The 115343-nt window shown below is 68.2% G+C and carries 99 protein-coding genes and 2 pseudogenes (2 of these 101 only partly in view); 43 read left to right on the top strand and 58 right to left on the bottom strand.

All coding sequences use genetic code 11. The annotated features are described in order from the left end of the window. On the bottom strand, positions 1-337 hold the 5' end (the start) of the coding sequence (locus ACFVBH_RS25370; protein WP_379005108.1) for an alpha-(1->6)-mannopyranosyltransferase A. It extends 1244 nt beyond the left edge of the window; the window shows 337 of its 1581 coding nt (coding positions 1-337); the start codon lies at positions 335-337; the stop codon falls past the left edge of the window. A 237-nt stretch (positions 338-574) separates the two neighbouring features. On the opposite strand from ACFVBH_RS25370, the gene ACFVBH_RS25375 reads away from it, so the two are divergent. Both ACFVBH_RS25375 and ACFVBH_RS25380 read left to right on the top strand, forming a co-directional pair. Continuing rightward, positions 575-799 (top strand): hypothetical protein, encoded by a 225-nt coding sequence (locus tag ACFVBH_RS25375; protein WP_379005110.1) that lies wholly within the window; start codon positions 575-577, stop codon positions 797-799. Then, entirely contained in the window at positions 786-1100 is a 315-nt protein-coding gene (locus ACFVBH_RS25380) for a toxin (protein ID WP_379005112.1), read from the top strand. Before ACFVBH_RS25375 ends, ACFVBH_RS25380 begins: the two co-directional genes overlap by 14 nt. Positions 1101-1148: 48 nt before the next feature. On the opposite strand, the gene ACFVBH_RS25385 is transcribed toward ACFVBH_RS25380, so the two are convergent. The 5 genes from ACFVBH_RS25385 to ACFVBH_RS25405 all read right to left on the bottom strand — a co-directional run bounded on the left by ACFVBH_RS25385 (position 1149) and on the right by ACFVBH_RS25405 (position 7585). Then, a complete protein-coding gene (locus ACFVBH_RS25385; RefSeq protein ID WP_379005114.1) occupies positions 1149-2852 on the bottom strand; it encodes a class I adenylate-forming enzyme family protein in 1704 nt (567 codons plus the stop codon). A 19-nt stretch (positions 2853-2871) separates the two neighbouring features. Further along, positions 2872-4137, bottom strand: a complete 1266-nt coding sequence (locus ACFVBH_RS25390) for a MaoC family dehydratase N-terminal domain-containing protein (RefSeq protein WP_379005116.1) — start codon at positions 4135-4137, stop codon at positions 2872-2874. A 13-nt stretch (positions 4138-4150) separates the two neighbouring features. Continuing rightward, entirely contained in the window at positions 4151-5134 is a 984-nt protein-coding gene (locus ACFVBH_RS25395) for an MDR family oxidoreductase (protein WP_379005118.1), read from the bottom strand. Positions 5135-5302: 168 nt separating this feature from the next. Next, positions 5303-6085, bottom strand: coding sequence for an SDR family NAD(P)-dependent oxidoreductase (locus ACFVBH_RS25400; protein ID WP_379005120.1), 783 nt, complete (start codon positions 6083-6085; stop codon positions 5303-5305). A gap of 3 nt (positions 6086-6088) precedes the next feature. Then, positions 6089-7585, bottom strand: a complete 1497-nt coding sequence (locus ACFVBH_RS25405; protein ID WP_379005122.1) for a class I adenylate-forming enzyme family protein — start codon at positions 7583-7585, stop codon at positions 6089-6091. 107 nt (positions 7586-7692) lie between these two features. Between ACFVBH_RS25405 and ACFVBH_RS25410 the strand changes: the two genes are divergently transcribed. From ACFVBH_RS25410 to ACFVBH_RS25430, 5 genes are all read left to right on the top strand, one after another. Further along, positions 7693-8862 (top strand): CaiB/BaiF CoA transferase family protein, encoded by a 1170-nt coding sequence (locus ACFVBH_RS25410; protein ID WP_379005124.1) that lies wholly within the window; start codon positions 7693-7695, stop codon positions 8860-8862. Next, positions 8862-9749 carry an HpcH/HpaI aldolase/citrate lyase family protein gene (locus ACFVBH_RS25415; RefSeq protein ID WP_379005126.1) on the top strand — a complete coding sequence of 296 codons (888 nt, stop codon included), beginning with the start codon at positions 8862-8864 and terminating at the stop codon, positions 9747-9749. The genes ACFVBH_RS25410 and ACFVBH_RS25415 overlap by 1 nt, the downstream gene beginning before the upstream one ends. After that, positions 9746-11014 (top strand): acetyl-CoA hydrolase/transferase family protein, encoded by a 1269-nt coding sequence (locus tag ACFVBH_RS25420; RefSeq protein WP_379005128.1) that lies wholly within the window; start codon positions 9746-9748, stop codon positions 11012-11014. The genes ACFVBH_RS25415 and ACFVBH_RS25420 overlap by 4 nt, the downstream gene beginning before the upstream one ends. Continuing rightward, complete coding sequence (locus tag ACFVBH_RS25425; RefSeq protein ID WP_379005130.1) at positions 11014-11793, top strand: enoyl-CoA hydratase/isomerase family protein; 780 nt, start codon at positions 11014-11016, stop codon at positions 11791-11793. The genes ACFVBH_RS25420 and ACFVBH_RS25425 overlap by 1 nt, the downstream gene beginning before the upstream one ends. Positions 11794-12084: 291 nt before the next feature. Next, a complete protein-coding gene (locus tag ACFVBH_RS25430) occupies positions 12085-12681 on the top strand; it encodes a hypothetical protein (RefSeq protein ID WP_379005132.1) in 597 nt (198 codons plus the stop codon). A 3-nt stretch (positions 12682-12684) separates the two neighbouring features. Here ACFVBH_RS25430 and ACFVBH_RS25435 read toward each other — a convergent pair whose 3' ends face one another. Both ACFVBH_RS25435 and ACFVBH_RS25440 read right to left on the bottom strand, forming a co-directional pair. Further along, entirely contained in the window at positions 12685-13917 is a 1233-nt protein-coding gene (locus ACFVBH_RS25435; protein ID WP_354984331.1) for an acyl-CoA dehydrogenase family protein, read from the bottom strand. 35 nt (positions 13918-13952) lie between these two features. Beyond that, positions 13953-15107: an acyl-CoA dehydrogenase family protein gene (locus tag ACFVBH_RS25440; protein WP_379005134.1), complete on the bottom strand. Its 1155-nt coding sequence runs from the start codon at positions 15105-15107 to the stop codon at positions 13953-13955. Between the two features lie 143 nt (positions 15108-15250). On the opposite strand from ACFVBH_RS25440, the gene ACFVBH_RS25445 reads away from it, so the two are divergent. After that, a complete protein-coding gene (locus ACFVBH_RS25445) occupies positions 15251-16549 on the top strand; it encodes a cytochrome P450 (RefSeq protein WP_354984329.1) in 1299 nt (432 codons plus the stop codon). After that, a complete protein-coding gene (locus ACFVBH_RS25450; protein WP_354984328.1) occupies positions 16546-16734 on the top strand; it encodes a ferredoxin in 189 nt (62 codons plus the stop codon). The genes ACFVBH_RS25445 and ACFVBH_RS25450 overlap by 4 nt, the downstream gene beginning before the upstream one ends. 124 nt (positions 16735-16858) lie before the next feature. Here ACFVBH_RS25450 and ACFVBH_RS25455 read toward each other — a convergent pair whose 3' ends face one another. From ACFVBH_RS25455 to ACFVBH_RS25465, 3 genes are read right to left on the bottom strand one after another with little or no spacing between them, the layout of a single operon-like run. Continuing rightward, positions 16859-17677: an NAD(P)-dependent oxidoreductase gene (locus tag ACFVBH_RS25455; RefSeq protein ID WP_379005137.1), complete on the bottom strand. Its 819-nt coding sequence runs from the start codon at positions 17675-17677 to the stop codon at positions 16859-16861. After that, positions 17677-18672, bottom strand: coding sequence for an alpha/beta hydrolase (locus ACFVBH_RS25460; protein ID WP_379005139.1), 996 nt, complete (start codon positions 18670-18672; stop codon positions 17677-17679). The genes ACFVBH_RS25455 and ACFVBH_RS25460 overlap by 1 nt, the downstream gene beginning before the upstream one ends. Before the next feature lie 30 nt (positions 18673-18702). Next, a complete protein-coding gene (locus ACFVBH_RS25465; protein WP_354984325.1) occupies positions 18703-19410 on the bottom strand; it encodes an SDR family NAD(P)-dependent oxidoreductase in 708 nt (235 codons plus the stop codon). Positions 19411-19516: 106 nt separating this feature from the next. On the opposite strand from ACFVBH_RS25465, the gene ACFVBH_RS25470 reads away from it, so the two are divergent. From ACFVBH_RS25470 to ACFVBH_RS25485, 4 genes are all read left to right on the top strand, one after another. Beyond that, positions 19517-20983 carry an aldehyde dehydrogenase family protein gene (locus tag ACFVBH_RS25470; protein ID WP_354984324.1) on the top strand — a complete coding sequence of 489 codons (1467 nt, stop codon included), beginning with the start codon at positions 19517-19519 and terminating at the stop codon, positions 20981-20983. Then, a complete protein-coding gene (locus ACFVBH_RS25475; protein WP_379005142.1) occupies positions 20980-22188 on the top strand; it encodes a CaiB/BaiF CoA transferase family protein in 1209 nt (402 codons plus the stop codon). The genes ACFVBH_RS25470 and ACFVBH_RS25475 overlap by 4 nt, the downstream gene beginning before the upstream one ends. A 76-nt stretch (positions 22189-22264) precedes the next feature. Continuing rightward, positions 22265-23443, top strand: a complete 1179-nt coding sequence (locus ACFVBH_RS25480) for an OB-fold domain-containing protein (protein ID WP_379005144.1) — start codon at positions 22265-22267, stop codon at positions 23441-23443. Further along, positions 23440-24597 (top strand): thiolase family protein, encoded by a 1158-nt coding sequence (locus tag ACFVBH_RS25485; RefSeq protein ID WP_379005146.1) that lies wholly within the window; start codon positions 23440-23442, stop codon positions 24595-24597. Before ACFVBH_RS25480 ends, ACFVBH_RS25485 begins: the two co-directional genes overlap by 4 nt. Positions 24598-24740: 143 nt before the next feature. Here the strand turns inward: ACFVBH_RS25485 and ACFVBH_RS25490 are convergent, their stop codons facing one another. The 7 genes from ACFVBH_RS25490 to ACFVBH_RS25520 all read right to left on the bottom strand — a co-directional run bounded on the left by ACFVBH_RS25490 (position 24741) and on the right by ACFVBH_RS25520 (position 32389). Then, positions 24741-26105, bottom strand: a complete 1365-nt coding sequence (locus ACFVBH_RS25490; RefSeq protein WP_379005148.1) for an oxygenase MpaB family protein — start codon at positions 26103-26105, stop codon at positions 24741-24743. Positions 26106-26331: 226 nt separating this feature from the next. Continuing rightward, positions 26332-26742 carry an SgcJ/EcaC family oxidoreductase gene (locus ACFVBH_RS25495; protein WP_379005150.1) on the bottom strand — a complete coding sequence of 137 codons (411 nt, stop codon included), beginning with the start codon at positions 26740-26742 and terminating at the stop codon, positions 26332-26334. A gap of 183 nt (positions 26743-26925) precedes the next feature. Further along, the gene (locus ACFVBH_RS25500) at positions 26926-27924 is read right to left on the bottom strand and encodes an RNA polymerase subunit sigma-70 (RefSeq protein WP_379005152.1); all 999 of its coding nucleotides are present in this window, start codon (positions 27922-27924) and stop codon (positions 26926-26928) included. A 143-nt stretch (positions 27925-28067) separates the two neighbouring features. After that, positions 28068-28367, bottom strand: a complete 300-nt coding sequence (locus ACFVBH_RS25505; protein WP_354984317.1) for a hypothetical protein — start codon at positions 28365-28367, stop codon at positions 28068-28070. Positions 28368-28379: 12 nt separating this feature from the next. Beyond that, positions 28380-29636, bottom strand: coding sequence for an amidohydrolase family protein (locus ACFVBH_RS25510; protein WP_354984316.1), 1257 nt, complete (start codon positions 29634-29636; stop codon positions 28380-28382). 135 nt (positions 29637-29771) lie between these two features. Next, the gene (locus ACFVBH_RS25515; RefSeq protein WP_379005155.1) at positions 29772-31211 is read right to left on the bottom strand and encodes a FadD3 family acyl-CoA ligase; all 1440 of its coding nucleotides are present in this window, start codon (positions 31209-31211) and stop codon (positions 29772-29774) included. Then, positions 31208-32389 carry an amidohydrolase family protein gene (locus ACFVBH_RS25520; RefSeq protein ID WP_354984314.1) on the bottom strand — a complete coding sequence of 394 codons (1182 nt, stop codon included), beginning with the start codon at positions 32387-32389 and terminating at the stop codon, positions 31208-31210. Before ACFVBH_RS25520 ends, ACFVBH_RS25515 begins: the two co-directional genes overlap by 4 nt. A 257-nt stretch (positions 32390-32646) precedes the next feature. Between ACFVBH_RS25520 and ACFVBH_RS25525 the strand changes: the two genes are divergently transcribed. The 3 genes from ACFVBH_RS25525 (at position 32647) to ACFVBH_RS25535 (ending at position 35489) form a co-directional block, all read left to right on the top strand. Beyond that, complete coding sequence (locus ACFVBH_RS25525) at positions 32647-33207, top strand: hypothetical protein (protein WP_379005157.1); 561 nt, start codon at positions 32647-32649, stop codon at positions 33205-33207. 117 nt (positions 33208-33324) lie between these two features. Then, positions 33325-34602 carry a cytochrome P450 gene (locus ACFVBH_RS25530; RefSeq protein ID WP_379005159.1) on the top strand — a complete coding sequence of 426 codons (1278 nt, stop codon included), beginning with the start codon at positions 33325-33327 and terminating at the stop codon, positions 34600-34602. Between the two features lie 50 nt (positions 34603-34652). After that, positions 34653-35489, top strand: coding sequence for a mycofactocin-coupled SDR family oxidoreductase (locus ACFVBH_RS25535; RefSeq protein WP_354984311.1), 837 nt, complete (start codon positions 34653-34655; stop codon positions 35487-35489). A 93-nt stretch (positions 35490-35582) separates the two neighbouring features. Here ACFVBH_RS25535 and ACFVBH_RS25540 read toward each other — a convergent pair whose 3' ends face one another. From ACFVBH_RS25540 to mftA, 8 genes are all read right to left on the bottom strand, one after another. Continuing rightward, complete coding sequence (locus tag ACFVBH_RS25540; RefSeq protein WP_379005161.1) at positions 35583-36092, bottom strand: DoxX family protein; 510 nt, start codon at positions 36090-36092, stop codon at positions 35583-35585. 127 nt (positions 36093-36219) lie between these two features. Then, positions 36220-36966: a mycofactocin biosynthesis peptidyl-dipeptidase MftE gene (gene mftE / locus ACFVBH_RS25545; RefSeq protein ID WP_379005163.1), complete on the bottom strand. Its 747-nt coding sequence runs from the start codon at positions 36964-36966 to the stop codon at positions 36220-36222. Positions 36967-37153: 187 nt separating this feature from the next. Continuing rightward, the gene (gene mftF / locus ACFVBH_RS25550) at positions 37154-38476 is read right to left on the bottom strand and encodes a mycofactocin biosynthesis glycosyltransferase MftF (RefSeq protein WP_379005165.1); all 1323 of its coding nucleotides are present in this window, start codon (positions 38474-38476) and stop codon (positions 37154-37156) included. Next, on the bottom strand, positions 38473-39264 hold the full coding sequence (locus tag ACFVBH_RS25555) for a mycofactocin-coupled SDR family oxidoreductase (protein WP_379005167.1): 792 nt from the start codon (positions 39262-39264) through the stop codon (positions 38473-38475). Before ACFVBH_RS25555 ends, mftF begins: the two co-directional genes overlap by 4 nt. Continuing rightward, the gene (mftD, locus tag ACFVBH_RS25560; protein WP_379005169.1) at positions 39264-40436 is read right to left on the bottom strand and encodes a pre-mycofactocin synthase MftD; all 1173 of its coding nucleotides are present in this window, start codon (positions 40434-40436) and stop codon (positions 39264-39266) included. The genes ACFVBH_RS25555 and mftD overlap by 1 nt, the downstream gene beginning before the upstream one ends. 30 nt (positions 40437-40466) lie before the next feature. Further along, positions 40467-41648, bottom strand: a complete 1182-nt coding sequence (gene mftC / locus ACFVBH_RS25565; RefSeq protein WP_354984305.1) for a mycofactocin radical SAM maturase — start codon at positions 41646-41648, stop codon at positions 40467-40469. Between the two features lie 20 nt (positions 41649-41668). Beyond that, on the bottom strand, positions 41669-41959 hold the full coding sequence (gene mftB, locus ACFVBH_RS25570; RefSeq protein WP_354984304.1) for a mycofactocin biosynthesis chaperone MftB: 291 nt from the start codon (positions 41957-41959) through the stop codon (positions 41669-41671). After that, positions 41949-42056: a mycofactocin precursor MftA gene (gene mftA, locus ACFVBH_RS25575; protein ID WP_354984303.1), complete on the bottom strand. Its 108-nt coding sequence runs from the start codon at positions 42054-42056 to the stop codon at positions 41949-41951. The genes mftB and mftA overlap by 11 nt, the downstream gene beginning before the upstream one ends. A 74-nt stretch (positions 42057-42130) precedes the next feature. Between mftA and mftR the strand changes: the two genes are divergently transcribed. Further along, positions 42131-42742: a mycofactocin system transcriptional regulator gene (gene mftR, locus ACFVBH_RS25580; RefSeq protein ID WP_379005173.1), complete on the top strand. Its 612-nt coding sequence runs from the start codon at positions 42131-42133 to the stop codon at positions 42740-42742. Positions 42743-42815: 73 nt separating this feature from the next. Here mftR and ACFVBH_RS25585 read toward each other — a convergent pair whose 3' ends face one another. The 7 genes from ACFVBH_RS25585 to ACFVBH_RS25615 all read right to left on the bottom strand — a co-directional run bounded on the left by ACFVBH_RS25585 (position 42816) and on the right by ACFVBH_RS25615 (position 49787). After that, positions 42816-44216 (bottom strand): amidohydrolase family protein, encoded by a 1401-nt coding sequence (locus ACFVBH_RS25585; RefSeq protein WP_379005175.1) that lies wholly within the window; start codon positions 44214-44216, stop codon positions 42816-42818. Next, positions 44213-44347, bottom strand: coding sequence for a hypothetical protein (locus ACFVBH_RS25590; RefSeq protein WP_379005177.1), 135 nt, complete (start codon positions 44345-44347; stop codon positions 44213-44215). Before ACFVBH_RS25590 ends, ACFVBH_RS25585 begins: the two co-directional genes overlap by 4 nt. Next, positions 44344-45543, bottom strand: a complete 1200-nt coding sequence (locus ACFVBH_RS25595) for a CoA transferase (protein ID WP_379005179.1) — start codon at positions 45541-45543, stop codon at positions 44344-44346. Before ACFVBH_RS25595 ends, ACFVBH_RS25590 begins: the two co-directional genes overlap by 4 nt. 509 nt (positions 45544-46052) lie before the next feature. Next, complete coding sequence (locus tag ACFVBH_RS25600; RefSeq protein WP_379005181.1) at positions 46053-47084, bottom strand: enoyl-CoA hydratase/isomerase family protein; 1032 nt, start codon at positions 47082-47084, stop codon at positions 46053-46055. Next, on the bottom strand, positions 47081-47659 hold the full coding sequence (locus ACFVBH_RS25605) for a TetR/AcrR family transcriptional regulator (RefSeq protein WP_379005183.1): 579 nt from the start codon (positions 47657-47659) through the stop codon (positions 47081-47083). The genes ACFVBH_RS25600 and ACFVBH_RS25605 overlap by 4 nt, the downstream gene beginning before the upstream one ends. A gap of 496 nt (positions 47660-48155) precedes the next feature. Further along, positions 48156-49289 carry a phosphotransferase family protein gene (locus ACFVBH_RS25610; protein ID WP_379005185.1) on the bottom strand — a complete coding sequence of 378 codons (1134 nt, stop codon included), beginning with the start codon at positions 49287-49289 and terminating at the stop codon, positions 48156-48158. 51 nt (positions 49290-49340) lie between these two features. Further along, positions 49341-49787 (bottom strand): hypothetical protein, encoded by a 447-nt coding sequence (locus tag ACFVBH_RS25615; RefSeq protein ID WP_354984294.1) that lies wholly within the window; start codon positions 49785-49787, stop codon positions 49341-49343. 143 nt (positions 49788-49930) lie between these two features. On the opposite strand from ACFVBH_RS25615, the gene ACFVBH_RS25620 reads away from it, so the two are divergent. Then, the gene (locus ACFVBH_RS25620; protein ID WP_379005886.1) at positions 49931-50785 is read left to right on the top strand and encodes an NAD(P)-dependent oxidoreductase; all 855 of its coding nucleotides are present in this window, start codon (positions 49931-49933) and stop codon (positions 50783-50785) included. 8 nt (positions 50786-50793) lie between these two features. Here the strand turns inward: ACFVBH_RS25620 and ACFVBH_RS25625 are convergent, their stop codons facing one another. Both ACFVBH_RS25625 and ACFVBH_RS25630 read right to left on the bottom strand, forming a co-directional pair. Continuing rightward, positions 50794-51180 carry a DUF427 domain-containing protein gene (locus ACFVBH_RS25625; protein WP_379005187.1) on the bottom strand — a complete coding sequence of 129 codons (387 nt, stop codon included), beginning with the start codon at positions 51178-51180 and terminating at the stop codon, positions 50794-50796. Between the two features lie 44 nt (positions 51181-51224). Beyond that, the gene (locus ACFVBH_RS25630) at positions 51225-52136 is read right to left on the bottom strand and encodes an acyl-CoA thioesterase (RefSeq protein WP_379005189.1); all 912 of its coding nucleotides are present in this window, start codon (positions 52134-52136) and stop codon (positions 51225-51227) included. Positions 52137-52285: 149 nt separating this feature from the next. Between ACFVBH_RS25630 and ACFVBH_RS25635 the strand changes: the two genes are divergently transcribed. Both ACFVBH_RS25635 and ACFVBH_RS25640 read left to right on the top strand, forming a co-directional pair. Next, positions 52286-53824, top strand: coding sequence for an AMP-binding protein (locus tag ACFVBH_RS25635; protein ID WP_379005191.1), 1539 nt, complete (start codon positions 52286-52288; stop codon positions 53822-53824). A gap of 34 nt (positions 53825-53858) precedes the next feature. Continuing rightward, positions 53859-55052 carry an amidohydrolase family protein gene (locus ACFVBH_RS25640; RefSeq protein ID WP_354984289.1) on the top strand — a complete coding sequence of 398 codons (1194 nt, stop codon included), beginning with the start codon at positions 53859-53861 and terminating at the stop codon, positions 55050-55052. Between the two features lie 44 nt (positions 55053-55096). Here ACFVBH_RS25640 and ACFVBH_RS25645 read toward each other — a convergent pair whose 3' ends face one another. Continuing rightward, the gene (locus tag ACFVBH_RS25645; protein ID WP_379005194.1) at positions 55097-55942 is read right to left on the bottom strand and encodes an LLM class flavin-dependent oxidoreductase; all 846 of its coding nucleotides are present in this window, start codon (positions 55940-55942) and stop codon (positions 55097-55099) included. Between the two features lie 106 nt (positions 55943-56048). Between ACFVBH_RS25645 and ACFVBH_RS25650 the strand changes: the two genes are divergently transcribed. Continuing rightward, entirely contained in the window at positions 56049-56420 is a 372-nt protein-coding gene (locus tag ACFVBH_RS25650; RefSeq protein ID WP_379005196.1) for a hypothetical protein, read from the top strand. Positions 56421-56530: 110 nt separating this feature from the next. Here the strand turns inward: ACFVBH_RS25650 and ACFVBH_RS25655 are convergent, their stop codons facing one another. Continuing rightward, positions 56531-57763 carry a CaiB/BaiF CoA-transferase family protein gene (locus tag ACFVBH_RS25655; RefSeq protein WP_354984286.1) on the bottom strand — a complete coding sequence of 411 codons (1233 nt, stop codon included), beginning with the start codon at positions 57761-57763 and terminating at the stop codon, positions 56531-56533. Positions 57764-57902: 139 nt separating this feature from the next. On the opposite strand from ACFVBH_RS25655, the gene ACFVBH_RS25660 reads away from it, so the two are divergent. Beyond that, positions 57903-59552 (top strand): OB-fold domain-containing protein, encoded by a 1650-nt coding sequence (locus ACFVBH_RS25660; protein ID WP_354984285.1) that lies wholly within the window; start codon positions 57903-57905, stop codon positions 59550-59552. Position 59553: 1 nt separating this feature from the next. Here the strand turns inward: ACFVBH_RS25660 and ACFVBH_RS25665 are convergent, their stop codons facing one another. Continuing rightward, positions 59554-59997: an SRPBCC domain-containing protein gene (locus ACFVBH_RS25665; protein WP_354984284.1), complete on the bottom strand. Its 444-nt coding sequence runs from the start codon at positions 59995-59997 to the stop codon at positions 59554-59556. Positions 59998-60795: 798 nt separating this feature from the next. Further along, complete coding sequence (locus ACFVBH_RS25670; RefSeq protein ID WP_379005888.1) at positions 60796-60966, bottom strand: hypothetical protein; 171 nt, start codon at positions 60964-60966, stop codon at positions 60796-60798. A 558-nt stretch (positions 60967-61524) separates the two neighbouring features. Here ACFVBH_RS25670 and ACFVBH_RS25675 point away from each other — a divergent pair. Further along, a complete protein-coding gene (locus ACFVBH_RS25675) occupies positions 61525-62481 on the top strand; it encodes a PucR family transcriptional regulator (RefSeq protein ID WP_379005199.1) in 957 nt (318 codons plus the stop codon). 18 nt (positions 62482-62499) lie between these two features. Here the strand turns inward: ACFVBH_RS25675 and ACFVBH_RS25680 are convergent, their stop codons facing one another. The 5 genes from ACFVBH_RS25680 to ACFVBH_RS25700 form a co-directional block, all read right to left on the bottom strand. Then, complete coding sequence (locus ACFVBH_RS25680) at positions 62500-64383, bottom strand: AMP-dependent synthetase/ligase (RefSeq protein WP_379005201.1); 1884 nt, start codon at positions 64381-64383, stop codon at positions 62500-62502. Between the two features lie 169 nt (positions 64384-64552). Beyond that, positions 64553-65242, bottom strand: a complete 690-nt coding sequence (locus ACFVBH_RS25685) for a TetR/AcrR family transcriptional regulator (protein ID WP_379005203.1) — start codon at positions 65240-65242, stop codon at positions 64553-64555. Between the two features lie 6 nt (positions 65243-65248). Beyond that, positions 65249-66310, bottom strand: coding sequence for a dihydrodipicolinate reductase (locus tag ACFVBH_RS25690; RefSeq protein WP_379005205.1), 1062 nt, complete (start codon positions 66308-66310; stop codon positions 65249-65251). Between the two features lie 87 nt (positions 66311-66397). Beyond that, positions 66398-67087 carry a TetR/AcrR family transcriptional regulator gene (locus ACFVBH_RS25695; protein WP_379005207.1) on the bottom strand — a complete coding sequence of 230 codons (690 nt, stop codon included), beginning with the start codon at positions 67085-67087 and terminating at the stop codon, positions 66398-66400. Between the two features lie 195 nt (positions 67088-67282). After that, a complete protein-coding gene (locus ACFVBH_RS25700) occupies positions 67283-67933 on the bottom strand; it encodes a TetR/AcrR family transcriptional regulator (protein ID WP_379005209.1) in 651 nt (216 codons plus the stop codon). Positions 67934-68073: 140 nt separating this feature from the next. Here ACFVBH_RS25700 and ACFVBH_RS25705 point away from each other — a divergent pair, with 140 nt between their 5' ends. Continuing rightward, positions 68074-69003: a zinc-binding dehydrogenase gene (locus ACFVBH_RS25705; protein WP_379005211.1), complete on the top strand. Its 930-nt coding sequence runs from the start codon at positions 68074-68076 to the stop codon at positions 69001-69003. Between the two features lie 461 nt (positions 69004-69464). Here ACFVBH_RS25705 and ACFVBH_RS25710 read toward each other — a convergent pair whose 3' ends face one another. Continuing rightward, positions 69465-70121 carry a TetR/AcrR family transcriptional regulator gene (locus tag ACFVBH_RS25710; protein WP_379005213.1) on the bottom strand — a complete coding sequence of 219 codons (657 nt, stop codon included), beginning with the start codon at positions 70119-70121 and terminating at the stop codon, positions 69465-69467. 127 nt (positions 70122-70248) lie between these two features. Here ACFVBH_RS25710 and ACFVBH_RS25715 point away from each other — a divergent pair, with 127 nt between their 5' ends. Both ACFVBH_RS25715 and rox read left to right on the top strand, forming a co-directional pair. Further along, the gene (locus ACFVBH_RS25715) at positions 70249-71274 is read left to right on the top strand and encodes a hypothetical protein (protein ID WP_379005215.1); all 1026 of its coding nucleotides are present in this window, start codon (positions 70249-70251) and stop codon (positions 71272-71274) included. A gap of 353 nt (positions 71275-71627) precedes the next feature. After that, positions 71628-73088 (top strand): rifampin monooxygenase, encoded by a 1461-nt coding sequence (gene rox, locus ACFVBH_RS25720; RefSeq protein ID WP_379005217.1) that lies wholly within the window; start codon positions 71628-71630, stop codon positions 73086-73088. On the opposite strand, the gene ACFVBH_RS25725 is transcribed toward rox, so the two are convergent. Then, entirely contained in the window at positions 73063-73554 is a 492-nt protein-coding gene (locus ACFVBH_RS25725) for a dethiobiotin synthetase (protein WP_379005219.1), read from the bottom strand. The genes rox and ACFVBH_RS25725 overlap by 26 nt on opposite strands. Positions 73555-73673: 119 nt before the next feature. On the opposite strand from ACFVBH_RS25725, the gene ACFVBH_RS25730 reads away from it, so the two are divergent. Together ACFVBH_RS25730 and ACFVBH_RS25735 are read left to right on the top strand one after the other, a co-directional pair. Continuing rightward, entirely contained in the window at positions 73674-74357 is a 684-nt protein-coding gene (locus ACFVBH_RS25730) for a DUF6585 family protein (RefSeq protein ID WP_379005221.1), read from the top strand. 93 nt (positions 74358-74450) lie between these two features. Continuing rightward, positions 74451-74924, top strand: coding sequence for a GNAT family N-acetyltransferase (locus tag ACFVBH_RS25735; protein WP_379005224.1), 474 nt, complete (start codon positions 74451-74453; stop codon positions 74922-74924). A 50-nt stretch (positions 74925-74974) separates the two neighbouring features. Here ACFVBH_RS25735 and ACFVBH_RS25740 read toward each other — a convergent pair whose 3' ends face one another. Beyond that, positions 74975-75919, bottom strand: a complete 945-nt coding sequence (locus ACFVBH_RS25740; protein ID WP_379005226.1) for an SDR family NAD(P)-dependent oxidoreductase — start codon at positions 75917-75919, stop codon at positions 74975-74977. A 211-nt stretch (positions 75920-76130) separates the two neighbouring features. Between ACFVBH_RS25740 and ACFVBH_RS25745 the strand changes: the two genes are divergently transcribed. After that, positions 76131-77309, top strand: coding sequence for a trans-sulfuration enzyme family protein (locus ACFVBH_RS25745; protein WP_379005229.1), 1179 nt, complete (start codon positions 76131-76133; stop codon positions 77307-77309). A gap of 143 nt (positions 77310-77452) precedes the next feature. Here the strand turns inward: ACFVBH_RS25745 and ACFVBH_RS25750 are convergent, their stop codons facing one another. From ACFVBH_RS25750 to ACFVBH_RS25780, 7 genes are all read right to left on the bottom strand, one after another. After that, positions 77453-78574, bottom strand: coding sequence for a methyltransferase (locus tag ACFVBH_RS25750; RefSeq protein WP_379005231.1), 1122 nt, complete (start codon positions 78572-78574; stop codon positions 77453-77455). 310 nt (positions 78575-78884) lie between these two features. Continuing rightward, entirely contained in the window at positions 78885-81095 is a 2211-nt protein-coding gene (locus ACFVBH_RS25755; RefSeq protein WP_379005233.1) for a molybdopterin-dependent oxidoreductase, read from the bottom strand. A 48-nt stretch (positions 81096-81143) separates the two neighbouring features. After that, positions 81144-81965, bottom strand: coding sequence for a mycofactocin-coupled SDR family oxidoreductase (locus ACFVBH_RS25760; protein WP_379005235.1), 822 nt, complete (start codon positions 81963-81965; stop codon positions 81144-81146). After that, the gene (locus ACFVBH_RS25765) at positions 81962-83002 is read right to left on the bottom strand and encodes an NAD-dependent epimerase/dehydratase family protein (RefSeq protein ID WP_379005237.1); all 1041 of its coding nucleotides are present in this window, start codon (positions 83000-83002) and stop codon (positions 81962-81964) included. The genes ACFVBH_RS25760 and ACFVBH_RS25765 overlap by 4 nt, the downstream gene beginning before the upstream one ends. 40 nt (positions 83003-83042) lie before the next feature. Then, positions 83043-83528 carry a nuclear transport factor 2 family protein gene (locus ACFVBH_RS25770; RefSeq protein WP_379005239.1) on the bottom strand — a complete coding sequence of 162 codons (486 nt, stop codon included), beginning with the start codon at positions 83526-83528 and terminating at the stop codon, positions 83043-83045. A gap of 42 nt (positions 83529-83570) precedes the next feature. Then, a complete protein-coding gene (locus tag ACFVBH_RS25775; RefSeq protein ID WP_379005241.1) occupies positions 83571-84482 on the bottom strand; it encodes an alpha/beta hydrolase in 912 nt (303 codons plus the stop codon). Further along, on the bottom strand, positions 84479-85843 hold the full coding sequence (locus ACFVBH_RS25780; RefSeq protein WP_379005243.1) for a flavin-containing monooxygenase: 1365 nt from the start codon (positions 85841-85843) through the stop codon (positions 84479-84481). Before ACFVBH_RS25780 ends, ACFVBH_RS25775 begins: the two co-directional genes overlap by 4 nt. Before the next feature lie 86 nt (positions 85844-85929). On the opposite strand from ACFVBH_RS25780, the gene ACFVBH_RS25785 reads away from it, so the two are divergent. Continuing rightward, positions 85930-86727: an SDR family NAD(P)-dependent oxidoreductase gene (locus ACFVBH_RS25785; RefSeq protein WP_379005245.1), complete on the top strand. Its 798-nt coding sequence runs from the start codon at positions 85930-85932 to the stop codon at positions 86725-86727. A gap of 64 nt (positions 86728-86791) precedes the next feature. Here ACFVBH_RS25785 and ACFVBH_RS25790 read toward each other — a convergent pair whose 3' ends face one another. Continuing rightward, positions 86792-87592 (bottom strand): enoyl-CoA hydratase/isomerase family protein, encoded by an 801-nt coding sequence (locus ACFVBH_RS25790; protein ID WP_379005247.1) that lies wholly within the window; start codon positions 87590-87592, stop codon positions 86792-86794. A gap of 161 nt (positions 87593-87753) precedes the next feature. Here ACFVBH_RS25790 and ACFVBH_RS25795 point away from each other — a divergent pair, with 161 nt between their 5' ends. Beyond that, entirely contained in the window at positions 87754-89265 is a 1512-nt protein-coding gene (locus ACFVBH_RS25795) for an acyl-CoA carboxylase subunit beta (protein ID WP_379005249.1), read from the top strand. 43 nt (positions 89266-89308) lie between these two features. Here the strand turns inward: ACFVBH_RS25795 and ACFVBH_RS25800 are convergent, their stop codons facing one another. After that, a complete protein-coding gene (locus ACFVBH_RS25800) occupies positions 89309-90499 on the bottom strand; it encodes an acyl-CoA dehydrogenase family protein (RefSeq protein WP_379005251.1) in 1191 nt (396 codons plus the stop codon). A 149-nt stretch (positions 90500-90648) separates the two neighbouring features. On the opposite strand from ACFVBH_RS25800, the gene ACFVBH_RS25805 reads away from it, so the two are divergent. Beyond that, a complete protein-coding gene (locus ACFVBH_RS25805) occupies positions 90649-91581 on the top strand; it encodes a MerR family transcriptional regulator (RefSeq protein ID WP_379005253.1) in 933 nt (310 codons plus the stop codon). 98 nt (positions 91582-91679) lie between these two features. Then, positions 91680-91985: a hypothetical protein gene (locus ACFVBH_RS25810; RefSeq protein ID WP_379005255.1), complete on the top strand. Its 306-nt coding sequence runs from the start codon at positions 91680-91682 to the stop codon at positions 91983-91985. 78 nt (positions 91986-92063) lie between these two features. On the opposite strand, the gene ACFVBH_RS25815 is transcribed toward ACFVBH_RS25810, so the two are convergent. After that, positions 92064-92732, bottom strand: a complete 669-nt coding sequence (locus ACFVBH_RS25815) for a TetR/AcrR family transcriptional regulator (RefSeq protein ID WP_379005257.1) — start codon at positions 92730-92732, stop codon at positions 92064-92066. A gap of 132 nt (positions 92733-92864) precedes the next feature. Next, on the bottom strand, positions 92865-94433 hold the full coding sequence (locus ACFVBH_RS25820) for an MFS transporter (RefSeq protein WP_379005259.1): 1569 nt from the start codon (positions 94431-94433) through the stop codon (positions 92865-92867). Positions 94434-94580: 147 nt separating this feature from the next. Here ACFVBH_RS25820 and ACFVBH_RS25825 point away from each other — a divergent pair, with 147 nt between their 5' ends. The 10 genes and pseudogenes from ACFVBH_RS25825 to ACFVBH_RS25870 form a co-directional block, all read left to right on the top strand. Next, positions 94581-95729: an AraC family transcriptional regulator ligand-binding domain-containing protein gene (locus ACFVBH_RS25825; RefSeq protein WP_379005261.1), complete on the top strand. Its 1149-nt coding sequence runs from the start codon at positions 94581-94583 to the stop codon at positions 95727-95729. 277 nt (positions 95730-96006) lie between these two features. Then, a complete protein-coding gene (locus ACFVBH_RS25830; protein ID WP_379005263.1) occupies positions 96007-96939 on the top strand; it encodes a hypothetical protein in 933 nt (310 codons plus the stop codon). 461 nt (positions 96940-97400) lie between these two features. Beyond that, a complete protein-coding gene (locus tag ACFVBH_RS25835; protein ID WP_379005265.1) occupies positions 97401-99050 on the top strand; it encodes an aldehyde dehydrogenase family protein in 1650 nt (549 codons plus the stop codon). A gap of 12 nt (positions 99051-99062) precedes the next feature. Next, positions 99063-100193 carry an acyl-CoA dehydrogenase family protein gene (locus ACFVBH_RS25840; RefSeq protein WP_379005267.1) on the top strand — a complete coding sequence of 377 codons (1131 nt, stop codon included), beginning with the start codon at positions 99063-99065 and terminating at the stop codon, positions 100191-100193. Between the two features lie 19 nt (positions 100194-100212). Continuing rightward, on the top strand, positions 100213-101496 hold the full coding sequence (locus tag ACFVBH_RS25845) for an aspartate aminotransferase family protein (RefSeq protein ID WP_379005269.1): 1284 nt from the start codon (positions 100213-100215) through the stop codon (positions 101494-101496). A 3-nt stretch (positions 101497-101499) separates the two neighbouring features. Continuing rightward, positions 101500-101976 (top strand): type II toxin-antitoxin system RatA family toxin, encoded by a 477-nt coding sequence (locus ACFVBH_RS25850; RefSeq protein WP_379005271.1) that lies wholly within the window; start codon positions 101500-101502, stop codon positions 101974-101976. Positions 101977-101985: 9 nt separating this feature from the next. Then, positions 101986-102582 carry a hypothetical protein gene (locus ACFVBH_RS25855; RefSeq protein WP_379005273.1) on the top strand — a complete coding sequence of 199 codons (597 nt, stop codon included), beginning with the start codon at positions 101986-101988 and terminating at the stop codon, positions 102580-102582. Beyond that, the gene (locus tag ACFVBH_RS25860; protein ID WP_379005275.1) at positions 102572-108889 is read left to right on the top strand and encodes a type I polyketide synthase; all 6318 of its coding nucleotides are present in this window, start codon (positions 102572-102574) and stop codon (positions 108887-108889) included. The genes ACFVBH_RS25855 and ACFVBH_RS25860 overlap by 11 nt, the downstream gene beginning before the upstream one ends. A gap of 106 nt (positions 108890-108995) precedes the next feature. Next, positions 108996-114167: pseudogene (locus ACFVBH_RS25865) on the top strand (type I polyketide synthase); the annotation flags it as partial. 86 nt (positions 114168-114253) lie between these two features. Further along, a pseudogene (locus ACFVBH_RS25870) lies at positions 114254-115343 on the top strand (type I polyketide synthase) (its annotated part continues 1540 nt past the right edge of the window); the annotation flags it as partial.

Here is a 115343-nt window from a genome sequence, read left to right on the forward strand (position 1 = left end):
AGACCCAGATTCCGACGATGGCCCGCAGCTCGTTCAGGGTCACGCCGACGCCGATCGTGGTGCGGCCCAGCCGGACCCACGAGGCGATCATCAGCAGCACGCCGACCCACACGACCATCGAGGACAGCACGTAGCCGTGCCCGAACCGCAGCCAGGACAGGTGCAGCTCCTCCAGCAGCGGGTCGTGCACGCGGGTCGCCCCCGCCCCGAGCCCGCCGAGCGCGATCATGATCGCGCCGAGGAACCCCGCCAGCGCCTGATGGCCTTCCGGGCTCCGGGCGAAGTCCGCCGCAACGCCGATCCCAGCACGAATCCCGGAACCTGCTCGGTCTGCCATTTCCCGGTCCCCCTGTCGCCGGGGCATGACGCTACCGCTTCGGTCGCGGAACGGTAAGCGGCAGTGTGTATTCAGACCGGGCGAAGCCACTTCGCGTGCACGATCGCGATCAGAACCGACGCGGCGGCATCGAGGACCACGCTCGCCGGGTGAGTTCGGACTCGGCAGAACGCGCTCGCGAGGTCGCACCCCTCCGGTTGGTATGACCGATGGAATTACCAGCGGTATGCTCATGGAATGAGCAAGCCGCTATCGGTGAAGGTGCCCGACGAGCTGGACGAACGGATGCGCGCGGCCGCCGGGGACAACGTGTCGGAATGGGTGATCGCGGCGATCGAGGACAGGCTCGAACGCGATATGTGGGCCAAGTCCAAGCAGGCCGACGCGCTGCTGGGCATCGACACGGCGTGGCTGGCGGACGAGCAGGACGCGATGATCCGGGCACAGCGTGCAGCAAGGTGAGATTCGGCCCCGCCGGGACGCGGGCCAGCCGATCTCATACGTGGTCGTACTGTCCGGGCCGCGCTACATCGCAGCCGGTAAAGGCCGGGTGGTGGTGTGCAAGGTGGTGCCGGGCGTTGTGCCCGACGACTTCGCCACCATGCATCGAGTTCGGTATCGCGACGAGAACGGTGTCGACACCATCGGGGTGGCCGTGCCCGACCTCATCGCCTGGATCCCCGAGTCCGGACTCGGGGATCCGGTCGGCGCGGTAACCGATTCGGATGCGCTCATGCGTACGGTGGGAGCACTCTTTCGCTGACCGGGTGAGTACCCGTCCGAAAGTAGCGGTGGCGGTCGGTGCGCCGAACTACGAGCGCAGGCGCTCGGCCGCCAATTCGCGCAGGTCCGCAGTCTTGATCTTGGCGCTGCCGGTCAGCTCGAAGTCGGTGTCGGCGAAGAACAGGACCTCGCGGGGGACCTTGTAGCTGGCGAGACGTTCGCGCAGGAACGCGCGCAGGTCCTCGGGAGCCGGGGACGTGTCCGGCTGGGGGATGACACAGGCCACGACCAGCTCGCCGAGGGTCTCGTGCGGGACGCCTACCGTCCGGGCCACTTTCACCAGCGGGTGTGCGGTCAGGGCCTCGTCTATCTCCAGGGGGGAGACGTTCGCGCCGCCGGTTTTGATGATGTCGGTCAGGCGGCCTTCCCAGTGGAGACGGCCGGCGTCGTCCAGATAGCCGCCGTCGCCGGTGCGGAAGAAGCCCTCGGCGTCGAGGGTCTCGTCCAGCGGCGTTCCCAGGTAGCCGAGCATCAGGGTCGGACCCTTGATGCCGATCTCGCCGCTCTCGCCCCGGGACAGGACCGCCCCGGTGAGCGGATCGACGATCTTGACGGTTACGCCGGGGAGGGGTTCGCCGCTGCTGCCCGCGATCACGTCGTCGGGCGTGTTGGCCGGGAAACATGTTGTGATCGTGAAGGTTTCGGTGCTGCCATACGCGGCCCCGGGCTCGGTGTACGTGGTCGAGACCGTGGGATGGGTGGCGGCGGGCAGGGAGCGGTCCACGTAGCGCAGGGTGCTCAGATCCGTAGCGGCCCAGTTCGGGGCGGCTTCCAATTGCGCCCACTGGTGCGGCCACGCCACGGGGAAGGTGACGCGCTCGGACTGCATCAGGGCGAGCGCCTCGGGGGCGTCGAAAGTGGGTTGCAGGACCAGGGATCCGCCCGCGGCCAGGGTCGCGCCCAGGGCCATGCCGAAGTTGCCGGACCAGAAGAAGCCGTTGGCGGTCCAGCAGCGGACCGTGTCGTCGGGGCCGAAGCCGTACATGCGGCGGAAGCGCCACATCTGGACCGCGACACCGCGATGCGCGCTGCGGATGCCCTTGGGTTTGCTGGTCGTGCCGGAGGAGAAGAACACCACGGCGGTGTCGCTCGGGGTAACCGCGGCCGCGGTCGCCTCGACGAGCTCGGCCGGTTCGGACCAGCCGCGCGCCAGGAACCCAGCCCAGCCTTCGATGGCTCCGCCGCGTACCGGCTCCCCGATCATCGAAAGATGCCGCAGGAAAGGATATTCGGCCGACCGCAGCTCGCCGGGGGTCGAGAAGCCGATGGCGGGTTCGAGTTCGGTCAGCACGGCCGCGAAATCCCTTTTCGCCACGGTCCGTTCGAACAACAGCACCGACACCCCAGACACGCGGAGCAGGTGATCCAGTTCCGACGGCGTGGAGAACGTGCTCAGCGTGACCGCCACCCCGCCCGCCATGCCGATCCCGAACACCGCCGCGAGCCATTCGGGCCGGTTGGTCATGAGCACCCCGACCCGGCTGTCCCTACCGACCCCGCAGGCGCGCAGCGCCCGCGCGACCATCGTGGCGCGCTCCCGCAACTCGGTGTACGTCCAGCGGGTCACCCCGTCCGGTGCGTGGAAAACCAAAGCCTCACGGTCGCCGTACTTCTCGGCGACCTCGGCGAGGAAGCCGGGCAGGGTCAGCGCGCCCAGGCCGGGTTCCTCGGCGAGGGGCGGCCCCGTCGCGATCGCGGGCCGGGTGGTCACATCGGGGGTCTGGGTGCTCATGGCGGTCCGTTTCGCTCGGTCAGTACGGCAGTTCGACCTCGGCGGTGCAGTCCACGAGCACCCCGGAGTCCTGATTGGTGAGCCGGACCCGCACCTGCACCAGGGGCACACCCCAGACCGAAGCCGGTTCCTTGCCGATGATCTCGGCGTCGAAGTAGGTCACATCGCCCTCGAAGGCGGGCAGGCGGAAGTCGGCCTTGGTGTGGCGCACCATGCCGTCGTGGCCCGCCCAGTAGGACAGGTAGTCGGTGCACCAGGCGCCCATGGTCGCGCCGTAACCGTAGGCCCGGGCCATGCCGACCTCGTCGGCCTTGTCACCGTCGATGTGCCCGCGCGAGGGCCCGACGTACAGGCCGTCGCGTTTGCGCGGATCGATCCGCGCGCCCTCTTCGTCGAAGCCGAACCCCTCGGTCCAGCCCGGATCCTGGTTGATCCACGGATCGGCCAATCCCGGGGGAGCGGTCCAGTGGAACGTGCCCCAGATGTTGAACAGGAAGGCGCGGTACTCGGTGGTGAAGGACGCGATGCTGTGCGGGCCGATCACCCGGCGCGGCAACTTGTCCCCGACTTGCACCTCGTCGAAATGCGGTGAGACACCAGCGCGATTGGACATCAGCCAGTCGTGGCGCAGCCGTTCGACCTCGAGCAGTTCGGCGGTGGTCCACTTCTTCAGCTCGCCGTACTGGTTGTTGTAGAACCCGCGCTTGCGGGCCTCCTCGGCCAGATACCGCACCGCGGTGGACCGTTCGCGCGCCACCAGCACCCCGTGCTGATTGGTGTGCACGGTGTCCCCGCGCGAGAGCATCGTCGGCCCGGCGAACTTGGACTCCACGATCTTGTAGTCGTGAAAACGCCGCTCCTGCAACAGTTTGTCCCCGGGACGGACCGGGCAGCTGTAGAACCACCACTCCTCGCCGCCGAAGATCAGATGGCTGCCGGGGATGCGGCCCACGCAGGCGGGCTGCGCGCCGTGCCCGTAATCGAGTGCGACGGCGATGGATTGGGGCGCGACGATCCCGCCGAAGCGGGTTTCGCGGGCGTACTCCTCGTCCCAGTGCAGCGGGTTGGCGTAGTCCATCGCCATCACCCAGCGCCGGATGTCGGAGGAGCTGCACGGATCCCACAGTTGCCCGCCGCCGACCGGCTTGCCGACCCGATGATCGACATCGGACAGGTCCAGGGTCACCGGCTGCGCCGCGGATGTCGAACCGTTGGTGGCCTTGCGCGCCGACCCGTTCTTCTTGGCGGCCGCCGACTTCTTCGTCGCGGTTGCTTTGTCACTCATCGACGATTCCCGTTCAGTTGTTCACGTCGACGACCAGGCGACCGCGCACGGTCCCGTCGATCAAGGTGCCGGCGGCGTCGATCGCGGCGCCGAGGGTGATGTCCCGTGCGATCGCGTCGATGGCGTCGGCGTCCAGATCGCGGGCCAGACGCGCCCAGGCGTCGAGGCGGCGCGGCTTGGGCGCCATGACGCTGTCCACGCCCAGCAGCGCGACCCCGCGCAGGATGAGCGGCGCGACCGAGCCGGGCAGATCCATGCCCTGGGCCAGACCGCACGCCGCCACCGCGCCGCCGTAGCGGGTCTGGGCGGCGGCGTTGACCAGCGCGTGGCTGCCGAGGGTGTCGATCGCGCCCGCCCAGCGCTCCTTCTGCAGCGGTTTGCCCGCCGCGGTGAGTTCGGCGCGGTCGATGATCGTGCTCGCGCCCAGGCCCTTCAGATACGCGGCCTCGCCGGGCTTTCCGGTGGCGGCCGCGACCCCGAAGCCGGCCTTGCTCAGCAGCGCGATGGCCACGCTGCCGACGCCGCCGGTCGCACCCGTCACCAGCACCTCGCCCTGGTCGGGGGTGATGCCGTGGGCGAGCAGCGCGTCCACGCACAGGCTCGCGGTGTATCCGGCGGTGCCGATGGCCATGGCCTGGCGGGCGCTGAACTCGGCCGGGCGGGGCACCAGCCAATCGCCGTTGAGCCGGGCGCGCTGGGACAGGCCGCCCCAGTGGGATTCCCCGACGCCCCAGCCGTTCAGGACGACGGCGTCGCCGATGGACCAGTCCGCGTGGTCGCTGGCGGTGACCACGCCCGCCAGGTCGATGCCCGGGACCATCGGGAACTTGCGCACCACCGGGGACTTACCCGTAATGGCAAGGGCGTCTTTGTAGTTGAGCGTGGAGTACTCCACGGTGACGGTGACGTCGCCGGCGGGCAGCGCGGTGTCGTCCAGTTCGGTCAGCGCGACCTGAGGGCCCGCGTCGCCCTTCTCGATGAGGATTGCCGAGAACATTCGGAGCGAATTCCTTCCCCGGCTCGAAGCGCGAGCCGACGCGTGCACAATTGGAGAATAGCATTCTCCAATATTGGAACGGATGTTTCCATGCACCTGTGACGGTGTCAACAGATTGCTTCCGATGACACCGGTGATGTGTTCGAAAGTGTTGCAGGACAAAAAGAGTCAGTGTGCGGTCCAGCCGCCGTCCACCACGATCGTCTGCCCGGTCACGTAGCGCGCGGCGTCACCGGCCAGCCAGGTGATCGCACCGACGAGATCCTGGGCGGTGCCCTCGGCGGGCAGCGGGATATTTCGGCGCAGATACGCCGACCCGCGCTCGCTGTCGTAGAGGCTGTCGGTGATCTCGCTGCGGAAGAAGCCCGGCGCCACGGTGTTCACCCGGATCGAGTGCCGTGCCCACTGCACCGCGAGTTCGGCGGTCAACCCCGAGAGTCCGGCCTTGCTCGCGGCGTAGGACGCCTGCGGGATGCCGGGCACCCCGACCCGGCCGCTGATCGAGGACACGTGCACGATCGACCCTCGTCCCACGCCGCGCATATGCGGGAAGACCGCCTGCGAGAGCCGCAGGGGTGCTACCAGATTCAGCTCCAGGGTCCGGTGGATGTCGGCGGGTGACTCGTCTTCCGCGCGCTCGGTGGTGAAGCGATTGCCCGCGGCGTTGATCAGGATCTCCGGCGGTCCGAGTTCGTCCAGGACGGCCGGGACGACCGCGTCCAGGTCGGCGGATTCGGCGAGATCCGCGGCGATGGCGACCCCGCCCAGTTCGGCCGCGAGGTCGGCCAGCCGGTCCTTGCGCCGCGCCACCAGCGCGACGCGTGCGCCCAATCCCGCCAGCGTGCGGGCTGTTTCGGCTCCCAGCCCGGAGGAGGCGCCGGTCACGATGGCGACCCGGCCGGCCAAATCGAACAGGCGCAGCGCGGGCGGAACGGGAATCGGATCGGTCATGGTTCAGCCCTCCGCTACGACCGGAGCCCCGGTCACCAACTCGGTGAGCCGGGTGCGCTCGACCTTGCCCATGGCGTTCACCGGCAGCGCGGGCACCCGCCGCCAGATCTCGGGGACCTTGTAGCCCGCCAGCTCACGGCGGCACAGGGCGGCCAGTTCATCCATATCCAGCGTCGCCGAATCGCTTTCGATGACCGCGGCGACCTTGTGCCCGAGTCGCGGGTCGGGCACCGCGCACACCGCGGCCTTGGTGACTTCCGGGTGCGCGGCGATGACCCGCTCGACTTCGAGGGGATAGACGTTCGCGCCGCCGCGGATGATGACCATCTTCTTGCGGTCGAGCACCCGCAGCCAGCCCGCCCGATCGACCGTCCCGATGTCGCCGGTGGCGAACGAGCCCGGGGCGGGCGGACGCACCCGGCCGTCCTCCCAGTACCCCAGCAGGGGCCGCCAGTCCCGCGCCCACACCCCGGATTCGGCCCCGCTCAAGCGCAATTCGCCCAGCTCGCCGGGCGGCAGCCGGTGACCCGCGTCGTCGTAGGCGGCGACCTCGTACTGCGGCAGCACCCGCCCGCTCGTACCCGGTCGCCATTCGGTGCCGGGCGGATCGATGGCCACCACCGTGGGGGCCTCCGACAGTCCGTAGGTGGCCCGGGGCACGATGCCGTGGGTCGCGGCGAAATCGGCACGGACCTGGTCGGGGGTGTCGCTGCCCCCGCTCCACACCTCGTGCAGCGAACTCAGATCCGCGTCCGGGCGGCGTGCGAGGTCGTACAGCTGGGCGGGCGCGCCGTTCCACACCGTCACCCGGTGCTCCCGAATCCACTCCGCCACGCCGTCCACGTCCCGGCGGTTCATGATGATCGCGCAGCCGTTGGCCTGGGCCGTCAGCAACGTCGACAACACCATCATGTTGAGGATGGTCAGCGGAAAGCTGTCGCCCTTGCGCAGTTCCGGACCCCAGCCACGATTGGCGACCAGGACCGCGCCGGGCAGCAGCAGATTGCGCTGGCTGTGCACCACCGCCTTGGGCCGGCCGGAGGTTCCACTGGTGAAACCTATTCCGGCCGGTGCGTCGATGTCCTGCGCGATCTCGGGCGCGGCGTCCGCGCCGGCGAGCAACTCCGCCCACCGTTCGGGGTCGATGCGCTCGGCGGTGTCCAGCAGGCATCGCGGGCCCGCCAGCACGACCGAAGGTTCGCACTGGTCGTAGAGCCCGCGCTGCTCGGTCGCGGTCAGCGCTTCCCCGATCCCGGTCCAGATCGCGCCGATGCGTTGCGCGCCATGGAAAGCCGCGACGATGTCGAGGTCGTTGGGCAGGCACGCGGCGACGCGGTCGCCGGGGCGCACCCCCAGCGACCAGAGCGCGCCCGCGGCCCGATGGGCCTGCTCGTCGAGCTCGGTGTAGGTCCATGCTCCGGAGGCGGCCACGACGGCGCGGGCTTCGGGGCGGGAGGCCAGGGCCGAATCCAGCACTGCGGCAATGGTGAAACTGTCCACGACCTCTTTGATAGCACTATCCTTGCAAAGATTCATCAGATAGGCTCGCGAACGCTGATGGGGCGGGGTGATTCGTGAACCGGGGACCGGTCGAAAGAGGCATGCCGATGCGAAACAGGGGTCCGTTGACCGGCGTGCGAATCGTGGATCTGACCGCCATGGTCATGGGTCCGTACTGCACCCAGATCCTGGCCGACATGGGTGCGGACGTCATCAAGGTCGAGCCGCCCGGCGGGGACGACACCCGCCGCATCTCGGTCGGGCCCGAGCCCGGTCTGGGCGGGGTGTTCGTGAATGTCAACCGGGGCAAACGCAGTGCGGTGCTGGACCTGCGGACCGAGGCCGGGTGCGCCACCTTGCGCGGGCTCATCGCCGGGGCCGACGTGTTCATCCACTCCATGCGCGCCGGGGCGATAGCCCGGCTGGGCTTCGACTACGCGGCGGTCGCCGCGATCAATCCCACGATCGTCTACACCAACTGCTACGGCTACGGCCGGCGCGGGCCCGATGCCGATCGCACCGCCTACGACGACACCATCCAGGCCGAATGCGGACTGCCCTTCGTGCAGGAAAAGCTCACCGGCGCACCGGGATACGTCGGCAGCATCATCGCCGACAAAGTCGCCGGACTGACCGCCGTCTACGCCACGATGATGGCGCTGTTCCATCGCGAGCGCACCGGTGAGGGCCAGGAGGTCGAGGTGCCGATGTTCGAGACCATGGCCGCGTTCATGCTCGTCGAACACGCCAACGGCGCCATGTTCGATCCACCGCTGTCCGGTGCGGGTTATCCACGTGCGGTGACCCCCGAGCGAAAGCCCTATCGCACCAGGGACGGGCACCTCTCGGCGCTGGTCTACAACGACAAGCAGTGGAACGCCTTCGTGAGCGCGGTCCGCCCGGCGTGGGCGGGACCGGAGTACGCGACGCTGGCTCAGCGCGCGGCCCGGATCGACACGGTCTACGGCCTGCTCAGCGAGACCTTCCTGGAGCGGACCACCGCCGAATGGCTGGAACTGCTACGCGCCCTGGACATTCCGGCAGCGCCCGTGCGCACGCTGGACGAGTTGTTCGACAACCCGCAGCTGACCGAGTCCGGTTTCTTCGAAACCGTTGATACGCCCTACGGGAAAGTGCGTTTCCCCGGACCGCCGACGTGGTTCTCGCGCACGCCCGGGGGCGTTGCCGGTCCGGCGCCCCGGCTGGGAGCCGACACCGACGACATCGTGCAGGAGTTCGGCCCCGCCGGCGAACTCATCGACCATCTGGAGAAGTAATGACGCACAGCGGCCGCCACGCGCGATCGTGGCTGTTCGCCCCCGGCGACAGCGAACGCAAGATGACCAAAGCCGCGGCGGGCCCGGCCGATATCGTGCTCGTCGACCTCGAGGACGCGGTCGCCGAGAGCGCGAAACCCGGTGCGCGCCTGCGCACGGCGGAGTTCATCGCCGGACACGCCGAGCCCGAGCGCGCTCGCCTGTGGGTGCGGGTCAATCCCCTGGACGGCCCGCACACCCTCACCGACCTCGCCGCGGTCATGCCCGCGCGACCCGGCGGCATCATGGTCCCCAAGACGCGCGGCGGCGGCGATGTCGTGATCATCGACCACTACCTGTCCGCGCTCGAAGCGGCCAACGGCATCGCGCCGGGCAGCACCGAGATCATCGTGCTGTGCACCGAGACCGCCGAGGGCATGTTCACCACCGGCACCTACGGCGGCCTCCCCCGTTTGACGGCAATGACCTGGGGCGCCGAGGATCTCGCGGACGCGGTCGGCGCCGCGTCCAACGTGCGGCCCGGGGGCGGCTACGACTTCACCTACGAGCTGGCCCGCAGTCTGTGCCTGCTCGGCGCGGCCGCGGCCGGGGTGAGCGCGGTCGACACCATCCACGGCGACTTCCGCGACCGGGACGGCCTGCGCGACCGGGTCGCCAAGGTGCGCCGCGACGGTTATCGCGGGATGCTGGCCATCCACCCGGACCAGGTCGAGATCATCAACGCCGGATTCACGCCCACCGCGGCGGAATTGGCGCAGGCGCAGGAGATCGTGGACCTGTTCGACGCCAACCCGGGCGTCGGCGCGATCGGTCACAACGGCGCGATGCTGGACCGGCCGTACCTGGCCCGTGCGCAGGCACTGCTGGCGGCGGGCGGGCGGGTATGACCGTGATCTGCCCGGCCGGGGAACTGGACCTGAGCCGGTTCCTGCGCCGTGGTGATCGGATAGTGGCCGGTCAGGCATGCGGTGAACCGAGCACCCTGCTGGAAGCGCTGCTGGAACAGGGCGAGAAGATCGGGGAGCTCTCGCTGTTCATCGCCACGAGCTTCTCCGGGCTGCTGACGGGGGAGTCCGACGCGTTCGCCCTGTCGAGCATGGGAGCGATCGGCGCGCTGCGCACGGCGGCGCGAGCACACCGGCTGCGGGTCATCCCGTGTCACGTCAGTCGCATCGGGCCGATGCTCGAGGACCGGACCCTGGGCTGCGACGTGGCTTTCGTCCAGGTGAGCCCGGCCGACGGCGAGGGCAGACACAGTCTCGGGCTGATCTCCGATCACGTGCGAGCCGCGGTGCACGCGGCGCGCACGGTGGTGGCCGAGGTCAACGACCGGGTGCCCTACACCTTCGGCGAGTCGCTGCACGTCTCCGAAATCGACTGCCTGGTACCGGTTTCGCGGCCCCCGATACAGGTCCCGGCGACGCTCCCGAGCCCGGTGGACACCGCGATCGCCGCCCACGCCGCGCCCTATATCGGCGACGGTGCGGTGGTACAGGTCGGCATCGGCGCGGTCCCGGACGCCCTGTTGCGGTTGCTCGGCGACCGAACCGACCTGGGCGTGCATTCGGGCATGATCGGCGACGGGCTGGTGGATCTGGTCGAGGCCGGGGTCGTGACCAACGCGCGCAAGGAGATCGATGCCGGCGTCTCGATCACCGGGGCGCTGATCGGCACCGAAAGGCTGTACCGATTCGCGGACCGGAACCCGGCGGTGCGGATGCGAGCGGCCGCCTATACGCACGACGCGGCGGTGCTGGGTCGCTTGACGAACCTGGTGACGCTCAACTCCGCGCTCGAGGTCGATCTCTCCGGCCAGGTGAACGCCGAGCAGAGCGGCTCGTCGTATCTGGGCGGCACCGGCGGCCAGGTCGACTTCGTGCGCGCGGGCGCGCGGTCGCCGGGCGGGCGCGCGCTCATCGCGTTGCCCGCCACCGCGAAAGGCGGGACCCTGAGCCGGATCACCGCCGCGCTGTCCGGTCCGGTGACCACCGCGCGCACCGACGTGGACGTGATAGTCACCGAATTCGGCGCGGCCGAATTACGCGGGCGCACCCTCGCCGAACGGGCGCGGCGACTGATCGAGATCGCGCACCCCGATTTCCGTGAGACGCTCTCGCGCACCGCGCACGAAATCGAGCGGAGAGGTTACTGATGGGCGAATCCGTGAGTGATGCGGTGCTTTTCGAAGCCAAAGACAATGGCGTCGCCATTATCACACTCAACCGGCCCGAGACCCGCAATTGCCTGTCGAAAGAGATCCGGGCAGGCCTATTCGCGGCCTGGGATCGCTTCGAGCACGATCCCGCACTTCGGGTCGCCATACTGACGGGCGCGGGCACGAAAGCGTTCTGCGCGGGCGGGGATCTCAAGGAAATGGTGGAAACCGCAATGACGGTGCCGCCGCGCGATATGTTTCCGGTGCCCTACGACACCGTGGAATTGTCCAAACCCACCATCGCCGCGGTCAACGGAGTCGCGTACGCCGGCGGGTGGATGCTCGCACAGGCCTGCGATCTGTGCGTTGCCGCCAGCACCGCGCGGTTCGCGGTGACCGAGGTCAAGGTGGGGCGCAGTTCACCGTGGGCGACACCGTTGATCCACATGATCCCGCAGCGGATCATGATGGAGATTCTGTTGACGGGCAAGCCCATTGACGCTCGTCGAGCGTACGAGATCGGCCTGGTCAACCGAATCGCCGAGCCCGGGGAACTGCTGGAGGTCGCGCTGGAGCTGGCCGGTGAAATCTTGGCCGGATCCCCGCATTCGGTGCGGGCGGCCAGAGATACGGTAATGCTATCAACCGAGATGGGACGCTCCGCGGCGTTGCAGGCGGCCCGATTCGCTGCGGTGAGCTGCTACGAAAGCATGGACGCTCAGGAAGGCCCGAATGCTTTCGCGCAGAAGCGTATTCCACGGTGGCAGGGACGGTGAGCGGCTCCGGATTCGGGCCGTCCCGGCAGGGAATGCTTCCACTGTTGACCTGGCGGGAAAGCGCGTGTTAACTGTCTCACAGCACGTGGAACCGGGCAATCGTTCGGTTTCCGACATGTGTGGAACACGGTGCTACCAGCCCTGGCCCGAATTCCGCGAGGAGATCTTCCGTGACCGAGTTCGACGTGACGTTCGGCGCCGATCTGCTATGGCGACGCGCGACACCACGGAATTTCGACACGGTCGACCATCCATCGGGTCAGGTTCTACTCGTCAACGGGATGGACGTTCATGACTGCTCGATACCTCGACACCCTGGAAAAGCCTGAAGACCTCGCTGCTGTCGCCGCGTCGTTCGCGCATGCACGCCAGCACGAATTGAGATATCGAGTAGCCGTGGGGGCGCGAAATCCCGCCGAGGTCGTGCGCTTCGCCGGTGGCTGGCTCTTCGACCGGGTCCATGCCGGATGGGATGTCACCGTGGTTGTTTCCGAGCATGGAGACCCCCGGCCGTTGCAGATTCTCGGCGCGAACGTCCTGCACCTGGACGACTGCCTGGCGTGGGCGACCTACGACACCTGGCCGCACCTGCTGGTGCTGGATACCGCCCTGTTCGACACCGACCCGCGGGTGCTGTCCATCGTCATGGCGACCGTGGACACCGGCCGCTCCGACGTCATGCTGTGGGGCGATGTCGTGCCCGACGAGATGAGCCGGCGCATGGGACCGGTCAGCCACCGATTGAGTTCGGCGGCAAAGGCTTTCAAAGCGCGCGCCTGTACCGCGGCCGCGGTGCCCGCGGCCGAGGTGGACCAGGAGGAGAGCTTCCGGCTCGCCGCGTGGCCGGTGCTGGAGTTCCCGCGCGCCGACATGGGGCGCACGGGATAACGCTCAGCGGCCGCGCTGCACCTGATTGAAGGGCACGTCGCGGTCGGCGGCGAACTCGCGCGGCATGCCCAGCACGCGCTCGCCGATCACGTTGCGGGCCATTTCGGTACTGCCCCCGGCCAGGCTCCACGCGGCCCGGAACAGATAGTCGGTCGCCACCCGTTCGGTGTCGGCCGGATCGCCGGGCCCGTGGGTGGCCGCCGCCGCGCCCGCGATCCGGATGGCCGAATCGTTTTGCAGCCAGGCGTTCTCGGCCGTGAACAGACGGGCGAGCGCGCCGGCCGCGGGCGGCAGCGCGCCGGTGCCGATGGCGTGCGCGACATGATCGATGAGCTGATCGCGCACCACGTTCATCGCCCGCGCTTCGCCGATGTCCTCGCGCACCCGGAAGTCATCGAGTTGCCCGGTGGCCCTGGCCAATTCGAGCAGCACGGTGGCGTCGCCGCCCAGGTGCGGACGGGCGCCGCTGGTGTAGGGGGAGGTGCCGCCGAGCGCGGCGCGCTCGTGGAACAGCAACCGGGAGGCGGCGTCCCAGCCGCCGTCCACCTGACCGAGCACCGCGTCGTCCCCGAGGGCGACATCGTCGAAGAATTCCTGGCAGAACTCGGTGGATCCGGTCACCTGTTTGATGCGCTGCACGGTGACGCCCGGGGCGCCGACCGGAACCAGGAACATGGTCAGGCCACGGTGTTTGGGCACGTCCCAGTTGGTGCGGGCCAGGCACAGACCGTAGTCGGCGGCGTACGCGCCCGAACTCCAGATCTTGGAGCCGTTGAGCAGCCAGCGTTCGCCGTCGCGGTCCGCGCGCGTGGTCAGGCCGGCCAGATCCGAGCCGCCACTGGGTTCGGACAGGAACTGCGCCAGCACGGTGTCCCCGCGCAGTACCGCGGGCAGATGGGTGCGCTTCTGCTCCTCGGTGCCCAGATCCAGCAGGGCCGCCCCGCAGATGGACAGGCTCGGGACGTTGAGCAGCAGCGGCATCGCGTAGGGGAGCGATTCCTCGGTGAAGGCCCGCTGGTGTTCGGCGCTCAGGCCCAGACCACCGTATTCGGCCGGGAACCCGATGCCCGCGAAACCGGCGTCGTACAGCGTGCGCTGTAACTGCCTGGCCTGCTCCCAGGCCGCCTCGCTGTAGTCCTCCTTGGCCTCCGGCGGGGGAGCCGGGGGCAGGTTCTCGCGCAACCAGGCGCGGGCCCGATCACGGAAGGAATCAACCGATTCCAGGTCGGTGCTCATGACGGTGCTTCTTTCCAGACGATGTCCGCACGCCCTCAGGCGGCGTCGCGCTCCAGCAGATCGGTGATGTGGCGGCGGTGTTCCTCGGGCGTGCCGTACAGCGCCCGGCCCAGCACCACGCGGCGCAGGTACAGGTGCAGATCGTGTTCCCAGGTGACGCCGATGCCGCCGTGCAGTTGGACGCAGTCCTGGACGATCGCCGGGGCCTTCGCGCTCACATAGGATTTCGCGACGCTGACGGTCTCGGCGGCGGTCTCGGGCCGCGCGTCACGCGCGGCCGCCGCGGCGGTCGCGGTGGCGCGGCAGGCTTCGAGCCAGGTCTTGTTGTCCGCCATGCGGTGTTTGAGCGCCTGGTAGGACGCCAGTGGCCGGCCGAAGGTGTATCGGTCGGCCAGCCAGGTCTGCGTCGCCGCCAGGGCGCTGTCGATCGCGCCGACCGACTCGGCGGCGGTCAATATCGCCGCGGTCTGCCATTGCGCCTGCACCGCGATGCTCGCCGCCACGCCGACGTGCGTGACCGCCTCCTCGTTCACCGTGACGTCGGCGAACGAGACCTGTGCGGTGCGGCGGGTGAGGTCCAGGGTCCACGCGGAAGTGATTGTCACGCCCGGCATTTCGGCGGGGACCAGGATCTGGATCAGCCCGTCGGGGCTGTCGGCGGTGACCAGGAACAGATCGGCCTGGTCGCCGGCCTCGACCCGGTCCTTGACGCCGTTGAGGCGGTAACCGCCGTCCACGCGTTCGGCGCACACCTCCGGGCGGGGGCTGCCGACGGTGTCCGCCGACAGCGCGTCGAAGCCGTGGCCGGGCTCGTAGGTCGCCCAGGTGGCGACCGTGTCCCCGGCCAGGGTCGAGCTGATGACTTCGCCGAATCGTGCCGGCGCGGTGGCCAATCCGGCGAGCACGGCGTTGGTGGTGACGAAAGGCCCCGGCGCGCAGGTGCGTCCGAGCTCGGCGGCGATCAGGGCGAGCTCGGTGAGCGGATGTCCGGAGATCGAACCGCCGCCCAGGTCCTCCGCTACCAGCATCGCCGTCCAGCCCAGTTCGGCAGCCCGCCGCCACCAGTCCCGGTCGAATCCGGTTCCGCTCGCGCCGAGTGTGCGAACCCGGTCCACGGTCATGGTCTCGGCCAGGAATTCTCGCGCCGTGGAGTGGAAAAGCCGCTGGTCGGCGGTGAGGTCGGGAGTCATGGGCGGTCCCTTCTGTTGACGCGCGGCACCCATTGTGGAAATCTCATACTCACAGATGAGAGTCATATTCTCAATCATGGAAGTGAACCGGCCGAATTCGGCTGCCGCGCACCGTGCGAGCCGGATATCGAAGGGACCGTCGAGTGGTGGACAACCTCCAGGATCTGGACTTCTTCCTCGGACAGGAATTGATCGCCGATCCGTACCCGTACTTCGACGCACTGCGCGAGCAGTGCCCGGTACTGCGGGAAAAGCATCAAAAAGTGATGATGGTGACCGGCTACGAAGAGGCGCTCGAGGTCTACAACGATGTGGGGCGCTTCTCCTCCTGCATCGCGGTGACCGGGCCGTTCCCCGGTTTTCCGGTGCCGCTGGCCGGGGTCGAGAACGTGGACGAGTTGATCGCCGAGCATCGGGACAAGCTGCCGATGAGCGATCAGCTGCCCACCCTCGACCCGCCGGTGCACACCGATCACCGGGCGCTGCTCATGCGGCTCATCACCCCGAAACGCTTGAAGGAGAACGAGGAAGCCATGTGGTCGATCGCCGACCGCATGCTGGATTCGTATCTGGCGAACGGCCGCGGTGACTCCATCCGCGACTTCGCCGGCCCGTTCACCCTGTACGTGATCGCGGATCTGCTCGGTGTCCCGCCCGCCGATCAGGAGGAGTTCCTGCAGGCGTTGCAGCGCGGACCGCACCGTGAGGGTTCGAGCGTCGGCAGCACCGACGGCGAGAACATGTCGCACAACCCGATCGAGTTTCTCTACGAACGGTTTTCGACCTATATCGAGGACCGCCGCCGCGAACCGCGCGACGACGTACTGACCAGCATGGCCCAGGCGACCTTCCCCGACGGTTCGGTGCCCGAGGTGCTCGACGTGGTGCGGGTGGCGGCCAATCTGTTCTCGGCCGGCCAGGAAACGACCGTGCGCCTGCTGAGTTCGGCGTTCCGGACCATCGCGGAGAATCCGGAGATCCAGGCGTACCTGCGCGCGGACCGCAGCCGGATCCAGAACTTCATCGAGGAATCGCTGCGGATGGAGAGCCCGGTCAAGGGTGACTTCCGGCTGGCCAAGTCGGCCTCGGAGGTCGGCGGTGTTCCGGTCGAGCAGGGCGATGTGCTGATGGTGGTCAACGGCGCGGCCAATCGCGATCCGCGCCGCTTCGAGGATCCGACCACCTTCGATCCCGCGCGGTCGAATGCCCGCTCGCACTTGGCTTTCGGTCGCGGCGTGCACACCTGCCCCGGTGCGCCACTGGCCCGCACCGAGGCGCGCGTTGCGATCGAGCGACTGCTGGACCGCACCACCGACATTCGCCTCGACGAGAGCGTGCACGGCCCCGAGGGCGCGCGCGACTTCCGCTACCTGCCGACCTTCATCCTGCGCGGGCTCACCGCCCTGCACCTGGAATTCGACAGCAAGGAGAACGACCGATGAAGGTCACCGTCGACGCCGACCGCTGCCGCGGGTTCGGCGTGTGCGTCTCGATCTGCCCCGAGGTCTTCACCCTCACCGAGTGGGGTTACGCCGAAGTGCCGAATCCGGATGTGCCCGCTGATCTGCAGGGCGCTGTCAGCGAGGCCATCGCGGCCTGCCCCGAACACGCCATCGAAACTCTCTGACCGCCTAGGGCGGAACGCACAGCGCCCGGCCGCGTGAATGACGCGGCCGGGCACCGGCGGGTGGTGACCCGGTCGTCGTGGGACCGGGCCGGAGCCCGGGTCGTGGTTCGACCCGGGCGGTCTTTCAGCGGGAGCGGCCCATCATGCCCAGGGTCGCGTCGGCGGTGCCCAGGACCACCCCGGGGGTGATGCCCGCGCTGGTCGCGAGGTCGGCGACCAGGCCGACGTCCTTGCGCAGCAGATCGCCGGCGTGGGCCGCGAGCCGGGTGAGGGTGCCGTCGCCGGCGACGAGCCGGCCGAGCGCGAAGCTGTTGGCGGTGCCGTGGGAGATGACCTCGCCGAGCCGGTCGGGACTGATGCCGAGGTCGCTGCCCAGGGCCAGGGTGCTGGCGGAGGTGGCCAGATTGGCCGTGAACAGCAGGTTGTTCAGGAGCTTGGTGGTTTGACCCGCGCCGACCTCGCCCAGGTGCACGACGGGATCGGCGTAGGTGGCGAACACGGGTCGGGCCCGCTCGACGGCCTCGGTCGCGCCGCCGACCATGACCAGCAGGGTGCCCGCCTCGGCGGCGGGACCGCCACCGCTGACGGGTGCGTCGATGACCGATACCTGTTGGGCCGCGGCGATATCCGCGAGTTCGCGGCAGGTGGCCGGATGCACCGTGGCATGGATGGCCAGGATCGAGCCGGGTGCGAGGCCGGCCAGGACGCCGCGCTCGCCGAGCACGACCTCGCGCACGTCGGCATCGCCGACCACGCAGACGCAGACCAGATCGCTGGCCGCGGCCAGATCGGCGGGGGAGTCCGCGGTGGACGCGGCGGTGTCCGCGAACGGTTCCAGGCTCGCCGGCCGCCGCGCCCACAGCGTGGTCGGGTATCCGGCCGCGACTATGCGGCGGGCCATGGGCCCGCCCTGGCTGCCCAGTCCGATGAATCCGACACGCATCAGCGGGTTCCCTCCGTGCTCGGCGACGCGTGCGCGAAGCCGTCCAATTGTGTTGTGGGAGCCGAGAAATCACCGTCCGCGCGCGCGGCGACACATTCCTCGGCGAAGGCCAGCAGGCTCAGGTGATAGGCGGCGGCGGTATAGCCGACGCTGAGGTTGTGCCCGGTGTTGGGGCGGTGGCTCAGCACGACGCGGGGCGCGGCGCCGAACAGAGCGGCGACGGCGGTCAACTCCTGGGAGTCGTTGCGCCACACTCGTTCGTGATCGCCGATGGTGAATCGCACCGGGATGGGAACCCGGCCGGCCAGCCGCGGGAAGTCGTGTTCGGCCCACTTCTGCACCGTGCTGGATTCCAGGCGCGCGCCCGAGGCGGCGATGGTGCCGCCGAATCGGACGTCGGGCGGATACAACCGCTCCGGCTGCCACAGCAGATCGCCCAGGGTCGGCGCTCGCGTGCCGCCGTCGGAGTCCGGACCCCGCAGTGTTTGCTCCGCGAACGGCGGGTGCAGCCGGCCGGTTCCGGCCAGCTCCACCCCCAGCAGGTCCGCGCCGCGCTCGTCGGCGGCCATTCGCATGATCAGTTCGCAGCCCGCGGAGTGGCCGACCAGGAAGATCCCGGCCCCGCGCGGCCGCGAACCCAGGTGTGCGGCAATGGCTCCGAACATCAGGTCCACTCGCTGCGCGGCGGTGCCCAGCTCGGCCGCGAACGGGGTCGAGGCTCCGTAGCCGGGCCGGTCCAGGGCCAGCACGGTGTAGCCGAGGCGCTGTCCGAGCCGCAGCAGCGACAGCTCCGGGTGGCCCGGGCAGTCGTAGTACACCGAGCTGGTCGAGCCGCCGTGCAGGGCCACCAGCACCGCTCGCGGGTCCCGGGCCTCGGCGAGCAGGCCCGAGACCGGGATTCCGCCGACCTCGGCGAGTATCGGGATCGGCGCGGAATCGCCGTCCAGCGCGGACAATTCGGAGTCGATGAGGGTCATGACGATGCCCCCTGCCATGCGACGGTGTTCACGGGTGGCCTCTCCGGCTCAGGTGTTGCGGCCGCCGTTGACCCCCAGGATCTGCCCGGTGATGTACCCGGCTTCCTCGGAGATCAGGAACGAACAGGCCGCGGCGATGTCCGCCGGTGTTCCGATCCGCCGGACCGGGGTGCGCTCGATGTGGTCCTCGACGGTGCCGCCGAGTAGTCCCTTGCTCTCGGACTTGCGCAGCATCGGGGTGTCGATGAAGCCAGGCGGCACCGCGTTCACGGTGATGCCCGCCGGACCCAGTTCCAGCGCAAGGGATTTGGTCAGGCCGTTGATCGCGGATTTGGCCGCGACGTAGTGCGCCATGAACGGCTGTCCCGAATGAGCGCTCGAGGACGAGATATTGACGATGCGCCCCCAGCTCGCATCGATCATGTCCGGGAGTACCGCCTGCACGCAGTGGAAGGTGCCGTGCAGGTTGACGTCGATCACCTGTTTCCACTTCTCGAAGCTCAGCGAGGTGAAGCGCTGGAAGCCTTCGAGCCCGGCCGCGTTCACCAGGACGGTGACCGGGCCGAAGCGGGCTCGGATGCCGGTGAGTGCGGCGGCGATCTGTTCGGGGTCGGTGATGTCGGCCCGGTATTCGAGATCGTCGTTCTCGGGATTGTTCAGGTCCAGGGTGGCGACGGTGAAGCCGTCACCGCGCAGGCGCTGGGCGATGGCCAGGCCGATGCCGGAGGCGCCTCCGGTGACCACTGCGGTCTTCACGACCGGATCTCCTCTCCAGCAAGGATTCTTGCTACCGTTCGCGGAATCGAATGTATCATTCTCGCTCAGTGAGAATGATATTTCCACAATAGGGTGAGGAGCCGGGATGTCAACGCGGGAACAAGCGGTAACGGTCGCGCGGCGACTGCTCATCGACGGGCAGCTGGTCGAAACGGGTCGCACGGTCGACTCGCTCAACCCCGCCACCGGCGAGGTCTACGGGCACGCGCCCGAAGCCGGGGTCCCCGAAACCGACGCGGCCATCGCGGCCGCGCGGCGGGCCTTCGACACCACGGACTGGTCCACGAACGTGGAGCTGCGCATCCGCTGTCTCGACCAGCTGTACCAGGCCCTGCGCGACAACGTCGAAGACCTGCGCGAGGTCACCATCGGCGAGGTAGGCGCGACCCGGCTGCTCACCCAGGGCAACCAGCTCGAACAGCCCATCGAGATCGTGCGGTACTACGCGAATCTGCTGCGCGAGTACTCCTTCACCGAGGACCACGGCGCGGTGGAGATCCGCGGCGCGCAACACCATCGCTGGACCGAACGAGAAGCGGCGGGCGTGGTTTCGGCCATCGCCGCGTACAACTACCCGCACCAGCTCGCGCTGGCCAAACTCGCGCCGGCGCTGGCTGCGGGCTGCACGGTGGTGCTCAAGGGCGCACCCGACACCCCGCTCGCCACCCTCGCGCTCGGCGAGGTGATCGCGAAGCACACCGACATCCCCGCCGGTGTGGTGAACGTGCTGACGTCCTCGGATGTCGCCGTGGGCGAACGCATGACCACGCATCCGGACGTGGACGTGGTCAGTTTCACCGGGTCCACCGTCGTCGGGCGCAAGATCATGGCCGCGGCCGCGGGGTCGCTCAAGCGGGTGTTCCTCGAGCTCGGCGGCAAGTCCGCGATGATCCTGCTCGACGACGCCGACTTCACGCTCTCCGCGCTGTTCGCGGCGTTCAGCATCGTCACCCACGCCGGTCAGGGCTGCGCGCTCACCACGCGAATCCTGGTGCCGCGCGCCGAGCACGACCGGCTGGCCGAACTCATCGCCGCGAACTTCGCCAACGTCTCCTACGGCGATCCCAACGACCCGAAGAACTACATGGGCCCGCTGATCAGCGAACGCCAGCGCGAGAAGGTCGACGGCATGGTCCAGCGCGCGGTCGCCGCGGGCGCGAAGCTGATCACCGGCGGCACCAAGGCCGATCCCGGTTTCTTCTACGCGCCGACGCTGCTGGCCGGGGTCGATCCGGACAGCGAGATCGCGCAGGAGGAGGTGTTCGGGCCGGTGCTCGCGCTGATCCCCTACGACGACATCGACGAAGCGGTGACCATCGCCAACAACTCCATCTACGGGTTGTCCGGCGCGGTGTTCGGCGCCGACGCCGAGCGAGCCAAGGCCGTGGCCAAGCGGATTCGCACCGGCACCATGAGCATCAACGGCGGCAACTACTTCCAGCCCGACGTCCCCTTCGGCGGGTACAAGCAGTCCGGCATCGGGCGCGAGATGGGCCGGGCCGGTCTCGAGGAGTTCCTCGAGACCAAGACCGTGGCCGAGGTGCGCGCATGAGCGGGCCCCTGGCCGGAATCAAGGTCCTCGAGGTCGCCATGTACGGCTTCGTGCCCTCGGCGGGCGCGGTGCTCGCGGACTGGGGCGCGGACGTGATCAAGGTCGAGCACGCGATCACCGGCGACCCGCAGCGCGGGCTGCGCCAGGTCGGGCGGTTCAAGGTCGAGGGCGACGCCAATCCCAATGTCGAGCATGCCAATCGGGGCAAGCGCAGCATCGGGATCGACATGTCCACCCCGTCCGGGCGCGAGGTCATCCACGATCTGGCCCGCACCGCGGATGTCTTCCTGACCAGCTTCCTGCCCGGTGCGCGGACCAAGTTCGGGATCGACGTGGACGACATCCGGGCCGTGAATCCCTCGATCGTGTACGCGCGCGGCAGTGCGCTCGGGCCGCGCGGGGTCGAGTCCGATCGCGGCGGCTACGACATGACCGCGTTCTGGTGCCGCGCGGGCATCGCGGCCAGTCTGACCCCCGAAGGCATCGAGGGCATGATCAATCCGCCCGGACCGGCGTTCGGCGACACCATCTCCGGGACCAATCTCGCCGGTGGCATCGCCGCCGCCCTGCTCAAACGCGAACGCACCGGGGAGACTTCGGTGGTGGACGTGTCGCTGCTGGGCAGCGGGCTGTGGTCGATGGGACACGGCATCGCGCTGTCGGCGCACGTCGGGGAACCGCTGTCCGCGCCCGCGCCGGGCGTGCACGGCGCGCCAACCAATCCGCTGTCCGGGCTCTACGCCACCTCCGACGGCCGCTACCTGTCCTTCGTCATGTTGCAGCCGGGCAAGTTCTGGGCCGACGTGTGCCGTCATATCGATCGGCCCGACCTCATCGAGGACCCGCGGTTCGCCGATGCCGCGCAGCTCAGCGCGAATACCGCGGACGCCGTGGCGATTCTGCGCGAGGTGATCGGGGCGCGGCCGCTGGCCGAGTGGACCGAACGCTTCGCCACGCTCGCCGGGCCGTGGGCTCCGGTGCAGGACACCCGCCAGCTCGGGAACGACGCGCAGGTGCGGGCGAACGAGTACCTGCTTCCGGCAGGGGAATTGGAGCTGGTCTCCAGTCCCGTCCAGTTCGACGTCGGGGCGCCGGAGCTGCGGCCCGGGCCCGCGTTCGCCGCGCACACCGAGGAAGTGCTGCTGGAACTGGGCCTGGACTGGGATCGGATCATCGAATTGAAGACCGCGGGCGCGATCTCCTGATCGGTGCGGGCGGCACGGTGTGCCGGTTGGCCCGCACCGCACTCCGAATCGATTCGCCCGCACAGAAAGGCAGCCGATGCCGTATATCGCGTCGATGGGGACGTACCTGCCGTGCTGGGGTGCGCCGCGTGCCCGGGTCGCCGGGGATGACGAGGACGCCATCACCCTGGCGGTGGCGGCGGGGCGCTCGGCACTGGACAGCGGCGATCCGGTGGAACGGGTGGTGCTGGTCAGCCGGGATCTGCCGTTGACCGACACCAGCAATGCCGCCGTGCTGCTGGCCGGGCTCGGGCTGGATCCCGAGCTCGAGGTGATCGAACGGCTCGGCGGTGCGCCGGCAGCTCTGGACGCGCTGACCTCGGCTCGGCCGCGCACGCTGGTGATCGGCGTCGACATCGAGCCGACGGCGGGTGCGGCGGCGGCTCGGGTGTCCGATCACGGTCTGCACGTGCGGATCGCGGCGCGGGTGGCGCGCAGTCTGCCCGCGCGCACCCGCAATGCCACCGGGGCCGTTCATGATTACGGTGATCCGCGCATGCTGCACGAACGCGGACCGGTCGCCTCGCTGTCGGCGGCGTGGCTCGATACCCCGGTCGCGGTGGCCGGGGTCGATCACCGCCAGGCCGAGCGGCTCTGCCTCGGCAACCCGCCCGAGCTGCCGACGCTCGGCGCCGCCGCCGGGCTTTTCGCGCTCGCCGCGATGGCCGAATGGGATACCGGGGGACTGCTGGTCGGGGTCGAGCAGGCGAATCTGTCCGGGCTGATCGTCGCGCCCGGGCCGGTGCGGGTGCGGCGGGCGGAACCGCCCGCGCGCGAACCGCTCGAGCGCGCCGAGACGCCGGCCGCCGATCTGCCGCTGTCACTGGCGGCGTACGAGCGGGCGTTCGAGGCCAAGGTGCGCTGGGAGGCCGGGCAGCACGCGGGCAGCACTGAATTGGACTTCCCGCCGCGCTATCGGGTCGGGCCCGACGGCAGCCTGCACACCGACTACACGCCGGTTCCCCTGCCGCGCACCGGCACCGTGTACACCGAGACCACCGTCCGGCTGCCGGTGCCCGGGCAGCGCACCCCCTATTCGCTGGTCGTGGTGGAACTCGACGAGGTCGGGGTGCGGGCGCTCGCGCCGGTCACCGGCGTCGATCCCGGGACCGTGGCGATCGGTGACCGGGGGCGAATGGTGTTGCGGCGGGTGGCTTTGCGCGCCGGCGTCCCGGATTACGGATACGCGTTCGAACCCGAAGTGGAGGCATCGTGAGGAAGGTCGCCGTCGTCGGCGCGGGGATGACGCCCTTCGCCGAACACTTCGCCCTGGGGGTGAAGGACCTGCTGCCCATGGCGTTCGCCGCGTGCGCGGCCAGCGTCGACAAGGGAATGCGGACCGCCGAGGTGCGGGCCGCCTGGTTCGGTTCCACCGGCGCGACCGACGGCTTTCCCGCCGGGGTGCTCTCGGACGCGCTCGGCCTGCCCGAGCTGGCGGTCACCCATATCGACAACTCCTGTGCCACCGGCAATGACGCGGTGCGCAACGCGGTCTTCGCGATCGCCTCCGGCGCGGTGGACATCGCCCTGGTGATCGGGGCGGACAAGCTGCGCGAGACCGCGCAGAAGGACCTGCTGCGCGAGTGGGAGGCGATGGGCAGCGACAAGGTCTGGGACTACCCTCTCGGACTGTTCGCCCCCGCCGGCTTCGCCCTGCACGTGAACAGGTATCTGCACGAAAGCCCGGCCACCCGTGAGCATCTGGCGATGGTCGCGGTGAAGAACCACCGGCACGGCGCACGAAACCCGAAGGCGCGCCTGCGTTTCGAGATCACGATGGACCAGGCGCTGAACGCCCCCATCGTGGCCGACCCCTTCGGGGTCTACGACTGCGTGCCTCAGAGCGACGGCACCGCGGCGCTGCTGCTGGCCGCCGAGGACGTGGTGGACCGCTACACCAACCGCCCCGTCTGGATCCGCGGCGTCGGCCTCGGCCTGGATTCGGTGATGCACCAACATAAGCGGGATATGACCACCTTCCCCGCGACGGTGCGCGCCGCCCAGCACGCCTACACGATGGCCGGGGTGACCCCCGCCGACATCGACGTGGCCGAGGTACACGACTTCTTCACCGGCATCGAGTTGATCAGCTACGAAGACCTCGGCTTCGCCCCGAAACTGGAGGGCTACCGCCTCGTCGAGTCCGGCGCGACAACTCTCGGTGGCAGCCTCCCGGTCAATCCCAGCGGCGGCCTCAAAACCAAGGGCCACCCGCCCGGCGCGACCGGCATAGCCCAGTGCGTGGAGCTCTTCGAACAACTCCGGGGCACGGCCGTGAACCAGGTGGACAACCCCCGCTTCGCGCTGGCCCACAACATCGGCGGCCCCACCGCGGTCGCCGCGGTCACGATCCTGGAAGGTCCCCGCTGATGTCCGTCGGGCTCTTCGGCCGCGGCGCCGGTGGGCCGCGCCTGACGACCGAGAAGGCCCGCCGGACATAGCCTTTGCCGACGACGGTCGGTCAGCCCGCGCACCGTCTACGACGACCCAACCGGTTCGGAGATACCGCTCGACTAGCTGGGCGGTGTCGTCGTCGCGGGCGCCGTTGTAGTGGGTGCTGTCGTACCGGGTGCCGTCGTGGTGGGCGGCGGCGTCGTCGCAACGTAGGGGGTCGTGGTGACGGGCGGTGTGCCGGTGATCGACGGATTGTTGGTGGTGGGGATCGGGAGCTCCAGTTTGAGACCGCCATTGTTGAGGTACAGCATCGCGGCGACCTTGATGAACTCGGTCAACTGGAAGTAGATCGCGTCGACACCGGGGACGATCCTGCCGAGTTGGTAGAGCCCGACGAACGGCACCCAGAGCGTCGCGAAGATGCCGTCCCAGATCCCGTCGGTCTTCAGATTGAGCCATTTGGCGACCTGGGCGCCCAGCACGTACTTGGTGAACGAGGCGAGCATCGGCTTGGTGACGAAGCTGGTGGCGGCCAGCACCGGCCCGATGGTGAGGAGATGGTCGGCGATCTTGGTGCCCTCGGGCGTGGGGCCCAGAATCGGGTCCAGCACCTGTTTGGACTGGGCGTTCGCGGAGTCCCACGTCGCGGGGATGTACTGGTCCTGGACGCCGAGCAGGTGCGCGGTCACCTGCCACGAGTGCAGGAAGCCGGCCGACTGGGCGTCGGTCACGGGTACCTTCCAGGCTTTCAGCTTCTGCATGATGGTGGTCGGCAGGCTGTGCCAGGTGACCAGGATGTCGTTCTGACTGATCGGAATCTTGGGATTCTCGGTCGCAACCTGCAGCCACGGACCGGATTTGGGCAGCAGGTGCCGCACCGCCGCGTGCACCATGCGCGTCTTGACGCAGGTGACGATCAGATGGCCGTTGGGCCCGAACGGCTGCTGGGCCATGAGGTCGTAGCCGAGCTTGGCGGTCTTGGCGATTCGATCCTGGAGATCGGCGCCGCCCTTGGAGTAGTAGACGGCGCGTGACTCGTGCGGGATCACGGTCGCCAGCAGGCCGGCCCCGAAACCGTACGCGGTGCCGATGAACGGTCCCTGCTTGGTGTTGAAGTCGTCCGCCGCCTTCAGTTTCGACTGATCGGTCCAGGCGGGCAGTTGGCGCGCCTGCTCGATGAAGGCGGTCAGATTCGGGGGCAGTCCCGCCGGGGTGGGCTGGTTGTTGGTGGTCCAGGTGGCCAGAATCTTGTTGATCGCGGGCACCTGTCCGCTCTCGAGTATTTCGGCTATGACCTGATCGGCAGCCGGATCCCATACGGTCATCGGGTCGATCCCGTCGCCGGAGCCGGCGACCGAGCCGCTGGCCGGCCAGCTCCACGCCCGCGCTCGTGGCGGGGCGGTGAACATCGCCAGGGACAGCGCCCCCAGTCCCGCCAGCAACCCGCCGGTCCTCAATGCGTCACGTCTGTTCAGGTTGTCCATCGACTCACGACCTCGATAATTGCGGTGACAGCCGCTGCGGTGATACGCAGAGACACGTGCCGTATCTTCGTAACACCGGGCTCGGGTGCTTGTGAACCACGTCACGATTACTCTGGGTCAAGTCCCAGTGCCCCAACGATTTCCGGTGTGAAGCGAAAGAGACCACACCATCCGCTCTTGCGAATCCCGTAGCGGCTGCAACCGGACCTGGCGGTGACGCCGTGGATTACGGCGCGGCCAGTACCGGGCTGTTGTGGTACGCGGCGATCAGCCACCGGCCCTCGCGCTTCTCGAACACCCACGTGGCGTTGACCTTCCGAACGTCATCCGGTACCTCGGTCTCGCCCGCGAACAGGATCGCGGAGACACTGATGACGATCGCGGCGTCGCTGCCGAGAAAGCGGATGCTGAGCCGCTGGTTGTAGGTCGAGCTGCCCGCGAGCGGACCCTCGAAGCCATGCGCCATGCTCTGCCGGATCGTGTCGCGGCCTGCCCGCAGGGAACCGGTCATGATGGCGGTCGCGTCCGCCGTGTAGTCGGCGACCATCGCCGCGGCGTCGCCGGCCGCCCACGCCCGGTAGGAGTCGGCCAGCACGGCCTCGATGGCGGCTACGTCTTCGGTACGACCGTTCGACATTGGATGTCTCCCTGGTATCCGGCTCGCTCGGGCTGTTCCGAGTGAACTCGCGAATACATACCGGCGGCGCACGCCGAACTCATCGCGCGACCGCGAGAAAGTTTCGGAACGCGGCGTCGGGCCCGCACGGGCAACGTGAGGTTCGCACAGTCGGAACGTGATCCCGGTATCGCGGGCGCGATGTCACCGGTCGATGCGCATGGCGAGACCGAAGCTCGCGAAGACCTCGGGATCCTGGAACACCGAGTTGCGGCTGATCCCCTCCGCGGTGACGGTGAAGATCTGCACCGTGTGCAGTTCATAGCCGCCGTCGGCGGCCCGCCGATAGGCGGCGAAGCCGGGTTGGCCGCCGTTGGCCGCCAGTTCCACCGTGTGCCAGTCCTTTCCGGCTTCGAATACCCAGTGCATGAACAGTCCGTAGTTCTCCCGCCCGCGGAACCAGTTGAGCATCGGGGGCATCTCCATGATCACGTCGTCGGTGAGCAACCGCTGGAGTGCCTCGACGTCGGCGAGTTCGAAAGCCCTGACGTACCGCTCGATCCACGCGCGCTGTTCGCCCGGCGACGGCTCCGCGACGTCGTCCTGGGCAATCCCGGCATCCTTCATCCGCGATCGGGCCCGCTGCAGGGAACTGTTGACCGACGCCACCGAGCAACCCAGGATCTCCGCGGATTCGGCGGCCGAGAAACTCAGCACATCGCGCAGGATCAGGGCGCCGCGCTGACGCGCCGACAGATGCTGCAGTGCGGAGGCGAACGCCAATCGCACACTCCCGCGGTCGATCGCGGCCGCGGCCGGTTCGTCGCTCGTGAGCAGTGAATCAGGCAGTGGCTGCAACCATGCGGCGTGTTCGCCCCGGACGAGAGGCGCCAGCGGCTCACTCGCGGCGACGAAACCCGAAGGCAGCGGCCGGGCTCCGCGCGCCCGTAGGGCCGTCGAACAGATGTTGGTGGCGATTCGGTACAGCCACGTGCGCATCGAACCGCGATTCGGGTCGTACTGATCGCGTGCTCGCCACGCCCGCAGATAGGTCTCCTGGACCAGATCTTCGGCATCATGAGCCGAGCCGAGCATGCGGTAGCAGTAGGCGAGCAACTCGGTGCGGAACGGCTCCATCCGATACTCGAAGGCTTGTTCCCTGTCTCGCCCGTCACCGTCGATTACCCGCGCCCGCGTGGACATCTCGCCCCGGCCTCCTTCCGATCCGGCGGCAGGCCGGACCGGATCTCATCCTCGGCTCTCACGGGTCGCGAAGACAACCACCCCCGCCACGGCGGTGCGGATGCCGAATCATCCGGGCCGCGCGGGCGGCTCGGACCGGCCGCCTACAGCGGTTGCCAGACCGTCATGCGCAGGCGCTGCGGGTCTACCGAGGGATTCAGGCGGAGGCGGCCGTCGGCCGAGCGGGCGCCTATCTCCTTCAGGACGGCCAGGGGGTCGCCGTCCACGTCGTAGACCGCGAGGTATTCCAGGTCGTCGGGGTCGGTGGGGTTGATCCGGCGGTGGCGGGTGCAGGACAGGACGCCGGGGATGTCGAGCATGTCGGAGATGTGGATGTTCTCGTACCACTCGTTGTATTCGGCGTCCATTCCGTCGCGGGGAGTGGAGAAGACCATGATCGGCATGTGGGGGCGCTTTCAGTGTGTGCGCCGGGCGAAGGCCTCGGCGTATTCGCGGCGGGACTTGGTGGAGGTGTCGACGTCGGCGGCCTTGGCCCGCAGCGCGCCGACGGTCGCCTGCTCCTTGGGGATGTGGGCGAAGGGGTCGAAACCGGTGAAGCGCAAGGCGTTCTGCCAGGTGATCTTGTCGATGTCGGTGTCGTCGGCGCCGGCGGCCTCGAGCTCCTCGAGCACGAACTCCGGTGCGTTGGGCCAGATCGAATCCGAATGCGGGTAGTCGCATTCCCAGGCGATGTTCTCGATGCCGATCTCGTGCCGGAACTTCAGCGAGGTCCGGTCGGTCACGTAGCAGGCCAGCACGTGCTCGCGGAACACCTCGCTGGGCATCTTGCCGCCGAAGTCACGGCGCAGCCAGCGCTGGTTGGTGTAGTGCCGGTCCGAGCGGTCCAGGAAGAAGGGGATCCACCCGACGCCGCCCTCGGACAGCGCCACCTTCAACTTCGGGAAGGTGCGAAAAGCCGGTCCCCACAGCAGATCCTGGGCCGCGATCAGCGAAATGCTGGGCGCCAGCACCATGAGATTGTCGATGGGCGCGTTCGGCGCCAGGCGCAGCACGCCGAAACCCTGCCCGATGTGCAGGTTCATCACCATGTCGTGGTCCGACAGGGCCGCGAAAACCGGTGACCAGTAATCGATGTCGTGGTAGCTGGGCAGGCCGTCGATGTGCGGCAGTTCGGGCATGGTGACCGAGAAACAGCCCTTGGCCGCCACCCGCTCGATCTCGGCGACCGCGAGCGCGGGATCCCAGGTCGGCAGGATCGCGATCGGAATGAACCGGCCCGGATAGGCGCCGGCCCAATCTTCGATGTGCCAGTCGTTGTACGCCGAGATCATCGCCACCGTGATCTCGTCCTGGCCGCCGCGGCTCAGGTGCCCGGCGCTGAACCCGGCGAAGGTGGGAAAGCACATGGAGGACAGCACGCCGTTGACGTCCATGTCGCGCACCCGGTCGTGCACATCCCAGACGGCGGGCCGCATCTCGGCGTAGCCCGCCGGATCGCGGCCCCACTCCTCGGGCGGCCAGGACACCACGGCGTTGAGCCCGGCCACCCCGGTCGGGCGGTCCCGGTAGATCCAGCGGTCGACCCCGGTCTCGTCGACCACGACCTTGGGCGCGAGATCGGCCCATTTCTTGGGGACGTGGCCGTCGAACATGTCGAGCGGTTCGACCACGTGGTCGTCGATGCTCACCAGGATCATGTCGTCGATGTTCACGGGCTTCCTCGCTGTTCCTGAGGGGCCGGACCCGGTCCGGCGCGATGGAGAGTGGAGATCTCTATTCAAGAGAATCACACTCTCGTCTGGGTTGAAGATACACCGGGCCGGTGGTCCGGGTCACATTCGGGCGGTTCAGTCGCCGGCGGGCAGCCGGTCCTTCATCACCTTCCCGGTGGCGTTCAGCGGCAACTCCGGCAGGAACCGCACCGAACGCGGAACCTTGTAGCCCGCCATGCGATCTCGGCTCCAGGAAATCAATTCCGCTTCCGAGACATGCTTTTTCGCGACCACGAAGGCCATGCCGATCTGCCCCAGCCGGTCATCGGGCACCCCGATGACCGCCGCCTGTGCCACGGCGGGATGCTCGAGCAGGAAGCCCTCGATCTCGGCCGGATAGGCGTTGAAGCCGCCGACGATGAACATGTCCTTCTTACGGCCGATGATCCGCAGCCGGCCGCCGTCGTCGAGTTCGCCCAGATCGCCGGTGTGCAGCCAGCCGTCGGGGTCGACGGCCGCGGCGGTGGCGCGCGGATCGTCCAGGTATCCCTGCATGACGCTGTAGCCGCGCACCAGCACTTCGCCGTCCTCGGCGATCCGCACCTCGACCCCGTCGCACGGCCGCCCGACGGTCGTGGCGATCTGCTCGAAGGTGTCCCCGGGCCGGGACGCGGTCGCGGTGCCGGCCTCGGTCAGGCCGTAGCCGGTCATGATGGTCTCGAAGGGCAGTTCCTCGCGGATGCGCCGGATCAGTTCCACCGGAATGTCGGCCGCGCCGGTCACCGCGGCCCGTAGCGAGGAAAGATCGTGCGCGCCACGGGCTTGCAGCAGTGAGTGATAGAGCGTGGGCGGCCCGGGCAGCATGGTCACCTGTTCCCGCGCCACCAGGTCCAGGACCCGGTCGACCTCGAACACCGGCACCGGCAGCATGGTCGCGCCCCGGATGAGGGAGGCGACGATGCCCGCCTTGTAGCCGAAGGTGTGGAAGAACGGATTCACCATCAGGTAGCGGTCACCGGCCCGCAGGTCCGCCAGATCGCACCATTCCGCGTACAACCGCAGCGTCTGACGATGATTCATCATGACGCCCTTGGGTTTTCCGGTGGTGCCGGAGGTGAACACGATGTCGGCGATCGCGTCGCCGTCCACCTCGCGCTCGAAGGGCTTTCCGCCGGACAGGAATCCCGACTTCAGGTCGATCACCGGCACCCCGGCGGGCGCGGTGTACTCCGCACCCAGGAAACCCTGCTGCGCCAGCACCATTCGCGCGCCGCTGCGCGCGATGACATCGGCCGCCTCGGCGGCCTTGAACCGGGTGTTGACCGGCACCAGTACCCCACCCGCGGTCACCAGCCCACCGGCGGCGATGATCCATTCCGCCGAGTTGGGAGCCCAGACCGCGACCCGATCGCCGGCTCGGACCCCGGCCTCCGCGAAAGCCCCGGCGGCGCGGCGGACCCGGTCGGCGAGTTCGGTGAAGCTCAGGCGCAGATCGCCGTCGACAACGGCCTCCGCGTCGCCGAAGCGCGTCGCCGCCGCCGCGACCAGCTGCGGCAGGGTCTCCCAGTCGCTCATACCGACAGCAGCCGTGCGAGATTGCCGCCCATGATCAGCTTCTGGTGTTCGAGCGGCATGTCCTTGATCTCGTCGACGTAGCGCGCGGGCTGGGCCAGCCCCTCGGGGTGCGGGTAGTCCGACCCGAACAGCACCCGTTCCACGCCGATCAGATCCGCGAGCGCGGCCAGATCCTCTTCCCAGAACGGGCTCACGTGCACGCTGTTCTTGATGGCCGCCACCGGATCCTGGAACCCGAAGCCCTCGGGCGCCTTCTTGTACACGTCCGCGAGCCCCTCGAGCAGCGGCGGCAGCCAGCTCGCGCCGTTCTCGATGACGGCGATCTTGAGCTCCGGGAACCGCAGCAGCGCACCGTGACACACCCAGGAGGCGACGGCGTCCTGAATGGGCCGCCACTCGTTGAGCATGCGGTAGGTGTTGGTCTGGAAGGGCAGCATCTCGTCGCGGTTGCCCTCCCAATCCGCGGAGTACTTGGCGTAGCCGCTGTCCGAGGAATGCATGGTGACCAGCACGTCCAGCTCCACCACCCGCTTCCAGAACGGGTCGAACTCCGGCAGGGCGAACGAGCGCGAGCCGCCGAGCCCGGGTACCGGCGCGGGCCGCACCAGGATGGCCTTGGCGCCGCGTTCGACGCACCACTCGAGCTCCTCGATCGCCTTGTCCACGATGGGCAGGCTGACCACCGGAACGGTGAAGATCCGCTCCTTGTAGTTGAAGGACCAGGTCTCGTGCAGCCACTGGTTGAGCGAGTGGACCACCGCGTGGATGAGCTCGGGGTTGTCGCTCATGCGCTCTTCGATGAGGCTGGCGAGGGTCGGAAACATCAGGGTGCGATGGATGTTCAGCTCGTCCATCAACTCCAGCCGGGGCGCGGGCTCGCGGAAGGCCGGGGTGGATTTGATCGCGGCGCCGAAGATTTCGCGCCGGCTCTTGCCCTCGGGGTTGCCGTTCTTGAAGTACTCCTCCATCGCGCCGGGCCTGGCCACAACCTCGAAGGTGGGGTTCGGGATGTAATCGCTGATCTGCCCGCGCACCGCGATCTTGGTGCGGCCGTTGACCTCGACGTACTGGATGGCGTTGGCGTACTTCTCCGGGAGGTACTTGGTCAGCGCCTCCTTGGTCTCGTACAGGTGGTTGTCGGCGTCGAAGAGTTGGTACGGCAGCTCCGGCTTACCCATGAGATCCTCCTTGTCGAATTGTGAGAATGATATTCTCGCAAACGTGCGCCGACAACCCTCGCGGGTGGCGGGCCGGACGGGAGTGTGGCGGCGCGGGAGTCGGGCGTGGGCGTCCGGGCGCGGGATCGGCATCCCGCTGCTGCGGCTGTCGTTTGTGTGTATCGTGAGATCGATCTCACAGAAAAAGAGAATCTCGTTTCCGTGGCGCAGGTGGGTACCTCGACGGGTAGCGCGATTCCATCAGGGAGGGAGCCCCGATGGCCGGGCAGTCCGCCGTTTCCAGCGATCTCGACTCCGATATGCCGGGGGCGCTTCCGCTCTCGGGCTGGCGAGCCAAGGCCCGCCGCCGCCCGATGCGATATCGGGTGGTCGTGGTCGCTCCCCGGGCGGCCGATGTGGTGCGGTACGCCGGCGGCTGGCTCTTCGATCACGCCTCGGCGGGGTGGGAGGTGAGCGTGCTGCTCGCGGACCGCGAGGATGATCGGCCGCTGGAGATCCTGGGTGCTACCAGCATGGATCTCGCTCCGGCCCTGGCGCTTTCGGAGCCGGAGATCTGGCCGGATGTCATCGCGGTGACCGTCGAGGCGTACTTGGCCGACGCCCGGGTGCGCACCGGCGTGCTGTCCTGTCTCGACAGCGGCAACGCCCGGGTTCTGGTGTGGGGCTCGGACCTGCCGGGTGAGCTGGCGGGCCGGCTGCACCCGGCCGAGCATCGGGTGAGCATGGCCGCGCAGGCGTTCAAGTCGTGTGCGCTGCGCGCCGCCGGATGTCCGGGGGAGGCGGCGGAGCCGAGGGAAGCGATGCTGGTCGGCCACTGATCGTCCGCGCGGAATTCCGGTGATGGCCCATGTCTATGGGAGAACGCTATTCTCGTGAGAGAAGATCACAATTATCATTCAGAGTGAATTCTCTAACCACGGCAGGAGCTGTCCAGGATGACTGACTTCGACACGGTCGACTACTTCACGGACCAGGCGCTGGTGCCGAATCCGCACCCGTACTACGACCACCTGCGCTCGAAGTGCCCGGTGACCGGGCTGCCGCACCACGGGGTCGTGGCGGTCACCGGGTACGAGGAGACCGCCGAGGCGATGCGCAACGGGGACGCCCTGTCCTCGGTTATCGCGGTCGGCGGACCATTTCCGCCGCTGCCGTTCGAAGTCGAAGGCGACGATCTCGGTGCGCTCATCGCCGAGAACCGGCACAAGATGCCCATGTACGAGCACATGGTGACCATGGATCCGCCGGATCACACCGCCGCCCGTTCGCTGCTCAACCGCCTGCTCACCCCGGCGCGGCTGAAGGAGAACGAGGAGTTCATGTGGCGTCTGGCCGATGCCCAGCTCGACGAATTCGTCGCCGACGGGGCCTGCGATTTCCTGGCCGCGTACGCGAAGCCGTTCTCGCTGTTGGTGGTTGCCGACGTGCTCGGCGTCCCGGAGGAGGACCACCAGCAGTTCCGGGTGGTGCTGGGCGCCGAGCGCCCGGGCGCGCGCGTCGGCGCGCTCGACGACGACATCGTCTCCAGCAACCCGCTCGAGTTCTTGGACGAGAAGTTCAGCGCCTACATCTCCGACCGGCGCGCGAATCCGCGCGATGACGTGCTGACCCAGCTGGCGCTGGCCAAGTACCCGGACGGTTCCACCCCCGAGGTCATCGACGTGGTGCGTTCGGCGACGTTCTTGTTCGCCGCCGGGCAGGAGACCACCGCCAAGCTGCTCACCTCCGCGCTGCGATTCCTGTGCGACACACCGGGTTTGCAGGAGGAGCTGCGCGCCGATCGCAGCAAGATCCCGGTCTTCATCGAGGAGACCCTGCGGATGGAGGCTCCCGTGAAGAGCCTGTTCCGGCTGGCCAAGCAGACCACCCAACTCGGTGAGACCGAGGTGCCGATCGGGACCACCCTCATGCTGTGCCCCGGCGCGGCGAACCGCGACCCGCGGCGCTTCGAGGACCCGCACGACTTCCGCCTCGATCGCCCGAACTCCCGTGAGCACATGGCTTTCGGGCGCGGGGTGCACACCTGCCCGGGTGGCCCGCTCGCGCGGGTCGAGGGCCGGGTGTCGATGGAACGCATCCTCGATCGGATGCTCGACATCCGCATCGACGAGAACGAGCACGGCCCGCTCGAGGCGCGGCGCTACGACTACGAGCCCACCTACATCTTGCGCGGGCTGCAGAAACTGCAGCTCGAGTTCACCCCCAAGTCCTGAGTTCCGCACTCGGGCACGCCGATTCGGCGAACCAACGAATTGAGGTAGTGATGACCGGACGGGTCGAAGGAAAGGTCGCATTCATCACGGGTGCGGCCCGCGGTCAGGGCCGCGCACACGCGGTGCGCCTGGCGCAGGAAGGCGCCGACATCATCGCGATCGACGTCTGTAAGCAGTTGGACAACGTGCCGTTCGCGATGTCCACCCCGGAGGATCTGGCCACCACCGCGGAACTGGTCAAGGGCCACGGCCGCCGGGTGGTCACCGCCGAGGTGGACGTGCGCGACTACGAAGCGATGAAAGCCGCGGTGGACAGCGGCGTCGAGCAGCTGGGGCGGCTGGACATCGTCGTGGCCAACGCCGGCATCGGCAACGAGGGCGGCCTGCTGACCGACCTGAAGGAAGAGCTGTGGGACGACATGATCGGGGTCAACCTCGGTGGCGTCTGGAAGACAGTGAAAGCCGCTGTCCCGCACATCGTCTCGGGTGAGCGCGGCGGCTCGATCATTCTCACCAGCTCGGTCGGCGGTCTCAAGGCCTACCCGAACGTCGGGCACTACGTGGCCGCCAAGCACGGCGTCGTGGGCCTGATGCGCACCTTCGCGGTGGAACTCGGCCACCACTCGATCCGCGTGAACTCGGTGCACCCGACCCACGTGAACACCCCCATGGTCATGAACGAGGGCACCTACAAGCTCTTCCGCCCCGACTTGGAGAGCCCCGGCCCCGCCGACCTCGAGCCGATCTGCCGGATGTTCCACACCCTGCCCGTCCCGTGGATGGAGCCGGAGGACATCAGCAACGCGGTCCTGTTCCTGGCCTCGGACGAGGCCCGCTACATCACCGGCGTACCGCTGCCGATCGACGCGGGCAGCATGCTGAAGTAGTAGATGCCCCAGCGCCTTTCGGCGCCGGTACAGCCTTTCGGCGTCAGCGGAGTTCTCCGCTGACGCCGTGGCAGTTACCGGTCGGTGCGTGGATCAGCTCGCCGGCGCGGCGGCGGGCACCGGACGCCAGAACACCGCGAGCAGCGCGGCGGTGGCCGCTACCGCCGCACCGAGGGCGAGGCCGCCGCCCGCCCAGCCGGTGATCTCGATGTCGGCCGCGCGGTCGAGGGAGATTCGGCCGGGACCCAGCAGGGCCAGGGCCAGGGCCGTGACGCCCAGGGCCAGAACGTATTCGTAGCCCTCCTTGAAGACGAAGAAGCCGTTCGGGCGGTGGGCCAGCAGACCCGCGACCAGCATGATCGAGATCGTGGCGGCGCAGGCCAGCGGCGTGCACAGGCCCAGGACCAGCAGGATGCCCGCGCCGATCTCGGTGATGACGCTGAGCCAGGCCTGCAGGACGCCGTTGCGGAGGCCGAGGCCGGTGAACCAGCGGGCGGTACCGGCGATCTTGCCACCGCCTATCCAGTGGTTGACGCCGTGGGCGATCATGATCGCGCCCAGGACCAGTCGGATCAGCAGCGTGGCAGCGTCTACGGGGTGCATGGATTTCCTTTCGGGCCGGTGCGGCCTCGAATCATTGTGGGGGACAGCAGGGTCGGAGTTGGCTCACCCGTGCCCAGCCGGTTCGTGCGCCGGGGCGAGCCGGGTGTCCGCAGGGGCTCTGGTTTGTTCATAGGGGTAGAGCAGGTGTCTCCGCGGGGGTTGGAACGTCGGTCGCGGTGGCAGCACGGGGGAAGTGCCGTCCCACCCGTTCGGCGAGTGCGGCCGCCCAGTTTTCGAGCAGGCGTTCGCCGTCCTCGGCATTGGCCCGGGTCGGGTCGCCGAGCACGCCGTTGGCGCTGACCGCCGCGACGCCGTGCTGTCGTAGCTGGTCGATGATCTCGCCGAGCGGGCGGGTCTCACCGGGCTCGAGCCGTTCCATGGCAACGGATTCGGGGCGCAGGCGCAGCATGACCGAGGTTTCGGCGTGCCCGGCGTGACTGTCGTCCGGGCTGCCCGACGGTGACCAGGCCAGCACGTGGCGGCCTTCGTACCGCAGTATCCGGGCGGCCGCGTGCAGTGGTTCGAGGTTGCCGCCGTGGCCGTTGACGAGGATGACGCCCGCGAATTCGTCCGCGGAGCGCACCAGTTCGACCAGCAGCACGCGCAGCGCGTGGCGGCCGATCGACAGCGTGCCGGGGAATCCCGCGTGCTCACCACTCGAGCCATACGGAATGGCGGGCGCGACAACGACATCCGGGACGCGTGCGGCCAGCCGTCGGCACAGCTCGACCGCTACGGCGGTGTCGGTGTCGAGGGGCAGGTGGGGTCCGTGCTGTTCGGTGGCCCCCACCGGAACGGCCAGCAGGACGCGGGCTCGCGCGCCGAGTTCGGGGGAGCGGTGCCGCACGAGGTCGACAGGGGGCGAGTCGTTCATCGGCGGATCCGATCTGGGGTAAGGCCCGCCCGCGGTCCGCACGCCGGTCCGCGGTTCGCCCGCCCACCGAGGTTGCGAGCGAATTCATTGACCGGCAACAGGATCCGGCCGTTGCGCTCGATGGTCGCGAGTGTGCGGGCCGGACGTGGCCGTACCCGGTTCACGGGCGAGGAGGTGGCCGGGTCGATCATCGGCGGGACCGGCGTGTGAAGCGTGCCATGCGGGGCACAAGCGGGCGCCACGTGCCGGTCCGCGCGCAGCCGGCCCAGACGCCGAGGGCGTACGCGGCGTCATCGGCCAGTCGCAGGGCCGGATCGGTGCCCTCCGCGGCGGATTCGAGGGCGGCGACGGCGCAGGCGATCCGCAGGACGGTGCGCCCGCGCGGGCTCCACAGCAGCAGCGGCCACCAGGTGCGCCGTGTGGCCGCAGCCAATTGCCGTGCGAGGGTGAGTTGCCCGGTCGCCACCAGTTCCGCGGCGATCGGCATCGGCACGCCGCCGCGACGCAGCATGCGCAGGGCCATGGCGGCGGATACGAGGCTCGGCGCGAGCGCGGCCGCCGGGTATCCACACATCACGAGCGCGAACTGGGCCAGCGTGGCGGGGGTCAGGATCGCGGGCGCGAGCATCTCCGGGTGTCGCGCCGATAGTGGCGCGGCGGATGTGCCGTAGTCGAAGCGCTGGCGTAGGAACGGGATCAGGCTCGCGCGCGGCTCGTGGTGCACGATCGAGTCCGGCTGGTAGCGCACCGTATGGCCCGCCGCCACCAGCCGCCACACCAGATCGACGTCCTCGCCGAAGCGCAGGCGCTCGTCGAAGCCGCCGACCGCGCGCAGCGCGTCCACGCGCACGACCAGCGCCGCGGACGGGACGTAGCGCACGTGGCTGTCGGGGCGGACCGTCGCCGGGCGCTCACCCATGTCCAATGCGGACCGGCGCGATTCGTAGCGTCCGATCGGACCGTCGGGCAGGCTGCGTACCCGCGGGGCCACCGCGGCGACAGCGGGATCCTCGAATAGCGGGACCACGGTGTCGAGCCAATCGGGGGCCGGGATCGTATCGGAGTCCAGAAAGGCCACCAGTGCGGTCTCGACACCGTGTACTCCGGTGTTCCGCGCTGCCGCCGGCCCCCGGGAGACGCGGTGCCGGGCGGTCGCGTCCGGGAGCGGAATTCGTGATCCGTCGTCGACGATGACACATCGGCAGTCGCCGACCGTGGTGGAGGTCAATCGCGCGAGTCCCGCCGCGTTGTCGCGAACCGGGATGACGATCGTGACCGAGTGTCGCGCAGCACGATTCGGCTCGGGCGTCGGATGCACGATGCCGGCGTCGAGCAGCCGCCGAGCCAGCACGGTATGCGCCGGATCGTCGCTCACGCCGTGACCGGCGAGCCAGCTGTCCAGCACCCGCGCGCCGGTCGCTCCCAGCCGCATCAGTCGCGGGGGTGATCCGCCGAGCAATCCGCGACCATCCGCGAACCGGCGGCCACGTGAATCCAGCAGCACCCTCATGGCACGAAACCTCCATCGGCGTGCACGACGGTGCCCGTGATGCACGGTGATTCGGCCGCGCACAGCCAGGCCACCACTTCGGCGACCTCGTCGGGCTCGAGGATTCGGCCGAGCAGTTGATGAGCGGCGAACGCCTCGACATCGTCCAGGTCGTAGATGCGGGCCGATTCGGCCAGCAGCGCCGTGCGCGTGCAGCCCGGCGATACCGCGACCGCGCTGATCCCGGTGTCGCGCAGATCGTTCGCGAGCCCTTTGATCAGTCCCACGACCGCGTGTTTGGCCGCGTTGTAGCCGGCCAGCCGCCACATGCCGTGATGTCCGGCCGCCGAAGCGAGTGCGACGAAACGCCCGGTGCCCGTGCCGTTCCCGCCCAGCATCGCGGGAATGGCGGCCCGGGCCAGGTTCGCCACCCCGTGCACGCCGATGTCGAACATGGCGGTGAAGTCCACGGCCCGGGTTTCCCACAGCGGCACACCGCCGCCGGTGATGACCCCGGCCGCGGCGACGGCGGCGTCGAGTCGCCCGAAGCGTTCCCCGGCCAGCCGCACCGCACCGTCCAGTGCGTCCTGATCGCGGACGTCGGCCGTCACCGGCGCCACCGAATCGGCGTATTCGTTTGCCAGCGAACGCAGTTCACCGGCGGTAGCGAGCGAATACGGCACCCCGGGGTCATCGGCGCAGCGGTCGACGGCGACGACGCGCCAACCGGCGGCCGCGAGCCGGCGGACGGTCGCCGCCCCGATGCCGCGGGCCGCGCCGGTCACCACGGCGACGGGGGCGGTGTCCATCACAGACCCCGGGTGAACCCGTCCGGCACCAGCACGTCTGCGGGGCTCAGATCATGAATGCTGTTGTGCCCGAGCCCGTACAGCGTGGAATCGATGCCCTGGCGCAGCACTTCGAGCACGTTGTGGACCCCGCGTTCACCGCCGGCGGCCATGCCCCACAGGTAGGGGCGCCCGATCATCACCGCCTGCGCGCCCAGCGCCAGCGCCTTGACCACGTCACTGCCGCGCCGGACACCGCCGTCGAGCAGGATTTCCACCTGTCCGCCAACGGTGTTGACGATGCTGGGCAGCAGGCGGATCGCGGCGGGGGTGGAGTCGAGATTGTTGCCGCCGTGGTTGGACACCGAGATGGCGGTCGCGCCGATATCCACGGCCCGTTTCGCGTCATCGGGCCGCGAGATGCCTTTGATGAGGAACGGACCGTCCCACTGACTGCGCAGCCATGCCAGATCGTCCCAGGTGGGCGGCGGCGTGCCCATCCATTCGCCGTACGCGCCGAAGAAGGTCGGACCCGTCTCGCCGCGCCCGACCAGGTTGGGCGTGCTCAGATCCGGCAGTTTGCCCGAGCGCGCGAATCGCCACAGCCAGCCGGGCCGCGCCAGCACCTGGGGCGCGAACTTCACCGCCGTCTTCACGTCCACCTTTTCGGGCAGGGCGGGGCTGCCCCAATCGCGGGCGGTGGCGAAAATCCAGTCCAGGGTGACGATGACGCCCTTGGCCCCGGCCTCGCGGGCCCGCTCCAGGCGCGCGACCATGTCCTCGCGACTGCCCAGCCAGTAGACCTGGAAGAAGGTCTTCTCGTTGGCGGCCACGACCTCTTCGATGGGTTTGGAGCCGAACGAGGAGAGCCCGAGCGCGGTGCCGGACTGCGCCGCACCGCGCGCGACGCCGATCTCACCCGCCGGATCGACCGCCTGCACGCCGGTGGGCGAGCAGATTACCGGCAGCGAAATCTGCTGTCCCAGCACGGTGGTGGACAGATCGCGGGTCGCGGGCAGATCCGCGATGTGCGGGCGCATGCCGATTTCGGCGAACGCCGCGGAGTTGTCGTCGAGGGTGACCCCGGCCTCGGACCCGGCCAGCAGGGCCAGGTAGACCGATTTGGGGACGCGCTTCTTGGCGCGGCGCTGGGCCTCGGCGACGGATTCGAACCAGTCGCTGGTGCTTGCCATCTCGTGAATGTCCTTCTCTGATTACGCGATTCAGCGCATACCCGCGAGCGGGCTGGTGTCGCAGGCGCGATCGGGAACGGTTGCCCGGGCGAGCGTCGGAATCCCGAGCGTCACCGCGGATTTCCGAGTTCGGGTGCGGGAGTGGTCCTTGTCCGGCGACGGTCGCGCTCCGGCGGCCGCGAGGCCGTGCTCGGCGTTTCCGCGGACGCACTCCGGATCGGGGCCGTCCAGGGGCAGGCCGGTGAAGAATTTGGCGGCCATGCAGCCGCCGCGGCAGGCGTCGAAGGCCGAGCACTGCGTGCACGCCCCGGCGGACTGGGGTTCGCGCAGCGAGGTGAACAGTGACGAACCGCGCCAGACGGTTTCGAAGCCGCCGGTATCGCGGACGTTTCCGGCCAGGAACTCCTGGTGGATCGCGAACGGGCAGGCGTAGACATCCCCGACCGGGTCGATCAGGCACACCACGCGCCCCGCACCGCACAGATTCAACCCCGGCAGCGCGGTGTCGCCCAGCGCGTTGAGGTGGAAGAACGAGTCGCCGGTGAGCACCTGTTCGCCGTTGGCGACCAGCCAGTCGTAGATGGTCAGCTGCTGTTCGGCGGTGGGGTGCAGCTCCGGCCAGACGTCCGCGCCGCGTCCGGACGGCCGCAGGCGCGTGATGCGCAGCTGCGCGCCGAAATGGTCGGCGATGGCCTTGAACTCGTCGAGCTGGCCGACGTTGTGCCGGGTCATGACGACCGAGAGCTTGAATCCGGTCTTGCCGGCGTCGGCCAGGTTCTGCATCGCCGTCCACGCCGTCGCGAAGGACCCCGTACCCCGGACAGCGTCGTTGACCTCGGCGGTCGCGCCGTCCAGGGAGATCTGGACGTCGACGTAGTCGCTGGCGGCGAGCATGCGGGCGCGCTCGGCGGTGAGCCGGATGCCGTTGGTGGAGAACTTGACTCCTACCCCGTGGTCCACCGCGTAGTCGATGAGTTCCCAGAAGTCCGAGCGCACGGTGGGTTCGCCGCCGCCGATGTTGACGTAGAACACCTGCATTCGCTGCAGCTCGTCGATGACGGCCTTGCATTCCTCGGTGCTCAGCTCCCGGGGGTCCCGGCGGCCGGAGGACGAAAGGCAGTGTGTGCACGCCAGATTGCAGGCGTAGGTCAGCTCCCAGGTCAGGCAGATGGGGGAGTTGAGTCCGTGTTCGAAATGTTCGACCAGTTTCATGATTGCTCCCGGTTCGGGGCTCAGCCGGCGTGGCGGGGCGCGATGGCGCCGGAGGCGGCCAGTCCGGCCAGGGCCCCCAGATAGCGCGGGTGATCGGCCGCGGGGACCCCGGCGGCGACCAGGGTGGCGTGCACGTCGGGCTGGTGTTCGAGCGATTCGACCACCCGCACGAGCAGCGGGGTCTTCAGGAAGGACAGCTTGCGGGTCGCGTAGTCGTAGACCAGCGCGCCGAAGGGCTCGGGTCGCAGCGACACCGATTCGGCCAGCCGATGCGGCAGGGCCGGATCGAAGGCCGCGAGCTCAGTAGACACCGCACATGCCGTCGATCGAGACCTCTTCCACGAGCAGGTCTTCTTCGATGAGCACGCCGTCGTCGGCAGCGGGCGATTCGTTCGAATTGGTGAACATGACTCTCCTCAGAAGAGAATGATATTTCCTGTCACGGACAGCATAATGGCACCGGGTGCCGAAAAGGAAGGCCGATGACCGTGAATTCAGCCGCCGCGCAGTCGAGTTCGGCCGGTCCGGGGCGGCGGCGCTCGACCACCGCCCACGCGCTCGAGCGCGCCGCGTTCGAACTCTTCGATCGCCACGGCTTCGAAGCGACGACGGTCGGGGACATCGCGACCGCGGCGGGCATCGGCCGGCGGACGTTCTTCCGCTACTTCGATTCCAAGAACGATGTGGTCTGGGGCGATTTCGACGCGCACCTGCGCACGATGCGCGAGCGGTTCGCGAGGGTGCCCGCCGGCGAGCCCCCGCTGGACGCGCTGCGCACGGTCGTGGTGGAGTTCAACCGGTTCGATCCGGCGCAGATCCCCTGGCACCGCGATCGAATGCGCCTGATCCTCGGCGTCCCCGCGCTCCAGGCGCACGCGGCGCTGCGCTACCACGCCTGGCGCACGGTGGTGGCCGATTTCGCCGCCGAGCGCCTGGGCGTCCCGGCCTCGGATCTGGTGCCCGGCGCACTCGCGCACGCCGCCCTCGGCGTGGCCATCGCCGCCTACGAACACTGGCTCGCCGACGACACCCGGGAGCTGCCCGGAATTCTGGACGAGGCGTTCCGAAACCTGGCCGCGGGGTTCCGGTTGTAGTTGCGGATCTACCAGTGCGAGACCTGCGGCAACGGATGCACCGAGAGCGGCATCGAACTGCGGCGGCGTCCGATCAGCGGCGCGCATCGTGCCACCGGCCCTCGATCATGACGCCGCGCACCAGGGCGCTGTCGAGCTTGTCGAGTGCGATCGCCAGTGGCTCCTCGAGCAGGCAGAGGTCGGCGCGGGCGCCGGGCGTGACCGTTCGCGCGGGGCCGCCCGGATCGTCCGGGGCGCAGAGGTATCCGGCCAGCGCGGTTCTCGCGTCCACCCGTTCGGTCACGCCCAGAACGTGCCCCGTGCGCGTCGAGCGGTCCACCGCCGCACGCATGTTCGCCCAGGGATCGAGCGGGCCGTGCGGTGCGTCGCTCGACAGCGCCACCGGAACGCCCGCGCACAGCAGTCCCGCGTGCGGATACAGGTGGGCGAGATCGTCCGGATCGACCTCGCGCAGGTAGTCGTCGCCGCGTGCGCGCAGGAAGCCCGGCTGGGTGACCACCCGCAGGCCGAGATCCGAGATCCGCTGTGCCACACCGGCGGGCACCACCGCGGCGTGCTCGATGCGATCGCCCGGCCGGGTCCCGACCTCGGCGAGGACCGCCAGGGTCAACAGCAGGGACACGCGAGTGACACAGTGCACCGCGACCGGCCGGCCCGACAGGTGTGCGGCCGCCACGGTGGCGGCGAGGCGGTCGTAGTCGGGCAGATCATGGTCGCGCAGCAGCAGTTTGCGCGGGCCGACGGTGAATCCCGTGCCCGCGCCGAGGTCGGCGCCGAGCAGCGTCAGCCGCTGCGGCAGTGCGCCGTCGGCTCGAGCGGCGGCGAGGATCGCTACCGCGGTCGGGTCCAGATCCGGTGTCGCGTCGGTGACCCCGGTGATTCCTGCCCGGACGAGAGCCCGGCCGACCACGCCCAACTCGGGCGGATCATCGGACAGGGCCGCGCGCAACCGGCCGTCGTAGCGCCACAGCCGGCCCGTCGGCTCACCGGCGGCATCTCGCTCCACGTCGGCGGAAGCGTCGAGCACGCTCGATACCCGTTGCAGCGCAAGCGAGTTGAGCATCCACAGCGCGCCGCTGCGATGCTGTATCCGCACCGGTCGATCCGCGCACAGCCGGTCCACGACATGCCGGTCGAGGGTTCCGGCGACCGACTCGTGGTAGCCGACGCCGCGCACCCAGCCCTGCCCGTCGTGCTGTCGCAGGGCCGCGCGCAATTCGCGCAGTCCGCGCACAGCGCCGGGACCGCACTCCACCGATCGCGACGCGGCCGCCATGGCGAGCAGATGCAGGTGGTGGTCGTGCAGTCCCGGCAGCAGCGCCCCGCCCGCACCGTCGATCACCTCGTCGGCGTCGCCCCGCCGCGTGCGCCCGACCGCCACCACGCGGCCATCGCGCACCAGCACGTCCGTGTGTTCGCCCGCCACCTCGACATCACGAAAAACGGTGCGTCGCGGCACCTGTGCCGCGCTCACCGCGTCACCCGGGCGACACTGTGCCGCTGGAAGCCGAGCGTTCCGGCATGCTCACCGAGCACCTCGACACTCCCGTTGGTGCTGTCGCCACCGAGCCCTCGCGGCCGGTCCGATGTCGCGGTCGCGTTCATCGCTCGATCACCTCGAGCCCGAACCCGGCGTTGTCCGCGCCGAGTGGCCCGGCCGGGGCCGGGGCACGGCGTGCTCGTGGTGCGGCGACCGGGTAGGAACCCGCGGCCGAATCGACCCACCAGCCCTGTCCGGTCCGGCGGATGGAGTGTTCTTCGACGGCGCCCGTGGCCGTTTCGGCCGCCAGATGCAGCATGGACACGTCGATCAGCCGGGCGTTGTCCGCCAGCAGCGCCGCCGACGCCGCTGCCGCCGCGCACACCCCGGTCAGCGGGTCCGCGATGGCGTCCCCGCAGGGCAGGACCGTGTCTCGATCCCGGATGACCAGTCCGGCGGCGGCCGCGACATCGTCGCCGAATCCGATGGCGTCGCTCGCACGGCCGTGCGCGGTGATCGACAGCCAGGAGGTGCCCCGCGCCGCGCACTCGGCGGCGTCGATGCCGAGCTGCCGCAGCGCGCGAGGGCGTGAACTCTCGAGCACCAGATCCGCGTCGGTGATGAGTCCGTGCAGCAGGTCGAGGTCACGCGATTCGCGAAAGTCCAAGCCGACCATGGTATGTCCGTGGTGCAGCAGGTCGAAGAAGCCCGCAGCGCCCCTCCGCGAGCCGTCCGGGCGGGTGCGGCTCTCGATCTTGATAATGCGAGCCCCGCCCAGCCCGAGCAGATGCGCGCACAGCGGGCCGGCCCACAGCGCGGTCAGATCGACCACTACGGGGTGGGTGCGGCGATGGGTACGCCCGCCGTACTCGGTGACCGATATCCCGGGGCGGGAGTGGCGTTCGGGTGCGGGCACCGCCGCTCCGGCCAGCCCCAGCAGCCGCACCCGCGCCGCGGCGGCCTCGCTCAAGGTGCTGCGCGCCCACCGGGCCACCGAATCCCACGGATCATCGTGGTGCACAGGACCTTCGACCAACGCGGGAACGAGCTCGACGTCCTCGACGCGGGGGAGCGAAAGACCCACGTGTCCGTCCGCGGTACGCAGCACGCGAAAAGCGCCTCCACACGACTCGGGACCACGCCGGCCCAGACCCCCGAGTGCCGCCCGTTCCCCGAGCAGCTCGACCCCGGGCAGTTCCGGCCACACTCCGGTCCGCTCCCGGGTCAAATGCCCCGTCCGCGCCAGCTCCCGCGCGACCCGTGCCGCCGGGTCCCCGGGGGCGGCGAGCGGCGGCCCGCCCGCGCGCCCGGTGAGGGCCATGGCCCCCGACTCCGCCCACGCCCGCAGCGGCGATGACGGGGTCGTATCCGCCGAAGAGATCCGCCCGGGGAGCCCGGCGATCGTCGGCGACGATTCGGGGAACTCGGCCCCGTTCTCTCTGCGCTCATGCCGCACAAGCGTTCCGGCCGCCGGCATCCGCTTCTCGGCCTCGGGTGCCTGCGTGCCGGCCGCTGGGGGCTGCGTATCGGCTTCTGGTCCAAGTGTTCCGGCCGCTGGAGGCTGCGTCTCGGCCTCGGGTGCCTGGGTATCGGCCGCCGGCGGCCGGGTATCGGCGTCCGGCCCAAGTGTTTCGACCCCGGGCGCGCAGGCTCCGGTCGCTGGCGGGTGCGTACCGGCCCCTGGCACCTGCGTTCCGGCCGTCCGGACCGGCCTATCGGGCGACTGCGCCCCCGGCGGTGGAGATGTTGCCGCCGTGATGGACGCGGCCGGCGGAAGATCCGGGGCGGGCGTTCGGCGTTCGTCTCGGCCCGATTTCGCACCGTGCTCGATCATGACCGTCCCGCTTCCGCGTCGATCAATCCCCAGTCCAGTGCGGTCCGCGTGTCGATGGGCCGGCCGGTGAGGGCCAGGAACGCGGTGCGCCACCGGCCGATTCGGCGGGTGATGCCGACCGTTCCGCCCGCACCGGGCACCAGTCCCATGGAGAGTTCGGGCAGCCGGAAGTACGCGTCGGCGCTCGCTTCGACGTGCGCGGCGAAGGACGGCACCTCGATGCCGGCCCCGATGCACGCGCCGTGCAGGACCGCGTGCATTCGCGGCCCGAGGCGATGCACTGCCTGGGCCGCGCCGCGCCCCAGCCGGATCAGGTGCGCCGCCGAGACATCGGCCGCCGACCCGAACTCGTCGAGATCGCCGCCGCTGCAGAAGGATCGGCCGTTGCCGCGCAGCAGCACCCGCTCGATGGAGGAATCGTATTCGGCCACCGCCAGCGCCTCGATCAGGCCGTCGCGGACCGCGTGCCCGAACGCGTTGTGGCGCTGCGGCATGTTCAGGCTCACCGTCAGGGTGTCGCCGCTGCGCTCGAGCAACACCGGGTCCGCCGCGTCCGGCACCGGGCGGCGCGGGCGGCCCGCGCGCCACGCGGCGAACTCCGGTCCGGCCAGCAGCATCGAATAGGCCAGCGATTCGGCGGTCAGGCCGTCGGCGACGCCGGCCCGCGCGGTCAGCGCGAGCAGGCCCGCGAGGGTGATCGAGGCACGGGGCGCGGCGTCGACGGTGGCGACGATCGCCGCGAGATCGGCGTCGGTCCCGGCGACCCAGTACCGGCCGGGACCGTCCGGGGCAAGGGTGCAGGTGAACTCCGACAACAGGGTTCGAGCGGCCTCGGGGAGCGGGCGGTGCGCGAGTCCCACCACGACCACACCGGGCTGCCGTCGCAGCGCGGCCGCCGCCGCGTCGGCGTACTGCCACTGCTCGCGATCGAGATCCACCACGACCAGTGGGGTGCGGGCCAGTCCCGCCGGGGTGAGGGTGAGTGCGGCCGCGCCCTCGGCGATCTCGGCCGGGCCGAGGAGTTTCACGACGGTTCGAGCGGGAGCCGGGCCGTGAAGGCCGCGCCGAACAGAGCCCGGGCTTCGTCCGCGACCAGCGCGCTCTGGGTCCGATGGCCGCATTTGCCGAGCGCGAGGGCGAGCATGGCGGCGGCGAGCATGACGTGCTCGGCGGTCAGGTGGGGGCCGAGTTGCCCGGCGGCCCGGGCGCGTTCGTAGATGCGGGTGACGGTCCGGCGGATCCGATCGTCGAGGCGGGCCACGCGCGGATCGGAGCGGTGGGTCATCAGCAGTTCGGTGAGCGCGGCCGCGGAGGTGGCGGCCTTGGCCACCACGTCGAGCAGATCGTCGAGCGTGCCGTTGCGACGCGAATCGAACTGTTCGAACGCGGCGATGTCGGAGTCGAAGACCGCGACCGCGAGCTCGATGCGGTCGGGGAAGTGGCGATACATGGTGCCGTGCCCCACGCCCGCGCGTTTGGCGATCTCGTTGAGAGAAGCGCCGAAACCTATCTCGGAGAACGCTTCTCGTGCGGCTCTGAGCAGAGCCTGGCGATTGGCGGGCGCGACGGCCGGGCCGCCACTGCTGCGGTATCGACTCGACACGGGCATCAGCGTAGTACCGTGACCACCAATCCGGACGATACTGTCCGGATTGGTTCGACGGCCACCGGCGACGCTGCCGATGCTCGGGGGGTGGTTGGCGACGAAGGGACGCAACCACCCCCCGAGGGTCCCGGTGGGGCGGCAAACCGGGACGCCGCCGCCATGCCGGCGTCCGGCGCGCTCTGCAGGAAGAGCGGGTCCGGAACTGGTTGCGGGGCCGGCACGGGCGGCGAGTTCCGAAGAACTCGGCGCAACCGGACAATGTTGTCCGGTTGTCTGTGAGTCTGCTGCACGAAGTGCCGCGGCGTCAAGACCGAATCCATGATCGGCCCATGCGGCGCCTGGGGCGGGATGGTCACGGCGGGCTCCGATCTCGGCCGGGCGGCCGGTGATCCGGCCAGGCGAAACAGCTCAACTGTCAGTCTTACAGTTCGAGTAACGATACGCGTCTCGGGCGATCTTGGACAGGGTGGAAATCCCCGTCTCGCCGAGGCCACTAGAGGAGGCTGCTCAATAGATCGAATCCGTCGTGCGCCTCGACCGCGGCCACCGCGCGTTCCACGCCCACCCGCGAGACGGCCAGGGGTTGCATCCGGTCCCCGGCTTCAGCGGTACACACCGCGGCAAGGAACAGTTCGGTGGTGGCCGCGCGGTATCCGGTCCACAGCCGGTCCGGGTCCACCGCGACCCCGCCCGCGGCCAGCCCATCCGCATACCGCCCGACCAGCTCCCGCTCGATCCGGCGCAACAGCTCGGGTTCGACCGAGGCGCAGGCGAAGTAGGCGACATCGCGAATGCCGGCCCCCGCGCGGGCGATCTGCCAGTCCAGCAGACCCGGCTCGGCGCCCACGAAGAAGAGATTGCCCAGGTGCGGGTCGCCGTGCGTCAGGGTGTGCGGCTGGGCCGCCCAGAAGTCGTCGATCTCGTCGTCGCGCTCGTAGAACATCCGGCACTGCTTCTTGATATGCGCGGGGATCAGATCCGCGGTGTGGCCCTTGATGTCGCGCAGGAAGGCACGGCGAATGAGGTTGCCCAGCCGGATCTCGGCGGTGGTCCGCCGGGCCAGCGGGGCCAGATCCGTGCCGAAGCGGGCCGACTCCCAATACGTCGAGTGGAGTCCGGCCAGCGCGTCCACCACGGCGAATGCCTCGGTCTCGTCGAGTGATTCGCGCACCGTCCGGAATCGGGCGGCTCCGGAGAGGTCCTCCAGGATCAGGACGCTGCCACGCTCGGCCGCGTCGATCCCGCCGAAGTGACAGCGCGGCACCCGCACCGGCGGCCGATCGCCCAGCGCCCGGTAGGCGAGAACTTCGCGCACGCCGAGCCCGAACAGGTTCAGCAGCACGTGCTGGGAGAAATCCCGCGGCGCCAGCTTCACGAACAGGGTCCGCGCGGTCGTACCCGCCTCCCCGTCGACGGCGATGCGCACTCGCGCGGCCGTACCGGAATCCGCGTCGAGCACCCGGAAGCCGCGAATCATGTCCGCGCCCTGGCCGAGTGCGGAGCGCAACCACTCGGTCGTCAATTCCTCCGCCCGGCGCGGGAGCCTGCCCCGGCCGCGGGTCCGCTCCAGTCCGGTGCGGATCGTCTCCCGCGCGATGCCGGCCAGGCCCAGTGTGGCATTCAACATCTACGATTCGTCCTGCGTGTTCGGTTCCGGCGGGGGAGTACGCATCGCCGCTCAGGCGACCAGGCTGTCGGGCTCCAGCGGTGCGAAGAACGCGCTCATGCCGCTGCCGCTCAACACGTCGCCCAGGGCGGCGAAATCGTATGTCTCGGGCTGGTTTCCGGACCCGCGGCCGAGCCGTGCCAGGACCTCGTGCTGCCCGTCGGACAGCAGTTCGGCGCGCAGGCGGGCGATGTCGTAGTCGACCGCGTCGCGGTATCGCTCGACGTAGGCGCACATCAGGTGCAGGCACAGTTGCTGGGCGGGCGTGGCCGGGTACGGGTCGAGCCCCCGGGCCAGCGTGGTCCTGGTCGAGTCGAAGGTCTGCGCGACGTAGTACATGAACACCGGTCGGGGGCTGTGCAGGATCCTTGCCCGAACACCGTCGGCGAGTGCGTCCGCCGCGGCGATCAACGCCTCGCGAATACGCGGCCGGATGAGGATGGAGGTGTCGTCGCTCATGATTTCTCCCGATAGCGACCATGTGATTCGCGCCGGGTAACCGAGAATCGGACACCCCCGCAACCATCTATGGTATTAGAAACTGTAAGACAGGCAGTTGTCCCGTTCAAGGGATTCTCGCCGCGGTCGTATCCCGGAACCCCCTGTGCCGAGCGGAGTTCCGTCATCGAACAACAGGAGTGCAGCGCATGCCCGAGGTCATCGGAGTCATCGGAACGGGCCAGATGGGTGAACCGATGGCGGCCCGGTTGCTGCGCGCCGGACACGAGGTGGTGGTGTTCGCCCGCCGCACCTCGGTGCGAGAGCGGCTGCGCGCCATGGGCGCCGAAGTCGTCGACTCGGTGGCCGAGGCCGCGGTGCGCGGGCAGATCATCGTCGTGTGCGTCTACACCGACGAACAGGTCACCGAAGTGCTGGCGGGACCGGACGGCGTGCTCGCGCATGCCGCCCGCGACGCCTTGGTCGTCTCGCACACCACCGGATCCCCGTCCACCCTCCGCGATCTCGCGGCCGCGCACCCGGACGGGCCGGTGCTGTTGGACGGTCCGGTGAGCGGTTCGCCCGTGGACATCACCGAGGGCACGCTCACCGTGCTGCTCGGCGGGCCCGCACCGGCGGTCGCCACGGTCACCACGGTGCTGGGCGCGTACGCGAACACCATCGTGCCCACCGGCGAGCTGGGCAGCGCGCTGACGGTGAAACTGCTCAACAACGCCCTGTTCGCGGCCAACGCGCAATTGGCCACCACCACCGTGCGGGTGGGCCGCGAACTCGGTATCGCCGAGGACGATCTGCTGCGCGCGCTGCTGGTGTGCAGCGGGCGCAGTCACGCCGCGAGCACCATCCATACCGCCGGGGGGAGCGCCGGTTTCGAGCGCGTGGTGGTGCGGTATCTGCGCAAGGATGTCGCGGCGTGCTTCACCGCCGCCGCCGATCTGGGCATCGAGCTGGGTCCCCTGGCGGCCGCGATCGACGGCGGGCCGTTCGAGATGCGCTGAGGGTCGGCTCATGAGGGCCGCTGCACCGCGGGAGTCGCGACGCCCACCTGCACGCTCACCCGGTTCTGATAGAAGGCCAGGTGCCCGTGCAGGATCGCGACTTCCGGGTAGGGGTCCGGGTATTCCCAGGCGATGGGCTCGCTTCCGTCGAGCTCCCGCCAATATCGCGCCTCGCCCTTGAACGGGCACCGTGAGGTTCCGACCGCGGCCTCGAGCAGATCGAAGCGCACGTCCGCGGCCGGGAAATAGAAGACGATGCCGTGATCTTGTTCGGCCACCAGCAGTGCCGTGGCCGATTCAGCGAGCACCATGCCGTCCAGGGTCGCGCGGACCACGTTGCGCACGCGGCTGACGTCCACCCGGTAGTCGGGCCAATCGACGTATCCCGAATCCATCACGCCTCCCTTTCGCCGGACCGGTGTTCCCGGCCCGATGTCGTTCACAAACGCGTCCCCGAATCCGGTGCGCCCGAGGCGGGAAAGGCCCGCACCATGGCGTGCACACCGTAGGAGGCGACGATCGCGCCCTGCTCGGTGTAGATCCGTCCTTCGCTCTGGGCGTGCCCGCGCCCGGCGTACACCACGCGGGTCGCGTACAGCAGCCATGCGCTCACGTCGGCCTCGTCGTGAAAGGTGATCGTGGCCATGGTGATTCCGGTGGAGATCGAATGGTGGGCCATGGCCTCGCTGAACCCGGGGTGCGGGCGCAGCGCGGCGGCGACGGTCCAGTGCGTCGTCGACTGCGCCAGCAGCGCGGCGTGCAACTCCGGCCGATCCGGCGACTGCCGGAATCGGGTCCACACGAACAATTCCGGCGGGCCGGTCTGCTCGCGATAGGGGTCGTAGGCGTCGTCCACCACCCGCATGTCCCGGCCGCGCACGACGCCGCCGGGAATGTCGAGCGGGCGCAACCGGTGCGGCGGGGTGACCTCCGGCATGGGCAGCGCCGAGCGGATCAGGTCGGGCGTGCCCGTATCCAGCAGGACAACCCCGGTCGCACACTGCTTTCCGGTCTGGATCACGCGCGCCTGCACGGTCGACAGGGTCCGTCCGGCGTGCGGAACCTCGAGGGCCACCGACAGCGGTGCGTCATGGGTGGCGACGCGCGAGAAGACCATCGACACCGAGGTGACCCGTTGCCCGGGAACGGCTTTGGCCGCGGCGACGACGGTAGCGCCCAGGAGCTGTCCGGCCTCCACGACGTTGCGTTCGGTGGGGCCGTGGGCCGGGGCGAGGTAGCGGCCGCCGGGTTCGGGGCGCACATCCATCAACCGCAGCAGTTCGGCCTGATCCCACTCCCGGGTGGGGGAATCCGCACCGGCCGGCGGTGCGGACCGGGAACGGCCCGCCATGGCACTCCTCGCTCCGAAGTTCGGCGAATGAATATCGGATTCTCATTCGTGAGAATAACATATCCATTCGGGTGCGCCCGCGGGTCGAGCCGCCCCTGACATCGATGCGCCCCGCGCATCGTTCGGTGCCGGAAATGGGAGATCGTCGAATGCGCAAGGTGCCAACGGATCTGGTGGAGCGATATCTGTCGCAAGGGTGGTGGACCGACGAATCGCTGGGTGAACTGCTGGCCCGGGGCCTGGCCGCGGCCCCCGAGCAACGCTTCGAGGTGCATTCGGAGACGCGACCGTGGTCCGGCCGGGTCTGCGAGGTCGAGGCCGTGGCCCGGCGACTGGCCGCCGGGCTCTCCGCCCGGGGCGTGAAAGCCGGGGACACGGTCGCCTTCCAGCTCCCCAACTGGATGGAGGCCGCGGCGACGTTCTGGGCCTCGGCGCTGCTGGGCGCGGTGGTGGTGCCGATCGTGCACTTCTACGGCCGCAAGGAAGTCGGGTACATCCTCGAGACCACCCGGCCCAAGGTGTTCATCACCATCGAACGGTTCGGCGCGCTCGAATTCGATCCCGCCGTCTACGCCGGCGTGCCGATCGTCGGCGTGGTCGGCCGCGACTTCGACGACCTGCTCGCCGATGAGCCGATGACGGGCGTGGCGGCCGTGGACCCGGACGCGCCCGCGCTGATCGCGTTCACCTCGGGCACGACCCGCGATCCCAAGGGCGTCATCCACTCCCATCGCACCCTGGGCTTCGAGACCCGGCAGCTCGGCGGCCACTACCCGGACGACTTCGGCCCGCAGCTGACCGCCGCGCCCGTCGGGCACTTCATCGGCATGGTCAACGCCCTGCTCATCTCGGTGCTGAACGCCGCGCCGATCCACCTGCTGGACGTGTGGAATCCCGAACGCGCGCTGGCCTTGATGAGCGAATTCGGCGTGAACGTGGCGGGCGGCGTGCCGTACTACATGACCAGCCTGATCGACCACCCCGACTTCACCCCCGGTCACCTGCGCTACATGCGCTACGCGGGCATGGGCGGCGCACCGGTCCCAGCGGCGGTGACCACCCGCCTGACCGACCTGGGTATCACCGTCTATCGCTCCTACGGCAGCACCGAGCACCCGTCGGTGACCGCGTCCAAACACACCGCCGCACTGGGCAAGCGGCTGTACACCGACGGGGATCCCATGCCCGGGGTCGAGATTCGCCTCACCGCGGAGGGGGAGATCCTGAGCCGGGGCCCGGACCTGTGCCTGGGCTACACCGACGCCGAACTCACCGACCGCGCCTTCGACGCCGAAGGCTGGTATCACACCGGCGATATCGGCGTCCTGGACGCGGACGGATATCTGAGCATCACCGACCGCACCACCGATCTGATCATCCGGGGCGGGGAGAACATCAGCGCGGTCGAGGTCGAGGAGGTGCTGCTGGGCCTGCCCGCGGTGGCCGAGGCCGCCGTGGTCGCCGCGCCGGATGCCCGGCTGGGCGAGCACGCCGCGGCCGTGCTGCGGCTGCGCCCCGGTCTGGACGCGCCGACCCTGGCCGAGGTCCGCGCGCATTTCGCCGATCGCGGTCTGGCGAAACAGAAGTGGCCGGAGGAGGTGCGGGTGGTGGCCGACTTCCCGCGGACGCCCAGCGGCAAGGTCCAAAAGTTCCGCCTGCGGCAAGACATTGCCTCCGAACAGCAGTGAGAATACGATTCTCAGTGAAGCAAAGGAGATTCTCATGACCAAGGTCGATCTGCCGTACCAGTTGTTCGACGCCGACAATCACCTGTACGAGACCGAAGAATCGCTGACCCGGTACCTCCCCAAGGAGTACGAGGGCGCGATCAAGTACGTGGAGATCAACGGCCGCAAGAAGATCGCCGTGCTGGGCCAGATCAGCGAGTACATCCCCAACCCCACGTTCGACTACGTCGCGGCGCCCGGGGCCATGGAGGACTACTTCAAGAACGGCAATCCCGAGGGCAAGAGCAAGCGCGAGATCTTCGGCCGCGCCATCCCGGCGCACGACGCCTTCCGCAATCCCGAAGCGCGACTGAAGGTCATGGACGACCTGCAACTGCACCGCGCGCTCATGTTCCCCACCCTGGCCAGCCTCATCGAAGAGCGCATGCGCGACTACCCGGATCTCATTCACGCCGTGGTGCATTCGCTGAACCGGTGGATGCTCGACGACTGGGGCCAGAACGGCAACTTCGTGCACTCGGACCGCATCTTCAACGTGCCGGTGATCAGCCTGCCGATCGTGGAGAAGGCGATCGAGGAGCTGGAGTGGTGCGTCGAGCGCGGCGCCAAGGCGATTCTGGTGCGCCCGGCGCCGGTTCCGGGCCTGCGCGGCATGCGGTCGTTCGCGCTGCCGGAGTTCGATCCGTTCTGGAAGAAGGTCGTCGAGCACGATGTGCTGGTCACCATGCACTCCTCGGACTCGGGCTACTCGCGCTACGGCGCGGAGTGGGACGGCAACAGCCTCGAGATGCTGCCCTTCCAGACCAACACGTTCCAGATGACCATGGCGTGGCGGCCGGTCACCGACGCCGTCGCCTCCTGGGTGTGTCACGGCGCGCTGTTCCGGTTCCCGGAACTCAAGATCGCGGTCATCGAGAACGGCTGCTCGTGGCTCGCGCCGCTGCTGGAGACCCTGCACGACACCCACAAGAAGGCGCCCGAGGGCTTCGATTTCAACGATCCGGTCGAGGCCCTCAAGCGCAGCCTGTACGTCAGCCCGTTCTGGGAGGAGGACCTGCAGGCCACCGCGGACATGATCGGCGCGGATCACGTGCTGTTCGGCTCGGACTGGCCGCATCCGGAGGGCCTGGCCGAACCGGCGCGCTACATCCACGAGATCAAGGACATGACCCTGGCGGATCAGAAGCTGATCATGGGCGGCAATCTGGCGCGCCTGCTCAACGTATGAGCGTCCGGGCCGGGCGGCCGGTGCCGCCCGGCCCGGATCCGGGGTCAGCGCGGAAAGCCCGCGATCACCGAATCACCGAACGCGGTCAGGGTTTTCGGGTCCGCGAAATCGGAGAACCAGACGTAGAAGCGCTCCGCGCCACGATCGGCGAGTTCGGTGAAATGCGCGCGCAGGCGTTCGGCGTCGGCGCACACCAGGCCGCCGCCCAGGTAGCCGAATCGGCGTTCGGCCCGCTCGCGCACCGCGTTCTCGTCCGCGCCCGGGGCGACGAATGCCACCATCTGCTGAATCGAGACGCGGGCGGGGTCCACCCGGCCGGCCAGATCGGTCAGCCGATCCAGGTGTGTCGCGGGCAGATTCCACCATGTCGCGTGCTCGCGCGCGAGTTCCAGGATGCGCGGCCCGGTGCCGCCGATGACGAGCGGAATCGGCACGGACGGGTGCGGCGGCAACTCGGGTTCCGATGCCGGGTCCCAGTACCCGGTCAGCAGGTCGATCGTCTGCTTCATTCGCGTATGCCGCTGTGCGGCAATCGCTTCGGTGATGCCGAACTGCACGAGCTCGGCTGGTACCGAACCCGAGCCCAGTCCGAGTTCGAATCGCCCGCCGGTCGCCTCCTGCAGGGTCACCGCCTGTTTGGCCAGCAGGGCCGGATGCCGGAACGCGTCGCACAGCACCAGGTGCCCGATCCGCAGGCGGCGGGTGCGCGCTGCCACCCAGGTCGCGATCGTCATGGCCTCCCACAGTGGCTGGGCCGGAGCGCCGGGGGCCACGAGGTGATCGATGAAGGCGATCCCGTCGAATCCAGCGTCCTCGGCGGCCAGCGCCCGATCGACGACATCGGTTGTGCTCATCCGGATTTGGGGCAGGAACAGGAACCATTCGGCCATCGGTCACATCCTCGGCGGCGGGAGACGGCCGCAACCACCCGGCCGCCGGGAAATAACATTTCCTATTTGAGAGAATGCCATATACGTCGAGCGAAAGGCCGATCGGATGCACCTGCACGTGACCTCCACCCCCTACCCGGACCGGGTCGACGAATTCGATCGCTGGTACTCCGAGGTGCATGTCCCCGACATGCTCGCCGTCCCGGCGGTGAAGTCCTGCAGTCGCTTTCGGCTCACCGACCCCGACGGTCCGGTCCGGTTCCTGGCCGTCTACGCGGTGGACGGCGACGATCCGGCCGCGCTGCTGGCCGAACTCGGGGCGTGCGCCGCGGACGGCAGGATCCGCCCCGGCACCGCCTCGGACCCGACCGCCACGCGCATCGAATTCTGGAAATCCTGGGACGCGCCGAGCGCCGAGGCCGCGCCGCGGGCGGGCGCGCACGCCGACCCGGGCCCGGGGAATTCCGGGGCGCTGTAGTGCACAACCGCCGTGCACAGCGGGCCGATCGAATCGGATCGACGCGGTCATTCCGTGTCGTGGACGCGGGTGCACCGCCCCGCGTGCGGGCCCGCGCCGGACAGCCCGCCTCACCCGGCGGCGGGACCGATCGCGCCGCTCTCGCGCAGCCGGGCTACCGCGCCGGCGTCGAAGCCCAAGTGCGCCAGCACCGCATCGGTGTGCTGACCCAGCGCCGGGATGGCGCCCATCGGCGGCTGCCAGCCGTCGATGATCGGCGGCGGCAGCAGCGCGGTGACCGGACCTGCCGGGGTGTCGATCGAGCGCCAGCGTCGCCGGGCGCTCAGGTGCGGGTGCGCGATCACATCGCTGGGCCGGTTGTAGCGCGAGTTCCCGATGCCCACGGTGTCCGCGTCGGACTGAATCCGGGAGATGTCGTGTCGCGCGGTCCATTCCGTGATCGCGGCATCGAGTTCGGCGCGATGCCGCACGCGACCGGCATTGCTCGCGAAGCGAGCGTTCTCGGCCAGGTCGGCTCGGCCGATCAGGTCGCGGGCCAGCCGCTGCCATTCGCGGTCGTTGGTCGTCCCGAGCACGACCGTGTGCCCGTCGGCGGTGGGGTAGGCCCCGTACGGCGCGACGGCGGGGGAGCTCATGCCCAGGGGCTGCTGATCGGTTCCGGTGTGCCGGGTGTAGTTCAGCGCGTATCCCATGAGTTCGGCGGCGGTGTCGAACAAGCTGACCGCGGCCGCGCCCGAGGTGGCCACGGCGCCGGGGGTGTGCCTGCCGCACAGCATGGCCATGATCGTCAGCGCGGCGTACAGACCCGAGCACACGTCGGCGATCGGCGGCCCGGGTTTGGCGGGTGCGTCCGGCTGCCCGGTGACCGCGCAGACGCCCGCCTCGGCCTGAATCAGGAGATCGTAGGCGCGCTTGTGGGACAGCGGACCACCGGAGCCGTATCCGTCTATGGCCATGGTGATCAGCTCGGGATAGCGCGAACTCAGCTCGGCGGGACCCAGCCCCAGGGCATCGATCGCCCCCGGGGCGAGATTGGACACGAAGACGTCGGCCTCGCCGAGCAGGCGATGCACGACCGCCATGCCCGCGGGATCCTTGAGATTGACCGTGACCGATTCCTTGCCGCGATTGGCCCACACGAAATGCGCGGCCAGGCCGTTCACCACGTCGTCGTAATCCCGGGCGAAGTCACCGCCGCGCGGGTTCTCGATCTTGATGACCCGCGCGCCGAAATCGGCCAGCGTGCGCGTGCACATCGGCGCCGACACGGCCTGCTCGAGCGTCACCACCGTGATCCCGGAAAGCGGGCCGGTGACCGGCGCGGGCGAATCGTTCGCAACCATGGCGATTCCTTTCGACTCCAGGAACGACCCTGGCCATAGCCATAATGAATGGTTAACAGTAAAGCCGACTATAAATCATGCCGGCACCCACACACAATCACTTGTTCAGCGAACTGGCAACGCACACAACGGAGTACACATGACCGCCACGCATCGACCGGTGCCCTCCCTGACGCCCGAGAATGAATTCTTCTGGACCTCCGGCGCGGACGGCAAACTCCGGATCCAGGATTGCCGAGGGTGCGCTGCTCTCATTCACCCGCCGCAACCTGTCTGCCGCTACTGCCACGGCGAGGACATGGGCGTGCGGGAGGTGTCCGGGCGCGCGACCCTCATCGGGTTCACCGAGAACCATCGCTTCGCCCTGCCCGGCCTGCCCGCGCCCTACGTGGTCGCGCAGGTGGCGCTCGAGGAGGACCCGCGGGTTCGCCTGACCACCAACGTGATCGAGTGCGCGGCGGCGGATCTGTCGCTGGGCATGGCGATGGAGGTCGTCTTCGAACAGGTCGATCGGGTGTGGCTGCCGCTGTTCCGGCCCGGCGGCGGTGCGCCCGCGCCGCTACCGGCGGACGAGATCGAACCCGCCGCGTTCCGGGAACACGTGCGGCCCATGGCGACCCGCGAGAAGTTCGAGGACCGGGTCGCGCTGACCGGCATCGGCATGTCGCCGATCGGCCGTCGCCTCATGGTGAATCCGCTCTCGCTCACCGTGCAGGCCGCCAAGGCGGCGGTCGCCGACGCCGGGTTGCGCCTCGAGGACATCGACGGCCTGTCCACCTACCCGGGCCCGGGACTGCCCGGGCCGTTCGGCGAGGGCGGCGTCACCGCGCTGGAGACGGCGCTGGGCATCCGGCCCAGCTGGTACAACGGCGGTCTGGACACCTTCGGCCCCGGCGGATCGGTGATCGCGGCGATGCTCGCGGTCTCGGCCGGTCTGGCCCGGCACGTGCTGTGCTTCCGCACCGTGTGGGAGTCGACGTACGCGGAACTGATTCGCGCCGGCCGGATTTCGGCGCCCGCGCCGCGTGCCGAGGGCTGGATCGCCCCGTTCGGGGCCACCTCGGCCGCGCACACCCTCGCCCAGAACGCGCAGCGGCACTTCCACCGCTACGGCACCGACCGCGAGACCCTGGGCTGGATCGCGCTCAACCAGCGCGCCAACGCCGCCCTGGAACCGACCGCGATCTACCGTGACCCGCTGACGATGGACGACTACCTCGGCGCCCGGCCGATCACCACGCCGTTCGGCCTCTACGACTGCGACGTCCCCTGCGACGGCTCGGTCGCGGTGATCGTCTCGGCTCGCGAGACGGCGGCGGATCTGGCGCAGCCGCCGGTCCTGGTGGAGGCGGTCGGCACCCAGATCATCGAACGCCTGGCCTGGGATCAGAGCACCCTCACCCACGAGCCGCAGGTGCTGGGCCAGGCCGCGCACATGTGGTCGCGCACCAGCCTGCGGCCCGCGGACGTCGATGTCGCCGAACTCTACGACGGGTTCACCTTCAACTGCCTGTCGTGGATCGAGGCACTCGGGTTCTGCGGCATCGGCGAGGCGAAAGACTTTCTCGCACACGGCAAGAACATCGCCCGCGACGGCGTGCTGCCGCTGAACACCCACGGCGGCCAGCTCTCGCACGGCCGCACCCACGGTATGGGCCTGATCCACGAGGCCGTTCTCCAGCTGCGCGGCCAGGGCGGGCCGCGTCAGATCCCGGATGCCCGCGTGGCGGTCACCAGCAGCGGCGGGCTGACCCCGAGCGGGGTGCTGCTGCTGCGCGCCGATCGCTGACTCAGCTGGCGAGCGCGCCCGCCATCGCCCCCAATTGCCCCAGGGTGCAGTCCAATTGCTGATGGCTGTGCTTCTCGACCAGCGGGGCGTCCTGCCCCTTCAGGGTCGTCCCGGTCAGCACGACGCTGGCGGTGACCTCGGTGCCGTGCTCGCACTCGGTCAGCCAATAGGTGAGGTCGCAGTGCACGCCGGACCGGGCGGTGCCGTACAGCCGGACCTTGCGGGGCTCGTCGAGTTTCGCGACGACCCACTCGATCTCCTCGACCATCCCGTACAGCAGGATCTCGCAGGTGAACCGCGCGCCCTCCTCCAGCCGCTCGGGCGGGGTGGTGAGGAACTCCTTGTGGGTCGCGACCCAGTGTTCCCACGTCGCCGGGGTGGTGATCGTGGCGAACAGTGCCTCGGGTGTACCCGGGACTTCCCGTGAAATGACGATGGTGCGCACAGCTGCTCCTCGGAGTAGTTCGATGCAGCGGTCGACCAGTCGCCGATGACTGTGTCCCGCAACGTGTTCGGATCATCGACTGACTCCCCCGAGCCGATGCGGGTGATCTTGACACACCGGAAACGGGAGTTCAAGGCCGGGTTTTTGGTGCGCGAACAAATGAAATCTCATTCGTAAGAATGGCTTTCGCAATAGTGCGAAAGCCCAAGAATCGGGGTCCGCGGACGCCGATCGCCCAGCTGCCAAGGCAGCTGAACGACCGTGAAAATTTTCTTCTAGTTCTCGGGCGACCCCGGTGCGGATCCGAGTTCCAGCGCTTCACCGGCACTGCCGCTCAACGCGTCTCGGGCCGTGCCCTGCTTCGAGCCGTCGCCGACGAATCCCGAGCCGAGAGTGCTGCCCGCGACCAGGGTTGCCAGAATGCCGTTGCTGCCGGCCGATCCCAGCCCCGAGCCGGTGTCCCCGGATCCGGAACCGCCGTTGTCCGCGATCGATGCGGCGGGGTTCGCCGCCGCGACCGTGCCGGATCGCTGCTGCCCGCCGAGCCGGTGTAGGCGCTCTCGGCAGGATGTATTGGGACGGTAGACCGTCCGGGAAGAGTGCGGGGGCCACGCCGCCGTGGGAGCAGCCGGTCATGGCCCCCGGACGGGCGTCTCCGGTGTCCGCTGCCCGAGTGCCGGTCGGTGACGTCAGCGCGCGGGGAGAGGGATGGCGCTTCCATGGATCGCGCCGGGTTCCGAGGAAGTATTGCAGCCCGGCGGGTATTGCCGCCCAATACTTTTCGCGCCTCGTATACCGTCAGCGAAACCGCGTCCGGCGAGTTCGTGAGCAGCTGTCATGCCGGCCGGGCCCGCGCCGAAAATGGCCACGGATTTCCCGGGGAGTGGCCCCGGCTCGCCGGCTTTTTCCGGGTGCGCCCGATTTTCCCAGGGCCGCCGCGCCGGCGCCGACCGCCGCGGCCGATTTCATGAACGAGCGCCGCGATTGCGGCGGCAACCGGTTGTCTTGCACCTTGGCCTCCCGACCAATCGCCCCGGAGTGGGCGACCTAGTGCCCGTGGTCTGTTCAATGCGTCGAGCCAATATGTTAACAATTATTCTGGCCTGAAACGGAGGTCAAGCAAGTCTGTATCAGATCACAAAAAGTGTCTTGAGCGGCAGATATGTGAGAATCGTTACGAACGATCCGCAGCTGTGGAGTCGTAAATAATTACCGCGTATTTCAGAGAAACGTTGTGCGATACCGGCGTTGCGTGTCAAGCTACACCCCACAATCCGGTGGCCTCTGGCCGCCGGGACGGAGCACGTGCCGCACGGTGAAAGCGCTGTGCGACAGCAGAATTCGTGGTGGAGTATGGACCAATTTTCCGAATCGTCGGATATGCCAGCGTATCTCGGGGAAAGTATCGAAGAATTGGTCCTCGCGCAGAGTGTCATCGTAGGTCGATGCTGTGCCGAGTTCGCGACCGCGATGATGGCCCGACCGCCCGCTTCGGGCGAAGTGGAATTGAACCGTTTTGCATTCTTGGTGGCCGAATGGGCCCGCGCCGGTGTGCGGCTCGAATCGATCCAGCACGCCATTCACGCCGGATTCGGTACCGCACTGCGCGAACTCGCCGCCCATACCGGACCGTCTGAGTTCCCGGGCTTCACCGCCGATGCCGACCGCGCCGTCACCCTGCTCGGCCGGGCGACCACCACCGTGTCGCTGGTGTATCTCGCCGAACTGGAGAACGTGCTGCGCGAGCGCCGCGGAATCGAGGACGCGGTCGCCGCCGCGCTGCTCGCCGGACACGGCGCCGACGCGTTGGCCCGCGAATGCGGAATGCGGATAGCCGAGTCGTACTGCGTTCTCGCGCTGCGCATTCCCGCTGAATCCGCCGGGCCGGACCATGTCATGCTCGATGCCGCCCGGCAGGCGGCGGGGAGATTGCAGCGCGAGCTCGCCACCCGCCGCACGGACGGCATCCTGACCCTGATCGGTTCCGGTGGCGGCACCGTGCTGATTCCGAGCCCGACCGCCGTCGCCGGCGACCTGAACGGTTTCCTGGCCGGGCTGACCGGCGTGGCCGGGGTCCCGCTGACCGCGATATGCGCGCCGTCAGCGGTGCGCGACATCCCCGATGTCGCCGGGCGCGCGCACGAGCTGCTGAATCTGATCCGGCAGGTGCGCAGTGCCCCGGGCCTCTATCGTTTCGAAGACTTAGCCCTGGAGTATCAGCTGACCCGCCCCGGACCCGCTCGCCGTCTGCTCGCCACCCTGCTGGACCCGCTCGATCCGTATCCGGACCTGCTGGAAACCCTGCGCGTACACCTGGCCAACGAGCTCAATCGCCGCCGCACCGCACGCCAGCTCCACATACATGCCAACACCATCGACTACCGGCTGCAGCGCATCAAACAGCTCACCGGGCTCGACCCGGCCGTGCCCTCGGCGCTGTGGCACCTGCGTTCGGCGCTCATCGCCCGCAGTTCGGAGACCTGACGAGCCCCGCGTCGCCGCTCATGATTGCTGGGCGGTGTTGCGGGGCTGCGTGTTTTCCCGGTCCCGGTGTCCGAGGTCGATGATCTCGGGCCCGGGGTACTCCGAGTACAGCGCCTCGATGTCGTCCTCGTAGCAGCGTTCGATGGCGTGCCGGCGCATCGAGTTCTTCGGCGTGAGCTGTTCGGAGCCGGGCTCCCAGTAGTGATCGAGCAGCAGGAATCGCTTGATCTGCTCCGGGCGCGAGACCAGCCGGTTGCCCGCGAGCACGGCCTCGAGGACCTGCCGTCGGATGCCCGGCCGGGCGCAGAGGATCTCGACGTCGGCGACCCGCACCCCGGACGCCGCGCAATCCGCCGCGATCGCCTCGCGGTCCAGGGCCACCAGCGCGGTCAGATAGGGCCGGCCGTCCCCGATCACCATCACGTGCCCGATCAGGAAAGAGGCTGCGACGATACCGCTTTCGATGCAGGCCGGGGCGATGTTCTTCCCGGTGTCATTGATGATCATCTCGCTGCTGCGCCCGATGATGCGGAGATTTCCGGCGGCGTCGAGCGTGCCGAGGTCGCCGGTCGCGAGCCAGCCGTGTGCGTCGATGGCCGCTGTGCTCGCCACCAGATCGCCGCGGTAGCCCCGCATGACCATCGGGCCGCGGACCATGATCTGCCCGTCGTGGTCGAGTTTGATCTCCGCTCCGGGGATCGGCGTCCCGACCGAGCCGAGCGCGGGGGTGGATCGGGTCGTCGCGGTGCTGACGCCCGCGGCTTCGGAGAGCCCCCATACCTCGGTGATTTCGATGCCCAGTGCCTGGAAGTATTCGAGCACCTGGACCGGAATCGGCGCTGCGCCCGAGGCGGCGAACCGGAGCTGGTCCAGACCCAGCTGCTGCCGTATCCGGGCGAGCACCAGGCGATCTGCCACCCGTCGCCGCACGTGCTTCCGCAGCCGGCCGAGGCCGCGCGGGGCTTCCGCGTGCGCGGCGTGACCGCCGATCTCGAATGCCCACCGCGCCAGCGCTTGTCGGCTGCGCTTGGGCTCGCCCTCGATGCGGGTCTCGATGGCGGCCCTGGCCTTCTGCCAGATCTGCGGCACCCCGAACAGGATGGTGGGGCGCGCGTCATGAAGTGCCGCGGACAGGTGGTGGGGGTCGGCGACCGAGGTGACCTGTAGTCCCCAGGCGAGCCCGCCGTAGTGCGCGGTGACCCTGTCCGCGATGTGTGCCGCGGGGAGGTAGGACACGATCCGATCATCGGGTCCGGCGCGCAGTTGTTCGCTCACCCCCGCGAGCTGGGCCAGGATGTTCGAATGGGTGAGCTCGACGCCCTTGGGCGCGCCGGTGGTGCCGGAGGTGTACGTGATGGTGGCCAGATCGTCGGGCCGCACCAGCCGCCAGGTCGCCTCGAAGTCGAAACCCTGTGCCGGAGCGCGTATCAGGCGCTTCAGTGGCAGCACTCCCGGGCCGACGTAGTCCACGCAGATGATGTGGGCGAACGTGATGCCCGCCTTGGCGATGCGCGGTAGGAACTGCCGTTCGGTGACGATGACCCTGTTCCCGGCGTTCGCGCAGACGTAGGCGATCTGCTCCGGCGGCAGGGTGTTGTAGATCGAGAACGGGGTGGCTCCCACGTGCAGCGCGGCGGTGTCGATCAGATGGAACTCCGGGCGATTGGTCAGCATGATCGCCACCGTGTCGCCGAATCCGACACCGAGCGTTGACAATCCGGCGGCGATTCGCCGCACGCAATGTCCGTACTGCTGCCAGGTGAACTCGCGGCCACCGCCGGGGATGCGCAGTGCGACCGCCTCGGGCCGGATCGACAGTGTTGCCTGGAACGCGGCCGGGAGTGTCCACACGGTGTGTCCCCGCGCATGCTCGAACCCGAAGAATTCGCTGATGTGGTGCATCGATGCCCCTCGGTCCGCAACCTGCTCACTACAGAATCAACGGTAACGTGCGGGTTGCCGCCGGGGCGCTGGAATGCGAGATTTCTAGGGCGATTACCAGCAAAGATGTGTGGGTTTCGTTCAGGTCGATGTGATCTCGCACATCTACATGCTGGGAATTCAGGATAACTTAGTAGTCCGCGTGCGACGGTTGGCTCCGGTCGCCCCGGCCCAGCTGGGTTTCGAGGGCGGTGATGACCAGCGTCAGTTCGAAGTCGAATTGCCCGTCGGGGAGCGGCTGCGTGCTGCGGGTGTTCGCCACCCGGGACAGCAGCGAAAACTGTTCGTGCGCGGTGTCGTTCAAGGCTCGGAGAATGTCTCCGGCCTGCTGCGTGCCCGAGCCCGGGGCCGCGTTGTGCGCTTCGTGCGCTGCGGCCTGGGCCAGCCGGGCGACCAGTGTGATGGTTCGCCCGGCGTCGTCGACGGCGAGACCGGCGTCGACCAGCGCACGAAGGGTTTGCTCGATGATCCCCAGAGCCGCCATGTCGGTCATGCCCTCGAATCGGGCGTAGGAGATCAGGGCGCCGACGCTGAGGAAAGCCTCCCGCATCGCACGGGCACAGGATCGCAGCACGCCGCGCCAGTCGGGATCGGAGCGCAGATCCACTCGGCGGAAAGCGGATTCGAAAGCGTCGAGGGCGAGGAGTTCGAGCAGGCCGTGCCGATCGCTGACGTAGTAGTTCAGCGCCTTGCGGTCCACCCCGAGCGCGTTCGCGACCGCCTGCATGGTGACGGCTTCCGGCGCCAGCCCGCGCGCGGCCGCGAGAATCCGCTCGCGGTCGATCTTGTTCGGGCGTCCCCTACCGCGGGATTCGGTCACGAACGGTCATTGTGCCCGCACTATCCCGCGCGGCAGGGGCAGGGGTAGATCGACGTAGGTGACGATGCCCGGTTCGGCCCGCACGACCGCGGGGATGGCGTGGATGGGCGGCATCGCCGTCATGATATGCCCGAGAACCATGAAGTCGGCGATGGTTTCGGCCTCGAAGTCCGCGGGCGGCAGGAATCCGACGGTCATGTTCACGGTGGGGCGGCCGTCGACGGTGATCTTCCAGCCGTCGCCGTCGAGTTTCCAGTCGGGGTCCAGGGTCTGGCCCTTGCGCCAGCGCACCGTGAGCTCGACGACGGTCGAGTCACCGACGCGTCCCTGCCAGCTCACGAATACCCCGGCGACGCAGCCCTTCTCGATGGTCCACGAGCCGAGGTCCAGATCCGCTGTGGTCTGGGCATATTCGGCGACGCAGCGCACCTCGTCGAGCTCGGTGCCGAGCGCGGCGGCGACCAGGCGCACGGCTTCACCGAAGATCGCCGTCCCGTGTTCGGCGGCGCCGGCGAGGCTGGGATCGTCTATCCGACGGCCGAATCCGACGGGCCGCTCGGTCGCGGGGGAGTCGTAGAAGGTGGTGTCCGCGGACTCGGCGATGGTTATCTTGTCGATCCGGTCGCAGGCGGTGCCCGCGACGATCGCGAGCAGTTGGGCGAACCCCGGACTGACTCCGGAGCCGAACATCGTCGACCGCCCCTGTTCGCAGGCCCGCTCGATGCGCTCGCGGTCGGCCGCCAGGTTGTGCCCGGTGATGAACGAGGCCGTCGACACCACGTTCACGCCCGCGGACAGGATCGACACCAGCTCCTCGGTGTCGGACCACATCGGGTTGTAGACAACGCAATCGGGTTTCAGCGCGAGCAGCGCGTCGACGTCGTCGGTGACGACCACGCCCGCGGGTGGCCCGCCGACGAGCTCGCCGACGTCGCGTCCCACCTTGTCCGGCGACCACGCGAAGCAGCCGACGAGTTCGAGATCGGGGTGCGCGAGCAGCGCCCGCGCGGAACTGGTGCCGACATTTCCCGTCGTCCACTGGACGATCCGATAGGGAGTCGATGACATGGGGAACCTCATTCGCTCGGCGGCCGGGACCGCCGGCCGAACTCCTGCCTACACCCGAATCGAACTCGCCCGCAGGCTTTTCGGCGATTATTCCCCTGTAGGGAAAAATACCTCCGCCTGTTCGGACTCCTCGCCGGCCCGCAATGGCACCGCCGCCAACCCGCCCCAGCACAGGGTGACGACACCGGCCACGGCATCGGCTTTGGGCATGCTCCGCCCGGTGTCGAGCCAGTAGCGCGCCGCGAACTGACTGGCCCCGACCAGCCCCGAGGCCATCAGATGCGCCTGCACGGGGGAGAGGTCGGAGTCGTGCGCGATCGCGGCGGTCACCGCGTTGACGCACGCGTCCGTGGCTCGCCCGATCCGCCACTGCACGGACGGCTCGTTCGACAGGTCGGGATCGAGCACGAGCCGGAATCCGGCGGGTTGCTGGTCGGCGAAGTCGAAGTAGGCCTGCACGGCAGCCTGCACGCGGTACCGGTTGGTCGCGTTGGAGTACAGCGCCCGCTCCACCGACTGCGTCAGGTTGTCGATGTGTTCCTGCAGCACGACCAGATACAGCTCGAGCTTCCCCGAGAACTGCCGATACACAATGGGTTTGCTCCACCCCGCCAACGCCGCGATGTCGGTCATGGTGGCGGCGTGATACCCGGCGGAGTCGAAAAGCGTACTGGCTGCGCTGATCACCTGCTGCCTCCGCAACGCCCGCCGCATCCGGGCCGCGGTCCCGCGCGAAGGCGGCACTTCCTCGTGGTGGTCCACCAGCTCAGCCGTCATGTTTCGACCTCCGTCGCGAGATACCCGTTTCCGGGGAACGTTCCCCGAGGCGTAAGGAGGAGCGACGTTGATCTCGATCGCCGGTACGTGCGTTCTTCATTGTAGAAAGGCGAACAGTATTGGCAACGTGAGCGAAATCGCTTGAACTACAACCGTCTTTGAGGTTTGGCTGCGGGTGGCTTCAATATGGGTGAATCACCGCGGGTTTGCTGGAGACCGTGGGTTGGGTGTCATGGTCAGTGCCTGCGGCACGGCTGTGAATGCGGCATCCAGTTCGGGCGCGAGGGTTGACGTGCCCGGCCGGGTGCTCCAGGTGTCGAGTGCGCGGTGGAAGGCCGCGACGAGGATATCGAGAGCCAGGCGGGGACGCTGGTCGGTGCCCGGGTCGAGGTCGTAGCGTTCGGTCAGGATCGTCAGGGCATCCCCGATGGTGCGGTCGCAGAATTGCAGGTTGTGTGCGGCCATGGCCGGGGTGGCCGCGGCGAGGAGGTGGCTCCGGGCAGCGCGATCGGCCCAGTCGGCGGTGTCCACGCGGTCGAGTGCAGCGAGCAACGCGTCCTGCAGGGCCTGCAGCAGGGGGCCCGTGGTGGGTTCGCGGTCGGCGATTTCGGCCAGGAAGACGGCCCACAGGTCTTGCAGGGGCGCCATGGCGACGTCTTCTTTGCTGGTGAAGTTTCGGAAGAAGGTTCGCTTGGAAACCTCGACGGTGTCGCAGAGTTCGTCGAGGGTGGTGTTATCGAAACCGCGGGCGGTGAACAACTCCAGCGCGGTGTCGATCAGTGCCTTCCGTGTGCGTAGTTTCTTGCGTTCGCGCAGCGGCAGCCGGTCGGTCGCAGCATCAGCCATGGTCACCAGCCTAGCCAACATCGGCCGGTTAGCGGCTATTGCCTATTGACAGCTTTTGCCACTGAGTGGCACATTGTGGTTCGTCGTCGCTCTCGACGGTGTTCGTCCACATCGTTCCGCTAACCGAAAGGCGTTGTCGCATGCGCGCACTGGTTGTCGATCACTCTGCTGAGTCCGGGTTGCGGGTCGCGGAGGTACCCGACCCGGAGCCGGCGCCGAATCAGGCACTGGTGCGCGTCACCGCTACCTCGCTCAACGACGGTGAAATCCGCTTCGTGCTGGCCAATGCCCCGGCGGGGGCGGTGCTGGGCTGGGACGCGGCCGGGTTCGTCGAACGTGCCGCCGCCGATGGATCGGGCCCGGGTGTCGGGACGCCCGTGGTCACTCTCGGTCCGGCGGGGGCGTGGGCGCAGCTGCGCGCGGTCGACACCGACCTGCTCGGGGTGGTCCCCGACGGCGCGGATCTGGGGGAGATGAGCACGATTCCCGTGGCGGGCGCGACCGCGCTGCGGGCGCTGCACCGCCTGGGCCCGATCCTGGGCAGGCGGGTACTGATCACCGGCGCGACCGGCGGGGTAGGCCGTTTCGCCGTGCAACTCGCCCGGCTCGGCGGGGCGTACGTGATCGCCACGACCGGCGACCCCGTCCGGCACGGCGACGCCCTGCGAGCGCTCGGCGCGGCCGAGATCCTGTCGGACCCCGCCGATGTGGCGGCTCCGGTGGACGGGGTGCTGGATCTGATCGGCGGCGACCAGCTCGTGGATTCCTACCGGCATTTGACCCAGGACGGCACGGTGGTCGCGATCGGTCACGCGGCCGGTCAGGACGAAACCTTCAGGTTCGGAACGTTTTTCGGCGATCAGGGCCGCCACAACCGCTCGATCACCTCGTTCTTCCTGCTGTCGTGCACGAACCTGTCCCCGGACCTGAGCTGGCTGGCCCACCGGGTCGCCGCCGGAACCCTTGATGCCGGCATCTCCTGGCGCGGGGACTGGACGCGGGTAGGTGAGGCGGCCGAGGCGCTGCTGTCCCGTCGGCTACATGGCAAAGCGGTCCTCGACCTGAGCTGACCGGTAGGTCACACCCCACCCACTCACCTGCCTGCCCGGCCGCTGCGCCAACACGATGGCGGCCGGATCGTCACGTGGCGCTTTGTCCGACGTGTTGGACGTGGGCCGAAGTCGTTTGGATCGGGCATGACAAACGGCCCGCCACATATCGTTTCGTTTAATACGTCATTTCAACACGGAACAAACGAAACGAAAGTCGGGAAGGGCGAAATGATCAGGCGGTCTCTGACCGCCGATAACCAAACGTTATCGGTGGTCAGAGGTGTGGCGTGCCGGTGTCCCGCAGCCGGGTTTCAGCGAGGGGCGGAGTGCCTTTCAAAGATGGCTCGCTCGTGCAGAACCTTCGGCGCCACAGCGCGTTTGAGCCGCGGATGCCGGGCGCGGTAGGGCCTCCGCCCATGCGGCCGACATCCAGCCGTTCCCGTCGAGTGATTCCCTGTGGCCGTGTGTGCGGCCGCGGATCAGTCCCGGTGAGAGACCTCTTCCTGACATCTGGATTGTTGTGGCGTCGCCTTCTCGGCTGCGTCGAGTGCCGGCACGAGTGGGGCGAGCGCGGCGCGAAGCAGGTCGGGCAGCGAGCCGGACACGACGACGAAGCCCACGGTGGCGGGCATGCGTGCCGACGGCTGTAGCCATTGTTCGAGTGCGACACGGATGGCGGCGGCCACGCTGGCGGCGAGCACACATGCGGTGAGTTCGTCGAGAGCGCCGAGACGCGCGCCGATCGCGGCGGTGAGGGGTTCCGCGATCGTATCGGTGGCGCTGAGGAATACCGCGCGCAGTGCCGGGTGTGTGGTGATCAGCAGTAGAGCGTCGCGACGCTCGTCACTCGGGTCGGCGTAGTGCGAGACGATCGCCTCGATGACGGCGTCCGCGAGGCGGATCTGCGTGGGCTGAGCCGCTACCGCCGAGGCGACTCGTGCCTCTCGCTCGGCGGTGACGGCGGCGACGATCGCCTGCTCGCGGCTCGAGAAGTAGTTGTTGTAGGTCCTAGGTGAGACCCCTGCCGCCTCGGCGATGTCCTCGACCCGCACGTTGTCCGGCCCGTGTTCCAGGGCCAACCGCAGCGCTGCTTCCCGCAGCGCCTCGCGAGTGGCCTGCTTCTTGCGCTCGCGCAATCCCGCCGATCTTGTCGTCACGATCCGATCGTGCCACAGAAAATGCGTCTACGAAAAATTGCGTGCACGCAAGTTTGTGGCCTAGTGTGGCGTCGACCGAACCCGATCGACGGAAGGGACCACGCGTATGCGCGGCAAGGGGATGACCTATGACACCGGCTTTCTCTCGAACGGCCAGACGTCACGGAAGGAATTCGACCTCGAGATCGTCCGGCGGGAGCTGGCCATCATTCGAGATGATCTGCACTGCAATGCCGTTCAGATCGTCGGCGGTGATGCCGACCGGCTGGAACTGGCAGCCCGGTGCGCTGCGGAATTGGGACTCGAGGTGTGGTTCTCGCCCTACCCCCTGGAACTGCCGAATGCGCAGATCCTGTCCCTGTTCGCAGACTGTGCGCGGCGGGCCGAGCGGTTGCGGCTGACCGGGGCCGAGGTCGTGTTCGTCACCGGCGTCGAACTGAGCCTGATGAACCCGGAGTTCCTGCCCGGGGACACCGTCTGGGAGCGGCTGGAGCCCCTGCTCGGCAATCCGTATGCCCGCAACGAGCGACTCGGCGAGCTGGTCGCTCGGCTCGACGACTTCCTCGGTGAGGCCGTCAGAATGGTGCGCGAGCAGTTCGGAGGCCGAATCACCTATTGCGCCATACCGTTCGAGCGGATCGATTGGACACCCTTCGACATCATGTCGATCGAACTCATCCGCTCCGCCGAGGTCGCCGATCAGTTCGGAGCCGGCGTGCGCGAGCTGGTCGCGCAGGGAAAACCGCTGGCGATCACTGGATTCGGCACGGCTACCTGGCAAGGCGCCGCCGATGTGGCCCCACGCAGCAACGAGATCGTCGAATACGACCCCGCGACCGGCGCCGCGGTCCGGTTGAGCGGCGACTACACCCGCGACGAGGCCGGGCAGGCCGCCTACCTGAGCGAGCTGCTGGAGATCTTCGACAACGAAGGCGTCGACAGCACTTTCGTGTTCCTGTTCGCGTTGCACAGTCACCCCCACCGCCCCGACGGCGATCCCCGCGACGACCTCGACCGCGCCAGTCTGGGCATCGTCAAGGTGCTCGAAGACCGCCGCGGCACCACCTACCCGGATATGAGTTGGGAACCCAAAGAGGCATTCGCCGCCGTCGCCTCCCGCTACGCCGGCTAGCCGCGCTCGGGGTTCGGTGCTCCGCCGTCTCGCGCTCCAGGCGGCGGCGTTAAAACCTGTTGGCGAACCACGGCGACCACTGATACTTTGCCGGAGGCCGTGCAAGAGACCGAGGAGGTGGTATCCGTGAACGCAGTATCGACATGGGTGCTCCCCTCGTGGGTCATGGTCGGGCGATAGGTCGTCGTCCGGGAGCGCCGTTCACCAGCACTCCCGAAAAGGCAACACCTGTGAACTCTCCTCAGTCCACCCCGTCGTCGAACGCAACTGTCGAGCGGGATGTCTCCTCCGGTGACGTCCCCGGTTTCCGACAGCGGGCCTTCGGCAGCGGATGCGCGCCACAGACATTCGATGTGATCATTGCCGGGTCCGGCCCGACCGGTTTGATGCTGGCCGCCGAACTGCGGCTGCACGATGTACGAGTACTCGTTCTGGAGAAAGAACCTGAGCCCGTGTCGTTCGTGCGCATAGTCAGTCTGCACATGCGCAGTCTCGAGCTGATGGCGATGCGTGGACTGCTGGATCGGATGCTCGAACGTGGAAGACGGCGACCGGTCGGCGGTATCTTCGCCGCCATCCCCAAACCCGCGCCCGAGGGCCTGGATTCGGAGCACGCCTATCTGCTGGGCATTCCGCAGGCGGTCATCGTTCACCTGCTCGAAGAACATGCGATCGCGCTGGGCGCGCAAGTCCGACGTGGTTGCGCGGTGGCCGGTTTCGAGCAGGACAACGAGGGTGTGACCGTCGAGCTGGCCGACGGGGAGAAGCTGCGTGCGCGTTACCTCATCGGGTGTGACGGCGCGCGCAGTACGGTGCGCAAACTGCTCGGCGTCGGATTCCCCGGCGAGCCCTCACGGAATGACACCCTCATGGGGGAGATGGAAGTGGGTGTGCCGCAAGAAGAGGTCGCTGCCAAGGCGGGCGAGATCTACGCGACCAACAAGCGTTTCAGGCTCCAGCCCGTCGGCGAAGGTGCCTACGGCGTCGTGGTCCCCGCCGCCGGAGTCAGCGATCGTGCGGAGCCGCCCACCCTCGACGATTTCAAACAACAGTTGCGCGCCATCGCCGGAACCGATTTCGGCGTGCACTCCCCGCGCTGGTTGTCCCGCTTCGGAGATGCCACTCGGCTGGCCGAGCGTTATCGGGTCGGGCGTGTGCTGCTGGCCGGCGATGCGGCGCACATCCACCCGCCCTTCGGCGGACAAGGCCTGAACCTGGGCATTCAGGACGCGGTCAACCTCGGCTGGAAACTGGCCGCACAGATCTGCGGCTGGGCACCGGAAACACTGCTGGACACCTACCAGACCGAACGTCATCCGGTCGCCGCGGACGTACTCGACAACACCCGCGCCCAAACGGAACTGCACTCCACCGAACCGGGCCCTCAGGCGGTGCGCAGGCTGCTCACCGAACTGATGGACTTCGACGAGGTGAACCGCTATCTGATCGAGAAGATCACCGCCGTCGACATCCGTTACGACTTCGGCGAGGGCCCCGACCTGCTCGGCCGCCGCCTGCCCGACATGGACCTGAAACAGGGCCGCCTTTACGGTCTGCTGAATCGTGGCCGAGGTCTGCTGCTGGACCGCACCGAACACCTGACAGTCGGAGGTTGGTCAGACCGGGTCGACTACCTCGCGAATTCCTCTGCGGCACTGGATGTTCCGTGCGTCCTGCTGCGACCCGACGGCTATGTCGCCTGGTTCGGCGACGATCAGCAGGACCTAGACGGTCACCTCACCCGCTGGTTCGGTAAGCCCGGCACTGATTCCGCGCCTGAGGGCGGGATCAGAGGCGACGGCCCGCGCGTGTGAGCGCTTCGGTGACAGCTGCTTCCGGGGAGTCCGCCACCACGGCGGCCTCCATCGGATTGCCATCGGCGTCGAGGATCTGCCAGCCGCCGATGGTCACGATCGGTATGCCGCCGCGCCGGTTCGCCAGCGCGAGCTCGGACAGTGTTCCCCAACTGCCGCCGACCACGATGACCGCGTCACCGGAGTTGACGATGATCGCGTTGCGGGCCTCACCGATGCCCGTGTACAGGACCGCGGACAGGCCGGCGCAGATGCTGCCGGAGTCGGTGTCGGGGCGGATCCCGATCACCAATCCACCGGCGGCGGAAGCGCCTTCGGCGACCGCGGCCATCACACCCCGGCCGCCTCCGCACAGGACGGTGACGCCGTGTTCGGCCAGTAGCCGGCCGATCTCGCGGGCATTTTCGGCGTCGGCGGGTGTGCAGTCACGCGGGCCGCACACCGCAACCTGGATCGGCATTGTCATCTGGTCGGTCTCGCTTTCTCCCGGCGTACACAACGCTCCGGCAAGCCTCCGATGTCGGACGCCGGCGAACGAGGTTGTGCCAATACGATGGCATTTCGAGTCGAGGGAGGAGACCTTATATGCCACGCCTACCTGAACCGGTGCCGGCGGAAGTTGCCGAGCTGGCCGAGCAGCACCGGCTGGGGCTGCTCATCGATGCTTTCGTCGTCGCGCGCGACCGAAAGTCGTTGGGGCGGGACAAGGACCTGGGGAACCGGGTGTACGCCTACGGGCCGGGGTTGATTCGGAAGATGGCGGGGCAGCCGCTGTACGTGATGCGCTGGGCGGAATTCAACCGGGTCGAGCAGAGCGTCACCCATCACCACACCAACTCGGCGTACAACGGGACATCCTTTCGCTATGTCCTGCACAGTCCAGGCGGGGGATACGCGAACTTCAGCGACTGGTACAAGGATCCACAGCACAGTTCGATCGACCCGTTCCACAACGATGTGCGGTACGTGACGTATCTGCGGGAGGGGATCGCGGGCATCTGGCGCCAGCAGATCATGGATTCGCTGAGCGCGATCGAGCGTGGACAGACCCTGACATTCGGCGCCGTGAGCCTGGACTCGGGTGGAATCCGCACCCAGAAGAAGGGGAAGCTGGCGTGGTCCGACTTCAGGGACATCTCCCTGGACAAGGCCTACGTGGTGATCGAGAAGCGCGGCAAACTGCTGCCGTGGGCGATGGTTCCGTACGCGCTGGCGCCCGAGGCCACGCTGATCGTCACCCTGGCAAAGCATTTGGCCCCGAACCGCTGACGCCGTGACCATGTCACCCGAAGCCCGCTTCGCTCTCCCCGCCGGCGGGGAGAGCCCGACCGGTCACACCAACGACGTGCAGGTCGTGCCAACGTGATCATCGAACCGCTGTCCGTCGACCGCATCGGCCAGGTCATCGACCTCATGGGAACCGGTGCGCCCTTCATCACGCCCCGCACCTATTCCGACTATTGGCTGTACGCGACATTGTTCTCGGCCACCTGCCCGGTCGCCGTCGCCGAGAACACGGTCGCCGGCGCGATCATCGCGTTCCGCAGCCAAGACGATCCCGCCGACATCTACCTCCAAGACGTCATCACCCACCCCGGCCACCGCCGCCGCGGCGTCACCCGCCTCCTGCTCGAAACCGTTCGCGCCCAAGGCAAGAAGTGGGGATGCCGCCGCCTCTTCCTGACGTCCGACCCCGGCAACATCACCGCCCACGCCACGTGGACCACGCTCGGGTTCACCAACGTCCCCGGCGACCACGTCATGAACGGGATATCGGTCGTCGCCGACTACAAGGGGCCGGGCAGGTCCCGCGCGGTCTACGAGTCACCGGTGTAGCCACGACCCCGAAAAGCGGTGCCGGTGCCCCTATCCAACTGAGCCCGACCTCATCCCTTCAGCACATCGCCGTCGCGGCCGCCACCACCAAAGGTGAACTGGTCGACAGCAACCCAAAGTTCGGCCTCGCGCTCCCGGTTGTACGACTCGTCGGACGATCGGGCCACGCGATCGCGATCGATGTAGGAACCGGTGACCGCCTCGACTTTGCCCAGCACGACGTCGGCGAGGTGGCGTCCCGCGGTCTTCGGGCTGTTGGCCAAGGGGGTGATCGTCAGGGCCGGCAGGATTCGGCGCATCGCGAACCGGGAGAATGGGTCTGCGTCGCGTGCCAGATCGGTGCCGGGGACGAACCCGGGGTTGAACGCCAGGACGTCCACTCCGGCGGGGAGGCGGCGAGCGTACTCGTGCACGAGGTGGATCGCGGCCAGCTTGCTGGTGGAATAGGCGACCCGGCCTGCGGCAGTGGTTTCCGGCCGGGGGTGAGCACCCACGCGGGCGAGGCGTGCCGGTGTTTGCCAGACCGGACCGGGGACCATCCCCAAATTGTGTTTGAAGTCCCCGAAGTGGGTGTCGCTCACGGTGATGACAATCCGCCCCGGCGCCCGCAAGCGTGGCTCGAGCAGACGAATGAGCAGGTGGTTGGCCAGCACGTTGACCGCGAACGTCGACTCGAACCCGTCGGGTGTTTCGGTGAGCACGTTCGTGTATTGGATTCCCGCGTTGGCGACGAGCCCGATCAACGGCGGAAGCTCGCCACCGTCGAGTCGCGCTTCGATCTCATGGACTGCCAGCCGAACGCTGTCGAGCGACTCGAGGTCTGCCGTGATGTGGGTGACCGAACCTCGGCCCGCTGCTAGTTCCGCGAGGTGGGACTGTGAACTCGCTCGGGCGAGAACCACCAGGTGCACACCGGGCTGCTCGGCGAGAATCCGCTCGGCAGCGACCCTTCCGATCCCGCGACTGGCACCCGTCATCACGATGGTCGACTGCACGATCTACTCCTTCGCGGCAGGCATGATCAGTTGGGGTCGACTCGAACTATCAACTCGCACTTCATGACAACGGGTCGTCCGGCTGCTCGGTTCCGCGATCTCGAAGACAGATGCCGTCGGCCGCGCCGGGCGAACCACACGTCTTCGTCCGCGTAGCAATCGACCTAGGTGATGCGGAGGACGGTGTTGCGACCGCCGTATTCTCGCCGTCATGAGCAACACGCCTGAGCATCCCGAGCTGTCCGCGCTCGCGCCTGCCACCGTCGTCGTCGCAGCGGGCCGGCCCGACCGTGAACAGGGCGGGCACGTCAACGCCTCCATCCCGATGAACTCCACGTACGTCTCGCGGGGTGTGATCACCTCGGGCGAATTGTCGTACGCGCGTGGGGACAACGACGCGTGGCACCCGTTCGAGGAGGCGCTCGCGACGCTCGAGTGCGGTGGGGGAGAGCCGGGGGCGGGGATCGTGTTCTCGTCCGGGATGGCGGCGATCGCGGCTGTGTTCTCACTGGTGCCCGACGGCGGCACGCTCGTGTTGCCGAGGCACGCGTATCAGGCCGGGATGGTGCTCGCGCGGCAGATGTCCGAGCGGCACGGGGTGACGTTGCGGTACGTCGACATCGCCGATACCGACGCCGTCCTCGCGGCGCTCGACGGGGCCGATCTGCTGCTCGTGGAGTCGCCCACCAACCCGATGCTGGAGGTCGCGGACCTGCCGGCCGTGCTGGGTGCCGCCCGCGACGCGGGTGTGCGCTCGGTGGTCGACAACACGTTCGCGACGCCGCTGGGGCAGCGGCCGCTCGAGTACGGGGCCGACATCGTGCTGCACTCGGTGACGAAGTACCTTGCGGGACACTCCGATGTCGTCCTGGGTGCGCTGGTGACGCGGGACGCCGAGCTCGCCGCGACCCTGCGCGAGCATCGCACGCTGCACGGCGCGATCGCGGGACCGTTCGAAGTGTGGCTGGCGCTGCGCGGCCTGCGGACCCTGGCGCTTCGGTTCGATCGCGCGCAGGCGAACGCGGCCGAGCTCGCCCGGCGGCTCGTGGATCACCCCGAGGTCGCCGAGGTGCGGCACCCCTCGCTGCCCGGCGACCCGGGCCACGCGCGCGCGAAGGCGCAGATGAACGGGTTCGGGGCGATCATCGGCGTTCGGCCGAAGGCGCGGGCCGGGTCCGGCGACCAGGTGCGGCGGGCCGACGCCGTTGTCGACGCCGTGCGCCTGTGGCTTCCCGCGACCTCCCTCGGCGGGGTGGATTCGACCCTCGAGCGCCGCCGCCGGTGGGGCACCGAAGCGACGACAGTGCCCGAGGACCTGCTGCGCCTGTCGGTGGGCATCGAGGACGTCGAGGACCTCTGGGCTGATCTGGATCTGGCACTGCGTGCGTGATTGCCCGAAGTCCGGTAAACGCCCTGTGCGGCAGCGACTGTCACGTGACGCCTTCGTGCTCGGCCCGGTGTATGGGTAACTGACGTTCTTCCCCGCTGCCGGAAACCGTTTCGCGCGAACCGGTTTCCGGCACGGGGTGGCTCCTAGCCCGTGAGGCGCCAGAGCGAGGTGACCTCCGCCGCGCGTGCGACGTGGAGGGGATCGGTGGTGTCGCTGGCCCGAGGGTGCCGCGGCCTGGTGTCGATTCTGTCCACGACGTGCAGTCCTGCCGTGCGGATGCGGGACAGTAGATCCTCGCGGGTTCTGAGGCCGAGATGCTCGGCCAGATCCGAGAGTACGAGCCAGCCTTCGCCTCCGGGTTCGAGATGTGTGGTGAGGCCGGCGAGGAAGTCGCGGAGCATCGCGCCGTCGGGGTCGTAGACGCCCTGTTCCACCGCCGAGGTGGGCCGGGCCGGAATCCAGGGTGGATTGCAGACGATGAGATCCGCGCGGCCGTCGGGAAACAGCCGGGGCCCGGTTACTTCGATGCGCCGGGTGTAGTCCAGGCGGCCGATGTTCTCGCGCGCGCACGCCAGGGCGCGCGGGCTGATGTCGGTGGCCACGATGTGCTCGATGCCCCGGCGAGCCAGGACGGCGGCCAGCACTCCCGTCCCGGTTCCGAGGTCGAACGCGGTGCGGCGCCGGCCGCCGAGCTCAGGGAGCGGGGCCCGGGCGACGAGGTCGACGTATTCGCCTCGGACAGGCGAGAATACGCCGTAGTGCGGATGAATGCGGGCTTCGAGGACCGGCACCGCCACCCCTGTCGCCCGCCACCGATGTGCTCCCATCACTCCCAGGAGTTCGGTGAGCGCGAGCGCCATCGGCTGCCCCGGCGGACCGTATGCCTCGATGCACGCCGCGCGTACGTCGGGAGCCCGGCGCAGGTTCACACGGTAGTCGTTGTCCAGCAGGACGATAAGTCTGCCGAGGACCCGGGCACGGTGACCACGGGCCCGGCGGTGCAGATGAAAGGACTCCGCGGAATCGGCACCGTGCCGGACCGGCTTGCGGTCGCAGCGTCTGCGCATCGCCTGCAGTAGTTGGCGTGCGTTGTGGAAGTCGCCGCGCCACAACAGGGCGGTGCCTTCGCAGGCCAGCCGGTAGGCGGTCTCGGCCTTCATCCGGTCGTCCGCTTCGATGACCCGGCCGGGCGGCGGTGTCGCGCTCTCGGAATGCCACAGGGCGGAAAAGGACGTGCTTGTCTCGGTTCGGTGATCGGTGGACACCGAGTACTCCTCGTGATCGAACGTGCAGGGGCACGAAGAGCACTTCGAACGGGAGCGGAGAAACGGCCTGTGTCAGGGCACAGGCGCGAGTGTCAGGGCAGGCAGGGCTACCGCTCCCGCGTCGAAGCGCGAGAGGGGAAATCGCCGAGAACCATGCCGAGTGTCACGATCGGACCTTTCAGAGAACTGACCTCGGAAGGCTCGCACAGCTCGGCCTCCGGAGGCAAACCGTGTGATGAGCATGCGGGACAGCCGACTTCGGGTCCGCGTCGAAACCCCGTGCTCACGGCCGCAACACCCCGCGCGGTCGTCAAACGTCCGCGTTGTCGATCCGAGCTACCGACACGGGTATGCCGATCAATATCGACATCCCCGCCAAAGCCTCGAGATCCCCGGGTTCGGTGGACATGAGCAGATTCACGTTCACCCCGCCGACGAGATTGGCTCGTCGCCAGCCGCCGGTCCCCTTGTGCCCGTACCCGTGCGGCACCGCCACCACCCCGCGCACGAGACCCTCGGTCAGGCGTGCCGGTAGCTCGATCCGCCCGTGCGCCGATTGCACGCACACCATGTCGTCGTCCTTGATTCCGAGTTGTGCCGCGTCCTCGGCGTGGATCAGCGCGCGTTGCCCCCGTCTGCCGCCGCGCCACAGCAGCGGTGGGTTGTGCATCCACGAATTCTCGGACGCCGGCTCGCGCATCCCGATCAGGCGTAGGGGATATTCCGGCGTCCGAGGCTGCCCGGTCAGACTTGCTATCTCGGAAGCTATTTCCTCGTGCCGGAGCCGAACTCGGCCGTCTCGATAAGCCACGATCTCCCCGAGCACACCGGTCCGGACGGTCGGTGCGAGCACCGTCCCGTGGGGGTGGCGGCGGATCAGCCGGCCGAAGGTCAACCCGGAGCGCCGCAGTCCGAATCGATCCCCGCCGTCGGACAGGCGAATGATCATGTCGACGATCGGGCGAGGGTGGAACCGGCGTCCGAGTAGTCCGAGCACCAGGCGGATGGCCGCGAAAAGCAGGAAAACCGGGGTGCGCGTGGCCATCCGGCGCATCATCTCGTCGATGATCTCCCATTCCGATCGTGCGAGACCGCGCGGAGGCACGACCGCCGCGGTCGCCTGCCGGAAGGGCGTCGCCTGGAACTGCTGGAAGGTGATCGCGAAGTCGTCGCGTTCGTACATCGTGGTGACGGGCAGGATGTAGTCACAGTGCGCGGTGGTCTCGTTGACGTAGAGATCGAGGCCGACCATGAGGTCCAAACCCGCTGCCGCCGCTTCGAACTCGTCGCCGTTGGGCACCGAGAGCACCGGATTCCCCGCGCTGACGAACATCGCCCTGATCCGATGTCGTCCGGGAACGGTCATCTCCTTGGCCATCAACGCGGCGGGCTCGGAGCCGATCACCGCCGGCAACCCGCCGACGCGGGTGCGCCGGTTCCGATAGCTTCGGCGCAGGGAGGCGCCCATCGCCATCATCGCCCACCGCTGGCCCGGGATGCCCAGGGTGCTGAAAACACTGCCGCCGGGACGATCGAGGTTGCCGGTGACGAGGTTGACCGCATCGATGAGGTAGGCGGTGAGGGTGCTGTGGCGTCCGACGCTGGTGCCGAACCTGCCGTAGACGGCGGCATGTGGCGCGGCCGCGAGGTCGCGCGCCAAGGTGCGGACCCGCTCGGGTGCGATCCCGGTGTGCTCGGCGGTGGTCTCCGGGGTGAAGGGGGCGCACCGCGCACGCAACCACGTCGTTCCCTCGGGGAGGTTCTCGGTCGCGGCGGGATCGGCGAGGTTTTCAGTGAACAGCACGTTGAGCAGCGCCAGCAGCAGGTACGCGTCCCCGTCGGGAATGATGCCGAGCCAGTCGAACGCGGCGGCGGTCTCGGTCCGGCGCGGGTCGATGACGACGACCCGGCCGCCGCGTCCGACGATGTCGCGCAGGCGATCCCGGATCCTCGGCGCGGTCAGCAGGCTGCCGTGCGAGACCAGTGGATTCGCGCCCATGATCAGTAACAGGTCGGTCCGCGCGAGATCGGGGATCGGAACCGCGAGCGGAGAGCCGTAGAGGAATTGGCTGGCCAGCATCCGGCTGCTGGTGTCCTGGGTCGAGGCGGTGAAGTAGTGCGCGCGCGAGCCGAGACCCTTGACGAAGGCCACGACCCCGAGCAGGTGCGAATAGCTGAAGGCGGCCGGATTGCCCATGTACCAGCCGATCGCACCGGACCCGTAGCGTCGATGGATCACGCGCAGCCGCGCGGTGATGTCGGCCATCGCTTCCTGCCAGCCGACCTCGACGAAACCGTCGGGGGTGCGACGAAGGGGAGTGGTGACCCTGTCCGGATCGTTGACCACCTCGGTGAAGGCGATGCCCTTCTGACAGGCGAATCCCGCCGAGAGCGGATGATCTCGATCCGGGCGCAATCGAGTCAACCGCCCGTCTTCGACGGTGGCGACCATTCCGCACAGTGGTTCGCAGATCCGGCAGAAGGTGGTGACGTTCCTGCTTGCCGTCGTGTCCCGGTCCATCAACTTCACCTCGACAGTGCGTCCGATCCGAACTCGGCCGCTCGATTATCAGTACTGCGTCGACCCCTGGTCGATGGACATCGCGGTTGCGGTGATCAGCCGTGACTCGTCGCCTGCCAGCCAACAGACCGCGTTCGCGACATCCTCCGGTTCGGCGATCCAGACCGGGAGGAAGGGGGTGTTCATGTTCGCCAGTTGGGGGTTCGTTTCGAGCGTGCGGCCGATCGCGGAGATCATGTCGCCGGAGCCCATGGGGGTGTTCACCGCGCCGGGGTGGACGCTGTTGACGCGAATCGCGTGCTTGCCGAGTTCGGCCGCCAGCGCGCGGGCCATGCCCGTGACCGCATGTTTGCTCGCGGTGTAATGAACCATGAAGGGCTGCAGCTTGATACCGGCGGCCGAGCTGATCAGGATGATCGAACCGCCGCGGCCGCCGTCGATGATCCGTTGTGCGCCCGCCACCACCGTGTTCCAGGTTCCGGTGACGTTGGTGTCCATGACGTCGCGGAACGACTCGGGGGTGATCTCGTTCCACGCCTGCGGCGGGCTGATGCCGGCGTTCGCGACGATCACATCCAAGCGCCCGAATTCGTTGAATCCTTCGTCGACAGCCGCGGTGAGGGCTTCGAGGTCCCGGATGTCGGCGACCGAGGCGACGATGCGACCACCGGCGGAACGGACGAGGCGGACGGTCTCGTCGAGGTCTTCCTTGGTGGCGGAGTCGTAGGGCACCGCGGGCGGGAGGGGCCCGCACAGGTCGACGGCGATGATGTCGGCGCCTTCGGCGGCCAGGCGCACCGCGTGGGCGCGGCCCTGACCGCGAGCCGCTCCGGTGATGAATGCTGTTCTGCCGGTCAGTGAACCACTCACCCGGGATACCTACTCTCGTTGATCGCAGACGATGACCTGCGGTTTCTATGACGCTGAAGAAAAAATTCGGCCCCGGCGCGCACCGCGTCCGCGGTCGGCGACGGGATCCAGTTCAGCTCCCGCGTGGCTTTGCCGTTGTCGAGTTCGGAGGTGGCGCGCAGCAGCTCGACGGCGGTGTGATTGAGCTGGAAGTCCCGTCGCAGCAGCCTGCCCGCCGCGCTGAAGACGTATCCGAGAGCGACGAGAGCGGGCAGCGGGATCCCGAATCGCGGGGGTCGCACACCGCCGGTCCGTGCCGCGAGCGCGTAGAGGTCCCGTGCCGTCATGAAACTTTCGGTGACTATGTAGCGTTCGCCGTCGCGGCCGTTCTCGGCGGCCAGCAGCAGCGCCCGCGCGGCGTCCTCGATACCGACGACCATCGCCCCGACCCCGCGGAAGTACGCCGGGAGCCGGCCCAGCGCGGCCAGCGCGACCAGCGAGCCGTGGGGAGTCGGCTGCCAATCGCCCGCACCGTAGGTATTGCCGACACACAGTGCGACAGCAGGCAATCCGCGATCGTGGACGTACTCGAAGACCAGCTCTTCGGCCGCTCGCCGCGAGGCGATATAGGCCCCGCCCCGGTTCGACCAGTTGTGCGGCGAGTTCTCGTCGGCAGGCACACCATCTACGGCCAATCCGATCGTTCCGATGGTGCTGGTGAACACGAATCGCTCGAGATGGGCCTTCGCGGCGATCTCGAGTACTCCCCGCAGCCCCTCGACGTTGGTCCGGAACAGCGGGGCCGGATCACGAAGCCACGCGCGGGTATCCACGACGCAGTAGAAGACGACGTCGCGATCGGCCATGGCGGTATGAACGGCCTCGGTGTCGAAGATGTCCCCGTAGTGCCGCTCGATGTCGAGACCGTCGATGTTGCGCGTCCGGCTCCCGGCGCGCAGCAGCACCCGGACGTCGTCACCCCGATCCACCAGCTGCCGCGTCACCGCGGACCCCAGAAATCCGCTCGCACCCATGACGAGTACTTTTCGCTTGCTCATCGTCGTCCTTCACCATCCGCCGCGTACGAAGACATCGGTCTCACGCGGGCGCATTCGTCCAGTCTCCGATCAGTTTCACGTGAAGACGGGTGAGGTGCAGCGAGCTGATTCGCCAAGTGCCCCCGCTCTTCTCATATGTCTCGTGGTAATGCCCGGCACCGTGCAGCTCCCTGCCGTCGGAATAGATCAGCCGATCCGCCATCGCCCAAATGCCGCCGGCGGTCGTCGCCGATGTCAGCGTGATCTCCGAGGTGTGGCAGTGATGGACGGTGGTCACCCCGGCGAGGGTGGCGAGCACCGCCGGAACGAAGGCGTCTACGCCTTCCAGCGTGAAGCTCCGTGCGGGCGCGCTGCCGGTCGCGGCGCCGATGTCGGTGCGAACGCGAACGTCCAGGGTGAAGACGGACCGCCAGGATTCTTCATCCTTGCCGTCGAGGAAGCGGCAGTACCGGGCCTTGAGCTCCCGGATCGATTCCCGCTCGATTAAGGCGGCGATGGCCGCCGGTGCGATGTGATCTTCCGACATGTCATACCTCGCTCTGCCGCGCGATGAGCGCTTCCATGCGTATCAACCGCACACCCGTTCCAAGAATCGGACCTGATGACCGACCGCGGGTTCGAACCAGGGGTTTCCGGGGAAGAGGTCGAAATGGTCGCAGGGATAGTGGCGGACCTCGGCCCGGGCTTTGAAGGCCGCTTTCGCGGCCGCGTGGGGCGGGGCGGCGCGATCGAAGTCCGCTATCTGTACCAGCACGGGTGCGGTGACGCGGGCGGCGTGGCGGTCGGCGCGGAAGCCGCTGAGCTCCAGACCGGTTCCGGCCTGCACGCTGTTGACCCAGGTCGGCCCGGCCAGGGCCAGGTAGCTGTCGCGGTAGCCCGGCGTGGTCAGGACCGCGCGCTCGCCGGGGAGGCCGACGAGCGGGACCATGCTGGCCGTGCCGCCGAGCCGGGCGGTGACCGTGCTGGCGAGTTCGATCGCCGTCGACCGGGCGACGCTGCTGAAACCCTGTTGTGCCAGTGCGTTTCGTGCGGCGGAGAGCACATCGATCATCGGAACGGCAGCGATGACCGCGCAGACGTCGGTCCGGTCGGCGGCCGCGCTCAGCACCAGTCCGCCCGACAGCGAGACGCCCCACAGCACGATTCGACGAGAGTCGATGCCCGGTCGTCGACCGGCGGCGGCGACCGCCGCGTGATAGTCCGTGATCTGTCCTTTGACCGAGACACGCTGGCGCGGTGCACCTTCCGAGGCCCCGAATCCTCTGAAGTCGAAGAGGAACACCCCCAGGCCGGCCGCCGACAGCCGCTGTGCGAACGGGGCGAGGCCCGAGTCCTTGGTGCCGCCGAATCCCGGCGCCATGACCACGACCGGACAGCCCTCGGATGTGGCGAACGGACTGTCCGGCGCAGGCGGGAAATACCAGGCGGCACAGGAGGTTTCGTGCGATCGGAAGGACACCTGCTCGTAGCGCTCGGTCATCGCCTCGCCCCCGCGGTGCGTCGGATCCCGGCCGGGCCGGTCGAGCGGGCCCGCGCTCGGCGGGCTCCCGCGGGCAGTTCACGGGTGCGGATGTCGTGCTCGTAGAGGAAGTAGTCGAGCTGCTGTGTGTGCCGGGGCCGGTCGAGCATATGGCCGGTGTACCGCGCCTGGTCGGCTTCGATCGTCCGGCGCATGTCCGCGGCCGAGGGCAGCGCGTATCGCCCCACCGCGTAGGCGGCGGTCAGCCGGGCCTGGCATTCCACGAAGGGGAAGAGCGTCGGCGTCGGCTGCGCGAAACCCGCGAAGACGAGATCGTCGATCCCGGGCACGAACATGCGCTTGTACAGGTCGATTCGGTTTCCCGGCGCACTGACGAACTCGGGATCGAAGAACGGAAAGGTGATGTTGTAGCCGGTGGCGTAGACGATGACATCGAACTCGCCGGAGCTGCCGTCGGTGAAGGACACGCGCGCGCCGTCCAGCGTCGCGATGTCGGGTTTGACGCTCACGTCTCCGGAACCCAGGCGCAACGGGAGCTCCACGGACTGGGTCGGATGCGCTTCGAAGAACTTGTGATTCGGCGCGGGCAGCCCGAAGTTCTGCGGGTTGCCCGCGGTCAGCGGCTGCGTCCACTGCAGGAACCTGCGCTGCCACGAGTAGGGGATGTGCGGACTCGTGCGAAAGTACTTGTCCGCCGGTCGGCCCGCGATGTACTTGGGCACGATCCACGCGCCGGACCGGGTGGACAGCGTCAGCTGGTTTCCGAGGGCTTTCGAGGACAGCTCGACGGCGATATCGGCGGCGCTGTTGCCGAGCCCGACGACCAGAATGCGTTTGTCGGAGAACTCGATCGGCGTGCGCGGATCGATGTAGTGGTGGGCGTGCAGCGAGGTTCCGGTGAACTCGCCGGGGAAGTCCGGGTAGCGCGGATCCCAGTGATGCCCGTTGGCGACGACCAGCAGATCGAACCGGCGCATCTCGCCGCGTTGCGTGCGCAGCTCCCAACCACCCCGCGGCAGTCGGTGCGCGTGCTCCACGCCGTTCTCGAACTCGATGTGCTCGAGCAGATCGAATGCCGCGCAGTAGTCGTCGAGGTACCGCTTGATCTGACTGTGGTGCGGGAAGTCCGGAAAGTGCTGCGGCATCGGGAAATCCCGGAAGGACAACTGATGCTTGGAGGTGTCGATGTGCAGGGAACGATAGGCGCTGCTGTGCCCGTTCGGATTGCCGAACGCCCAGTTGCCGCCGATCCGATCCGAGGATTCGAAGCAGACGTGCGGCACGCCGTAGTCGCCGAGCATCTTGGACGTGGTCAGCCCGCTGATCCCGGCGCCGATGACCGCCGTTCGAGGAAGAGTCATCCGATCACCTGACGGTCGCGACTACTGTTGTGGCGATAGTATAGGAACATCGAGTGCCGGAATGGCAAGACTGGTGAGGCGGCACGATGGATCTGGGATTGGCCGGCGCGGCAGCGGTCGTGGTCGGCGGCAGTCGTGGAATGGGTTTGGCGACGGCGCACTGCCTGGCGGAGGAGGGGGCGCGGGTCGCGATCGTCGGCCGCGACAGGACCGCTGTCGACGCGGCGGTAGCGCAAGTGGCGGAGAAGGGCAGCCCGGACGCCGTCGGAATCGTCGCGGACGTGCGGGACGCCGAACGAGTCGGCACCGTCTTCGCCGAACTCGGCGAGCGCTGGGACGGCGAACTGAACGTACTCGTCAACTCCGTCGGGCCGAATGTGCAGGGCGCCTTCGACATACTGACCGACGACCAGTGGCGCGACGCGGTCGAGGACGGCGCGTTGTCGATGGTGCGGTGTGTCCGCGCCGCGTTGCCCCTGCTGCGCCGCGCCGCCTGGGCACGCATCGTCAACTTCTCCGCGCAATCGACCCAGCGACAGAGCGTTTCGCTAGCCGCCTACACCGCGGCCAAGGCGATGGTGACCAGCGCGTCCAAGAACCTCTCGCTGCTGCTGGCGCCGGAGGAGATTCTGGTCAATGTCGTCTCGCCGGGCACGGTCGTGACACCGGCGCTCGTCGAGTGGGCGGCATCGGCGGGCATCGACAGCGCCGATCCGTATCGACTGATGGAGGCGATCGGCACGCACTTCGGGCATCCCGCGCAACTACCCCGGGCCGGGCTGCCCGCGGAGATCGGACCGGTAGCGGTCTTCCTCGCCTCGCGCCGCAACTCGTATATGACCGGGGCGAACGTCAACGTCGACGGCGGCTCGGACTTCACCTGAGAACAGTTCGCCGGACCTGTTGGCAGGATTCATTCCCCGCCAACAGTTCTCGGCGACCGACCGGTCAGCGCACGGGGGAGCGCGTGCCGGCGAAGACCGGCCGCCGCTTCTCGGACCATGCCGCAAACGCCTCGATCACGTCGGCGCCCGTCAGATTCACCGCCGCCGCCCGCGCCTCCTCGGCGAGGGCCGTACTCATCGTGCGGTCGGCCCCGCCGTTGAGCAGCGATTTGGTCTGGGCGAGGGCGGTCGACGGCCCCTGCGCCAGCCCGCGCGCGAGATCGCCAACGAACGCGTCGATCTCGTCGTCGGACTTCACCCACGTCACCAGCCCGAGTGCCATCGCCTCGTCCGTTCCGATCATCTCGGCGAGCAGTGCGAGCCGCTTGGCCTGCTGTAGCCCGACGAGTTTGGGCAGCAGCCAGGAACCCCCGCAATCGATGGAAAGCGCACGGCGGGCGAAGATCTGGCAGAACCGGGCCTCGGGCGTCGCGACCACGAGATCGCAGCCGAGCGCCAGGTTCCACCCCGCGCCCGCGGCGACCCCGCGCACCTTGGCGATCGTGGGGACGGGCAGATCGTGCAGTCGCTGCACCACGGAGTTGATGACCCGGGTTTGCTCGACCGGGTCGGGAAACTCGTCCATCCCCGTCGCGTCGGAGATGTCGGCGCCACTGCAGAAACTCCCGCCCGCACCGGTGATGACGACCGCGCGCACATCCGCGCCGGCGGTCACCTCGTGCAGTACCTCCCGCAGGGTTTCCCACATGCTCACGGTGATCGCGTTCTTGCGCTCGGGGCGATTGAGCGTCAGTGACAACACCTGGTCCGTCGTGTCGATGAGCAGGCTGGGTTCGTCGGGCACCGGGACATCCTTTCGTGCTCCGGCGAGCGCCGGAGTGGCATGGCGCAACCCGGGAAACGAGTTACCGAATGCTTGACAGTAAGGGTAACTATAAATCACGCTGATGACCGGGACAACGACGCGTTGGAATCCGGCGGAACGCCAAACGACAAGGACATTCGATGACGAAGGCCCAGACCTCGAACGCTCAGAGCTGGGGCGAGACCCTCGACGATCTCGAGCGCCGTCGTACGCACACCTACGCGATGGGCGGGTCCGACCGGGTTGCCAAGCATCACGGCAGGGGCAAGCTCGATGCCCGCGCGCGCATCGAGCGATTGCTCGATCCCGGAACGTTTCAGGAATTCGGCACGCTCGTGGGCGGTGAGATCGCCGCCGACGCGATCGTCGCCGGTTCGGGTCTCATCCACGGCGCGCCGGTGATGGTCGGGGCGGAGGACTTCACCACGCTGGCGGGCACCATCGCGCCCGGGAGCAATTCCAAGCGCTACCGGCTCGCGGAGTTGGCCGTGCGCAACAAGGTGCCGCTCATCATGCTGCTCGAAGGCGCCGGGTTCCGGCCCACCGGTGACCATTACGGGCGCACACCCACCGATCTGCTGGCGCAGGCGCAGTGCTCGGGCCGCGTCCCGATGGTGACCGGCGTGCTGGGCCCCTCCGCCGGGCACGGCGCGCTGATCGCCCCGGTCTCGGACTTCTCGATCATGAGCCGCCAGGGCGCGATCTTCACCGCCGGACCGCCCGTGGTCAAAATCTCTACGGGCGAGGACATTTCGAAGGAAGACCTCGGCGGGCCCGGGGTGGCGATTCCCAGCGGCGTCGTGCACAACGTCGCCGAGACCGACGCCGACGCCCTCGACGAGATCCGGCGCTACCTGTCCTACTTTCCGTCGTCGGCGTGGTCCTATCCGCCGGTGTATCAGGCGGACGAGTCGACGCGCCCGCGCGCGACGCCGGAGCTGTTGAGCCTGATCTCGCGCGACAACCGGCGTACCTACGACATGCGAACGGTCCTCGATGTCGTGATGGACGATTCGGATTGGTTCGAGGTGCAGCCCGGGTTCGGGACCGCGATCGTCTGTGCCCTGGCGCATCTCGGCGGCCACCCCGTCGCCGTGGTCGCCAATCAGCCCCAGGTGATCGCCGGGTCGATCGACGTCGACGCCGCGGACAAGGCGGCCCACTTCATCTCGGTCGCGGACGCCTTCCACCTGCCGATCATCTTCCTCGCCGACAACCCCGGCATGCTCCCGGGTGGCGAGTCCGAGCGCGAAGGCGTCTTGCGCAGTGGGGCAAGGATGTTCGTCGCGCAGACGACGGCCACGACGCTCAAGCTGCATCTGACACTGCGCAAGGCCTACGGCTTCGGCTCGATGGTGATGTCGCTGATCAGTTTCGACAGCCAGGTGGCGACCTTCGCCTATCCGGGCGCGACCATGGGGGCGATGAGCGCCGAGGCACTCAGCGGCGCGTCGAACGCCGACGACGATGTGGCGGCGTCCTTGACCGCCATGGAACTGCAGGCGTCCTACCACTCGGCCGAGCACATGGGCTTCGACGAGCTGATCAGCCCGGCGGAAACACGCAACGCGCTGCTGACGTCGTTGCAGCGCGGCATCTATGCCCGGCAATCGGCGGCGAGCCCGGTATCGCGGACCGCGATCATGCCTTGAGACGCGGCGGCCGGGTGATCACTCACCGGCCGCCGCGGCCCGTTCAGCGTGCCGATGCGCGCTGGGCACTCTTGATCAGGCCGCCACCGATGATCAACCGCTGTATCTCGCTCGTGCCCTCGTAGAGGCGAAGCAGCCGGACATCGCGATAGATCCGTTCCACGGTGACCCCGCGCATGTATCCCGTGCCGCCGTGCACCTGAACGGCGAGATCGGCTACGTGGCCCGCCATTTCGGTGCAGTAGAGCTTGGCCGCGGACGGGGCGACCCGGCGATCTTCGTCCGTCACCCAGCTCTGGGCCGCCGCCCGTACCAGCGCTCGGCCCGCCATGACGCCGGTCTGCATATCGGCGAGCATGGCCTGGACCAACTGGAACTCCCCGATCGCGGTGCCGCCCTGGGTGGCGGTCGCGGCGTAGGCGACCGACTCGTCCAGGGCGCGCTGGGCCGCGCCGACGGCCAGCGCGGCGATATGCACCCGGCCGCGGGCCAGCGACGTCATCGCGGCGCGATAGCCGATGTCCTCGCTGCCGCCGACCACGGCGGCGGAAGCGACCCGCACGTCCCGGAAGCGGACCTCCGACGTCCACGCGCCCTCCTGCCCCATCTTGCGGTCCTTGGGACCGACCTCGAGTCCGGGCGTTCCGGCGGGGACGAGGAATACCGCGATGCCCGCGCCGTTGTCGTCGGCCGGACGGGTCCGGGCGAACACGACGAACAGATCGGCCACCGGGGCATTGGTGATGAATCGCTTCTCGCCGTTGATGATCCAGTCCGTCCCGGATCGGGTCGCGGTCGTCCGCAGGGATCCGGGATTCGAGCCCGCGCCGGCCTCGGTGAGCGCGAAGGACGCCACGACGTCACCCGAGGCGATGCGTTCGAGCCAGCGCGACTTCTGATCATGGGTGCCGTATCCGACCAGCACCTGCCCGGCGATGCCGTTGTTGGTGCCGAACATCGACCGCAGCGCGAGGGTGGTGTAACCGAGTTCCATTGCCAGTTCCACGTCCTGGGCGAGATTCAGGCCGAGCCCGCCCCATTCCTGGGGTATCGCATAGCCGTAGAGCCCCATCGCCTTGGCCTGCGCGGTGATCTCGTCCGGCATCCGGTCCAGCTCGGCGATCTCCCGTTCCCGGCCCATGACGACGGTGCGCACGAATCGTCGTGTCTGGGCGAGTATTTCGGTGAACTCCGCGTCGGCTACCTGCTCGGTTCCGGTGGACACGCTCGTCATGGGTTCGGGCCTCCTCGTATCCGGCTGTTCCGCGCCGGTGCGGTCGCACGGTTCCAATACCGATAGTAAGCGATACTGTAATGCCAGCGGTAACTGTCGGGCCGGTCCGCGCGTGCCGGGATTTCAATGCGGGGAACCGTGGTCGGACGTTGCGGGAGCGCACCGTCGCGATGACGATTCGAGCATTTACTAGAATAGTATTGACTAGCAACGTTGATGCCGCGCATGCTCGACTGGTGCGAACGACAGATACGGACCTCACGGTCGAAGAGCTGGCCACGCGAGTCGGTGTGCCCACCAGTACCGTGCGGATGTATCAGTCGAAGGGGCTGTTGCATGCGCCGCGCCGCGTCGGGCGCACCGCGCGTTACGACAGCTCCCACCTGAACCGTCTCGAACTGGTGCAGCGACTGCAGGACCGAGGCTTTTCGCTCGGCTCGATCGCCGAGTTGCTGACCGCACGCGAGCAGGGGGCGACAGTCGCCGACCTACTCGCGTTGCCGGGCGGACCCGAGGATTGGGTACCGCTCACCCTGGGCGACATCCGGCAGATGATCAAGCCGAAGGGACTGCGACCTGCCCTGCTGCGCAAGGCAACTCGTCTCGGATTGATCCGGTGGCGGCGCGGCCGTCCGCAGACCCGACGCTGGGTGCTCGGCAGTGGCCTGCGGGTCGCCGAACTGGACCTGCCGCCGGGCGATGTGCTCGATCAGATTGCCCGGCTGCGGGCGCATACCGACCAGATCGCAGCCGATTTCGGCGACATCTTCGAGCGCACGCTGTGGCCCCGCATCCATGCCGGCGGCACCGAATCCGATCAACTCGACCGGACTCGCGAGCTGTTGCGGGAGCTGACCGGCTTGGCCGAGGGAGTCGTTCTCGGCGCACTGCGGGAATCGGTCCGGCACCTCGCCGAACAATTCGTCGAACGGCACGAGCTGCTGCCCGTCGGCGGCGAACGGCCCGATTGGCTGGACCATTCGATCCCGGTGCTCAACGAGCGCCTGCTCGAAGCCCATGACGACGACAGCGACGACGTGGACCAATTCCTCGCCGCCGATGATGCCCGGGAGCAGAGTTGACAACATACCCGTGCCTCCGAATGGCAAGAGCAGAGCGAGAACTCGGCGAGCCCGCGCTATCGGGCAGGTCGGGGACATACGTCGTCATCGGAACACTGATGACCTGGTTGCGGTACTGCTGGCACCTGATCGCGGGCACCCTGACCGGGCTCGCGCTGTTCGTCTTCTGTGTGCTGGCGCTGATGGACGTGCTGTACTTCTGGGCAATCCCGGTGGGAGCGATCCTCGCGGCGGTGATCTGGGCGATGTCCGTGACCATCTGCGCCGTGCGCATGCACCGCCGCGGCCGTAACGCCACGGTGATTCGCTTCCTGATCGGGTTCGGAATCATCCCCTGCGATGCCGGCGCACTGGCAATCATCGGCGGATTTTTCGAGGGGTGGGGCAACCCCATCATCGGCTGATCCGGCACGCGGCGACCGCGATGCCGCGCGATAGACCGGAGCCGGGATCAATCGGTCATTCGGAGGAACTCGGCAGATCTACGTGTTGTCGGCACCGGTGCGCGTCGATGCTCCGGCGCGACCGTGTGCCTCCGCCAGCTGCCGCCAGTAGGCGGCCAGGAACTCGACGAGGCTGTCGACCAACGCTTCCGTGTCACTGGCCGTGGTGCCGTTGAACCAGGAAGACACTATCTGCCCGACGCCGCCGACGAGGAACTGGGCAGCCAGTGGTACCGGGGTGTATTCGCCGGCCGGTGTAGCTTCGCGAATGTGTTCGTCCAGGAGTTCGATGAATCCCTGGGTCGATCCATATCGTTTGTGCAGCAGTGCCGGATTGATCTGGTTGGGGCTGAACAGCAGCCGCCCGAGCCGGTAGTCGGCTTCGATCCCGCGCACGAGTTCGCCGATTCCGGCCCGCAGCTTCTCCTTGCGCGGTGCGTTCGCGACCGCGAGTTGAATGGAGGCCGTCAGTTCCTGCACCGACCACTCGTAGATATCGGCGGCGAATTCATCCTTGTCGGCGAAACTCTCGTAAAAGTAGCGCTGTGAGAGACCGGCCTGTTGGCACACGTTGCGCAGGGTCAGCTCACCGGGGCTGTCCCGGGCCCCGAGGATATCGAGGCCCACCTCGAGTAGCTTCTCGCGCCTTTTGGCAACCCGCTCCTCCGCGGAAAGGCCGTTGTACGGGTGGCTGGTTGTCGGCGTCACGTTTCGATTTTGGCAGATGCCGGTCCGTGGTATCGGAAACCCCCCGGAATTGTGGACGACGCGTCCGGTCATAAGGCAATGCACCTGGTGTGAGATTTGTTGTGCTGCTCGATATTTCGTGTACCGATGGCGTCAGGTCACCGGCGCCGCCGCCTCCGGCTCCGATACGTGTGCGATGTCGTCCCCGCTCGCCCGCCGATCTCCGCTCGGCTCGAGTAGGAGCCATCCGGCGACAGCGGCGACTACCGCAATACCTCCGGCGGTAAGGGAGGCGGTATGAAACCCGTCGAGAAAGGCGCCTTTGACGAGACCTCTGAGTTGGGCGCCGATCGGGCCCGGAATTGAGCCGGCGGCTTGAACCCCGGTCAGCATGGAGTTCGCCGCCGCGTCGCGCGCCGCCTGGGGCAACGGTATGTCGGCCAGATCGGTTGCTATTTTCCCGGAGTAGACCGAGGCGAGAATCGAGCCGAGTACGGCGACTCCCAGCGTTCCGCCGAGTTCGCGACTCGTATCGTTGACCGCCGATCCCGCGCCGACCTGCCCGGTGGACAGCTCGTTGAGCACCATCAGGGTCGCCGGCCCCGCGACGAGCGCCACGCCCGCGGCCAGCGTGATCATGACGGGCGCGATCACGCCCCAGTACGAGGTGAGCGCGTCGTACCGTATGGTCAGCACGAAGGCCAGGGCCATGACCAGCGATCCGAGCACGGCGGTCCGGCCCGCTCCGATCTTCGACCCCAGCCACATGCTCGGCCCGGCGAAGACCGTCATCGCGATGGCGAAAGGCAGTGTGCGGGTGCCTGTTTCCAGGGGCGAGAATTCTTTGACGCCCTGGAAGTATTGGGTCATCAGGAATACGAATCCCATGAGCGCGAACATGCCGAATGTCAGCAGTAGTGCCGCCGCGGCGAAGTTGCGGTCGCGGAAGAGACGAATATCGAACAGCGGCGACGAGAATCGGCTCTCCCACACCGCGTACGCCGCGATGACCGCCGCGCCGATCACGATCCCGCCGATGGTCCGCAGGGTCAGCCAACCGTGGTTCGGGGCCTCGATCACGCTGTAGACGACGATCGTGATGCCGACCATCGACAGCACCATGCCGCCGATATCGAAGCGTCCGGCTTCGGGATTTCTGCTGGGCGGTATGAGAGCGGCAACGGCTATCAGTGCGATGGCGCCGGCGGGAACATTGATCCAGAAGATGGAACTCCACGAGTAGTGATGCAGCAGCCAGCCGCCGACCACCGGCCCGATCGCGGCCGCGACTCCGGCAACCGCTGCCCACGTCGCCACCGCGATAGCGCGTTCGCGAAGGTCGTCGAACAGAATTACCACGAGGGCGAGGGTGGCCGGAAATACGAGAGCGGCGAAAAGGCCGAGGCCCGCTCGCGCGGCGATCAACTGACCCAGGTTCTGTGAAATGGCGGCGAGTGCGGAGATCGCCGCGAAACCGACGGTTCCGATCAGCAGCACGGTCTTGCGGCCGAAACGATCACCCAGATAACCGCCCGTCAGAAGTAAGCCGGCGAACACGAGCGTGTACATGTCCACCACCATCTGCAAACCAGATGTGCCGGCGCCCAAATCGGTCGAAATCTTCGGCAACGCGACATTGACGATGGTGTTGTCCAGGAATACCAGCAACTCGGCGAAGCACAGGGCCGCCAGTCCTAGCCATCGAATCACTATGGGACGCATCGGTTATGGCCCTCCTTGTCTCGGGCGGGCGGTACCGCGGCGGAGCTGGAAGCGAACCGCAGCCGGTGCGTGCCCCAGTGCACGGGCCGACTTCTGGACGACCCGATGTCACCGTACGAGCCACCCGCGGACGTTCGGAATGACTCGATGGGACAGAAGCGTGATACTTTCGGCGCGGTGGAGAGCAGGTCGTGGGACTTCAGACGCGGCATCATCGGGATCCGGCACATGGTCCAGCTCGGAATCGATCACGGAATCCCGGAGCGCCGACTGCTCGCCTCGACCGGGCTCCTGCTCACGGATCTGGATGCCGACGACCTGGAAGTCGAAGGCGTACAGGAGCTATCGGTCGCGCGGAACCTGGTGGAAACACTCGGAGACCGGCCGGGGCTCGGGACCGAGGTCGCGATGCGCTTCTCGCTCGCGAACTTCGGCCTGCTCGGCTTCGCCATGCTCAGCAGCCCCACCGCCGGCGAAGCCCTCCAGGTCGCACTCCGCACGCTGCGGATCGGCAACCGATTCATCGACATCACGGTCAACTTCACCCAGACGACGGGGCGGATAACGTTCGAGCACCGGAATCTGCCCGCCGACGTCCGCGCCTTCCTGCTCGAACGTGACATCGCCATCATCTTCGGGGTGATCGTGTTGCGTTGTCTCAGTCCGCAACTCGTGGATCGTCTCGGCGATACACGCTTGGAGCTGGCGCTTCCCGACGAGCGGGCGGCGCGGGTGATCGATGGCATGACACGGATGCTCGCCGACCTCGCGCACGATCCGATGCGGCGGTTCCGGATAGTCGCCGACCGCCCGACCACAGCGCTGACGTTTCCGCTCGATCTGCTCGCCGAGCCGATGTCGATGCCGGATCCGGCGACCGCCGCCCTGTGCGAGCAGCACTGCCTGGACCTGCTCCAGAATCGCCTCGAGCGCGGGCAGCTCGCTGCCCGAACCCGCGCGATACTGCTGCAGCAGATCCACACCGCGCCCACCGCGAGCGAGATCGCGGCCAGGCTGAACATGGACCGCCGCACCCTGCATCGACGGCTCGCCGAGGAGGGCACCAACTTCCGGATCCTGCAGGAAGAGACCCGCTGCGCGCTCGCGATCGACATGCTCGATGTCCTCGACCTCAGCGTCAAGGAGACCGCGGCCCGCCTCGGCTACGCCAGCGCCGCGGCGTTCAGCAGATCGTTCACTCGATGGACCGGCAGTCCGCCCAGTGCCTACCGGCCGCGCCAGCAGCCCGCGCCGCGCAGCGCGGGCCGTGCCGAAACCTCAATGCCCGCAAGCTGAATCGACCTCCTGCCACGTCATGGGGTGGCGTGGAACCCCACGCCGGGCCGAACCGCACGGCCACGCCGGCGTCACCTCGACTTAATTTGACTGCACCTGTATCCAGATGTAGCTTGGTAGCAAGATCGCAACCATGAGAAGTGCAAGGGCATTACCGCGGACGGTCATCACCCGAACCTGGGCTTGGTGGCGTTTTGCTACGGGGGTCAGTGTGGGGTTATCGATACCGGCGGAGTGGTCGGCACAAAGTGGACTTCCGAGTCGAAAATCGCTGCCCGTGAGCGTTGTCAAGGTCAGCGACCTACTGGCGGAAGGCTCGCCGCGCTCGAGTGGTCTCAACAACGCGCATATCGAGCGTATGGTGGCGGCTGATTGGCCACTGCCCCCGATCATCGTTCATGAGCCGACAATGCGAATTCTCGACGGACTGCATCGCGTAGCCGCGGCAGTGTGCAAGGGAATTGATCAACTGGACGCTCATCTCATATCCGGACCCATCGACGCTGCGTTCGTAATCGCGGTTCAAGCGAACATCAGTAACGGATTGCCGCTCACATTCGCGGAGCGCCGGGCGGCCGCCGCTAAAATCCTTGTGACCCATCCCGAATGGTCGGATCGAACGATCGGATCTACGACCGGTCTGTCCGCCAAGGTTATCAGTCGCCTGCGGTGTTCAACCGATGCCGATACGCAGTCGAACACTCGATTGGGCAAAGACGGACGGTTCCGGCCCGTTGACCCCTCCGACGGTCGCAGGCGCGTGGCGGAACTGCTCGAACAGATGCCCAGCGCCTCGCTGCGTACGATCGCGCGCGCGGCCGGGGTTTCTCCCGGGACGGTGCGAAACGTTCGTGGTCGCATGACCCGCTACGGTTTTCCCGAGTCCCCGACCGGCGGCGCCGAGGCCGATGTTTCCAACGGCGGTTCCGGTGAAATGCAGTTCACCACCGGGGCGGTGGCCGAAAAGTCGGTGGATGCCACGGCGGTACTCGCGGTTCTGTCGCGCGACCCCGCGCTGCGGATGAGCGAATCCGGACGTGACTTTCTGCGCTGGCTGCACGCGCACACCGTCAGGTTCGACGACGGCACGATGATCGCGACCGCGGTGCCCGACCACTGCGTTTCACATGTCATCGAATTGGCGAGGCATTGCTCGGTCAGCTGGGCCACCATTGCGCACGACCTGCAACAGCGCAACGAAGCGTCGTAATCCTTTTCGCCGTATTCCGGTGAATCCGTACCGCACATAGATCGCTCCTCCGACCCCGCCGGCGTCGCGCCGTCGGGTTCGTGTGGCTGTGCGGCGGCTGCCCGCGAGGGGTCTCCGGCCAGATGCGCGCCCGCCCGAACCACTGTTCAAGTCTGGGTTGCACAAGGTAGGCGACCTATTCGCGGCCGGTCATGGTTCGCCGCGGCGTGCACTGCCGACCCGCCCGCAGCGCCACTCGAGCGCGCTTCGTGTATCTCCCGCAACCGCCCCCGGCTGTGTCGCGGCCCGGTGTACCGAACAGTGCGGCAGCGCGATTCCCGCGTGGCCGGAGCGGCAGACGGACGCGTTGACGCGAATACGCCGCTGTCATAGCTTTTTCCGGAGCGCTGGTGCTCGGAGCGATCCGCCGCGGAATTCCGGTCTACGCCGGACTGCAATGCGTTCGAAAGGACCTATCCGCTATGAAGAGTTACCCGTCGTTGATCGACGGCCGGGACGCGGATCACAGTAGGTGGCTACACGTAATTCGTGCGAGTGCACTGCTGCGAGACGAGATATCCGCGTTGAAATTGAAGCGCAGCCTCGATCGAGGAATCATCAACGATTGCGACGACGAGCGCGTCGTGGGCCGCGTGGGTCTGAGTTCCATGGAACAGGTGCGCGATGCCGCCGCGGCCGCCAAGGCGGCATTCTCGGAATGGTCGAATTGGTCTGCCGAGGAACGTCTCGCGGTGGCGTCGGCGGTGGGCGATCGTATTCGTGCGCGCGCCGATGAATTCACGGAAATGCTTGTAGCGGAGGGCCACCCCCGGCAGTTGGCCGTCTGGGAAGTAGGCAGCGCCGTCGAGATGACATCGGAGGCGAATCTGTGGCGCGCCCGCAAACAACTGGCCGAAGTCAGCACCGCGGGCGGCCGGGAGCTCAGATTGGTGCGCAAACCGGATGGCGTCGTCGCCGTGCATCCACCGCACAATGCGCCCGCGGCGAATTCCCTGATCGCTCTCGGCGCATTGATTGTCGGCAATACCGTTGTCGTCAAAGCGCCGCGCAGCGCACCGCTGGCGACGGCGTGGTTCTGGCGTGAGATCGTCGATCCGGTGCTGCGCGAGATGAAAGCGCCGGCGGGCACGGCCAACGTGATCTGTGCCGCGCCGAACGAGGTGCTCGACAGTTGGCTCGAGTCCGATGATATCGACGATCTGATGTACTTCGGCGACTCCATTCGCGGCATCGAGATCGGAAATCGCTGGCATACGCGCGGCAAGAAGGCGATCCTGGAGCTCGCCGGGAACGACGGCGTTCTGGTCTGGTCGGACGCCGAGATAGATCTGGCGGTCACCGCGCTGTCGGAGTGTTTCTACGGCTCCACTCAGATTTGCATGGTGCCCAAGTACGTGATCGTCCACGAGGCAATTGCTGATACATTGCTGGACAAACTTATTCAGGTGGTTCGCCGAATCCGTCCGGGCTATCCCGAGGACGAGGGTTCGCTGCTGTCGCCGGTGATGAAGTCGCTCGAGTTCGATTCGATGCTCGCCGGCGCCATGGATGCCGGCGCTCGTCTGCTGTGTGGCGGCGGTCGTCTCGAAATAGACGGAACACCAAGCCCGACCGGATATTTCATCGACCCGACGGTGTTGCGGATCGAGGGCTTGAAGCTGGCCGACACGCTGGATGTCGTGCGCGAGGAGACCTTCTTCCCGCTGCTGCCCATTGTCGTCGTCGGCGCGGACACCGACGCCGACGGTACGCAGCAGGGGCTGTTCGAAGCCTGCGTCGACTTCATGAACGCGAACCGATTCGGGCTCCGGAACTCCGCGTGGATCCGGGACCCCGATCTCATCGAAACCTTCTGTCGCCGACTGCGTAACGGCGGCTTCTTGAAGATCAACGACAGCCACATCTCGCAGGCGCCCGGACTACCCACCCACGGCGGCACCGGATTGACCGGCGGCCCGTTCGGTGAAGCTCACTTTCCCATCCTGCGAACCAGCCATCTACAGGCGATCAGCATCGCGTCGGCGGTCGAACCGAGGGAATCGGTTTTCGTGCGGCTGAGTACCTCGGAAAGCACACCGGACAGCCGAGTCTCGGCCCCGGCGAATCGATAAGGAGCACGGTCAGTGGTCAGCACCCGTGAGTCCCTGCAGATCCTCGAAGATGTGGTGCCCGGTCTGGGCAAAAGCCTCGCCGGAACCGATTTCAACAGCCTGGAAGCCGACAGCTCGATAGGACTCGGGATCTATCGCGAGTCCGGTGCGACCGGCCTGCTGGTCGCCGGCCGCCACGGCGGACTGGGTGCCTCGGCGTATCAAGCGCTGCATTGCACGCGTGCGATCGGTTCCATCGCGCCGTCCCTGGCGGTCGCGGCCACGATGCACAATTTCTCGGTCGCGGCGCTGAACTCCATCGAAGAGCATTTCGACGGTGTGGAATGGATGGTTCTCGACGCGGTGGCCAATGACGGCCTGTTCATGTCGTCGGGGTTCGCCGAGGGGCGGTCCGGTCAGGGTTTTCTGTCGCCCACGATGACCGCTCGCCGCGAGGGCGCGCACTGGGTCGTCAACGGGTCGAAGAAGCCGTGCAGCCTTTCTCGATCGATGGACCTCATGTCGGCGAGCGTGTCGTTGCTCAGCGAGGACGGCGAACCGGAGATCGGCGTCCTGGTCATTCCATCGACCATGGACGGCATCTCGGTGCGGCCGTTCTGGAATTCCCCGGTGCTGCGGGCGGCCGAGAGCGACGAGGTGATCCTCACCGACGTCGAGGTGCCGGACGAACTCGTCATGAAGCCTGCCGAAGGCATCGGCGTCACCATCGAAGAGCTGGAGGCCACCGGCCTGACCTGGTTCACCCTGCTGATCACCGCCGCCTACGTGGGTATGGCGAGCACGCTGGTGGATCGCCTCCTGGAAACCGGCAAAGGAACCGTGCACGCGCGGACGGCGGCCGCGGGTGCGATGGCGGCGACCATGCTGTCGCTGGAAAGCGTCGCCCGTGCGATCGACGATCCCGACGATCGGTCGGATCGGCTCGGACGAGCGCTCATCGCGCGATATGCCGCCCAGGACGCGATCGTCCGCACGGTCGGCAGCGTCGTGGAGAACCTCGGCGGCATCGAATACATCACCAATCCCGCCATCAGCTACCTGGCCGCCGCGACGCACGCCCTGGCCTTGCATCCGCCGTCCCGGAACTCGATGGTGAGCGAACTCGAGGGTTCGTTCCTGGGCCGGCCCATTTCGATCACGTAATCAGTAGTGGGGAATTCGCATGCAGCGCAACACCGACAACTCGTCGCCGGTCAGTGGAACAGGCGTGCGCGAAACTTATTCGCGCTACCTCGGGAGCAAACTCGTCGCACTGTCCCGAATCTTCGGCGGGCAGGTGGAGCGGCGTTCGCACGGGGCACTGGTCTTCGACGAGTCCGACACCCCGTACGTGAACTGCTCCGGGTACGGCGTCTTTCTGCTGGGCGCCACGAACCCGCACGTGGTGGCGGCCGTGGTCGAACAGGTGCAGCGGCATCCGCTGTCGGCTCGGCTCTTCATCGAGGGCCGGGTGGCCCAGGCCGCCGAGGCGCTCGTCGACATCGCCCCGCCGGGGTTGAGCAAGGTCTACTTCACGTGTTCCGGCGCCGAGGCGACCGAAACCGCCCTCAAACTCGCACGCATCCATGGGTTTCGGCGCGTCGTCACGATGACCAACGGCTACCACGGGCGCACGATCGGCGCCCTCAGCGTCAGCGCCAGGCCGGTGTATCAGAAGCCGTTCACCCCACTGCTGGCCGATGTCGAAGTGGTGCCGTTCGATGACGTCGAGGCACTGCGCGCCGCGTTGCGTGCCGGTCCGCCCGCCTGCGTCATCCTCGAACCCATTCAGGGCGAAGCCGGCGTGATCATCCCGAGCCCCGGATTTCTCGACGGGGTTCAGGCCGCGTGCACGGAGTTCGGTGCGTTCCTCGTCGTCGACGAAATCCTCACGGGCATGGGCAGAGTGGGCAAATCGTGGGCGATCGAGGGCACGTCCGTGCGACCCGATGTGTTGCTCGTCGGCAAGACACTGTCCGGCGGCGTGATCCCGGTGGCGGCGGTCGTAGCGACCGAGCACGCCTACGCACCCTTCGAAAAGGATCCGTTCCTTCATCAGTCGACGTTCAGTGGCGCGCCCGTCACCGCGGCGGCCGCCTTGGCGGCGATCGAAGCCCTGTCGATCTACAACGTGGTCGATGAAGCGGCCAGGATCGGCAAACGACTGCTGGAAAGCTTCCGGGCGGCAGCGCGTTTCGCACCCGAAGGTGTGGTGCGCGAGATCCGGGGCGCGGGGCTGCTGATCGGGATCGAGTTCGCCGATGGCGGATACGCGGGCGAAATGGTGCTCGGGCTGGTCGAGAACGGGGTCATCGTCAATCACTCCATCAACTGCCCGACGGTCATTCGCTTCACCCCGCCGGCGGTGATCACGGACTCGGAGATCACGCAGATCGAACGGGCGGTGGAGCGCAGCTTCGCGTCACTGACGCCGGCGACATTCCAACTCGACAATGGGCAGGTGTAATCGATGCAGGCAGTGCAGGTGCGGTCGGCGGTGTCCGGCTGGACGCGGCGAGAGGTCTACGAGCGACTCAAAGACGGTGAGGTCTACGTCAAATACGCTCCGGAGCAAGTGAAGTCGGTGCGGACGGAAATCGGCTCCCGGCCGAATTCGGCGCTCACCCACTGGGAGATCTACTTCCGCAACGGAATTCTGAGCTGGAGTGAGGAAGACTCCTACGACGACGACACCTGCACCATCGAGTTCACCCAGATCGACGGCGACTTCGATGTTTTCGACGGTGCGTGGCGCGTCGACGAGGACGAGAACGGCCTGATCCTCACCTTCACGGCCGAGTTCGACTTCGGAGTTCCGAGCATGGAGTCGATCGTGAATCCGGTCGCGCTGCGGGTGCTCCGATATGCCATGTCCGAGATCGTGTCGAAACTGTTCGGCGGCACCGTGATCGAGGGCGACCCGGCGCCCGCGAACCCGCGCGGCTGAGGGCTCGCGATGGATACGGCCAATCACTTCTTCACCCCCGCGACCGTGTTGCACGCGCGTGTCGAATACGGTCTGGGCTTCGTCGCGTGCGCGCTTCTGATGCTGGTCAACTGGAGCGACCTCGATGTGTGGCACGCCCTGGCGTTCTTCTGGTACATCGACCTCGTGGGCACGGCCCCGGGGATGTGGGCCTACCGCCGCAGCGCGGATGGCAACATCCACCGCGCGTACTTCGTGCTGTACAACCTCATGCACAGCGCCGTCACGCAGGGCCTGGTGATCACCGCCTACATCCTCGTCTTCGGCTGGGAATGGGCGCTGCTCGGCATTGCGGCGCACATCTGCGCCGATCGCTCGATCTTCAACAACTACCCCAAGCCGTACGGGCTGGCTTTCGAGCCGGTATTGCATCCCGCGTTCGAGCGGTTCGAGGCCGACTACCGCGGCTATCGGGACACCGCGATGAATTGGAAGTCGACAGCGCACGCGGCGCCGGGATCCGCAGCGGGGCGCGAGCCCATCCCCACGCGGTCGGCCGTGGCCGATCCGTCACGAAATCCGTCAAAGTCGAATCCCGAATCAGTGAGGGCCACCGATGGCAACTGAAGAACGTCTCACCGAAGCACTGCGCAAGTCGCTGTTCGAAGCGCAGTCGTTGCGATCGCAGTTGGCCGAGGTCGAAGCCGGACTGTCCGAGCCGATCGCGGTGGTGGGCATGGGATGTCGCTTTCCGGGCGACGTGACGAGCCCGGCGGACCTGTGGGACGTCGTATCCCAGGGCCGGGACGTGGTGTCGGGGTTCCCCGAGGACCGAGGCCTGGAATTCGAGGGGTTGTTCGATCCCGAGGTGGGGGTGGCCGGCAAGACATATGTGCGCGGGGGCGGATTCGTCAGTGGGGCCGCGGATTTCGATGCCGGGTTCTTCGGTATCAGTCCGCGTGAGGCGTCGGCGATGGATCCGCAGCAGCGGTTGCTGCTGGAGGTGTCGTGGGAAGCGCTCGAGCACGCGGGGATCGACCCGCGGTCGCTGCGCGGGTCGACCACCGGGGTGTACACGGGAATCGCGGGTACCGACTACGCCGCGCGGTTCGGATACCGGGCTCCCGCCGGGTTCGGCGGGTTCGTGGGCGAGGGGAACGCGCTGAGTGTGGCCTCGGGCCGGGTGGCATACGTTTTGGGCCTGGAGGGCCCGGCGGTTTCGGTGGATACCGCGTGCTCGTCGTCGCTGGTGGCATTGCACATGGCGGTGCAGGGCTTGCGGCTGGGGGAGTGCTCGCTGGCGTTGGTCGGTGGCGTGACCGTGTGGTCGTCGATGGCGATGGTGGTGGAGTTCTCGCAGTTGCGTGGTCTGGCCGCTGATGGCCGGTGCAAGGCGTTCGGCGCCGGGGCCGATGGTTTCGGCCCGGCCGAAGGAGCCTCGGTCATCGCGGTGGAACGGCTGTCCGACGCGATTCGGCTGGGTCATCGGGTGCTGGCGGTGGTGCGCGGGTCCGCGGTCAACCAGGACGGTGCGTCGAACGGTTTGACCGCACCGAGTGGTCCGGCCCAGCAGCGAGTAATTCGCCGGGCATGGGCCAATGCCGGTATCTCCGGTGGCGACGTGGATGTTGTCGAGGCGCACGGCACCGGGACGCCCCTTGGTGATCCCATCGAGGCCCAGGCGTTGCTGGCCACCTACGGTCAGGGCCGGGATTCCGAGCGGCCGCTGTGGCTGGGATCGGTGAAATCGAACATGGGACATACGCAGGCCGCTGCGGGGCTGGCCGGCGTGATCAAAATGGTCGAGGCGATGCGCCGGGGGGTGCTGCCGGCGACGTTGCATGCCGAGGAACCGAGTCGCGAGATCGATTGGGACGCGGGCACCGTGCGGCTACTGAGCGCCAATCGTGACTGGCCCGTGTCGGGTCGTGCGCGTCGCGCAGGTGTCTCGTCGTTCGGGATCAGCGGTACGAACGCGCACGTCATCCTGGAGCAGGCGCCGGAGCCGGTGGCCCCGCAGGAACTGCCGGCCGACGGTGGGGTGGTGCCGTGGGTGTTGTCGGCGCGCACTGCCGCGGCGTTGACCGGTCAGGCAGTTCGGTTGCGGGAGTTCCTGGATCGGCATCCGGAGGTGGATGTGCGGTCGGTGGCGGCGACGCTGGCGCGGCGCACGGTGTTCGAGCATCGCGCGGTGCTGATCGGCGCCGATCGCGGCGAGCTGGAGACCCGATTGCAGGCGTTGATCGCGGGTGAGTCCGCGTCGGGCGTGCTGGTGGGGCGGGTGTCCGGTGAGGGCAAGACGGTGTTCGTCTTCCCGGGTCAAGGCTCCCAGCAGCTCGGTATGGGCCGTGAACTCTACGACCGGTACCCGGTTTTCGCCGCCGCGTTCGACACGGTGGCGCAGGCGTGCGACGCGATGCTGGATCGCTCGTTGCGTGAGGTCGTGTGGGGCTCCGACGCCGAAGATCTGAACAGCACCCTGTACGCGCAGCCGGCCTTGTTCGCGGTCGAGGTGGGACTGTCCGCTCTGCTCGCGGAGTGGGGCGTGAAACCGGATGTGGTGCTGGGGCATTCGCTGGGTGAGATCACCGCGGCCCACGTGGCCGGTGTGCTGGATCTGACGGACGCGGTGGCCCTGGTGATGGGCCGCGCCCGGCTGATGTCGGAGTTGCCCGCGGGCGGGGCCATGGTGGCCGTGCAGGCGGATCCCGCCGATGTCGAGCCGTTCCTGGCGGGCAGCGACGTCGATCTCGCGGCGGTGAACGGTCCCGGCGCGGTGGTCATCTCCGGGCCCGGGGACGCGGTCACCGACATCGCGGCGCGGCTCGGCGAGCAAGGGCACAAGACCACGAAACTCGCTGTCTCGCACGCGTTTCACTCGATCCTGATGGAACCCGTGCTCGAGCAGTTCGCCGGAATCGCCGCGCGGGTGTCGATTTCCCCACCCGGGATCGCGATCGTGTCGAATCGCGACGGTCACCTGCACGCCGAGAACTCGGAAGCTTATGGGGCGGGCGACTATTGGGTTCGCCACGTGCGTGAGACGGTCCGGTTCGCCGAATCGATACAGACCCTGGCCGCACACGATCCCGCCGCGCGGGTGCTCGAGGTCGGACCGGCCGCGCTGAGCGCGCTGATCAGTGCGGCGACCACCGCGCCGGTAACGGTGTCCCTGTTGCGCCGGAATCGTGACGCGGTGAGCAGTGCGCTGGAGTCCGTTGCCGCCGCGTTCGTCGCGGGTGTGGCCGTGGACTGGTCCGTGGTGGTGGGCGGGGGTGAGTTGGCGGAACTGCCCCCGTACGCGTTCGAGCGCAGGCGGTATTGGCTGGACGCTGTTTCTGCCGGTGATGTGCGCGGTTTGGGCGTAAGTGGTTGTGACCACGCGGTTCTGGGTGCTGTGGTGGAGTCGCCGTCTTCGGGTGAGGTGGTGTTCACCGGTCGGGTCGGTGTGGGCAGTCACGGCTGGGTGAAGGACCACCGGGTGGGTTCGGTGGTGCTGGTGCCGGGTGCGGCGTTGGCGGAGTGGGCGTTGTTCGCCGGTGACCGCTTCGGGTGCGGAGTCGTGCGCGAGTTGGTGTTGCAGGCGCCGCTGGTGGTTCCCGAACGAGGCGGGGTCGATATCCGGGTGGTCGTCGGAGCCCCGGGCGAGGAGGACGGCAGTCGTGGCGTGGAGGTGTTCTCCCGGCTCGAGCACGGGCAGGGCGCATGGGCATCACACGCGATCGGCGTGGTGGAACCCGACGGAGCCGGTGGGGGCCACGGCGTGGTCGACGGTGCCGGGGTCTGGCCGCCGGCGGATGCCGAGCCTGTTCCGGTCGACGACTTCTATGAAGTGTGTGCCGAGCGCGGGTATCTGTACGGTCCGGTGTTCCAGGGCCTGCGATCGGTATGGCGCAGTGCGGGTGCGGTTTTCGCCGAAGTAACCCTGCCGGAGGCAGTGGCGGGTGTCGAAGAGTTCGTGATCCATCCGGCGCTGCTCGACGCGGTGATGCAGGCGGTCGGCTTCCTCGACCTTCCGGTTCCCGACGGGCAGATCCTGTTGCCGTTCACCTGGGAACAGGTGCGGGTGCACGCCGTGGGTGCGCGTAGCGTGCGGGCACGGCTGCGGGTCGCCGGTGATCACCGGGTACAGATCCAGGTGGACGACAGTGCGGGACGACCGGTCACCGAGGCGATGCTGACGGTGCGGGGAGTCCGCGCGAGCGATCTGCACGGCGTCGCGGAGGAGGAGGTCCTCTACACCGTCGACTGGAAACCCCTGGATGTCGGTGAGATCGATCCGGCAACGGCTGCGGATGTGACCGTACTGCGAGCTGCGGGCGGCGTGTGGTCCGTGGTGGAGCAGGTTCAGGGGTGGCTGGCCGAGGAGAACCGGGCGGGTGGCCGCTGTGTGGTGGTGACCTCGGGTGCGGTGGCCGTGGACGGCTGCGATCCGCTGTCGGGTCTGGTCGATGCCGGTGTGTGGGGCCTGTTGCGGTCGGTGCAGAACGAGTATCCCGATCGTGTCGTGCTGGTGGACACCGACAACCCGCACGAGATCGACCGGGCGGTAGCGGCGGCCCTCGCCAGTGCGGAGCCGCAGGCGGCGGTGCGCAGAAACGTGGTGCTGGTGCCGCGGCTGGTGCGCCTGGAAGCCTCCTCGCGGATCGGGATCGGGATCGGTTCGGGTGGTTGGCGATTGCGTACCGCCGGTGCGGGAACGCTCACCGCGGACAACTTCGTCGCCGAACCGGTGGCCGTCGACGCCGAACTCGAGGACACGCAGGTACGGATCGCCGTGCGCGCCGTGGGTGTGAACTTCCGAGATGTGCTGGTGGCGTTGGGAATGTACCCGGATCCGGACGCGGTCATCGGTGGTGAAGGGGCCGGGGTCGTGGTTGCCGTGGGCTCCGGGGTCACGAACGTGGCCGTGGGCGACCGGGTGATGGGTGTGTTCGACGGGGTCGGTTCGATCGCGGTCGCGGATTGCCGTGTGGTGGCGCCGATTCCGGCGGACTGGTCGTTCGCCGCGGCCGCGGGTGTACCGGCGGTGTTCCTGACCGCGTACTACGGGCTGCGTGATCTGGCCCGGGTCCAGCGGGGACAGCGGGTGCTGATCCATGCCGGGACCGGCGGGGTCGGCATGGCGGCGATCGCGTTGGCGCGGTTGTGGGGTCTGGAGGTGTTCGCGACCGCGAGTCCGGCCAAATGGCCGGTGCTGCGGTCGATGGGTATCGACGACGACCACATCGCCAGCTCACGGAATACGCGGTTCGAGGAGGTGTTCCTGAACGCCACCCGCGGTGCGGGTGTGGATGTGGTGGTGAATTCGCTGGCCGGCGAGCTCACCGATGCCTCACTGCGGCTGTTGCCGCGCGGGGGCAGTTTCATCGAGTTGGGTCGCACCGATGTCCGCGATCGGGATGAAGTTGCCCGGTCGCATCCGGGGGTGAACTACCAGGCGTTCGTGTTGATCGACGTCTGTGCCGACCACCTGGGTGAGATGCTGCGCGAGCTGTTGGCGCTGTTCGCCGCCGGGGACATTCGACCGGTCGAAACCTCCGCGTGGGATGTCCACCGGCTGCCCGAGACCTACCGCTACCTCAGCCAGGCCCGGCATGTGGGCAAGACCGTCATCTCGGTTCCCCGCCGGCTCGACGAGCAGGGCACGGTGCTGATCACCGGTGGTACCGGGGCGCTGGGAGCGGTGTTCGCGCGGCATCTGGTCCAGGAGTACGGGGTACGGCGTCTGCTGCTGCTCAGTCGCAGTGGAGATGCGGCGCCCGGCGCCTTGGATCTGGTGCGCGAGTTGGCCGAACTCGGTGCACATGCCGACGTGGTGGCCTGCGACGTCTCCGATCGTGACGCACTGGCCGAGGTGTTGTCGCAAGTGCCGCAACAGCATCCGCTGACCGGCGTCGTGCACACGGCGGGTGTCCTGCGCGACGGTATGTTCGCGTCGTTGACCGCCGACAAGTGGGAACCGGTATCGGCAGCCAAGGCCGATGCGGCGTGGCATCTGCACGAATTGACCTCCGGCGGTGATCTGGCGATGTTCGTGATGTTCTCTTCGGCGGCAGGGATTCTCGGGTCCCCGGGTCAGGCGAACTACGCGGCGGCGAACACATTCCTCGACGCCCTGGCTCACTACCGCCAGCGCAGTGGTTTGGCGGGTACGTCGTTGGCGTGGGGTCTCTGGGCGCAGAAGACCGGTTTGACCGGGCATCTGGGTGATCAAGACGCGGCCAGGATGGCGCGCAGCGGTTTCTTGCCGATGACCACCGAGCAGGGCTTGGCGATGTTCGACGCGGCGATAGAGTCCGGTCACCCGCTGGTGGTTCCCGCGCGGATCGATACCGCCGCGTTGGCCGAATCGGGTGCGGTGCCGGCGATCGCGGGTCTGATCGCGCGATCCCGGCGCCGAGCCAGCAACGAGGACAGCGCTCAACAATCGACGCTCTCCGCGTTGTTGCAGGGGCGCAGCGATACCGAACAGGATCGGATCACCCTGGAGTTCGTCCGTGATCAAGCGGCGGTCGTGCTGGGACATGACACCTCGCACATGATTCCCCCGGAAGAGCCGTTCAAGAGTCTGGGTTTCGACTCGCTCAGCGCGGTCGAGTTCCGCAACCGTCTGCAGACCGCGACCGGGTTGAAGATTCCCGCGACGATCGTCTTCGACCACCCCACTCCCCGCGCACTCGCGACACATCTCCGCACCCAGATCTCGGCCCCGACCTCCGAAAACGACAACCACACGGCAGAACTGATGGAACTGCTGAGTCGCATCGAGGAACGATTCGCCACGGCGCAACTCGAAGAAACGGACAGGGGAACGGTGCTCCGCCGGATCCGGGACATCGAACGCAGATTCAACGACGGTCTGCCCGACCAGGTCGCCGATCTCGACGAGGTCGACGACGCCTCCCTCTTCAGCCTGATCGACGGAGCCTGACCGCTGCCGGTGCTCTCGAGCACCGGGAACGGGTTCGTATTCCAGCGCCGTGCGCTGTGTTCAGCCATGTGATTTCGATCGAGGAAGTGTCGTCATGTCGAATGAGAATGACCTCCGGGTCTATCTGAAACGGGCTGCGGGGGAGCTGCAGTCGTTGCGGTCGCGATTGGCCGAGGTCGAGGGCGGGTTGTCCGAGCCGATCGCGGTGGTGGGCATGGGCTGTCGTTTCCCGGGCGGGGTGACGAGCCCCGCGGATCTGTGGGATGTGGTGTCCCAGGGGCGCGACGTGGTGTCGGGATTCCCCGACGACCGGGGCTGGGATGTGGAAGGGCTGTTCGACCCCGAGGTCGGGGTGGCAGGCAAGACGTATGTCCGAGAGGGCGGATTCGTCAGCGGGGCAACGGAATTCGACGCAGGATTCTTCGGCATCAGCCCGCGTGAGGCCGCCGTGATGGATCCGCAGCAGCGGTTGCTGCTCGAGGTGTCGTGGGAAGCGCTCGAGCACGCGGGGATCGACCCACGGTCGCTGCGCGGCTCGGCCACCGGCGTATACACCGGGATCGCGGGAACCGACTACGCGGCACGGTTCGCGGAGCGGGTTCCCGCCGGGTACGGGGGGTCTGTTCTGGAAGGGAACGCCCTGAGCGTGGCCTCGGGCCGGGTGGCATACGTCCTGGGCCTGGAGGGCCCGGCGGTCTCGGTCGATACCGCGTGCTCGTCGTCGCTGGTGGCATTGCACATGGCGGTACAGGCGTTGCGGCTGGACGAGTGCTCCCTGGCTTTGGTCGGCGGTGTGACCGTGTGGTCCTCCATGGCGACGGTGGTGGAGTTCTCGCAGTTGCGCGGGCTTGCCGCCGACGGCCGGTGCAAGGCGTTCGGTGCCGGGGCCGACGGTTTCGGCCCGGCCGAAGGAGCCTCGGTCATCGCGGTGGAACGGCTGTCCGACGCGGTCCGCCTGGGCCACCGTGTGCTGGCCGTGGTGCGCGGGTCCGCGGTCAACCAGGACGGTGCGTCGAACGGTTTGACCGCACCGAGTGGTCCGGCCCAGCAGCGGGTGATTCGCCGGGCATGGGCGAACGCGGGTATTTCCGCCGGTGACGTGGATGTTGTCGAGGCGCACGGCACCGGGACCGCGCTGGGTGATCCGATCGAGGCGCAGGCGTTGCTGGCGACCTACGGTCAGGGCCGGGATTCCGAGCGGCCGCTGTGGCTGGGGTCGGTCAAGTCGAACATGGGACATACGCAGGCCGCGTCGGGTTTGGCCGGGGTGATCAAGATGGTGGAGTCGATGCGCCGCGGGGTGCTGCCCGCGACGTTGCACGCCGAGAAACCGAGTCGCGAGATCGACTGGGATGCAGGCACTGTGCGATTGCTGAGCACTGGTCGTGACTGGCCGGCTGCGGGTCGCGCGCGTCGTGCGGGTGTGTCCTCGTTCGGAATCAGTGGCACGAACGCGCATGTCATCCTCGAACAAGCGGCGTCACCTGCGCGGGAAGAGCTGCCGACCGGAGGGGACACGGCCCCGATGCCGTGGGTGTTGTCGGCGCGCACTGCCGCGGCGTTGACCGGTCAGGCAGTTCGGTTGCGGGAGTTCCTGGATCGGCATCCGGAGGTGCACGCGCGGTCGGTGGCGGCGACGCTGGCGCGGCGCACGGTGTTCGAGCATCGCGCGGTGCTGATCGGCGCTGATCGCGGCGAGCTGGAGACCCGGTTGCAGGCGCTGATCGCCGGTGAGCCGACACCCGGCGTGGTGGTCGGGCGCGCGGCCGGTGAGGGGAAAACGGTCTTCGTCTTCCCCGGCCAGGGCTCGCAGTGGCTCGGTATGGGCCGCGAACTCTACGATCGGTACCCGGTTTTCGCCGCCGCGTTCGACTCCGTGGCGCAGGCGTGCGACGCCATGCTGGATCGGCCACTGCGTGAAGTCGTGTGGGGTCCCGACGCCGAGGAATTGAACAGCACCCTGTACGCGCAGCCGGCCCTGTTCGCCGTGGAAGTGAGTTCGTGTGCTCTGCTCGCGGCGTGGGGGGTCGAACCCGACGTGGTGCTGGGGCATTCGCTGGGTGAGATCACCGCGGCCCACGTGTCCGGTGTGCTGGATCTGGCGGACGCCGTGGCGCTGGTCATGGGCCGCGCCCGGTTGATGTCGGAGTTGCCCGCGGGCGGGGCCATGGTGGCCGTGCAGGCGAGCCCGGAGGATGTGCTGCCGTTGCTGGAGAACAGCGACGTCGGTCTCGCGGCGGTGAACGGTGCTGACGCAGTGGTGATCTCGGGACCGGCGGCCGCGGTCGCGGATGTCGCGGCGCGGCTGGTCGAGCAGGGCCGCAAGACCACGAATCTTGCTGTGTCACACGCGTTTCACTCGGTGCTGATGGAGCCCATGCTCGACCGGTTCGCCGCGATCACGTCCGGGGTGTCCACCTCGCCGCCGAGAGTCGCGATCGTGTCGAATCTGGACGGACGCCTGCACACCGAGGCATCGGAAAGCTATGGTGCGGAAGACTATTGGGTTCGCCACGTGCGCGGGACGGTTCGGTTCGCCGAATCGGTACTGACCGTGGCCGACCACGATCCCGGCGCGCGGTTTCTGGAGGTCGGGCCGGGCGCGCTGACCGCACTGATCGGCGAGGCGACCGCCGCGCCGGTGGCGGTGTCGTTGCTGCGCCGGCGTCGCGACGCGGTGAGCAGTGCGCTGGAGTCCGTGGCTGCCGCGTTCGTCGCGGGTGTGGCCGTCGACTGGTCGACGGTGATCGGCGGCGGCGAGCTGGTCGACCTGCCCACCTACGCGTTCGAGCGCAAGCGGTATTGGCTGGATGCTGTGTCGACGGGCGACGCGCGCGGCCTGGGCGTGCGTGGTTGCGATCACGCGGTTCTGGGTGCGGTGGTGGAGTCGCCGTCCGCGGGTGAGGTGATCTTCACCGGCCGGCTGAGCTCTAACGGCTGGGTGCGTGATCACGCGGTCGGTTCGGTGGTGCTGGTACCGGGTGCGGCACTTGCGGAGTGGGTGTTGTTCGCCGGTGATCGGTTCGAGTGCGGGGCTGTTCGGGAGCTGGTGTTGCAGGCGCCGCTGGTGGTTCCCGACCCGGGCGGGGTCGACATCCGGGTCGTTGTCGGCGCCGCGGGGGAACTGGACGGCAGTCGCCGGGTGGAGGTGTACTCCCGGCCCGAACATGCCGAGGGGGACTGGACTTCCCACGCCCTGGGTGTGGTGGAGCCCGACCCCGGGCAGCCCGCCGGCGCCGCCGTGCCCGGGGCGTGGCCGCCGGTCGCCGCCGAGCCGGTCTCGATCGGCAACTTCTACGCGGAATGCGCGGAGCGGGGGTACCGGTACGGACCCGCCTTCCAAGGCTTGAAGTCGGTATGGCGTTGCGCGGGTGAAGTTTTCGCCGAGGCCGTCCTGCCCGAGACGGCAGCGGACGGTGCGGATCGGTTCATGATTCATCCCGCGTTGCTCGACGCGGTGATGCAGGCGGCGGGTTTCCTCGACGTTCCGGTTCCCGACGGGCAGATCCTGCTGCCGTTCGCGTGGGAACGGATTCGAGTCCACGCGCTGGGAGCCCGTGCCGTGCGGGCGCGGCTGCGCGCCGCCGGTGATCATCGGGTCGAGATCGTGGTGGAGGACGGTGCTGGCCGGTCGGTCGCCGAAGCGACGCTGACCGTGCGTGCCGTCGATCCGAGCGACCTGCCCGGCGTCGGCGCGGACGACGTGGTCTACACCGTCGGCTGGAAACCCACGACGCTGCTACCCGACTCGGGCGAGGGCCAGACGCGACACGTCATGCGCTGCGAATGGCGATGGGACAGCGACCCGGACGGTCTGCGCGAGGGGTTGTGTTCCATCGTCGAAGACGTCCGCTCCCGGCTACGGTCCGCGGACCCGCGGGACACGATCGTGGTCGTCACCCGGCAGCTGATTCACGTCATCGACTCCGATGCAGTGCATCCCGGGGGCGAAGCGACGTGGGGTCTGCTGCGATCGGTGCAGAACGAATACCCGGGCCGAATCGTGCTCGTCGACACCGACGATGGCGACGACACCGTCATCTCGAAGGCGATCCGTGCGCGCGGCGGCACACAGGTGGCGATCCGCCAAGGTCGTCACCTCACCCCCCGAATCCAGCGCGCCGGCGCGAGCAGACCGACTCCGTCGAGTCCGTTGCGCACCGGTGTACGAGGGACGGTGCTGATCACCGGCGGCACCGGCGTCGTCGGTGCGGCCCTGGCCCGCCACCTCGTCGAGCAGCACGGCGCATCGCACATTCTGCTGGTGAGCAGAACGGGTTCGACCTCCACCGCCTCGATGTCACTGTGCGAGGAGCTGCACTCGTCCGGGGCCGTCGTCGACTCGGTCGCCTGCGACGTGAGCGACCGGGCGAGTCTGCGCCGGGTGCTGGACACGATTCCCGGCGACGCTCCCCTGGTCGGGATCGTGCACGCGGCCGGAGTTCTCGCGGACTCGTCGTTCGATGAGCTCACGGCACAGGACCTCGACGGTGTCCTCGGCGCGAAGGCCGGCGGCGCGTGGAATCTGCACGAACTGACCGCCGGCGACGAACTCGAGTTCTTCATCCTGTGTTCCTCGCTCAGCGCCGCCATCGGCACACCGGGACAGGCCGGTTACGCGGCCGCGAACGGGTTCCTCGACGGTCTCGCCGAATACCGTCGGGCTCTCGGACTGCCGGCCACCTCGATCGCCTGGGGCCTCTGGGAATCCGAGACCGGAATGGGCGGCGCCCTGGTGGCGGCCGACAACGGCCGGCTCGGCAGATGGGGAATCGGCTCGATCTCCGCCGCGCACGCACTAGCGGGACTCGACCAGGCCCTCGCCGGCCACCGGGCACGGACCATCGTCGCGAGCCTGGACCTGGACCGCCTGCGGACATCGAGCGCCAAATCGGGCATGTTCGAGATGTTCGGGCACTCGCCGGGCGGCACGCGGACCCGCCTGCCCGACGGCCGCGAAGCGACCGGGGAACAAGACGATCTGCTGGCCGAGGTGGCGGCGATGAGTCCGGAACAGCGATTGGAAAAGATCCGCGACGTGGTCCTGGACGAACTGTCGGTGGCACTCGGTTATGCCGACCCCGGCGAGATCGATCCGAGCCGGAGCTTCCAAGACCTCGGGGTGGATTCGCTCAGCGCGATGGAGTTCCGGAACGGCATCTCCGCGGTGACCGGAATTCGCGTATCGCCCGGTGCCATCTTCGATTACGAGACGCCGGACGATCTCATCAACTACATCAGCGAACTGCTGCCGACCCTCGCCGGCGGCGTCCCTTAGGACGCTCCCATGATCGCCGGTCCCGCCGACGCGGCCGGGTGATCGAAGCCGGCACGTATTCATCGTCGTTTTCCAGCGCCGGGCGCGCTGGGTTCAGTCACGTGATTTCGATCCAGGAAGTGCTGTCATGTCGAATGAGAATGATCTCCGGGTTTATCTGAAACGGGCTGCGGGGGAGCTGCAGTCGTTGCGGTCACGGCTGGCCGAGGTCGAGGGCGGGTTGTCCGAGCCGATCGCCGTGGTGGGCATGGGCTGTCGTTTTCCGGGCGGCGTGACGAGCCCGGCGGACCTGTGGGACGTGGTGTTCCAGGGCCGGGATGTGGTCTCGGGATTCCCCGACGACCGGGGCTGGGATATGGAGGGTTTGTTCGATCCCGAAGTGGGTGTGCCCGGCAAGTTCTATGTGCGCGAGGGCAGCTTCATCAGCGGGGCAGCGGATTTCGACGCCGGGTTCTTCGGCATCAGTCCCCGTGAGGCCGCCGCGATGGATCCGCAGCAGCGGCTGCTGCTCGAGGTGTCCTGGGAAGCGCTCGAGCACGCCGGGATCGACCCCCGATCACTGCGCGGCTCGGCCACCGGGGTGTACACCGGGATCGTCGACGGCGACTACGGACCGCGCGTGTTCCAGGACCGAGAAGGCTATTCGGGCCATCTGATGACCGGAAAGACCCTGAGCGTGGCCTCGGGGCGGGTGGCGTACGCGCTGGGATTCGAAGGCCCGGCGGTATCGGTGGATACCGCGTGCTCGTCGTCGCTGGTCGCGTTGCATCTGGCGCTGCAGAGCCTGCGACTGGGAGAGTGCTCGCTCGCCCTGGTGGGCGGTGTGACCGTGATGTCCAACCCCGATGTCTACGTGGGCTTTTCGCAGCTGCGCGGACTGGCCGCCGACGGCCGGTGCAAGGCGTTCGGTACCGGTGCGGATGGTTTCGGCCCGGCCGAGGGAGCCGCGGTGCTCGCGGTGGAACGGCTGTCGGACGCGGTGCGGCTGGGCCATCGGGTGCTGGCGGTGGTGCGCGGTTCGGCGGTCAATCAGGACGGCGCGTCCAACGGTCTGACCGCGCCCAGTGGTCCGGCCCAGCAGCAGGTGATTCGCCAGGCGTGGGCCAACGCCGGTATTTCCGGTGGCGACGTGGACGTGGTGGAGGCACACGGCACCGGCACGCCACTCGGCGACTC

This window comes from Nocardia sp. NPDC057668, from assembly GCF_042799795.1.
Classification (GTDB): Bacteria; Actinomycetota; Actinomycetes; order Mycobacteriales; family Mycobacteriaceae; genus Nocardia.

Coding starts and splice junctions, on each gene's coding strand:
- ACFVBH_RS25375 (WP_379005110.1), top strand. CDS start 575: ATGAGCAAGCCGCTATCGGTGAAGGTGCCCGACGAGCTGGACGAACGG.
- ACFVBH_RS25385 (WP_379005114.1), bottom strand. CDS start 2,852: ATGAGCACCCAGACCCCCGATGTGACCACCCGGCCCGCGATCGCGACG.
- ACFVBH_RS25390 (WP_379005116.1), bottom strand. CDS start 4,137: ATGAGTGACAAAGCAACCGCGACGAAGAAGTCGGCGGCCGCCAAGAAG.
- ACFVBH_RS25395 (WP_379005118.1), bottom strand. CDS start 5,134: ATGTTCTCGGCAATCCTCATCGAGAAGGGCGACGCGGGCCCTCAGGTC.
- ACFVBH_RS25400 (WP_379005120.1), bottom strand. CDS start 6,085: ATGACCGATCCGATTCCCGTTCCGCCCGCGCTGCGCCTGTTCGATTTG.
- ACFVBH_RS25410 (WP_379005124.1), top strand. CDS start 7,693: ATGCGAAACAGGGGTCCGTTGACCGGCGTGCGAATCGTGGATCTGACC.
- ACFVBH_RS25415 (WP_379005126.1), top strand. CDS start 8,862: ATGACGCACAGCGGCCGCCACGCGCGATCGTGGCTGTTCGCCCCCGGC.
- ACFVBH_RS25420 (WP_379005128.1), top strand. CDS start 9,746: ATGACCGTGATCTGCCCGGCCGGGGAACTGGACCTGAGCCGGTTCCTG.
- ACFVBH_RS25425 (WP_379005130.1), top strand. CDS start 11,014: ATGGGCGAATCCGTGAGTGATGCGGTGCTTTTCGAAGCCAAAGACAAT.
- ACFVBH_RS25430 (WP_379005132.1), top strand. CDS start 12,085: ATGACTGCTCGATACCTCGACACCCTGGAAAAGCCTGAAGACCTCGCT.
- ACFVBH_RS25435 (WP_354984331.1), bottom strand. CDS start 13,917: ATGAGCACCGACCTGGAATCGGTTGATTCCTTCCGTGATCGGGCCCGC.
- ACFVBH_RS25440 (WP_379005134.1), bottom strand. CDS start 15,107: ATGACTCCCGACCTCACCGCCGACCAGCGGCTTTTCCACTCCACGGCG.
- ACFVBH_RS25450 (WP_354984328.1), top strand. CDS start 16,546: ATGAAGGTCACCGTCGACGCCGACCGCTGCCGCGGGTTCGGCGTGTGC.
- ACFVBH_RS25455 (WP_379005137.1), bottom strand. CDS start 17,677: ATGCGTGTCGGATTCATCGGACTGGGCAGCCAGGGCGGGCCCATGGCC.
- ACFVBH_RS25460 (WP_379005139.1), bottom strand. CDS start 18,672: ATGGCAGGGGGCATCGTCATGACCCTCATCGACTCCGAATTGTCCGCG.
- ACFVBH_RS25470 (WP_354984324.1), top strand. CDS start 19,517: ATGTCAACGCGGGAACAAGCGGTAACGGTCGCGCGGCGACTGCTCATC.
- ACFVBH_RS25475 (WP_379005142.1), top strand. CDS start 20,980: ATGAGCGGGCCCCTGGCCGGAATCAAGGTCCTCGAGGTCGCCATGTAC.
- ACFVBH_RS25480 (WP_379005144.1), top strand. CDS start 22,265: ATGCCGTATATCGCGTCGATGGGGACGTACCTGCCGTGCTGGGGTGCG.
- ACFVBH_RS25490 (WP_379005148.1), bottom strand. CDS start 26,105: ATGGACAACCTGAACAGACGTGACGCATTGAGGACCGGCGGGTTGCTG.
- ACFVBH_RS25495 (WP_379005150.1), bottom strand. CDS start 26,742: ATGTCGAACGGTCGTACCGAAGACGTAGCCGCCATCGAGGCCGTGCTG.
- ACFVBH_RS25500 (WP_379005152.1), bottom strand. CDS start 27,924: ATGTCCACGCGGGCGCGGGTAATCGACGGTGACGGGCGAGACAGGGAA.
- ACFVBH_RS25505 (WP_354984317.1), bottom strand. CDS start 28,367: ATGCCGATCATGGTCTTCTCCACTCCCCGCGACGGAATGGACGCCGAA.
- ACFVBH_RS25515 (WP_379005155.1), bottom strand. CDS start 31,211: ATGAGCGACTGGGAGACCCTGCCGCAGCTGGTCGCGGCGGCGGCGACG.
- ACFVBH_RS25520 (WP_354984314.1), bottom strand. CDS start 32,389: ATGGGTAAGCCGGAGCTGCCGTACCAACTCTTCGACGCCGACAACCAC.
- ACFVBH_RS25525 (WP_379005157.1), top strand. CDS start 32,647: ATGGCCGGGCAGTCCGCCGTTTCCAGCGATCTCGACTCCGATATGCCG.
- ACFVBH_RS25530 (WP_379005159.1), top strand. CDS start 33,325: ATGACTGACTTCGACACGGTCGACTACTTCACGGACCAGGCGCTGGTG.
- ACFVBH_RS25535 (WP_354984311.1), top strand. CDS start 34,653: ATGACCGGACGGGTCGAAGGAAAGGTCGCATTCATCACGGGTGCGGCC.
- ACFVBH_RS25540 (WP_379005161.1), bottom strand. CDS start 36,092: ATGCACCCCGTAGACGCTGCCACGCTGCTGATCCGACTGGTCCTGGGC.
- mftE (WP_379005163.1), bottom strand. CDS start 36,966: ATGAACGACTCGCCCCCTGTCGACCTCGTGCGGCACCGCTCCCCCGAA.
- mftF (WP_379005165.1), bottom strand. CDS start 38,476: ATGAGGGTGCTGCTGGATTCACGTGGCCGCCGGTTCGCGGATGGTCGC.
- ACFVBH_RS25555 (WP_379005167.1), bottom strand. CDS start 39,264: ATGGACACCGCCCCCGTCGCCGTGGTGACCGGCGCGGCCCGCGGCATC.
- mftD (WP_379005169.1), bottom strand. CDS start 40,436: ATGGCAAGCACCAGCGACTGGTTCGAATCCGTCGCCGAGGCCCAGCGC.
- mftC (WP_354984305.1), bottom strand. CDS start 41,648: ATGAAACTGGTCGAACATTTCGAACACGGACTCAACTCCCCCATCTGC.
- mftA (WP_354984303.1), bottom strand. CDS start 42,056: ATGTTCACCAATTCGAACGAATCGCCCGCTGCCGACGACGGCGTGCTC.
- mftR (WP_379005173.1), top strand. CDS start 42,131: ATGACCGTGAATTCAGCCGCCGCGCAGTCGAGTTCGGCCGGTCCGGGG.
- ACFVBH_RS25590 (WP_379005177.1), bottom strand. CDS start 44,347: ATGAACGCGACCGCGACATCGGACCGGCCGCGAGGGCTCGGTGGCGAC.
- ACFVBH_RS25595 (WP_379005179.1), bottom strand. CDS start 45,543: ATGGCCCTCACCGGGCGCGCGGGCGGGCCGCCGCTCGCCGCCCCCGGG.
- ACFVBH_RS25610 (WP_379005185.1), bottom strand. CDS start 49,289: ATGTTGAATGCCACACTGGGCCTGGCCGGCATCGCGCGGGAGACGATC.
- ACFVBH_RS25615 (WP_354984294.1), bottom strand. CDS start 49,787: ATGAGCGACGACACCTCCATCCTCATCCGGCCGCGTATTCGCGAGGCG.
- ACFVBH_RS25625 (WP_379005187.1), bottom strand. CDS start 51,180: ATGGATTCGGGATACGTCGATTGGCCCGACTACCGGGTGGACGTCAGC.
- ACFVBH_RS25630 (WP_379005189.1), bottom strand. CDS start 52,136: ATGGCGGGCCGTTCCCGGTCCGCACCGCCGGCCGGTGCGGATTCCCCC.
- ACFVBH_RS25635 (WP_379005191.1), top strand. CDS start 52,286: ATGCGCAAGGTGCCAACGGATCTGGTGGAGCGATATCTGTCGCAAGGG.
- ACFVBH_RS25640 (WP_354984289.1), top strand. CDS start 53,859: ATGACCAAGGTCGATCTGCCGTACCAGTTGTTCGACGCCGACAATCAC.
- ACFVBH_RS25645 (WP_379005194.1), bottom strand. CDS start 55,942: ATGGCCGAATGGTTCCTGTTCCTGCCCCAAATCCGGATGAGCACAACC.
- ACFVBH_RS25650 (WP_379005196.1), top strand. CDS start 56,049: ATGCACCTGCACGTGACCTCCACCCCCTACCCGGACCGGGTCGACGAA.
- ACFVBH_RS25655 (WP_354984286.1), bottom strand. CDS start 57,763: ATGGTTGCGAACGATTCGCCCGCGCCGGTCACCGGCCCGCTTTCCGGG.
- ACFVBH_RS25660 (WP_354984285.1), top strand. CDS start 57,903: ATGACCGCCACGCATCGACCGGTGCCCTCCCTGACGCCCGAGAATGAA.
- ACFVBH_RS25670 (WP_379005888.1), bottom strand. CDS start 60,966: ATGAAATCGGCCGCGGCGGTCGGCGCCGGCGCGGCGGCCCTGGGAAAA.
- ACFVBH_RS25680 (WP_379005201.1), bottom strand. CDS start 64,383: ATGCACCACATCAGCGAATTCTTCGGGTTCGAGCATGCGCGGGGACAC.
- ACFVBH_RS25690 (WP_379005205.1), bottom strand. CDS start 66,310: ATGTCATCGACTCCCTATCGGATCGTCCAGTGGACGACGGGAAATGTC.
- ACFVBH_RS25695 (WP_379005207.1), bottom strand. CDS start 67,087: ATGACGGCTGAGCTGGTGGACCACCACGAGGAAGTGCCGCCTTCGCGC.
- ACFVBH_RS25700 (WP_379005209.1), bottom strand. CDS start 67,933: ATGGCTGATGCTGCGACCGACCGGCTGCCGCTGCGCGAACGCAAGAAA.
- ACFVBH_RS25705 (WP_379005211.1), top strand. CDS start 68,074: ATGCGCGCACTGGTTGTCGATCACTCTGCTGAGTCCGGGTTGCGGGTC.
- ACFVBH_RS25715 (WP_379005215.1), top strand. CDS start 70,249: ATGCGCGGCAAGGGGATGACCTATGACACCGGCTTTCTCTCGAACGGC.
- ACFVBH_RS25725 (WP_379005219.1), bottom strand. CDS start 73,554: ATGACAATGCCGATCCAGGTTGCGGTGTGCGGCCCGCGTGACTGCACA.
- ACFVBH_RS25730 (WP_379005221.1), top strand. CDS start 73,674: ATGCCACGCCTACCTGAACCGGTGCCGGCGGAAGTTGCCGAGCTGGCC.
- ACFVBH_RS25745 (WP_379005229.1), top strand. CDS start 76,131: ATGAGCAACACGCCTGAGCATCCCGAGCTGTCCGCGCTCGCGCCTGCC.
- ACFVBH_RS25755 (WP_379005233.1), bottom strand. CDS start 81,095: ATGGACCGGGACACGACGGCAAGCAGGAACGTCACCACCTTCTGCCGG.
- ACFVBH_RS25765 (WP_379005237.1), bottom strand. CDS start 83,002: ATGAGCAAGCGAAAAGTACTCGTCATGGGTGCGAGCGGATTTCTGGGG.
- ACFVBH_RS25770 (WP_379005239.1), bottom strand. CDS start 83,528: ATGTCGGAAGATCACATCGCACCGGCGGCCATCGCCGCCTTAATCGAG.
- ACFVBH_RS25775 (WP_379005241.1), bottom strand. CDS start 84,482: ATGACCGAGCGCTACGAGCAGGTGTCCTTCCGATCGCACGAAACCTCC.
- ACFVBH_RS25780 (WP_379005243.1), bottom strand. CDS start 85,843: ATGACTCTTCCTCGAACGGCGGTCATCGGCGCCGGGATCAGCGGGCTG.
- ACFVBH_RS25785 (WP_379005245.1), top strand. CDS start 85,930: ATGGATCTGGGATTGGCCGGCGCGGCAGCGGTCGTGGTCGGCGGCAGT.
- ACFVBH_RS25795 (WP_379005249.1), top strand. CDS start 87,754: ATGACGAAGGCCCAGACCTCGAACGCTCAGAGCTGGGGCGAGACCCTC.
- ACFVBH_RS25800 (WP_379005251.1), bottom strand. CDS start 90,499: ATGACGAGCGTGTCCACCGGAACCGAGCAGGTAGCCGACGCGGAGTTC.
- ACFVBH_RS25810 (WP_379005255.1), top strand. CDS start 91,680: ATGACCTGGTTGCGGTACTGCTGGCACCTGATCGCGGGCACCCTGACC.
- ACFVBH_RS25820 (WP_379005259.1), bottom strand. CDS start 94,433: ATGCGTCCCATAGTGATTCGATGGCTAGGACTGGCGGCCCTGTGCTTC.
- ACFVBH_RS25825 (WP_379005261.1), top strand. CDS start 94,581: ATGGGACAGAAGCGTGATACTTTCGGCGCGGTGGAGAGCAGGTCGTGG.
- ACFVBH_RS25835 (WP_379005265.1), top strand. CDS start 97,401: ATGAAGAGTTACCCGTCGTTGATCGACGGCCGGGACGCGGATCACAGT.
- ACFVBH_RS25845 (WP_379005269.1), top strand. CDS start 100,213: ATGCAGCGCAACACCGACAACTCGTCGCCGGTCAGTGGAACAGGCGTG.
- ACFVBH_RS25850 (WP_379005271.1), top strand. CDS start 101,500: ATGCAGGCAGTGCAGGTGCGGTCGGCGGTGTCCGGCTGGACGCGGCGA.
- ACFVBH_RS25855 (WP_379005273.1), top strand. CDS start 101,986: ATGGATACGGCCAATCACTTCTTCACCCCCGCGACCGTGTTGCACGCG.
- ACFVBH_RS25860 (WP_379005275.1), top strand. CDS start 102,572: ATGGCAACTGAAGAACGTCTCACCGAAGCACTGCGCAAGTCGCTGTTC.